The sequence below is a fragment of the Romboutsia lituseburensis DSM 797 genome (assembly GCF_900103615.1).
Lineage (GTDB): Bacteria > Bacillota > Clostridia > Peptostreptococcales > Peptostreptococcaceae > Romboutsia_F > Romboutsia_F lituseburensis.
This window is the reverse complement of record NZ_FNGW01000001.1, coordinates 1-115,343: the sequence shown is the minus strand read 5'-3', so window position 1 is coordinate 115,343 and position 115,343 is coordinate 1. Positions and strand designations below refer to the sequence as shown.

The 115,343-nt window shown below is 27.8% G+C and carries 103 protein-coding genes, 2 tRNA genes and 2 riboswitches (1 of these 107 running past the window's edge); of the genes, 90 read left to right on the top strand and 15 right to left on the bottom strand.

Annotated features, from left to right (window positions below):
* The 3 genes from BLP75_RS00510 to BLP75_RS00500 all read right to left on the bottom strand — a co-directional run.
* A protein-coding gene (locus BLP75_RS00510) for a sporulation protein (RefSeq protein ID WP_170139100.1) crosses the window boundary here: on the bottom strand, positions 1-693 show its 5' portion. 81 nt of this gene lie to the left of the window's left edge; 693 of the gene's 774 nt are visible here — the first part of the coding sequence; it begins with the start codon at positions 691-693; the stop codon falls past the left edge of the window.
* A 174-nt stretch (positions 694-867) separates the two neighbouring features.
* Positions 868-1,626: an EFR1 family ferrodoxin gene (locus tag BLP75_RS00505; protein WP_092721814.1), complete on the bottom strand. Its 759-nt coding sequence runs from the start codon at positions 1,624-1,626 to the stop codon at positions 868-870.
* A gap of 22 nt (positions 1,627-1,648) precedes the next feature.
* Entirely contained in the window at positions 1,649-2,083 is a 435-nt protein-coding gene (locus tag BLP75_RS00500) for a MarR family winged helix-turn-helix transcriptional regulator (protein WP_092721812.1), read from the bottom strand.
* A 470-nt stretch (positions 2,084-2,553) separates the two neighbouring features.
* On the opposite strand from BLP75_RS00500, the gene BLP75_RS00495 reads away from it, so the two are divergent.
* Positions 2,554-4,014 carry an APC family permease gene (locus tag BLP75_RS00495; RefSeq protein WP_092721810.1) on the top strand — a complete coding sequence of 487 codons (1,461 nt, stop codon included), beginning with the start codon at positions 2,554-2,556 and terminating at the stop codon, positions 4,012-4,014.
* 82 nt (positions 4,015-4,096) lie between these two features.
* Here the strand turns inward: BLP75_RS00495 and BLP75_RS00490 are convergent, their stop codons facing one another.
* Positions 4,097-5,080 (bottom strand): response regulator transcription factor, encoded by a 984-nt coding sequence (locus tag BLP75_RS00490; protein ID WP_092721808.1) that lies wholly within the window; start codon positions 5,078-5,080, stop codon positions 4,097-4,099.
* A 255-nt stretch (positions 5,081-5,335) separates the two neighbouring features.
* On the opposite strand from BLP75_RS00490, the gene BLP75_RS00485 reads away from it, so the two are divergent.
* From BLP75_RS00485 to BLP75_RS00445, 10 genes are all read left to right on the top strand, one after another.
* Positions 5,336-6,724 carry an APC family permease gene (locus BLP75_RS00485; RefSeq protein WP_092721806.1) on the top strand — a complete coding sequence of 463 codons (1,389 nt, stop codon included), beginning with the start codon at positions 5,336-5,338 and terminating at the stop codon, positions 6,722-6,724.
* Positions 6,724-7,815, top strand: a complete 1,092-nt coding sequence (gene aguA / locus BLP75_RS00480) for an agmatine deiminase (RefSeq protein ID WP_092721804.1) — start codon at positions 6,724-6,726, stop codon at positions 7,813-7,815. Before BLP75_RS00485 ends, aguA begins: the two co-directional genes overlap by 1 nt.
* A gap of 67 nt (positions 7,816-7,882) precedes the next feature.
* Positions 7,883-8,962 (top strand): putrescine carbamoyltransferase, encoded by a 1,080-nt coding sequence (ptcA, locus tag BLP75_RS00475; protein ID WP_092721802.1) that lies wholly within the window; start codon positions 7,883-7,885, stop codon positions 8,960-8,962.
* Positions 8,963-9,078: 116 nt separating this feature from the next.
* Positions 9,079-9,987: an exonuclease domain-containing protein gene (locus BLP75_RS00470; RefSeq protein WP_092721800.1), complete on the top strand. Its 909-nt coding sequence runs from the start codon at positions 9,079-9,081 to the stop codon at positions 9,985-9,987.
* 40 nt (positions 9,988-10,027) lie between these two features.
* A complete protein-coding gene (locus BLP75_RS00465; RefSeq protein WP_092721798.1) occupies positions 10,028-10,351 on the top strand; it encodes a thioredoxin family protein in 324 nt (107 codons plus the stop codon).
* A 179-nt stretch (positions 10,352-10,530) separates the two neighbouring features.
* Positions 10,531-10,944 (top strand): MerR family transcriptional regulator, encoded by a 414-nt coding sequence (locus BLP75_RS18315; protein WP_242872350.1) that lies wholly within the window; start codon positions 10,531-10,533, stop codon positions 10,942-10,944.
* Between the two features lie 51 nt (positions 10,945-10,995).
* On the top strand, positions 10,996-11,334 hold the full coding sequence (locus BLP75_RS18310) for a hypothetical protein (protein ID WP_242872349.1): 339 nt from the start codon (positions 10,996-10,998) through the stop codon (positions 11,332-11,334).
* A 105-nt stretch (positions 11,335-11,439) separates the two neighbouring features.
* On the top strand, positions 11,440-13,440 hold the full coding sequence (locus BLP75_RS00455; protein WP_092721796.1) for an oxidoreductase: 2,001 nt from the start codon (positions 11,440-11,442) through the stop codon (positions 13,438-13,440).
* A gap of 357 nt (positions 13,441-13,797) precedes the next feature.
* The gene (gene yiaY / locus BLP75_RS00450; RefSeq protein ID WP_092721794.1) at positions 13,798-14,946 is read left to right on the top strand and encodes an L-threonine dehydrogenase; all 1,149 of its coding nucleotides are present in this window, start codon (positions 13,798-13,800) and stop codon (positions 14,944-14,946) included.
* Between the two features lie 392 nt (positions 14,947-15,338).
* Positions 15,339-17,321 (top strand): MBL fold metallo-hydrolase, encoded by a 1,983-nt coding sequence (locus BLP75_RS00445; protein WP_092721792.1) that lies wholly within the window; start codon positions 15,339-15,341, stop codon positions 17,319-17,321.
* A 68-nt stretch (positions 17,322-17,389) separates the two neighbouring features.
* Here BLP75_RS00445 and BLP75_RS00440 read toward each other — a convergent pair whose 3' ends face one another.
* Positions 17,390-18,121 carry a glycerophosphodiester phosphodiesterase gene (locus BLP75_RS00440; protein ID WP_092721790.1) on the bottom strand — a complete coding sequence of 244 codons (732 nt, stop codon included), beginning with the start codon at positions 18,119-18,121 and terminating at the stop codon, positions 17,390-17,392.
* Between the two features lie 455 nt (positions 18,122-18,576).
* On the opposite strand from BLP75_RS00440, the gene BLP75_RS00435 reads away from it, so the two are divergent.
* From BLP75_RS00435 to BLP75_RS00335, 21 genes are all read left to right on the top strand, one after another.
* The gene (locus BLP75_RS00435; protein WP_092721788.1) at positions 18,577-20,580 is read left to right on the top strand and encodes a sensor histidine kinase; all 2,004 of its coding nucleotides are present in this window, start codon (positions 18,577-18,579) and stop codon (positions 20,578-20,580) included.
* Between the two features lie 263 nt (positions 20,581-20,843).
* A complete protein-coding gene (locus BLP75_RS00430) occupies positions 20,844-21,974 on the top strand; it encodes a 1-propanol dehydrogenase PduQ (protein WP_092721786.1) in 1,131 nt (376 codons plus the stop codon).
* 236 nt (positions 21,975-22,210) lie between these two features.
* Positions 22,211-22,561, top strand: a complete 351-nt coding sequence (locus tag BLP75_RS00425) for a BMC domain-containing protein (protein WP_092721784.1) — start codon at positions 22,211-22,213, stop codon at positions 22,559-22,561.
* A gap of 2 nt (positions 22,562-22,563) precedes the next feature.
* Positions 22,564-23,001, top strand: a complete 438-nt coding sequence (locus BLP75_RS00420; protein ID WP_092721782.1) for a EutP/PduV family microcompartment system protein — start codon at positions 22,564-22,566, stop codon at positions 22,999-23,001.
* A gap of 18 nt (positions 23,002-23,019) precedes the next feature.
* Complete coding sequence (locus BLP75_RS00415) at positions 23,020-23,595, top strand: ANTAR domain-containing response regulator (protein ID WP_092721780.1); 576 nt, start codon at positions 23,020-23,022, stop codon at positions 23,593-23,595.
* Positions 23,585-24,970, top strand: coding sequence for a sensor histidine kinase (locus BLP75_RS00410; protein ID WP_242872370.1), 1,386 nt, complete (start codon positions 23,585-23,587; stop codon positions 24,968-24,970). Before BLP75_RS00415 ends, BLP75_RS00410 begins: the two co-directional genes overlap by 11 nt.
* A gap of 172 nt (positions 24,971-25,142) precedes the next feature.
* A complete protein-coding gene (gene eutA / locus BLP75_RS00405) occupies positions 25,143-26,576 on the top strand; it encodes an ethanolamine ammonia-lyase reactivating factor EutA (protein ID WP_092721778.1) in 1,434 nt (477 codons plus the stop codon).
* A 17-nt stretch (positions 26,577-26,593) separates the two neighbouring features.
* Entirely contained in the window at positions 26,594-27,958 is a 1,365-nt protein-coding gene (locus tag BLP75_RS00400; RefSeq protein WP_092721776.1) for an ethanolamine ammonia-lyase subunit EutB, read from the top strand.
* Between the two features lie 12 nt (positions 27,959-27,970).
* Positions 27,971-28,852 (top strand): ethanolamine ammonia-lyase subunit EutC, encoded by an 882-nt coding sequence (eutC, locus tag BLP75_RS00395; RefSeq protein ID WP_092721774.1) that lies wholly within the window; start codon positions 27,971-27,973, stop codon positions 28,850-28,852.
* A 21-nt stretch (positions 28,853-28,873) separates the two neighbouring features.
* Positions 28,874-29,527: an ethanolamine utilization microcompartment protein EutL gene (gene eutL, locus BLP75_RS00390; RefSeq protein WP_092721772.1), complete on the top strand. Its 654-nt coding sequence runs from the start codon at positions 28,874-28,876 to the stop codon at positions 29,525-29,527.
* Between the two features lie 5 nt (positions 29,528-29,532).
* Entirely contained in the window at positions 29,533-30,183 is a 651-nt protein-coding gene (locus BLP75_RS18470; protein WP_092721770.1) for a BMC domain-containing protein, read from the top strand.
* A 2-nt stretch (positions 30,184-30,185) separates the two neighbouring features.
* The gene (locus tag BLP75_RS00380) at positions 30,186-31,655 is read left to right on the top strand and encodes an acetaldehyde dehydrogenase (acetylating) (protein ID WP_092721768.1); all 1,470 of its coding nucleotides are present in this window, start codon (positions 30,186-30,188) and stop codon (positions 31,653-31,655) included.
* 72 nt (positions 31,656-31,727) lie between these two features.
* Positions 31,728-32,015: an ethanolamine utilization microcompartment protein EutM gene (gene eutM, locus BLP75_RS00375; protein ID WP_026901054.1), complete on the top strand. Its 288-nt coding sequence runs from the start codon at positions 31,728-31,730 to the stop codon at positions 32,013-32,015.
* Positions 32,016-32,184: 169 nt separating this feature from the next.
* The gene (locus BLP75_RS00370) at positions 32,185-32,946 is read left to right on the top strand and encodes a cobalamin adenosyltransferase (protein WP_092721766.1); all 762 of its coding nucleotides are present in this window, start codon (positions 32,185-32,187) and stop codon (positions 32,944-32,946) included.
* Between the two features lie 12 nt (positions 32,947-32,958).
* Complete coding sequence (gene eutD, locus BLP75_RS00365) at positions 32,959-33,585, top strand: ethanolamine utilization phosphate acetyltransferase EutD (protein WP_092721764.1); 627 nt, start codon at positions 32,959-32,961, stop codon at positions 33,583-33,585.
* A gap of 32 nt (positions 33,586-33,617) precedes the next feature.
* Complete coding sequence (locus BLP75_RS00360; RefSeq protein ID WP_092721762.1) at positions 33,618-34,316, top strand: TIGR02536 family ethanolamine utilization protein; 699 nt, start codon at positions 33,618-33,620, stop codon at positions 34,314-34,316.
* A gap of 12 nt (positions 34,317-34,328) precedes the next feature.
* Positions 34,329-34,601, top strand: a complete 273-nt coding sequence (locus tag BLP75_RS00355) for a EutN/CcmL family microcompartment protein (RefSeq protein ID WP_092721760.1) — start codon at positions 34,329-34,331, stop codon at positions 34,599-34,601.
* Entirely contained in the window at positions 34,594-35,142 is a 549-nt protein-coding gene (locus BLP75_RS00350) for a BMC domain-containing protein (RefSeq protein WP_092721758.1), read from the top strand. The genes BLP75_RS00355 and BLP75_RS00350 overlap by 8 nt, the downstream gene beginning before the upstream one ends.
* Positions 35,143-35,154: 12 nt before the next feature.
* Positions 35,155-36,246, top strand: a complete 1,092-nt coding sequence (gene eutH, locus BLP75_RS00345) for an ethanolamine utilization protein EutH (protein ID WP_092721756.1) — start codon at positions 35,155-35,157, stop codon at positions 36,244-36,246.
* A gap of 1 nt (position 36,247) precedes the next feature.
* Positions 36,248-36,721 (top strand): cupin domain-containing protein, encoded by a 474-nt coding sequence (locus BLP75_RS00340; protein WP_092721754.1) that lies wholly within the window; start codon positions 36,248-36,250, stop codon positions 36,719-36,721.
* 163 nt (positions 36,722-36,884) lie between these two features.
* A complete protein-coding gene (locus BLP75_RS00335) occupies positions 36,885-39,077 on the top strand; it encodes a hypothetical protein (RefSeq protein ID WP_092721752.1) in 2,193 nt (730 codons plus the stop codon).
* A gap of 84 nt (positions 39,078-39,161) precedes the next feature.
* On the opposite strand, the gene BLP75_RS00330 is transcribed toward BLP75_RS00335, so the two are convergent.
* The 3 genes from BLP75_RS00330 to BLP75_RS00320 form a co-directional block, all read right to left on the bottom strand.
* Positions 39,162-39,509: a PqqD family peptide modification chaperone gene (locus BLP75_RS00330; protein ID WP_092721750.1), complete on the bottom strand. Its 348-nt coding sequence runs from the start codon at positions 39,507-39,509 to the stop codon at positions 39,162-39,164.
* Positions 39,499-41,424: an OPT family oligopeptide transporter gene (locus tag BLP75_RS00325; protein WP_092721748.1), complete on the bottom strand. Its 1,926-nt coding sequence runs from the start codon at positions 41,422-41,424 to the stop codon at positions 39,499-39,501. Before BLP75_RS00325 ends, BLP75_RS00330 begins: the two co-directional genes overlap by 11 nt.
* Before the next feature lie 236 nt (positions 41,425-41,660).
* Positions 41,661-43,589 (bottom strand): OPT family oligopeptide transporter, encoded by a 1,929-nt coding sequence (locus BLP75_RS00320; RefSeq protein WP_092721746.1) that lies wholly within the window; start codon positions 43,587-43,589, stop codon positions 41,661-41,663.
* A gap of 487 nt (positions 43,590-44,076) precedes the next feature.
* Between BLP75_RS00320 and BLP75_RS00315 the strand changes: the two genes are divergently transcribed.
* The 7 genes from BLP75_RS00315 to BLP75_RS00285 all read left to right on the top strand — a co-directional run bounded on the left by BLP75_RS00315 (position 44,077) and on the right by BLP75_RS00285 (position 51,817).
* Positions 44,077-45,399 carry an FAD-binding oxidoreductase gene (locus tag BLP75_RS00315; RefSeq protein ID WP_242872348.1) on the top strand — a complete coding sequence of 441 codons (1,323 nt, stop codon included), beginning with the start codon at positions 44,077-44,079 and terminating at the stop codon, positions 45,397-45,399.
* A gap of 131 nt (positions 45,400-45,530) precedes the next feature.
* Positions 45,531-46,514 (top strand): LacI family DNA-binding transcriptional regulator, encoded by a 984-nt coding sequence (locus BLP75_RS00310; RefSeq protein ID WP_092721744.1) that lies wholly within the window; start codon positions 45,531-45,533, stop codon positions 46,512-46,514.
* 183 nt (positions 46,515-46,697) lie between these two features.
* Positions 46,698-48,083: a PTS transporter subunit EIIC gene (locus tag BLP75_RS00305; protein ID WP_092721742.1), complete on the top strand. Its 1,386-nt coding sequence runs from the start codon at positions 46,698-46,700 to the stop codon at positions 48,081-48,083.
* 96 nt (positions 48,084-48,179) lie between these two features.
* The gene (locus BLP75_RS00300) at positions 48,180-49,628 is read left to right on the top strand and encodes a glycoside hydrolase family 32 protein (RefSeq protein ID WP_092721740.1); all 1,449 of its coding nucleotides are present in this window, start codon (positions 48,180-48,182) and stop codon (positions 49,626-49,628) included.
* A complete protein-coding gene (locus BLP75_RS00295; protein ID WP_170139101.1) occupies positions 49,618-50,013 on the top strand; it encodes an RDD family protein in 396 nt (131 codons plus the stop codon). Before BLP75_RS00300 ends, BLP75_RS00295 begins: the two co-directional genes overlap by 11 nt.
* Positions 50,014-50,050: 37 nt before the next feature.
* Positions 50,051-51,025, top strand: a complete 975-nt coding sequence (locus BLP75_RS00290) for a carbohydrate kinase family protein (protein ID WP_092721736.1) — start codon at positions 50,051-50,053, stop codon at positions 51,023-51,025.
* 153 nt (positions 51,026-51,178) lie between these two features.
* Positions 51,179-51,817, top strand: a complete 639-nt coding sequence (locus tag BLP75_RS00285; protein WP_092721734.1) for a nitroreductase family protein — start codon at positions 51,179-51,181, stop codon at positions 51,815-51,817.
* Between the two features lie 223 nt (positions 51,818-52,040).
* On the opposite strand, the gene BLP75_RS00280 is transcribed toward BLP75_RS00285, so the two are convergent.
* A complete protein-coding gene (locus tag BLP75_RS00280) occupies positions 52,041-52,481 on the bottom strand; it encodes a MarR family winged helix-turn-helix transcriptional regulator (RefSeq protein ID WP_092721732.1) in 441 nt (146 codons plus the stop codon).
* A 150-nt stretch (positions 52,482-52,631) separates the two neighbouring features.
* Positions 52,632-53,996, bottom strand: coding sequence for an amidohydrolase (locus BLP75_RS00275; RefSeq protein WP_092721730.1), 1,365 nt, complete (start codon positions 53,994-53,996; stop codon positions 52,632-52,634).
* A 280-nt stretch (positions 53,997-54,276) separates the two neighbouring features.
* On the opposite strand from BLP75_RS00275, the gene BLP75_RS00270 reads away from it, so the two are divergent.
* The 3 genes from BLP75_RS00270 (at position 54,277) to BLP75_RS00260 (ending at position 56,606) form a co-directional block, all read left to right on the top strand.
* Entirely contained in the window at positions 54,277-55,302 is a 1,026-nt protein-coding gene (locus BLP75_RS00270) for a BMP family lipoprotein (RefSeq protein WP_092721728.1), read from the top strand.
* 42 nt (positions 55,303-55,344) lie between these two features.
* Positions 55,345-56,052: a purine-nucleoside phosphorylase gene (gene deoD, locus BLP75_RS00265; protein WP_092721726.1), complete on the top strand. Its 708-nt coding sequence runs from the start codon at positions 55,345-55,347 to the stop codon at positions 56,050-56,052.
* 122 nt (positions 56,053-56,174) lie between these two features.
* A complete protein-coding gene (locus BLP75_RS00260) occupies positions 56,175-56,606 on the top strand; it encodes a hypothetical protein (RefSeq protein WP_092721724.1) in 432 nt (143 codons plus the stop codon).
* Positions 56,607-56,677: 71 nt separating this feature from the next.
* On the opposite strand, the gene BLP75_RS00255 is transcribed toward BLP75_RS00260, so the two are convergent.
* Positions 56,678-58,027 carry an MATE family efflux transporter gene (locus tag BLP75_RS00255; protein WP_092721722.1) on the bottom strand — a complete coding sequence of 450 codons (1,350 nt, stop codon included), beginning with the start codon at positions 58,025-58,027 and terminating at the stop codon, positions 56,678-56,680.
* Between the two features lie 375 nt (positions 58,028-58,402).
* Here BLP75_RS00255 and BLP75_RS00250 point away from each other — a divergent pair, with 375 nt between their 5' ends.
* From BLP75_RS00250 to BLP75_RS00205, 10 genes are all read left to right on the top strand, one after another.
* Positions 58,403-59,413: a LacI family DNA-binding transcriptional regulator gene (locus BLP75_RS00250; protein ID WP_092721720.1), complete on the top strand. Its 1,011-nt coding sequence runs from the start codon at positions 58,403-58,405 to the stop codon at positions 59,411-59,413.
* A 159-nt stretch (positions 59,414-59,572) separates the two neighbouring features.
* On the top strand, positions 59,573-61,918 hold the full coding sequence (locus tag BLP75_RS00245; protein ID WP_242872347.1) for a glycoside hydrolase family 65 protein: 2,346 nt from the start codon (positions 59,573-59,575) through the stop codon (positions 61,916-61,918).
* Positions 61,919-62,059: 141 nt separating this feature from the next.
* Positions 62,060-62,713, top strand: coding sequence for a beta-phosphoglucomutase (gene pgmB, locus BLP75_RS00240; protein WP_092721718.1), 654 nt, complete (start codon positions 62,060-62,062; stop codon positions 62,711-62,713).
* A 126-nt stretch (positions 62,714-62,839) separates the two neighbouring features.
* Complete coding sequence (locus tag BLP75_RS00235) at positions 62,840-63,742, top strand: carbohydrate ABC transporter permease (RefSeq protein WP_092721716.1); 903 nt, start codon at positions 62,840-62,842, stop codon at positions 63,740-63,742.
* An 18-nt stretch (positions 63,743-63,760) separates the two neighbouring features.
* Entirely contained in the window at positions 63,761-64,585 is an 825-nt protein-coding gene (locus BLP75_RS00230) for a carbohydrate ABC transporter permease (protein ID WP_092721714.1), read from the top strand.
* A gap of 75 nt (positions 64,586-64,660) precedes the next feature.
* Positions 64,661-66,793 (top strand): glucosidase family protein, encoded by a 2,133-nt coding sequence (locus BLP75_RS00225; protein ID WP_092721712.1) that lies wholly within the window; start codon positions 64,661-64,663, stop codon positions 66,791-66,793.
* Positions 66,794-67,142: 349 nt separating this feature from the next.
* The gene (locus BLP75_RS00220; RefSeq protein ID WP_092721710.1) at positions 67,143-68,405 is read left to right on the top strand and encodes an extracellular solute-binding protein; all 1,263 of its coding nucleotides are present in this window, start codon (positions 67,143-67,145) and stop codon (positions 68,403-68,405) included.
* 116 nt (positions 68,406-68,521) lie between these two features.
* On the top strand, positions 68,522-70,780 hold the full coding sequence (locus BLP75_RS00215; RefSeq protein ID WP_092721708.1) for a glycoside hydrolase family 65 protein: 2,259 nt from the start codon (positions 68,522-68,524) through the stop codon (positions 70,778-70,780).
* A gap of 93 nt (positions 70,781-70,873) precedes the next feature.
* Positions 70,874-71,134, top strand: a complete 261-nt coding sequence (locus tag BLP75_RS00210) for an HPr family phosphocarrier protein (RefSeq protein WP_092721706.1) — start codon at positions 70,874-70,876, stop codon at positions 71,132-71,134.
* 114 nt (positions 71,135-71,248) lie between these two features.
* Positions 71,249-71,725, top strand: a complete 477-nt coding sequence (locus BLP75_RS00205; RefSeq protein ID WP_092721704.1) for a hypothetical protein — start codon at positions 71,249-71,251, stop codon at positions 71,723-71,725.
* Positions 71,726-71,812: 87 nt separating this feature from the next.
* Here the strand turns inward: BLP75_RS00205 and BLP75_RS00200 are convergent, their stop codons facing one another.
* Both BLP75_RS00200 and BLP75_RS00195 read right to left on the bottom strand, forming a co-directional pair.
* Positions 71,813-72,154 carry a hypothetical protein gene (locus BLP75_RS00200; RefSeq protein ID WP_092721702.1) on the bottom strand — a complete coding sequence of 114 codons (342 nt, stop codon included), beginning with the start codon at positions 72,152-72,154 and terminating at the stop codon, positions 71,813-71,815.
* Positions 72,155-72,309: 155 nt separating this feature from the next.
* Positions 72,310-73,134: a carbon-nitrogen hydrolase family protein gene (locus tag BLP75_RS00195; RefSeq protein WP_092721700.1), complete on the bottom strand. Its 825-nt coding sequence runs from the start codon at positions 73,132-73,134 to the stop codon at positions 72,310-72,312.
* Between the two features lie 316 nt (positions 73,135-73,450).
* Between BLP75_RS00195 and BLP75_RS00190 the strand changes: the two genes are divergently transcribed.
* The 7 genes from BLP75_RS00190 (at position 73,451) to BLP75_RS00160 (ending at position 81,514) form a co-directional block, all read left to right on the top strand.
* Entirely contained in the window at positions 73,451-74,299 is an 849-nt protein-coding gene (locus BLP75_RS00190; protein WP_092721698.1) for a GGDEF domain-containing protein, read from the top strand.
* Positions 74,289-75,902 (top strand): DUF2334 domain-containing protein, encoded by a 1,614-nt coding sequence (locus tag BLP75_RS00185; RefSeq protein ID WP_092721696.1) that lies wholly within the window; start codon positions 74,289-74,291, stop codon positions 75,900-75,902. The genes BLP75_RS00190 and BLP75_RS00185 overlap by 11 nt, the downstream gene beginning before the upstream one ends.
* Before the next feature lie 2 nt (positions 75,903-75,904).
* On the top strand, positions 75,905-77,161 hold the full coding sequence (locus BLP75_RS00180; RefSeq protein ID WP_092721694.1) for a glycosyltransferase family 2 protein: 1,257 nt from the start codon (positions 75,905-75,907) through the stop codon (positions 77,159-77,161).
* A gap of 12 nt (positions 77,162-77,173) precedes the next feature.
* Positions 77,174-79,234 carry a cellulose biosynthesis cyclic di-GMP-binding regulatory protein BcsB gene (locus BLP75_RS00175; RefSeq protein ID WP_092721692.1) on the top strand — a complete coding sequence of 687 codons (2,061 nt, stop codon included), beginning with the start codon at positions 77,174-77,176 and terminating at the stop codon, positions 79,232-79,234.
* 19 nt (positions 79,235-79,253) lie between these two features.
* Positions 79,254-80,294 carry a glycoside hydrolase family 113 gene (locus BLP75_RS00170; protein WP_092721690.1) on the top strand — a complete coding sequence of 347 codons (1,041 nt, stop codon included), beginning with the start codon at positions 79,254-79,256 and terminating at the stop codon, positions 80,292-80,294.
* A 227-nt stretch (positions 80,295-80,521) separates the two neighbouring features.
* Entirely contained in the window at positions 80,522-80,884 is a 363-nt protein-coding gene (locus BLP75_RS00165; protein ID WP_092721688.1) for a hypothetical protein, read from the top strand.
* Positions 80,885-80,905: 21 nt separating this feature from the next.
* Positions 80,906-81,514: a methyltransferase gene (locus tag BLP75_RS00160; protein ID WP_092721686.1), complete on the top strand. Its 609-nt coding sequence runs from the start codon at positions 80,906-80,908 to the stop codon at positions 81,512-81,514.
* Positions 81,515-81,599: 85 nt separating this feature from the next.
* Here BLP75_RS00160 and BLP75_RS00155 read toward each other — a convergent pair whose 3' ends face one another.
* Positions 81,600-82,529, bottom strand: coding sequence for a SpoIVB peptidase S55 domain-containing protein (locus BLP75_RS00155; protein WP_092721684.1), 930 nt, complete (start codon positions 82,527-82,529; stop codon positions 81,600-81,602).
* 365 nt (positions 82,530-82,894) lie between these two features.
* Between BLP75_RS00155 and BLP75_RS00150 the strand changes: the two genes are divergently transcribed.
* From BLP75_RS00150 to BLP75_RS00110, 9 genes are all read left to right on the top strand, one after another.
* Complete coding sequence (locus tag BLP75_RS00150; RefSeq protein ID WP_092721682.1) at positions 82,895-83,812, top strand: hypothetical protein; 918 nt, start codon at positions 82,895-82,897, stop codon at positions 83,810-83,812.
* 57 nt (positions 83,813-83,869) lie between these two features.
* Positions 83,870-83,986: riboswitch (FMN riboswitch) on the top strand.
* 238 nt (positions 83,987-84,224) lie between these two features.
* On the top strand, positions 84,225-85,319 hold the full coding sequence (gene ribD, locus BLP75_RS00145) for a bifunctional diaminohydroxyphosphoribosylaminopyrimidine deaminase/5-amino-6-(5-phosphoribosylamino)uracil reductase RibD (protein WP_092721680.1): 1,095 nt from the start codon (positions 84,225-84,227) through the stop codon (positions 85,317-85,319).
* A gap of 1 nt (position 85,320) precedes the next feature.
* Positions 85,321-85,968: a riboflavin synthase gene (ribE, locus tag BLP75_RS00140; protein ID WP_092721678.1), complete on the top strand. Its 648-nt coding sequence runs from the start codon at positions 85,321-85,323 to the stop codon at positions 85,966-85,968.
* Positions 85,969-86,011: 43 nt separating this feature from the next.
* Entirely contained in the window at positions 86,012-87,211 is a 1,200-nt protein-coding gene (locus BLP75_RS00135; protein ID WP_092721676.1) for a bifunctional 3,4-dihydroxy-2-butanone-4-phosphate synthase/GTP cyclohydrolase II, read from the top strand.
* Positions 87,212-87,239: 28 nt separating this feature from the next.
* On the top strand, positions 87,240-87,701 hold the full coding sequence (gene ribH, locus BLP75_RS00130; RefSeq protein ID WP_092721674.1) for a 6,7-dimethyl-8-ribityllumazine synthase: 462 nt from the start codon (positions 87,240-87,242) through the stop codon (positions 87,699-87,701).
* A gap of 297 nt (positions 87,702-87,998) precedes the next feature.
* Entirely contained in the window at positions 87,999-89,528 is a 1,530-nt protein-coding gene (locus tag BLP75_RS00125) for an alanine/glycine:cation symporter family protein (protein ID WP_242872346.1), read from the top strand.
* 179 nt (positions 89,529-89,707) lie between these two features.
* Positions 89,708-89,796, top strand: a tRNA-Ser gene (locus tag BLP75_RS00120).
* A gap of 6 nt (positions 89,797-89,802) precedes the next feature.
* Positions 89,803-89,878: transfer RNA gene (locus BLP75_RS00115), tRNA-Phe, on the top strand.
* A 167-nt stretch (positions 89,879-90,045) separates the two neighbouring features.
* A complete protein-coding gene (locus tag BLP75_RS00110; RefSeq protein WP_092721672.1) occupies positions 90,046-90,906 on the top strand; it encodes a DUF4438 domain-containing protein in 861 nt (286 codons plus the stop codon).
* A 56-nt stretch (positions 90,907-90,962) separates the two neighbouring features.
* Here BLP75_RS00110 and BLP75_RS00105 read toward each other — a convergent pair whose 3' ends face one another.
* A complete protein-coding gene (locus BLP75_RS00105) occupies positions 90,963-92,186 on the bottom strand; it encodes a DEAD/DEAH box helicase (protein ID WP_092721670.1) in 1,224 nt (407 codons plus the stop codon).
* 309 nt (positions 92,187-92,495) lie between these two features.
* Between BLP75_RS00105 and BLP75_RS00100 the strand changes: the two genes are divergently transcribed.
* The 22 genes from BLP75_RS00100 to BLP75_RS00005 all read left to right on the top strand — a co-directional run.
* On the top strand, positions 92,496-93,440 hold the full coding sequence (locus BLP75_RS00100; protein WP_092721668.1) for an L-lactate dehydrogenase: 945 nt from the start codon (positions 92,496-92,498) through the stop codon (positions 93,438-93,440).
* A 598-nt stretch (positions 93,441-94,038) separates the two neighbouring features.
* A complete protein-coding gene (locus tag BLP75_RS00095) occupies positions 94,039-94,455 on the top strand; it encodes a SoxR reducing system RseC family protein (protein ID WP_092721666.1) in 417 nt (138 codons plus the stop codon).
* An 82-nt stretch (positions 94,456-94,537) separates the two neighbouring features.
* Positions 94,538-95,875 carry an electron transport complex subunit RsxC gene (gene rsxC / locus BLP75_RS00090; protein WP_092721664.1) on the top strand — a complete coding sequence of 446 codons (1,338 nt, stop codon included), beginning with the start codon at positions 94,538-94,540 and terminating at the stop codon, positions 95,873-95,875.
* Positions 95,876-95,888: 13 nt separating this feature from the next.
* The gene (locus BLP75_RS00085; RefSeq protein ID WP_092721662.1) at positions 95,889-96,857 is read left to right on the top strand and encodes an RnfABCDGE type electron transport complex subunit D; all 969 of its coding nucleotides are present in this window, start codon (positions 95,889-95,891) and stop codon (positions 96,855-96,857) included.
* Positions 96,858-97,418, top strand: a complete 561-nt coding sequence (locus BLP75_RS00080) for an RnfABCDGE type electron transport complex subunit G (RefSeq protein WP_092721660.1) — start codon at positions 96,858-96,860, stop codon at positions 97,416-97,418. It begins immediately after the preceding gene.
* A 1-nt stretch (position 97,419) separates the two neighbouring features.
* Positions 97,420-98,058 carry an electron transport complex subunit RsxE gene (gene rsxE, locus BLP75_RS00075; RefSeq protein ID WP_092721658.1) on the top strand — a complete coding sequence of 213 codons (639 nt, stop codon included), beginning with the start codon at positions 97,420-97,422 and terminating at the stop codon, positions 98,056-98,058.
* Positions 98,059-98,088: 30 nt separating this feature from the next.
* Positions 98,089-98,664, top strand: coding sequence for an electron transport complex protein RnfA (locus tag BLP75_RS00070; protein ID WP_092721656.1), 576 nt, complete (start codon positions 98,089-98,091; stop codon positions 98,662-98,664).
* A 26-nt stretch (positions 98,665-98,690) separates the two neighbouring features.
* Positions 98,691-99,509, top strand: coding sequence for an RnfABCDGE type electron transport complex subunit B (rnfB, locus tag BLP75_RS00065; RefSeq protein WP_092721654.1), 819 nt, complete (start codon positions 98,691-98,693; stop codon positions 99,507-99,509).
* 340 nt (positions 99,510-99,849) lie between these two features.
* Positions 99,850-100,914, top strand: a complete 1,065-nt coding sequence (locus BLP75_RS00060) for a lysylphosphatidylglycerol synthase transmembrane domain-containing protein (RefSeq protein ID WP_092721652.1) — start codon at positions 99,850-99,852, stop codon at positions 100,912-100,914.
* A gap of 376 nt (positions 100,915-101,290) precedes the next feature.
* A riboswitch (cyclic di-GMP riboswitch) is annotated at positions 101,291-101,381 on the top strand.
* Between the two features lie 189 nt (positions 101,382-101,570).
* Complete coding sequence (locus tag BLP75_RS00055; protein ID WP_092721650.1) at positions 101,571-103,982, top strand: glycosyl hydrolase family 18 protein; 2,412 nt, start codon at positions 101,571-101,573, stop codon at positions 103,980-103,982.
* Between the two features lie 25 nt (positions 103,983-104,007).
* Complete coding sequence (locus BLP75_RS00050; RefSeq protein ID WP_092721648.1) at positions 104,008-105,699, top strand: immunoglobulin-like domain-containing protein; 1,692 nt, start codon at positions 104,008-104,010, stop codon at positions 105,697-105,699.
* 233 nt (positions 105,700-105,932) lie between these two features.
* Complete coding sequence (locus tag BLP75_RS00045; RefSeq protein WP_092721646.1) at positions 105,933-106,742, top strand: HAD family hydrolase; 810 nt, start codon at positions 105,933-105,935, stop codon at positions 106,740-106,742.
* A gap of 280 nt (positions 106,743-107,022) precedes the next feature.
* Complete coding sequence (locus BLP75_RS18040) at positions 107,023-107,187, top strand: hypothetical protein (protein WP_170139104.1); 165 nt, start codon at positions 107,023-107,025, stop codon at positions 107,185-107,187.
* 23 nt (positions 107,188-107,210) lie between these two features.
* Positions 107,211-107,366 carry a hypothetical protein gene (locus BLP75_RS18035; protein WP_170139105.1) on the top strand — a complete coding sequence of 52 codons (156 nt, stop codon included), beginning with the start codon at positions 107,211-107,213 and terminating at the stop codon, positions 107,364-107,366.
* Between the two features lie 141 nt (positions 107,367-107,507).
* On the top strand, positions 107,508-108,758 hold the full coding sequence (locus BLP75_RS00040; protein WP_092721644.1) for an MDR family MFS transporter: 1,251 nt from the start codon (positions 107,508-107,510) through the stop codon (positions 108,756-108,758).
* Positions 108,759-108,937: 179 nt separating this feature from the next.
* Entirely contained in the window at positions 108,938-109,648 is a 711-nt protein-coding gene (locus BLP75_RS00035) for a LytR/AlgR family response regulator transcription factor (RefSeq protein WP_092721642.1), read from the top strand.
* The gene (locus BLP75_RS00030) at positions 109,642-110,952 is read left to right on the top strand and encodes a sensor histidine kinase (protein WP_092721640.1); all 1,311 of its coding nucleotides are present in this window, start codon (positions 109,642-109,644) and stop codon (positions 110,950-110,952) included. Before BLP75_RS00035 ends, BLP75_RS00030 begins: the two co-directional genes overlap by 7 nt.
* 106 nt (positions 110,953-111,058) lie before the next feature.
* Positions 111,059-111,589, top strand: a complete 531-nt coding sequence (locus BLP75_RS00025) for a hypothetical protein (protein WP_092721638.1) — start codon at positions 111,059-111,061, stop codon at positions 111,587-111,589.
* A gap of 190 nt (positions 111,590-111,779) precedes the next feature.
* Positions 111,780-113,120 carry a uracil-xanthine permease family protein gene (locus BLP75_RS00020; RefSeq protein ID WP_092721636.1) on the top strand — a complete coding sequence of 447 codons (1,341 nt, stop codon included), beginning with the start codon at positions 111,780-111,782 and terminating at the stop codon, positions 113,118-113,120.
* 135 nt (positions 113,121-113,255) lie between these two features.
* A complete protein-coding gene (locus BLP75_RS00015; RefSeq protein WP_092721635.1) occupies positions 113,256-113,945 on the top strand; it encodes a response regulator transcription factor in 690 nt (229 codons plus the stop codon).
* Positions 113,946-113,948: 3 nt separating this feature from the next.
* Positions 113,949-114,980, top strand: coding sequence for a sensor histidine kinase (locus BLP75_RS00010; RefSeq protein ID WP_092721633.1), 1,032 nt, complete (start codon positions 113,949-113,951; stop codon positions 114,978-114,980).
* A 104-nt stretch (positions 114,981-115,084) separates the two neighbouring features.
* The coding region (locus BLP75_RS00005) for an ATP-binding cassette domain-containing protein (RefSeq protein WP_139149814.1) at positions 115,085-115,343 on the top strand (259 nt) is incomplete at its 3' end.

Below are 115,343 nucleotides of genomic sequence, written 5' to 3'. Positions count from 1 at the left end.
TTTCACATTAGATTCGTCTAAGCTTAACTTTTCTAATATGCTACTTCCTAAGTTTCTAGCTCTTCTGTCAATTTGTAAAAATACATTCATTCCATTTGAATCATATACAAGCACAACTTCTAATTCATCAAGTTTAGATCTAAAGTTTTGACTTGGGTAATATTCAAATTCCTGTACAAACTTGTGATTGCTAAATCCATATTTATCATAAACATTTTCAACTTCTCTAATTCTGAAACCTAGTCTATCGACGGCTTCAAGAACATTTGTTATACTTGTATTAGGTAAGACCATTAATTTATCACCATCTAAATTATCAACTGCATTTTCAATATCTAATCTAGTAGATAGCCATATATTAGAATGACCTTTAGTAATAGGGCAGTTTAAATCTAAGTTAAAGCTAAATGGAATTTTAATTTCTTCACCAGGCTGAAATTCTTTATTTACATTAATATTAAATTTCTGAATAGTACAATCTACATTAAATTCTTTATCATCACATTCTTTTTTGTACCTTGTTTTTACGTCAATAGATACAGCTTTTATTTGCTGAGTTACTTGACCTGCACATATATTAATATATCCTTCTACATTTCCACCAGGAGTAGTACTTGTATTAGATAAAACAGCATTTACCTTAGCACCCCCAACTCCTAAAACATTTGCCATAGCTTTTTTTAATAAACTCATATACTTAATACCTTTCTTTATATTCTTTTTATTATAATATAGTATATTTATAGTATAGTAAATTCTCATTTTAATTGATAGATTTATATTTAAATAATTTGAAAAGTATAAAGAATAAAGATGTGTTCAAATTTATTTTTACATAAATTTGAACACATCTTTATTTATAATTTATTATTCAAAAAGAGAGTATTGATCGTATTTTACACCTTTATAATTTATAGCATTTTTAGGACAAATATGTATACATCTAGTACACATCATGCATTTATTAGAAAATTTAATGTTGTTATTCTTGTCATAATGTATATTTCCTTGAGGACAGCTTTTGATGCATAAACCGCATTTTACACAAGTGTCATCAGCTGAAAAATTCTTACCCATAAATTTAGCCATAACAGAGAATGTATCAGCTAGAAAATCTTTTACTAAAACGCCTTTATTTTCAAATTCAGTGTTTTCAAAGTTATTTAAGTGTATTTTAATAGCTAATTCATCAAGTTGTTTATTAATGTTTTTTAGAATTTCATTAATTTCATCTCTACTAAATTGATGGTATTTACCAAAATAAAGGTTACCAGGCATTAAACAAACTTCTTTAGCTAATATATTATATCCTTTCTTAGCTAGCTTTTTAGCTAGTGAATCAACTCCATATGCGTTACCTGCTACGACAGAAGTTGTATAAACTATGCAATTTGCATTAGAGTTAGGAATATTTTTATTTACCCAATTTAAAAGTTTTTCAGGTACATTTCCTACATATATTGGTCCACCTATAACTAAAAGATCGATATCTTTTTCTATTGTTGGGTTTTCTTCTATACTAGATATACTGACATTATGATTATTTGCTTTTAATTTATCACCTAAGTAAGTTGCTATATATTTTGTATTTCCTGTTCCAGAAAAATGTATCATTTTTATTTTCATATTAATTAACTCCAATCATATATTATTTCTTGCATAAATTATCTCGCATTTTAATTAAGGTATTCATAGTACATGTAAGTTCTTCGTCACTTAATCCTTCGATCATATCAGAATGAATATTTTGAAGTACTTTTGAAATACTATTAATTTCCTCAAATGCTTTAGGTGTTAGCTCTATTTGTTTTTTTCTTTGATCGTTTAAATCAGGTGTTATATTTATAAATCCATTTTGATTTAGCTTGGCTAAATTTCTACTTGTATTTGCTTTATTTATTCCCATTTCTCTAGATAATGCATCTTGACCTAAATCTTTAGTATCTTTTAATTTGAGTATTGCCATTATAGTTGAGGTTTGGCCTTGACCTAATTTTCTATCCTTTAATCCTTCATCCATTCTTGTTTTTAGCTCTTTAGATATAAAGAATATCAAGTCTCCAATTGGCTGAAATTTTTTCATGTTACTACCTCCTTACGATATAAATTATTATAACTTATAGTTGTTGCGCGCGCAACTAAAATAAATTAATAAAATTTAACAAAAATTTAAAATAGAAGTAAAATAAAAAATAAAATAATATATTCAAATTATAAAAAAACATAAAGTTTATTTTTTAAAAATAATTTATTGATATGGTTAATTTTTGTTATGTAATATGCAATAAATCATAAAAATATATATAAATAATTTAGTACGGGTAAAGTAATTTTTCTATATAGAAAAAATATTTATGTATATTTTGTATCATTTTGATAATAAAGTTAAGATGGCAATGATATAATTTGAAATAAAAAGTAAAAAAAGATAGAAATATGACGAACTTAAAACATTGTCTTAATAGTAAAGCATGATTATAATTATATTGAAAATGAACATTTTTAAATTTAATAGCACAACAGCAACTTAATCAAATTTTTGGAGGGAATAGCATGTCAGATCAAAACAGAAATTTAACATGGCGAAATATAGCCCTTATGGGGTTTGTCATGGTATGGGGGTTTGGTAATGTAGTACTAAACTTCGCAACACAAGGTCTTACAGTAGTATTTTCATGGGTACTTATGATAGGACTATATTTTGTACCATATACACTGATGGTAGGGGAGTTGGGTTCTGCATTTAAGGATTCTCAAGGTGGTGTATCAGCTTGGATAAGATCAACTACAACACCTATGCTTGCATTTATGGCAGGGTGGACATATTGGGTTGTACATATTCCTTATTTAGCTCAAAAACCACTAGGTTTAATGGTAGCTCTTTCTTGGGCGGTTAATCCATCAGGAGCATGGGCTACAACTATAAAAGAATTGAATCCAATTATTTTACAGTCAATTGTGTTAGTAATATTCCTAGTATTTTTATATGTATCAACAAAGGGTGTTAAGACACTAAAGGTTATTGGTAACATTGCAGGTACGTCAATGTTTGTTATGTCATTATTATTTATAGTTTTAGGACTAGCAGCTCCAGCTATAACAGGAAAAGTTGCAACGCCAAATATAACAATGAACTCATTTATACCTAAATTTGATTTTAACTACTTAACGACTTTAGCAATGTTAGTGTTTGCGGTTGGAGGATGCGAAAAAATTGCTCCATATGTAAATAATACTAAAGACCCATCTAAAAACTTCCCTAAAGGAATGTTAGTTTTAGCTGGAATGGTTGCAGTTTGTGCTCTTTTAGGTTCAGTAGCAATGGGTATGATATTCAATGCTAATGAAATACCAGAAGACTTAATGATGAACGGTGCATATTATGCATTCCAATTATTAGGAGAACATTTTGGTTTAGGTAGTATATTTGTTATAATATATGCATTAGCAAATACAGCTGCTCAATTATCTGCTTTAGTATTCTCAATAGATGCTCCTCTTAGAGTATTATTAGCTGAAGCTGATTCAAACTTTATACCTAAATCTTTATCAAAAACTAATAAAAATGGTGTATTAGTAAATGGTTATATAATGACTGCTATACTAGTTTCTATATTAATAATAGTTCCAGCTTTAGGTATAGGTAATACAAATGAGTTATTCATTACATTAACTAAGTTAAATGCTGTTGTTATGCCAATGAGATACTTATGGGTATTCTTAGCTTATATGGGACTTAAGAAAGCTAGTAGCAAATTTAAGACTGATTATAAGTTTGTAAAAAGTGATAAAGTTGGATTTATAATTGGTTTATGGTGCTTTGCATTTACTGCATTTGCATGTATAATGGGGATGTTCCCAACAGATGTAGCTGCATTTAGTTCAGAATGGATGTTTAAAGTAGCTTTAAATCTTTTAACTCCTATAGTATTAGTGGGTATAGGTTTAATCTTACCTGCAATGGCTAGAAAGAGTAATGCAAAGGAAGAAAGCCAGTCAACAATTCAACAATAATAATAAATAATTAGGTTTAATAAATCCTATATAGTAAATACACTGAATGTGTATAGCTATATAGGATTTTTTGTTATAAAAATTATGTTTCAGATGTTATATTTGAGATATCTGAATCAAATTCTTTATATATATCAATTAACATATTTCTTTTACTCACATCAACCTTTTGAAAAATATTATGGATATGAGTCTTAACAGTTCCAATCGATATGAATAGGTTTTCGCTAATTTCTTGATTATTTTTATTTTGTAATAATAATTTTAAAATATCTTGTTCTCTATTAGTCAAATTATAGTGTTGTACAAATTCGTAAAACGCAGAGCTTATAAAATCTATATTTTTAGTTTCATTTGAAACATTATTTTCTACTTTTAATAACGAATTAATTTTACTAGAGCAGTACTTAATAGCGTATACAGCATAAATAATTGTTAATATATCTTCTGATACACTTCTATTATTAATTTTAACTAATATATCTGAGTATACATCAAATGAAAAAATAACAATAGTATCCTCAATAATAATTAGAAAGGAAAATATTAACGTATATTTAAGTATTTTTTTATATAAATTCATGTACGGATTTTTATTTAATAAATTAGAATTGCTTTTTATGTACTTAAGGCCAACTAAGCTTAAATAAATTGTTATAAGTTGATAAGGTAGGTAATAACTCCACACCATAAGAGCACCATTAAGCGCTAAAGGAATAAATAAAACACATATTGAAAGTAGTGCAAGCATTAAATAATCTAGCGTTGTAAAGCTTTTATTTAATGTATACTTTTGGATTAGAAAATAAACTATTACAATAGACATCATAATTAATGTCTTAAAAGAGGGGATAGTCATAAACTGCAGGTCATAGAAGCTAGAAAACTTATCAAAAAACTCTGTCATATAAATGATTACATTATCAAGTATAAACAATACAAACATAACGTTTATAGCTAAATATAAAGGTTGTTTCTTACATACATTCAAATGAAAAGAATACACAATAGCACATGTATATAAAATTATTAGAAAAATATTGTAAATAAAAAGTGTAATATCCATGGTACCACCACCTTTCTACCAATTTTTAGTACCTATATATAATAAGTTTACTATAGCTATAAATTTAATACAACTTATACAGAAGGTAAGTTTAGATATTATTAGACAAAAAAACTTAGATATAAATAAATAATACCTAAAGTAGTAGAAAGGATAGATTCTAAACTCATGGGTTTAGTCGCTATTATTGAGTTGTAAGCAGGTTAGTTGGTAGCAAACTTGATATAAAAGAATAATTTTAAGAGGGGATAAAAAATGAACCAAATTCAAAACAAGAAAAAGTTTAAGTTAACAGATGCCATTTTATCCGTAATTTGTGTAGTATTTGTTGCAGAAGCAGCAGCTCCGGTAGCTGCTATAGGAAATTCCCAATACTTTTGGTGGATATTCTTAATGTTAACGTTTCTTTTGCCTTATGGTCTTATATCTTCTGAATTAGGGACTACTTATAATGGCGATGGTGGTTTATACGATTGGATTAGAAAGGCATTCGGCAAAAAGTGGGGAGGAAGAGCTTCTTGGTATTATTGGATTAATTTTCCTTTATGGATGGCATCATTAGCAGTAATTTTCCCGGAAATATTAGGTATTGTATTTGGATGTGAAGTAGGATTAGTACCTTCATTAATTATTGAACTAGCATTTATATGGATTGTAGTAGCTATTAGTTTTTATCCAGTATGTGATAGCGTTTGGATATTAAATGGCGCAGCAGTTATTAAAGTTTTATTAGCAGTAGTAGTAGGTGGGCTTGGTATATATGGAGCTATAAATCATGGAGTTGCAAATGAATATACATTAGAGTCTTTGCTTCCATCAATTGATTTAAACAGTTTATCTTTTATTTCAGTTATATTATTTAACTTCTTAGGATTTGAAGTTGTATGTACTTTTGCAGATGAAATGGAAAATCCTAAAAAACAAATCCCGCAAGCTATTATTGTAGGGGGAATTGTAATAGCAGCAATATATATATTTTCAGCATTTGGAATAGGCGTTGCAATACCGACATCAGAAGTAAGTACTAGTAGTGGATTGATAGATAGTTTACAGCTATTGACTGGTAAAAGTGGAGGAATGTTTATATCAGTTATGAGTGTTTTATTCTTATTAAGCTTATTTGGAAATATGATTTCTTGGTCACTTGGTGTAAATAATGTTGCTTGTTATGCAGCTTTAAATGGAGATATGCCCAAGGTATTTGCTAAAAAGAGTAAAAAAAATGATATGCCAACAGGTGCAGCAATAATGAATGGAACAGTAGCATCAGCTGTAGTATTATTAGCTATGTTTTTACCTAACCAAGATTTATTCTGGAGTTTCTTTGCTTTAAATCTTGTAATGTTCTTAGCAGCATACTTACCAGTATTTCCTGCATTTTTAAAACTTAGAAAAATAGATCCAGACAGAGAAAGACCATTTAAAGTTAGTGGAAGTAATTTTATATTAAAAATTTTAGCAATACTTCCTATGGTTATGATTATTATATCTATAATTTTTATAGCTATTCCACTTAGCTTTGAAAAAGAAGCTTTATCTGAAACATTACCGATAACAATAGGCTCAATTATTTTCTTTATAATAGGAGAGTTTTTAATAAGAGATAAAAATAGAAATAATAAAAAAGAAGGGAATGGAATATAATGAAAACTTTAAACTCTACTCCAAAACTAGATGGATTTAGAATGCCAGGGGAATTTGAACCACATGATGGATGCTGGATAATATGGCCAGAGAGAACTGATAACTGGAGACTTGGTGCAAAACCTGCTCAAAAGGTATTTGTGGAAGTTGCCAAAGCTATTAGTGAATTTGAATCAGTTACTGTATGTGTAAGTAATGAACAATATGATAATGCTAGAAACATGTTACCAGAAAATGTAAGACTAGTTGAAATGTCCAATAATGATTCATGGATTCGTGATTGTGGGCCTACTTTTGTAACTAATGGAAATGAAGTAAGAGGTGTTGACTGGTCATTTAATGCATGGGGAGGTTTAGTAGATGGATTATATTTTCCATGGGATAAAGATGATCATGTAGCTAGAAAGGTATGTGAAATAGAGCAAAAAGATAGATATAGATTAGACGATTTTGTATTAGAAGGTGGATCTATACACGTTGATGGTGAGGGTACTTTAATAGTTACTGAAGAATGTTTATTAAGTGAAGGCCGTAACCCGGATCTATCAAGAAACGAAATAGAAAATGTATTAAAAGAATACTTAAATCTTGAAAAGATTATTTGGATACCACTAGGAATTTACAATGATGAAACTAATGGGCATGTAGATAACATTATACATTATGTAGCACCAGGAAAAGTTGTTTTGGCTTGGACTGATGATAAAAATGATCCACAATATGAAATATGTCAAAAAGCTTATGAAATTTTAAGTAATGAAATAGATGCAAAAGGTAGAAAGATTGAAGTTATAAAGCTAATGCTGCCTTCAAACATATTGATAACAAAAGAAGAAAGTGAAGGTGTTGATGCTATAGATGGAACTTTACCACGACAAGAAGGAGATCGTTTGGCAGCATCTTATGCAAACTTTTATATAGCAAATGGTGGAGTAGTATTACCTCTATTTAATGACCCTAATGATGAAAAAGCTATAGATACACTTAAGAGTTGTTTTCCTAATAGGAAAATAGTAGGCGTTTATGCTAGAGAGATTCTTCTTGGTGGAGGAAACATTCATTGTATAACTCAACAGCAACCCAAAGCTTAAATTATTTATTATTAAAATATAAAAATTTAAATATAAAAAGTTATTAAAATATAAGGGGGAAATTATTATGAAATTACCAGTATCAAGTGCGACAGATCTTAACAAGAAAGGATTAAGACACTTTTTAGATACACAAGACTTAAGTAAAAAAGAGTTATTAGAACTATTTGAGTTAATGAGACTTTTAAAAGAAGCTAGAAAAGACAATGCAGTTCCTCAATTATTTAAAGGAAAATCAATAGCAATGATATTTGAACAGCCATCAACAAGAACAAGAGTATCTTTTGAAACGGCAGCTACTATACTTGGAGGTCATGCTCTATTTTTATCACCAAAGGATATACATTTAGGAGCTAAAGAAAGTTTAGAAGACACATCAAAGGTTTTATCAAGAATGGTTGATATGATGATGGCTAGAGTTGATAATCACTCTACAGTGGCAGGACTTGCAGAGTATTCAACAGTTCCAGTTGTAAATGGACTATGTGATTGGCTACATCCAACTCAAATGTTAGCAGATGTATTTACTATGATAGAACATTTACCTGAAGGTAAAAAGTTAGAAGATTTAACAGTAAGTTTCATGGGAGACGCAACAAATGTATGCTCATCACTAGCGTTTATATGTACTCAATTAGGCATGAAGTATAAGCATATAGGACCTAAAAAATATCAAATGCCTAAAGAGTGGCAAGATATAGCTATAAAAAATTGTGAAACATCAGGTGGAGAATTAATAGTTACAGACGATGTTGAGGCTGTTAGAGGTTCTGATATAGTTGTTGCAGATAGTTTCTACTGGTTTGGCCAAGAAGATGAAAAAGAAGAAAGGTTAACTACATTCATGCCTAAGTATGTAGTTACTCAAGAAATTATGGATATGGCAGGTAAGAATGCTTTATTTATGCACTGCCTACCAGCTAATGATCAAAGAGAATGTACAAGAGAAGTTATGAATGGTAGCCAATCTGTAATATTTGATGAAGCTGAAAATAGATTAACAGCACAAATGGCTATATTAGTATATTTTACTTATAATCACATACAAAAACCATCTGAAGAAACTATTAAAAAACATGAAGATGCTTTAAATAATTTCTTAGAAAATATAACTATAAATGATGTTGAGGAAATTAATTTAGTATAAAAATATAATACGATAACTTAAATGAGTAAAGTCTCTTTATTTAAATAAAGAGACTTTACTCATTTTAATTATGATATAATTTTATATAAATATATAATAGAGAGGAAAGTCTAAAAGTGAGTAATAAAGTATTAGCTATATCATTTAAAACAGCAAATTATAATAGATCCAGTATATGTAGCATAGGACTAGCTCTTTATGAAGATGATAAAATAAAACTAAATGAAGAAATACTCGTTAATCCAGAAGAAGAGTTTGATGAATATAGCATTAAAATGCATAACATAAATGAAGAAAAAATAAAAAATGCTAAAACATTTAATAAAGCATGGCAATCAATATCTTATATGATAGATAAAAATACCTTAGTAATATCGCCTAATGCTAGTTTAGATATTAGTGTGCTTATACATGCTTGCGATAAGTACAATATGATTTATCCAAATTTTGATTACTTATGTACTTGGAAACTATCTAATATAGTAAGACAAAATGAAGAAGATGATTTAGATGAGGAGATTGTATATAATACTTCAAGCGAAGAAGCTTATAAATGTTTAAATACATACTTAAATATATTAAAAAAATCTAAATATGATACAATAGAAGATTTACTCAAAGAATTTAATATAGAAAAAGGAGTACTTTTTAATAAATCGTATAAACCATTTGGTATAAAAAAACAAAAACATAGAAGAGAAATAGATGTAGAAGAAATAAAATTAAGAACATATGACTTTGAAAATAGTCACCCATTTTATAAAAAAACAATAGTGTTTACAGGTACTCTTAGAAGTATGAGAAGGTCTGAAGCTATGAAAAAAGTGAACAATGTTGGTGGAATAGGTGGATATAGCGTAACTAAAAATACAGATTATTTAGTTTTAGGAACACAAAGTATTAGAAAGCTAAATGGTAAAGTTAAAAGTAGTAAACATATAAGCGCAGAAAGATTAATATCACAAGGGAAAAATTTAAAAATTATTACAGAAGATGATTTTTTAGAACTAGTTTTTAATATATAAGTAATTTATTAAGTAAATAAATCAAAAAAGAGGTTATAAGATGAAAATAACTAATAGCTATGAAGAAATAAATGAATTAATAAATAATAATGATATGGTTCTTTTATATTTCAGTGGAGAAAACTGCGGAGTATGTAATGTTATAAAATCAAAGGTAGAAGATATATTAACAAAATATTCGAATATAAAGAGTTTAGAGATTAAAACAGAAAATTCTAGAGAAATAGCTGGTCAATATAATATATTTACCATACCAGGTATAATAGTTTATGTTCAGAACAAAGAAACAATAAGAGAAGCTAGATACATCAGTCTTGAGGAATTAGAAAGTAAAATACATAGATATTATAATATGATTTATTAAAATAAATATCAATAAAGCCATTGTAATAGGTGTATTTGACAATATTATGTAGTATATAGTAAGATTATGTTAAATAAAATATTGAAAATAAAACCATGAAGGTGTATAAGTTGTACATATATCTTTGTGGTTTTATTTTTATTAAAAATACCTAAAGTAGCTTTAGGTAGGAGGGGAAAATGAAATATAGTATTACCGATTTAGCAGAGATATTGGGTATAACAACAAGTGCAATTCACTATTTTGAAAAGCAAAATTTAATAAAAGTTAATAAAGAAAAAAATGGACATCGTTTTTATAATGTTATTGATATTTTCAGGCTTTTATCTTATACAAAATATAGACATATGGAATTTCCTATGAAAAGAATTATAAAGCAGTTTAGTGGAGATGAAACAGGTTATTTACTTATTAAAAATAGAATGGAAGAATATAAAAAAAAGGCAGAAGAAAAAAGCCTACACTATAAAAAATTAGCTGAATCAATAGAAGAAAATTTGAAAAGTGTACGACTTATAGATGAGCTATTAGATAATTATGAGCTTGATAAATGCCCAGATTTAGTTATGATTTATGATGAAGAATGTGGATGAATTTCAAAAAATAGAGAATCACAAAAAATAGTCCATAAATGGGTAAAAGAAATGCCTACTGTACAATTAGGCGTTATAAAACATAGTGAATCTAACAGTAGTAATTTTGGATATCTTGTTTCAAAAGAAAAAGTGAATGAATTAAATTTGCCTCTTAAATTAAATGTTAAAAATATTAAAAGTAAGTCTTGCTTACATACTATAAAAATAGTTAGTGATGAATTAACTTTAAATCAAGATGCTATTTTTAAAGATGCTATAAAATATGCACATTCCAAGGGACTAGAAATATGTGGAGATATTATAGGTAAAATATTAGTTGTTGATGTATATAAGCCAGCAAAATTACAAACCTATATTGAGTTATGGATACCTATTAAATTATTATGATAAAATCATAACAATGTACTTGCATGTAAAGTTACTTTATGTAATACACTTAATTTTAGATAAGATTTTTTTGTCTGAAATATTTATTGTGTAGGGGGATAAAGTATGTTAAATGAAAAACATAAGATATTATTTGATCCAATTAAAATTGGTAAATTAGAGATTAAAAACAGATTTGTTTTAGCGCCAATGGGTCCTGCAGGATTATGCAACGCTGATGGAAGCTTTAATGAAAGAGGAGAGGAATTTTATGTAGAGCGCGCAAGAGGCGGTACAGGATTAATAATGACTGGAGTAACTATGGTTGAAAATGATATAGAAAAATGCGCACTGCCATCTATGCCATGTCCTACTCTTAACCCTTTAAACTTTACAACAAGAGGCAAATCTATAACTGAGCGTGTTCATGCTTATGGGTCTAAAATATTCTTGCAATTATCAGCTGGATTTGGGCGTGTAAGTATACCCTCAATGGTTGGAGAGGTAGCCATAGCTCCATCAGAAATACCACATAGATTTTTAAAAGGGGTAACTTGTAGAGAATTAACTACTAAAGAAGTAAGACAATATGTAAAAAAATTTGGTGATTCAGCAGAGATTGCTAAAAAATCAGGATTTGATGGAATAGAAATACATGCTGTTCATGAGGGATATTTGTTAGATCAATTTGCAATAGCCATGTTTAATAATAGAACTGATGAATATGGAGGAAATTTAAAAAATCGTTTACGTTTTGCGTGCGAAATTGTTCAAGAAATAAAGAAAAGATGTGGAGAGGATTATCCAGTATCTTTAAGATATAGTATAAAAAGTTTCATAAAAGACTGGTGCAAAGGTGGATTACCAGGTGAAGAATTTAAAGAAATGGGTAGAGATATAGATGAGGGAATTGAAGCGGCTAAAATACTAGTTGAAGCAGGGTATGATGCGTTAAATGGTGATGTAGGATCATATGATTCTTGGTATTGGTCTCATCCACCAATGTATCAAGAAAAAGGGCTTTATTTACCATATAATGAAATACTAAAAAAAGCAGTAGACGTTCCAATAATAACTGCAGGAAGAATGGAAAATCCAGAGCTAGCTATTAATGCCATATTATCAGGAAAAACTGATATGATAGGCCTTGCAAGACCCCTATTAGCAGATTCACAAATACCAAATAAAATACTAGCCGGTGACTATAAAAGCGTTCGTCCATGTCTTTCTTGCCAAGAAGGTTGTATGGGAAGAATACAAAATTATGCAACTCTTTCATGTGCTGTTAACCCAGCGTGTTGTAGAGAAAAAGAATTAGAAATAAAAAAAGCTGATGAAAAGAAAAGAGTGCTTATTATAGGTGGAGGTGTATCAGGATGTGAAGCTGCAAGGGTATCAGCTTTGAGAGGCCATGATGTAGCACTTATAGAAAAGAGTGATAGATTAGGTGGAAACTTAATAGCAGGGGGAACTCCAGATTTTAAAGAAGATGATACTGCTTTAGTTGAATGGTATGAGCTAGAACTTGAAAAGCTTAATGTGAATGTAATTTTAAGTACATATGTAAACGCAAAAACTATAAAACAATATAGTGCGGATGCAGTTATTGTAGCTACAGGATCTAGACCTAAAATATTAAATATTGAAGGAACTGATAAAGTATTTACAGCAGAAGAAGTATTATTAGGTCAAAAAGACGCTGGAAAATCTACAATAATAATTGGTGGTGGACTAGTAGGATGTGAAACAGCATTATGGTTACAAAAACAAGGTAAAGAAGTAACTATAGTTGAGATGATGGAGGATATATTAGCAGTAGGAGGTCCTATATGTCATGCAAATCATGACATGCTAAAAGATTTAATTAAATTTAAAAATATAAAGGTAAAATGTGGATCAAAAGTAACGAAAGCATCTAAAGAAGGGTTTGTTATAGAAACTAAAGGTAAAGAAGAAGTAATAAAAGCAGATTCAGCTATAGTTGCTATTGGGTATAATTCAGAAAACTCTTTATATGATCAAATTAAATTCTCTCATAATAATGTGAGAATTATAGGAGATGCAAATGAAGTAAAAAATATAATGTATGCTATATGGGATGCATTTGAAGTGGCAAGACATATATAAATAAAATTTTTATAGGATAATAAAACCATGAAGATTTATACACTATACATAGCTATAGTTGTATCTTCATGGTTTTTTACATTAATTTTTAGTTTTAAATTAAAAACAAAAACTATCTATAAATTAATTTAATATTTATAAATTAAATATTTAAAAAATAAAATAAAATGAAAAATAAGGAAAATATTTACATAAAAATTTTAGAAAACGTTGACATAGATTTAAAAACTTGTTAATATAAATACAATCTAATTTAAATTTAAATAAAATTTTAATTAAAATTACATATTTAACGATTAATAAATTAATATTTAATTTATTAATAAAATTAAAATGACTCTAGGGGAGGACAACAATATGGCTTACAGATTTTATATGCCACAATTAAGTTTAATGGGGCAAGGATGTTTAAAAGAAATGGGTGAAGAAATAAGTGCTAGGGGATTTAAAAAAGCACTTATAGTAACAGATAAAATACTATGCGATATTAAGTTAGTAGATAAGCTGACAAAAGTATTAGAAAATAATAGTATCGAATACGTTATATATAATGAAACTAAACCAAACCCAACTGTAAAAAATGTACATGATGGATTAGAACTATTAAAAGAATCTCAATGTGATTTTGTAATATCATTTGGAGGCGGCTCTCCGCATGACTGTGCAAAAGGTATAGCTATATTAGCTACTAATGGTGGAGATATAAAAGACTATGAAGGAGTTAATAAATCTAAATTACCTCAATTACCTTTAATATGTGTAAACACTACAGCAGGAACTGCAAGTGAAATGACAATATTCTGTATAATAACAGATGAAGACAGACATGTTAAGATGGCTTTAGTTGACAAAAATATGACTCCAATATGTGCAGTAAATGATCCAGAATTAATGACAGCAATGCCAAAAGGATTAACTGCAGCTACAGGAATGGATGCATTAACACATGCAGTAGAAGCATATGTATCAACTGCAGCTACACCAGTAACTGATGCTTGTGCTATGAAAGCAATACAACTAATATCAGTTAACTTAAAAAATGCAGTTGATAATGGAAATGATATAACTGCTCGTGACAACATGGCTTATGCTGAATACTTAGCTGGTATGGCATTTAACAATGCATCACTTGGATATGTTCATGCCATAGCTCATCAATTAGGAGGATTTTATGATTTGCCTCATGGAGTATGTAATGCAGTATTACTTCCAAGAGTTCAACAGTTCAATTCTAAAGTATGTGCAGCTAGATTAAAAGATGTTGCAATGTTTATGGGAGTTGATGTAGCTAATTTAAATGATGAACAAGGAGCTCAAGCTGCAATAGACGCTATAATGGAATTATCTAAATCTATAAATATACCATCAGGTCTTAAAGAACTTGGAGTTAAAGAATCTGATTTTGATATATTAGCAGAAAATGCATTAAAAGATGCTTGTGGATTAACAAATCCAATAAAAGCAACTCATGATGAAGTAAAAGATATACTTAAAGCTTCTATGTAGTTTAAGTATTATAGATAGATAAAAGCCTAAAGATGAAAATCTTTAGGCTTTTTTGTGTGCAAATAAGTTATGATTATTTTTTATTGTAAATAAATATACTAGTATTAGATATGTAAATTTACAATAGTTTATATCAAGACACTTTTTATAAAAGGAATCCTAATGTAAATTGTAGAATTAATAATAAAATAAAGACTTTAGGAAGAATAAAATTTAATAAATTTCAAAATATAATCTATAGTTTAAAAATTACATCAAAGTGTAGAAAGGTTTACTGAAAATATAAACTATGTTAATATTTTAATTACATCTTTCTCTTGGTATAAATTTACAATTAACTCTAACCAATATGATATACTATGCCAACATTATAATGTAATGGGGTGAAAAATATGTATAAAAAACTTTTAGGAATAGTTTTTACAGGGATAATAGTAATGTCTAGTACATTTTATAGTGATGCATTTTTTAATATCTTTTCTGATAAAATACATTTTTTAAATACAAAAGGATATGGAGATGCTACTATAATTCAATCGAATGGAAAATTTGCTTTAATAGACTGTGGAGAAGATATAGAAGAAAATGCCACAGAAATAGCTGATTATTTAAAAAAATTAGGAACAAATAAAGTAGATTATTTCATAATGTCACACGCACATTCAGATCATATAGGATCTTTTTTTGAACTATCTAAATTAATAAAGATAGACAGATTTGTAGGAATGGATTTAGGTATAGAAACAGACACTGATTTAGACGATAAAGAAAATCATCCATTTTATGATAAAAATAAAGAAGAATGGAAAGTTCCATTAGTAGAAGTTGAAGATAGTGATTATGATCATGATGGTATAGTTGAAACAGACTGGAAAACAGACTACTATTATCAGCAACTTTTAATTGGTCTAAAAAATCAAGGCATAAGTAAAGGAGATAAAGATAAATTTATAGTGCCTGAAGAAAGTGATAAAATAAGGCTAGGAGATTATATTTTACAATTTAACAATACCTTCAAAGATTTAGATGAGATTCCCTCAGCTAATAGAGATTTCAATGGTACATCTACTTGGATAACTTTAACTAAAGGAAATTCTAAAATAGCACTTACAGGAGATATAAATAAAGAAGAGGGAGATAAAGTAGTAAATAATTATCCTGAAACAAATGATGTAGATTTATATAAAATAGCACATCATTCTTTAAATAATACTAGTGAAAATATGGTAGAAAAATTAAAACCAAGCAAATCTGTTGCTATGGGTATGGATAAAGTAACCGAAACTACTAAATTGCTTTATAAAAATGGAAGTGATGTGTATTATACAACAGAAAATGGTCCAATAAGTTTAACTGTAGAAAATAATAAAGTAACATTAGATAAAGATTATAAAACTGTAGATATAGTACTAGATAAAGAGTGGGTACAAATACACGATGAATGGTACTATTATGAAAATAATGAAAAAATTGCTGATTGTTGGAAACAGTTAGGGGGATATTGGTATTATTTTAAATCAAATGGAGCCTGTGCATTAGATGAATTTTATGAAGTAGAAGGAAAAATGTACAGATTTGATAAAAGAGGAAAAATGTTAAGCAATACTCTATATGAGGATTCTGATGGAAATAACTATTGGTTTAATATAAGTGGAAGGATGGCCAATAGTGAGTGGATAAATATTGATGAAAATTGGTATATGTTTAATAAACAAGGTATTATGTTAAAAAATACATGGTATAAAGATGATAATGGCAGTACATATTGGTTAGAGAAAGATGGCAAAATGTCAAGTGATAAATGGGAAAAAATAGGTAATATATGGTACAGATTTTATAAATCAGGAAATATGATTAAGCAAAATTGGTATCAAGATTCATCTAAAAATTGGTATTGGTTAGATGAAAATGGAAAAATGGCAAGTAATAAATTTGAAGAAATAAATGATAGAATTTATAGATTTACCAAGTCAGGGGTTATGTTAAGTAATAATTGGTATCAAAATGAAGAAGGAATATGGTATTGGCTAACATCAGGTGGAAGAATGGCAAGTAATGAATGGATAAAAATAAATAATATATGGTATAGATTTAATGAAGATGGATTTATGCTAAATAATAAATGGTATAGAGAAAACAACATATGGTATTGGTTAACTTCAAGTGGTAAAATGGCAAGTAATGAATGGGTACTAGTTAACGGTGATTGGTATAGATTTAGCGAAGGCGGAGTTATGTTAAGTAATACTTGGTTTAATGATTCAAATGGACACAAATATTATTTAACAGATAGCGGTGCTATGGCAAAAAATACTATGTACATAATATCAGGTAAAAAGTATTACTTTAATACAAGTGGAGCCTGTATAAATTAAAAAATAAGCTAATCTATAAATATAGATTAGCTTATTTTTTTATACTAGGATTTTAGGATACTTAGATTTTAAATATTTAAAATTTCTCTCATTAAATCCGGATAATCAGAAAACACTCCATCAACTTTACATTCAATCATACTTCTCATAAGAATAGGATCATTAACTGTATACACAAAAACTTTTAAGTTACTTTTATGAGCTAAATCTACAATATACTTATCAACTAATTGATGATTTAAATTTATACTATAAACGCCTAAGTTTTTTGCATGTTCAACAACATTAATAAACCCTTTAAAGTCATCTTTAGTATGATAAAGAGCACCGTATTTAATATTTGAATTCAAATTTTTAAATATATTAATACATTTGTGATTAAAGCTGGATATTAACACATTATCTTCTAAATTATATTTCTCTATTAAATCAAGGACATCTCGTTCTAAATCGTAGTGAATTAAGTCAGTTTTAGCTTCAATATTTAAGTAAATATTATTTTGTTTAATTAGGGATAAAACTTCTTCAAGTTCAGGTATTTTGCATAAATCATTATTTACAAATTCAAACTTTCTACATTTGAAACTTTTAAGCTCATCATATGTATAATCTTTGACTAAACCACGTCCTTTGAATGTTCTTTCAATATCTTCATCATGAATTACAACCAAATTATTATCTTTAGATTTATGAACATCAAGTTCTATAGATTTTATACCTAAATCAATAGCTTTTTTAAAAGAAAGCATTGTATTTTCAGGATAATCACCACTAGCACCTCTATGAGCAAATATTTTCATATATTATTCATCTCCTTATTTACTTTTACAAAAACATTATAGCATTTTATAACTGATATATAAAATAATGGATATTCGTGATATAATATTATAAATATAAATGTATTTAAGTAAGTTAAAGTCAATATAAAATTTATAGAAATTTGCCATCATAGGGGCCAATGGTATAAATGCTATAATTATAAATAAGGTAATAACATATAACATCTAGATTATTAAAAAATACATACAGTATAATAAGAAATACTTAGAGTCCGTATAATCTAGATATAGAAGATAACTTAAATATGTCTTTAAATATTGTTATTTAAAGGCATATATTTTTTTAATGCATTTAATTAAATACATAAATAATTATATTTGAAATGAAAATGATATAATATTAAAATGAAAAAATGGGGAAAGTTTATTCTAAAATAAACTTAAGTAAATAATCAAAATTAGGAGAATGACAGATGAGTGATTTAAATATGAGTAATAAAGAAAAAATCTCGTCCACAAACCAAATAGCAATAAATGTAATATTTTTAATAAGCTTTATTATTGGGGTAAGCTATTTGGTTTTATTATTTGGAATGTTAAGTTCAAATAAAATAAATACAGCTGACATAATAGCATTTATTAAGATTTTTGAGTTAATATTAGTATTATTAGCTATATCAAGTTGTATACTTTGCTATGAAAGTACAAATAAGGAAGAACTATTTATTTTATCTCTTTTTTATATTATATTCTTCATAGATGTATTACTTGGGAATGTAGATAACATGAGTCTAGATGCATCTACAATAAATATAAGTAATTATCTTATTGTAGAAAATTCTATTTTTAGATTAATAATATTAACATTTAGTTTGTCATCATTTAAAAAGTTAAAAAAAATAATAATGAAAAATAGAATAAAATCAATTTTAATAACAATCGCTATAGCTACAAGTTTTGGGCTTTTAAAGCATCATGATATATTATTTACAACATTCAATGATGTAGCAGGATTTGTTAGTTATAATATATTTTTAACTATATTTTATGGAGCTATTTCAGTTGTATATTTGAAAAAAAGCTTAGATAGAAGTGAGTATATATATTCGGTTATAAGTGCAAGTATATTCTTTTTTATGTTAAAAGCCATATACGCAGTAGTAGGAGCTACAAAAGCTTTAGCTAACGTAAAATTATTATCTATATCTATTACATATATAGGATTTATTATCTTATTAGGAGGAATAATTTGTGAACTCTTATTAAGCATAAGAAAAAATAAAGAACTTGAAAATGAGCTTACGGTGTTTAAAAAAATAGCTGATGAAAGCAGATATAGTTGTATACTTATATACGATGAGTATAAAAATTTAAAATATATAAATAGTGTAGCTAAACAATATTATAGAATAAAAGAAGATATTGAATGTGAAGATATAAATAAAAAATTAATTTATGAAAATCAAGGAATTAGCAAAGAAAAAGAAAAAGAAATAAAAGATCATTTCTTACAAATTGGATATTGGAAAGGTAAAATCGATATAGAAGAAACTGGTGTTACAATAAGTTGTAGTGTACAAAAAATATATATGGGTGATATGAAAAATGTTGTAGTTATTTTTAATGATATAACAGATAAAATTAGAACAAAACGATCCTTGATAGAATATGAGAAAATGAAAAATCAAGAACAGGTAAGGAATGAATTTTTTGCTAATATATCTCATGAGCTAAGAACCCCTCTTAATATTTTTTATTCAACTATACAGTTATTGGATTTAAAAAATAAAACAAATCCAGAGAAATTTAATGAAATATACTCTAGTCATAAACAGTGTCTAAAAACTAATTGTCAGCGTATGTTAAGGCTTATAAATAATATAGTAGATATAACGAAAATTGATGTAGGATTTATAAAACCTAAATTTGTAAATAGTGATATTGTAAGTTTAGTAGAAAATATAACGTTGTCTGTAGTTAATTATGCACAGCATAAAAAAATAAATATTGTGTTTGACACAGAAATTGAAGAACAAATTATAAAATGTGATGAAGATATGATGGAAAGAGCAATGCTTAATCTTTTATCAAATGCAATAAAGTTTACAAAGCCAAATGGAAATGTATTAGTAAATATGTACAAAGATGAAAAATGGGTGCATATAATAGTTAAAGATGATGGAATGGGAATACCTCTAGAAATGCAAGGAACTATCTTTGAAAGATTTGTTCAAAATGATAAGTCATTAACTCGATTAAATGAAGGGAGCGGAATAGGACTTAGTATAGTTCAGTCAGCTGTCAAATTAAATGAAGGTGAAATTTATTTAGATAGTGATGGAAAAAACGGTACAGAATTTGAAATACTGCTTCCAAATAAAAAACTAGAAGGTGAACACTTAGACGATAGAATATACAAAGTTGATGTATCTAACATAGAATTAGAGCTTTCTGACATATATGAACTGTATATTTAAAAGTATATGATGGAAAATAATATTGACTTTATATAAATCAAATAGTATATTAAAATTAATAACACAAAGGCGTGTTAACAGAGCAATGAAGCTCCATAGATTATCTATGGAGCTTTTTTGTTTTTTTAAGTATTAATTAAAGATGAAACATGTTACTCAAGGAAAAATAATTTTTAGTACTTATAAATACTGAAGAAAACGTATTTCTTGGGAAATAGTAAATTTAATTTATATTAGAATATAAAATAAAAGGAGAGATTAAATTGCATAGTTTTGAAATTAAGACAAAAATAAAATTTGGAGAAGGCTCTTTAAAGGCATTACAAGAAATACAAAATAAAAAAATATTAATAATAACAGATCCATTTATGGTTGAGTCAAAAGCAATAGATAAGATATTAGTAAATTTGAAAGAAGGATCATATGAAGTATTTAGTGATATAGTTCCAGACCCACCAATAGAAACAGTAGTAAGTGGAATAGAGGTTTTTAAAGAAGTAAATCCAGATGTGCTTATAGCATTAGGTGGAGGGTCTGCGATAGATGCTTCAAAAGCTATAATGGATTTTTCTAAAAAAATATTAAAAACAAATGATATAGAGTTTATAGCAATTCCTACCACTAGTGGGACAGGATCAGAAGTAACATCATTTTCAGTAATAACTGATAAGCAAAAAGGAACAAAGTACCCTTTAGTAAGTGATGATCTTTTACCTAACGTAGCAATACTTGATCCGGAACTAGTAAAAACAGTGCCAAACTTTATAACAGCGGATACGGGAATGGATGTATTAACACATGCTATTGAGGCTTATGTGTCAACTGAAGCTAACGACTTTTCTGACGCTTTAGCAGAAAAAGCTATAAAACTTGTTTTTAAATATTTATCAAGAGCTTATAAAGATGGAAATGATATAGAAGCAAGAGAGAAAATGCACAATGCATCTTGTTTAGCAGGAATGGCATTTAATCAAACATCACTAGGGATAAATCACTCAATAGCACACGTACTAGGTGGGAAGTTCCATGTGCCTCATGGAAGAACAAACTCAATATTATTACCTCATGTAATAGAATACAATGCAGATATAGTAGGTTATACAAATACAAAATATTCAATGGCTGCTAACAAGTATGCACAAATATCTATGTTATTAGGTTTAAATACATCTAATGTCAGAATGGGTGTCAAGAATCTAGTAAATGAAATAAAGAAACTTCAAAGGGAAATGAATATGGTAACTAACTTAAGCCAATGTAAAGTTAACATATATGATTTAAGTAGTGTAGAAAATGAAATAGCAATACTTGCTATAAATGATGGATGTACAAAAACAAATCCAAGAGTTCCTACAGAAAAAGATATAATAGATATATTAAATAAAATAAAGTAATAATTAAACGAAAGTTGTAAAAACCTAGCAAATAAGCGTGTCGAAAAAAATAAAGGAAAATGTTTTTATAAATTATCAAATAAATATTGACAAAAATATGGCAACTGATTATAATAAAAGTATCACAAAGGCGTGATAGTTTGATAAAAAGCAACGAAGCTTCTTAAAGATATATTCTGTATGTGTCTTTTAGAAGCTTTTATTTATTTAAATGACAAAAGAAAGCAGGAATTAAATTGGTAGAAGAAACTAAACAAAGAGTTATCCAAGAATATGTTCCAGGTAAACAAGTTACTCTTGCACATATAATAGCTAATCCAAATCAAGATATTTATAAGAAATTAGGACTAGTTATTGAGAAAAAAGATGCAATAGGAATACTAACAATAACGCCAAGTGAAGCATCAATAATAGCAGCAGATGTTGCAACAAAATCATCAGATGTGTCATTAGGCTTTATAGACAGATTCAGTGGATCAGTAGTAATAAGCGGTGATGTAAGTTCAGTAGAATCAGCATTAAATGAAGTTTTACAAGTTTTAGGAGATATGCTAAACTTCTCATCTGCGAAAATAACGAGGACATAGTGATGAAAAATATAATATTTATGGGAAAGACAGGCAGTGGAAAAACAACACTATGCCAAAAACTAGACCAATTAGAAATAAAATATAAAAAAACACAATCAGTGGAGTTATACAATAATGCAATAGATACCCCTGGTGAATATATGGAAAACAGAGGATTATACAACGCATTAATAACTACATCAGTAGATGCAAAAGTTATAGCAATCGTATATGATCCAACTCAAGAAGAAAATTATATAGCACCGGGATTTGCAGGTATGTTTTGCAAAGATGTTATAGGAATAATAACAAAAATAAATAAAGCAACCGAAGAGCAAATAAATCTAGCTTATGATAGACTAGAATTAGCAGGTGCAAGTCAAATATTTAAAATAGATACGGTAGATGATATTGGTCTTACGTCATTATTTGACTACCTGGCAAACATTAACCTTTAGTTAGTGAGGTAAAGACATATGGGGAGAAAAATACTATTAGTTGATGACGAACCTCTTATAAGAATGGATATTAGAGATATTCTAGAGGACCGTGGATATGAAGTAATAGGTGAAGCTTGCGATGGATTTGAAGCTGTTGAAATGTGTAAAAAGCATAATCCAGATTTAGTAATTATGGATATAGATATGCCAATACTAGATGGAATAAAAGCTGGAAAAATAATGGCTAAAGAAAACTTAGCAGGTGGAGTACTTTTATTAACTTCATTTGAAGATAAAGAACACATTGAAAAAGCTAAAAGTATAGGCGCTTTTGGATATTTAGTTAAGCCAGCTAGTGAAAAATCACTTATACCAACAATTGAAATGTGTTTAAGTAAAGTCAAAGAATTTGAACAAATGAAAAAAGACTTAGAAAAAATGAATTCTAAGTTAGCAGAAAGAAAAATAGTAGAAAGAGCTAAAGGCATACTTATAAGAGAATTTAAGATTAGTGAAGATGAGGCTTACACAAGAATAAGAAAACTTAGCATGGACAAGAGAACAACAATGCTTGAAATTGCTAAGATGATTATAATTGGATATGATGAATAACATAATAAAATCACTCTGCAAAGAAAATACAATACTAAATGAAAATGAAATAGATAAGATCCTAGAAGTTTCAAAATCTCTAGATTTAATGGCAAACTTCTATGATAGCGATGTTTTCATTGATGTGTTGAGTAAAGATGTAGAGGAAGCAATAGTAGTTTGTCACAGTAAGCCGAAAAATAAATCTCTTTATGCTGAAAACGTTGTAGGAAAAAAAGCTCTAAATGAAAATGAACCAGGAGTTATAAAGACCTTAAATACAGGAATAACAACTAGGGATATAAAGGCTCTAACACAAGAATATAAAGTAGTAAAACAAACTATTCAACCTGTAACACTAGATGAAAAAGTTATAGCAGTATTAATCGTAGAGAAAGATATAAGTAGTGAGTTGAAAGATGGATTTGATAAAAAGAAAAACTCACATGAATTTATAAATCTAATAAAGAATAACAATTTTTTAACAGATAATTTAAATGCGGCAATACTTATATTTGATAAAAATGGAAAACTTAAAATCAAAAACAAAAATGCAGTAAAAATGTATGAAAAGCTTGGATTTTTATGTGATATACAAGACATACATTATAATGATATATATATAGAACCTAAAAAATTTGAAGATATATTACTAGATGAAAATTATGATGAAACCAATGAAGTTTGTATTGATGATTTATATTTCAAAATAAAAACAATACACATCAAAGATGATGAGTATAAAGTTGTTAAAATAATTGAAGATATAAGTGATTTAAAACAAAAAGAAGCTGAATTAGTTTTAAAATCAGTTTCAGTAAGGGAAGCTCACCATAGAGTTAAAAATAATCTTCATACAGTAATATCAATAATAAGAAAGCAAAGTAGACTATCAAACAATGAAGAAGTAAAACATTGTTTAGATAATATAACAAATAGAGTTTTTGCAATACTTTCAACACATCATCTATTGTCTAAAGAAGAAGATAATAATATTTCTATATTAGAAGCTATGAATTTACTAGTAAGCAATATCCAAGGAGGCTATTGTGATAATAAAGATATAAACATTTGTATAACAGGCGAAGATTTTAAGATAGGTGGAGAGAAAGCAACGGCAATACTATTAGTTATAAACGAGATAATTCAAAATTGTTATGATCATGCTTTTGAAGGAAAAGAAAGTGGTAATATACGAATTTTGATTAACAAAGAAAATAACTATAAAAACATTGCAATAATAGATGATGGAGTAGGATTTTCAACTAATGATATAGATAGAAAAAGTCTAGGAACTTTTATAATAGACAGTTATATTACACAAGTTTTGAAAGGAACTTTAGAAAGAGAATCAAACGAAAAGGGTACTAAGATATTACTTAAGATACCTGTTTAAAAATTAATACTAATAATAACAAGGCTACGAAGTAGTAGTTTTAATTGAGCAAAGAGGCTTAAGGTTATTAATGAAGTAAGTAGTAAAAATCTATTGATTTTTAGCTTATATTTATTATAGCTTTGAGCCTCTTTGTTTGTTTAAAACATACTTTTAACTTGGAGGTGAAAAAATGCGAGAAGAGTTATTAAGTGTTGGTATTGATATTGGTACAAGTACTACTCAGTTAATATTTTCAAAACTAATAGTTGAAAATACGGCATCGAGTTTTTCAGTACCTAGAATCAGTATAGTAGACAAAGAAATTATTTACAAAAGTCAAGTATACTTTACACCTCTTATTTCAAATAATGAGATAAATGGTCAAGAAATAAAAAATATAGTAGATAAGGAATACAAACTAGCAAATATAGCTAAAGAAGATATACACACAGGAGCAGTTATAATAACTGGTGAAACAGCTAGAAAAGAAAATGCAAATGATGTGCTTCATACTTTAAGTGGATTTGCGGGTGATTTTGTTGTAGCAACGGCAGGTCCAGACTTAGAAAGTATAATTTCTGGAAAAGGAGCTGGAGCTCATATCTACTCAAAAGAACATTCTACAACTGTTGTAAATATAGATGTAGGTGGAGGAACTAGTAACTTAGCATCATTTAAAAGAGGAGAAGTAATTGACACTGGGTGCCTTGATATAGGTGGAAGGCTTATAAAAGTAGATAAGATAAGCAAAAAAATAACTTATATATCACCTAAGATAGAAAAAATTATTAATGAAAATAATATTAATCTCCGAGTAGGAACAACAGCAACAATTGAAAATACAAAACCAATAATAGATATAATGGTAGATTTAATAGCAGAAAGTATTGGATTAAAGCCACAAACACCTTTGTTTGACTTTATAATGACTAATAAATCTATAAAATTAAATGAAAAGATTGAAAACGTATCTTTTTCTGGTGGAGTAGCTGATTATATTTACTATGATGGAGAAATAAAAGATTATTTTGAATATGGAGATTTAGGTATCTTACTTGGTCAAGCAATAAGAAATAGCAAATACCTTAAAGATATAAATTTAGTAAAATCTCTAGAAACTATAAGAGCTACAGTAGTAGGAGCGGGTTCTCATACTACAGAAGTAAGTGGAAGTACAATAACTTACACACATGAGGCTTTTCCAATTAAAAATTTACCTGTTTTAAAGCTGTCACCAGAAGAAGAAAATGGTAATGAAGCACAGATAAAAGAAGCAATAAAAAGTAAACTTAATTGGTTTAAGTTAGAAAATGATCTTCAAAAAGTTGCAATAGCCATAACAGGCAAGAAAAATCCAACTTTTTTAGATATACAAGAATATGCAAATGGATTTGTAAATGGAATGAAAGAAATCATAGACAATAATTTGCCATTTATAGTAATTGTTGAAAACGATATGGCAAAAGTACTAGGACAAGCCATTTATGCAATTTTAAATTATGAAAAAGATATCGTTTGTATAGACAGTATCAAGGTTGAAAATGGAGATTATATCGACATTGGTAAACCAATAGTAGAAGGTAAAGTATTACCTGTGGTAATAAAAACATTAGTTTTTAATTAATAGAGGGAGGTAAGCAAATGATTTTAAAGACAAAATTATTTGGACGTACTTATCAGTTCAATGGCTTATATGATGTAATGGCTAAAGCTAATGAAGAAAAATCAGGAGATAGATTAGCAGGCCTTGCAGCAGAATCAGCAGAAGAAAGAGTTGCAGCAAAAGTTGTTTTATCACACATAAAGTTAGAGGATATAAGAAACAATCCTGCAGTACCTTACGAGGAAGATGAAGTAACTAGAATAATACAAGATGCTGTAAATGAAAAAGTTTATGAAGAAATAAAAGACTGGACAGTATCTGAATTTAGAGAATGGCTATTAGATAGTAATACTACTAGTGCCCATATAAAAAGAATATCAAGAGGTTTAACTTCTGAAATGATAGCAGCTGTTGCTAAATTAATGTCAAATATGGACTTAGTTTATGCAGCTAAAAAGATAAAAGTTACAGCTCATTGTAACACAACAATAGGTGAAGAAGGAACTTTATCTGCTAGACTTCAACCAAACCATCCAACTGATGATCCAGATGGAATACTTGCATCACTTCTTGAAGGTTTAACTTTCGGTATAGGAGATGCAGTGCTAGGACTTAACCCAGTTGATGACTCAGTTGAGAGTGTTACAAAAGTACTTAAAAGATTTGATGAAGTTAAAAACAAATATCAAATACCAACTCAAACTTGTGTATTAGCACATGTTACTACACAAATGGAAGCAATAAGAAATGGAGCTCCTGCAGATTTAATATTCCAATCTATAGCAGGGTCTGAAAAAGGAAATGAAGCATTTGGATTTAATGGTGACACAATAGAAGAAGCTAGACAATTAGCACTTAAACATGGTACAGCTACAGGACCTAATGTAATGTACTTTGAAACTGGGCAAGGTTCAGAACTTTCTTCAGAAGCCCATCATGGAATAGACCAGGTAACTATGGAAGCTAGATGTTACGGATTTGCTAAAAAATTCGAGCCATTCTTAGTTAACACAGTTGTTGGGTTTATAGGACCTGAATATTTATACGATGCAAAACAAGTAGTAAGGGCAGGTCTTGAAGACCACTTCATGGGTAAATTAAGTGGATTACCAATGGGAGTTGACGTTTGTTACACTAATCACATGAAGGCAGACCAAAACGACATGGAAAACTTAGCTATATTATTAACAACAGCAGGATGTACATACTTTATGGGAATACCTCATGGAGATGACGTAATGCTTAACTACCAAACAACAGGATACCATGAAACAGCGGCACTTAGAGAAATGTTTGGATTAACAGCAATAAAAGAATTTGATGCTTGGACTGAAAAAATGGGATTCACTAAAGATGGTAAGTTAACTGAAATAGCTGGAGATGCATCAATATTATTAGGATAGGAGGTCTTTAATATGAATGAAAAGGATTTAAAAGCATTAGTAGAACAGTTAGTAGGACAAATGGTTGGAGATATAGATTCAAACGTTATAGCTGAAACTGTTAAAAAGGTAAGTAATACTGTAGTAGATAATGATGCTTGTATAGATGATATAACAGAAGTGGATATAAAGAAACAATTATTAGTAGATAATCCTAAAGATGCAGAAAGCTACTTAGATATGAAAGCTAAGACTCCTGCAAGAATAGGGATAGGGAGATGTGGTGCTAGATATAAAACAGAAACAGTTTTAAGATTTAGAGCAGACCACGCTGCTGCACAAGATGCTGTATTCTCATATGTAAATGAAGATTTCGTAAAAGAAAACAACATGTTTGCAGTAGAAACTTTATGTAATGATAAAGATGAGTACTTAACAAGACCAGACCTTGGTAGAAAGTTCTCGCCTGAAACTATAAAAGTTTTAAAAGATAAAGTAGGAACTAATCAAAAAGTACTAATCATGGTAGGAGATGGATTAAGCTCAGCTGCAATAGAAGCAAACTTAAAAGATTGTGTACCAGCTATAAAACAGGGATTAAAAATGTATGGTATACAATGCGGTGAATTAGTATTTGTTAAGCACTGTAGAGTTGGTGCTATGGACCACTTAGGTGAAGAATTAGGTTGTGAAGTTATATGTATGTTAGTTGGAGAAAGACCAGGTCTAGTTACTGCTGAATCAATGTCAGCATACATTGCATACAAGCCATATATAGGAATGGCAGAAGCTAAAAGAACAGTTATATCAAACATCCATAAGGGAGGAACAACTGCAGTTGAAGCAGGTGCTCATATAGCTGAACTTATAAAAACAATGTTAGATAAAAAAGCTTCAGGAATAGACCTAAAATAATAACCTAAAGGAGTATAAACTATGAAAAATGATGTAATTCGTCCTAATATACTAGGAATAAAAATAATATCAAATGTAAGCCCAGAAATGGCTAAAAAGTTAGAACTTGAGCCACATCACAAAAGTTTAGGATTAATAACAGCAGATTGTGATGATGTAACATACACTGCACTTGATGAAGCTACTAAAGCTTCAGAAGTAGAGGTAGTTTATGCAAAATCAATGTATGCAGGAGCTGCAAATGCATCAACTAAGCTTGCAGGTGAAGTATTAGGTATAATAGCAGGACCAAGCCCTGCTGAAGTAAGAAGTGGATTAAATGCAGTAGTTGATTTTATGGAATATGGATCAACATTTATAAGTGCTAATGATGATGACTCAATAGCATATTATGCTCATTGTGTATCAAGAACAGGAACTTATCTTTCTAAAGTAGCAGGAATAAGAGAAGGAGAGGCATTAGCTTATTTAGTAGCACCACCACTTGAAGCTATGTATGGTCTAGATGCAGCTATGAAGGCAGCAGATGTATCAATGTGTGAATTATTTGCACCTCCAACTGAAACAAACTTTGGTGGAGCATTACTTACAGGTTCTCAATCAGCTTGTAAAGCAGCATGTGATGCTTTTGCAGAAGCAGTAAAATCAGTAGCAGATAACCCAACAGGATTCTAATATAGATGAATGCTTTAGGTTTAGTAGAAGTAATAGGATATGTTGCTGCTATAGAAGCTAGTGATGCTTGTTTAAAGTCTGCCAATGTAAGTTTAGTAAGTATTGATAAAGTAGGAAGTGGTATAGTCACTTTAACAATAAGTGGAGATGTAGGAGCAGTTAAATCAGCAGTAGAGTCAGCTGAAATGGCTGTTAATAGAATTGGAACATTAAGATCAACTCATGTAATACCAAGAATTAATAAAGAAGTTGCAGATGTTTTATTCAAAAAAGAAAATAAAAAAGAAACTAAAGAAGAAGTTAACATAAATAGTGAAGTACAAGAAGCTGTATCAACAGAAATTTCTCCTTTAGAAGAAGAACAAATAACAATAAATGAAGATTCTAGTATAAAAGTAAATAATGAAATATTAGAAGATAAAATATTAGAAAATGAAAATAATACTGACAGTTTAAATCAAAATGAATTAGATCAAGCAGTAGAAAATGAAAATAGTGCTGATTCTAATAAAGAAGATTTATCAAAGAAAAGTATAAAAGAATTAAAAGCTTATATAAAGAAACTAGACAGCTCTGTAACTAATAAAGAGTTAAACTCTTTAAAAAAGGAAGAGTTAATAGATTTAATTTATAAGCTAAGTAGAGAGGATAGATAGATATGACACTTTTAGATAAAGATTTACTATCTATACAAGAAGTAAGAACTCTTGTAAAAAAAGCTAAAGTAGCTCAAGAAAAACTTAGCCAAATGAGCCAAGAACAAATAGATAAAATAGTAAAGGCTATAGCAGACAAGGCATTCGAAAATGCTGAAAAATTAGCTAAAATGGCTAATGAAGAAACTGGATTTGGAAAATGGCAAGATAAAATAGTTAAAAATACATTTGCATCTAAAATGGTTTATGAAACATTAAAAGATACAAAAACTGTTGGAATAATAGCTGAAAATAAAGAAGAGAAAACTATAGATATTGCAACTGGAGTGGGAGTTGTAGCAGGTTTAATACCTTCAACTAACCCAACATCAACAGTAATATACAAAACTATGATATCTTTAAAGGCAGGAAATTCAATAGTATTCTCGCCACATCCAAATGCTAAAAAATGTATACTTGAAACTGTAAAAATAATAAATGAAGCAGCTATAAGTGCAGGATGCCCAGAAGATGCTATATTATGTATACAAACACCAAGTATCCAAGGAACTAATGAATTAATGAAACATAAAGATACTAAATTAATATTAGCAACAGGTGGAGAAGCAATGGTTAGAGCTGCTTATTCATCAGGAACTCCAGCAATAGGAGTAGGACCAGGAAATGGACCTGCATTTATAGATAAAAGTGCTGATGTTAAGTTAGCAGTTAAAAGAATATTAGATTCTAAGACTTTTGACAATGGTGTTATATGTGCATCAGAACAATCAATAGTTGTTGAAAAGTTTATGGAAGATGTTGTAGTAAATGAACTTAAAAATCAAGGAGCTTACTTCTTAAATGAAGAAGAAAGCAACATGTTATCAAAGTTTATACTAAGAGCAAATGGTACTATGAACCCACAAATAGTTGGAAAAAGTGTAGAAACAATTGCAAACTTAGCTAATTTAAAAAATGTACCATCTACTGCAAAAGTACTAATAGCGAGAGAAACTAAAGTAGGACATGACGTAGCTTACTCTAGAGAAAAACTTGCTCCAATATTAGCATTTTATGTTGAAGAAAACGTAGATCAAGTATTAAATAGATGTAGAGCAGTATTATTAAATGAAGGTGCAGGACATACTTTCTCAATGCATGCAAATGACGAAGAGTTAGTAAAAAGATTTGCACTTAATATGCCGGTATCAAGAATACTAGTAAATACTCCGTCAGCACTTGGCGGAATAGGTGGTTCAACTAATCTTACACCAGCTTTAACATTAGGATGTGGAGCAATAGGTGGAAGTTCAACTTCAAACAACGTAGGACCGCTTGATTTAATAAATATTAAAAAAGTAGCTTATGGAGTTAAAGAAATTGAAGAACTTAAAGGAAATACTCCTAAAGTTGAAACTTCAGTATTTGAATCTATGAACAAAGAAGAGTTAATAAATTTATTAGTAAAAAAAATAGTTAAAGAATTAAATTAGTAAGTTTAATAAGTTAAGGACAGCAATTAATTAATAAAAAATAATAATATAAAAATTTTGGAGGTAATTGTTATGGCAAACGCAAACGCATTAGGGATGATAGAAACTAAAGGATTAGTAGGAGCAATAGAAGCAGCAGATGCAATGGTAAAAGCTGCAAACGTACAATTAGTAGGTAAAGAACAAGTTGGTGGAGGATTAGTTACTGTAATGGTAAGAGGAGATGTTGGAGCTGTTAAAGCTGCTACTGACGCTGGAGCTGCAGCTGCTGAAAGAGTTGGAGAATTAGTATCAGTTCATGTAATACCAAGACCACATTTTGAAGTAGATGCTATATTACCAAAAGTATCTGCTGAATAATATTCACGATGCTCATTTAGATAACGACCTAAAAAGACTCGTTGCTCAAATGAATAAATAAATTTTGATAAAAAAGGAGATGTCTCAAAAGCTGATTGTTTCATAATAATAAAGCAATTTATAACTATGAGACATCTCCTTTTATACATCTAGTAGGAGATGTGATAAAATGGGTGTTTTAACAGAGAGTGAAATAAGAAGAAGAATAGGAAAAAATAAAGACAAGTTAACAGAATTTTATATAGAAAAGGGCCAGATAATAACTCCTTCAGCAAAATCATATTTATTAGAAAAAAGTATTGAACTTAAATATGTTGATAGCATAAGTGAAGTGAGTAATGATCCGAAAGAAATTATAAAAGAAGTTATAAAAGAAAAATCATATAAATACACTACTGTATTTGGTGCTAAATTAGATGAAAAGCCAGAGCACATGACTCAATTAAATGGAAATTTATTAGTATTTAAGGATCATAAAAGAATAATTCTTAGAGGTAAAATAGATTCTTTAGAGTCTAAAATACTAGAAGGCCAAATACTTTCTCAAAAAAGTAATATGCCAAAACTAACAAAAGACTTACAAGAGGTATTAAATTTTGTAAGAAACATAATGAGATGTGAAGTATTAGAAGAAAAATTAGAAGAGTTCACTCTTTTAGGATTAACTCCTGATGAGCTAAGAGAGCAATCGCATTATCCTAAAAAGTACTTTGGTATAGGACATGAGTTTCCATCATATGAGATGGGAGAAGTAGTAATATGTATAAATAGTATAAGAAGTGCTACAAGAGAAGCTGAGCTTTGTGCATATGAAGCCTTTAAAGGAGAATATGGACAAGTTGAAAGAGAAGACTTAATAAAGGCACTTAATAGATTATCATCAGTGTTCTGGATTATGATTTATAAAATTAGAACAGGAAAATACAAGTAATTGGAGGACATTATGGAAAATCTATTAAATGAAATAGTACAAGAAGTTATAAGTAGAGTTAAAAAAGAAGCTTTTATAGAGGTTGAAGCATCTGGTAGACATGTTCACTTAAGCGAAGAAGATGTAGAAAAGCTATTTGGAAAAGGATATACATTAACAAAGCTAAGAGATTTATCTCAACCAGGGCAATATGCTTGCAAAGAGAGAGTTACAATAACAGGTCCAAAAGGTAGTATAAAAAATGTTATAGTACTAGGGCCTTGTAGAAAAGAAACTCAAGTTGAAGTGTCGCTAACAGATGGATCTTCTTTAGGTGTAAAAGCTCCTATAAAACAAAGTGGAGATTTAAAAAATACATTAGGTATAAAAATTTCTACAGAACATGGTGAAGTTTCATTAGAAAAAGGTCTTATGGTTGCTAAAAGACATATACACATAACACCTAGTGATGCAGCTAAATTTAATGTAAATGACAATGAAGTAGTTAAAGTTAAAGTATTTGGTCAAAGACCATTAATATTTGATGATGTAGTTGTTAGAGTTAATGAAAACTTTAACACATATATGCATATAGACTATGATGAAGCTAATGCATGTGGATTTAGCAAAGGAACTATGGCGAAAATTATAAAAGATTAAAATTAGTAAACTACCTCTAGGGAGGATAATATATGAATTATGATAATCTTGTGAATCTTATAGTAGAAGAGATTTACAAAAAAATAAATTCTACAGATAAATTAGAAATTACAAATAAGCCAAAAGCTGTTTTAATATATGAAAATAACCAAGAAAGATTTAATTTTCTAAAAGAAGATCTTGATATAGTGCCTTTTGAAAAAAGTGTGAGAGACTGTGAAGTTATTATAGTATCTAAGCTTTGTATGAGAGGGCTTTGTAATTTGGCTTTAGGAAATAGTGTAAGTGATGAAGAAAGATTTATACTTAAAATGCTTATGAAAGGCAAAAAAGTATATGTATTAGATGAAGGTATAGAATATAAAAGATACAAAGAAACTGCACCAAAAGCTCTATATAACAAATACTTATCTTATGAAGATGAGATCTTAAAATTTGGTGTAGAAGTAGTTAAAGACTTAAGTGCTATAACTTTAAAAGATAAAATAAACACTAATAAAATAGAAAACTTAGGATTAAACAGTTTGGATAAAAAAACTTCAAGTGAAGAAGTGAAAATAGATGATGAATTTAGTTTAGATTTAAGAACTAAAAAACTTATATCAGAAAGCGACTTAAGAAAGCCAATGGTAAATGGAATAAAAAATGTTATTGTTAGCAAAAAAAGCATATTAACTCCATTAGCTACTGACTTTATGAGAATACATCATTTAAAATTAAAAAGAATGTAGTGGTGAATTGTTATGGAAATAGGTAAAGTTGTAGGCAATGTGTGGGCAACTAGAAAAGATGAAAAATTATGTGGATTAAAGTTTTTAGTAGTAAAGCTTTTAAAAACTAAAGATACGTACAAAGAAGGTTTTTTAGTTGCAGCTGATAATGCAGGAGCTGGTAATGGAGACTTAGTTTTCATAACTAAAGGTTCATCAGCAAGAGCATCCATTGAAAAAAGAGATGTGCCAATAGATGCAACTATAGTTGGTATAGTTGATACATTAGAGTTTTTCGATGAATAAAAGTATAGGTGCTATAGAATTTAGAAGTATAGCAAAAGGTATAGAAGTATCGAATGAAATGCTTAAGAAGTCCTCAGTTGAAGTATTATATTTAAAAAGTATTTGTCCAGGTAAATTCTTAATAATAATAGCTGGGGAAACTTCTTATATAAATGAGTCCATAGATTATGGATTGACTAAAGGTAGTGGTTATATAGTTGATAGCTTTGTAATTAATGCAGTTAGTTTGGATATAATAAATGGACTAAAAAACAAATATAAAAAATTAGAAAGTATAACATCTATTGGAGTAGTGGAAACCAACAAAGTATGTTCAGGGCTTAGAGCACTTGACAAAACATTAAAATCTAGTGATGTATCTCTTGTTAAATTGCAACTCTCTTTTGCAATAGGAGGAAAGCTTGTATATATAGTAAGTGGAGATTTAAGTAGTTTGGAATATGGTATAGATGAAGGTACTAAAATCTTAGCAAAAAAAGATATAGTAAATACTTCAATAATACCATATGTTGATAATCAAATAATAAAAAATCTAATATAATGGAGGGGCATTATGAGTATAAATGAAATTATAATTTATGTAATGGTACTATTTATGGTACTTGGAGCTATAGATAAATCTATAGGCAATAAGTTTGGACTAGGAGAACAATTCGAAGAAGGTATAATGGCAATGGGTTCTCTAGCGGTTGCAATGGTAGGGGTTATATGTTTAGCACCAGTACTTGCAGACGTATTAAGACCTATAATAGTTCCTGTATTTGATATGTTAGGTGCAGACCCAGCAATGTTTGCAGGAAGTTTACTTGCTAATGATATGGGTGGAGCGCCACTTGCAATGGAACTTGCAAAAGATCCTCAAGCAGGATTATTTGGTGGATTAATAGTAGGTGCAATGATGGGACCTACTATAGTATTTATAATACCAGTAGCTCTTGGAATAATAGAAAAAGAAGATCAAAAGTTCTTAGCAACAGGAATACTTGCAGGTATAATAACGATACCTGTTGGAGCATTTGTTGGAGGATTAGTAGCAGGATTCCCACTTATGATGGTTGTTAAAAACTTAATACCTATAATAATATTTGCAATAGTTATAGCCCTTGGATTATTAAAGTTTGAAAACGCTATGATAAAAGGATTTACTTACTTTGGAAAAGGCGTAGTAATAGTTATAACATTAGGTCTTGCAGCAGCTATAGTAGAAGCATTAACTGGAATAGTTATAATACCAGGAATGGCTCCTATACATGATGGTATAGCAATAGTTGGAGATATAGCGATAGTTTTAGCTGGAGCGTTCCCACTAGTATTTGTTATAACTAAAGTATTTAATAAGCCTTTAATGGCTTTAGGTAAACTACTTGGAATGAATGATATATCAGCAGCAGGACTTGTTGCAAGTTTAGCTAACTGTATACCTATGTTTGGTATGATGAAAGATATGGATGATAGAGGAAAAATAATAAACGTAGCATTCTCTGTATCAGCAGCATTCGTATTTGGAGATCACTTAGGATTTACAGCAGGATTTAATTCAGAAATGATAACTCCAATGATAGTTGCTAAATTAGTTGGAGGAATAAGTGCAGTTATGTTAGCTATGGTTATAGCAAATAAAACACTAAAAAAGGAGCAAGCATAAAATGGATATAAAAAATATAGATAAAAGTTTACTTGAAACATTAGTAAGACAAATAATAGAAGAAAAAATAAATGGAGCTAAAGATAGCGTAGATTTTGTAAGAAATAAAGATATAAGTGGAATAACATCTATAAAATTACCAACTGTAAAGGTTGATGAATCAAATAGATTAGATACAGGAAACCCTAAAGATGTAGTATATACTAAAGACCTATTTACATTAGAAGAAAGCCCAAGATTAGGTTGTGGAATGATGGAAATGAAAGAAACAACATTTGATTGGACTTTAAACTATGATGAAATTGATTATGTAATAGAAGGAACATTAGATATAATAATAGATGGAAGAACAGTATCTGCTTCAGCTGGTGAACTAATACTTATACCAAAAGGAAGTAGTATACAATTCTCTGTTAAAGATTATGCTAGATTTATATATGTAACATATCCAGCAGATTGGGCATCTCAGGCTTAATTAAAAATGAATAATAACATATTAGAAAATAGTAGTCATTGCTGACTACTATTTTTTATTTTATATATAGTTTTTGTATCAAATTAGGTCGAAAATTAATACATTAATACTAGATATATTAATTAATAAATATATCTTATGAATTTGATGGTGGTGATAAATTATGTATAATGAATTTTGTGAAAATAATTGGAACAATGCAAATAGATGTAATCTTGAAAACAATGGATTATGTGTAAATGGCATAAGAGCAGTATTAAAAGCTATAGTAGATTGTGTGCACCATTCTAATATACCCGGATTTGGAATAAATATAGAGATAACATTAAATACAGGGTTAGTATATCGTATAGGCATTAACTCAGGGGTATTGGAGCAAATAAAAATATGTGATACTATTGCAGTATTTGGTGATTTAACTATATCTCTTTGTGATATATCTAAAATAAAAATTTTAACTAGTGAAACTAGTGATAGAGAATTTATAAATTGTTTAAATAGAAGAATTAATCAAATAATAAGACATCACTCTAATTGTGCTCATGATTATTTAGCAATAGATGCAGATGATGAATTCAAAAAAATAAAAGTTAGAAAAAAAATAAACTACAATAAAGATTGTGATTTTGATGAAACAGAAAGTACAAATAACAACTGTAATAACCATCATAATGGTAATTCTATGGGTAATAATGTTTGTATAGGTAATCAAAATAATAATTGTAGTTGCAACTGTAATAGACCTAATAATCAAGACACTCAAAGTAAATGCAAAAGAAATATGGAAAAAAACTTACAATGTAACAAAAATGATATAGAAAGTATAGGATATAATGGATCTTTAGAAGAATCTAGAGAAGTATCAACTATAGATTCCATAGAATTAGTAAACGTTGTAAAAGATGTTAATATAAGTAGTGAATCTACTAGTGTTATTGAAGATGTAAACTTACAAGAGACAACTTCTCCTGTAGTAGAATCTTTAAATTTAAATCAAAAATCTGTTGTAGAAGATGTATCTCTTAATACTGAAAATGTAGTTAAAAGTGTAACGCCTCAAAATACTCAGGTTTTATCAGATATACAAACGCAGTCTACTGAAGTAGTAACAAATATAGATATGAATACTACATCAGTAGTAAGCGGTATTAATTCAAATAAAATACCAGTAAGTGGTCCTATTACAACAAACAATACAGATGTCGTTGTAAATGTTACAACAACTCCTAAAACATTTGTAGAATCTACAAGTATAGATCCTGTAGAAGTTGTAGAAAATATAGAATTTAATGAATCAAGCTTTGTGAAAAATTTAGGTGATCCAACTACATCTAGAGTAGTTACAGGATATCAACCGAATACAGGCTCAGCATTAACTTCTCTAGGTAATCCAACTAAAACAAATGTTTTAGGTGGAATAACAGCTGTAAATTCAGTTGGAACAACAACATTTGTAGAGCCTGCTTTCAATCAAATTATAACTGGACAATTAAAAATAACAATAAAAAAAGGTCAATTACAAAAATGTCCTCCTATACCAACAGAAACTATTGAAATTCCTCTTGAATTTAGTAATGGTCAAAATGTATCGATAACAGGAACAAATAATATAGTGTCATTAAACTCTGCAGGAAACTTCTTAAGTATATCAGGAACTCCACAATTAGTAGGAGCAGTAACAGGATACAATAATACAGCTACAAATTCATTTATAACATCACTAGGCCAACCAAATACAGTGGCAGCGGTGACTGGATATAATAATGTAACAACTTCTAATGCAGTAGATTCAATAGAAATTCAAAAAACTACTGTTGCACAAGATGTTAATGATCATACAAATACATGTAATTGTGTAAAAAATGTTGAATCAGAAAATATACAAAGTATTAGAAATGTTTCTAACGTAGATGTTGTACAAAATGTATCTCCTGTAACTCAAGTAGTAAACCTTGTTAATAATATTGAAACTGGTGAAATAAATACTGTAGAAGAAAAATATTTTAATGATGTAGTTGAATATATAAATACTACAACTGCAGATATAACTGAAGTTAATAACGTAAGCAAAACTAATATTGAAGAAATAACAAATGTTGAGTATACAGATGCTTTAACATCAGTACAATTATCTAAAGATCGTACTGACGCATTAACTAATTCTGAAGTACAATTAACAAAAACAAATGTTGTAAGTAATATAAATACTATAAATATAGAAGTATTATCACCAACTGATGAACCGATAAATGGAAATGTAAAAGGAATTGGATGTGGAGTATTAGTAGTTGAAGAAAATAATGAAGATATATCTATTTACTCTACATGTGAAATAAATTCATTTACTAAAAGATAGATAGGAATATTTAAAATAAACAACTTAAAATAATAATGGGAGGCTAAGTTTAAGCCTCCCATTTTTATGATATTTTATAATGTTTTAAATATCTAGTTTTTCAATATAGTTACAATTTACATCAATGTGATTTAAAAATAACAGTAGTCTTTCATAAAGAGGATGGATTTTTTCACCATATTTAGAATCTAAAATTTCACCAATTTCTTTAACGGTTCTTTTGCCGTCAATTAATAAAAATACAGTACTTCCGAATTCATCTAATTCAATTTTTTTATATTGTGGAATTTTAAATTTTAACTTTCTAAAAAAGTTTTGCACTTTATGATCTTGTTTTTCTAATATAGTAACAATATTATCGTTACTTACTTCAACATCAATTGTATCTGATGCTTTGAAAATTATACCTAAAACATCTTCGTTATTTTTCATTTTGTCTTACTTTAGTTGAAATTATTGGTAAAGTTGTAGCTATAACTAAAAGTATTAATATAACAAATGCCATCATATTACTTGCAGCAAATCCTGCAGGAGTATTTGGCTTAACGATACCTGAAACTTGTAATATTATACCTATTAGACCTATTATAGATCCACCAGCAACAAGACCAGAAGATAAACTTATACCATTAGCAATTCTAGCCTCTTTTTCAGAGTCATTTTTAGACATTTTTTCAACGAACACTCTTATTAATGCACCAACTAATATTATAGAAGTAGTTGATATTGGTAAGTAGAACCCGATAGCTATAGTCATTATTGGTAGGTTTAGGAAGAATAAAACTAAAGCCATAAACACACCAACAATTATCATAACCCAAGGTAAGTTACCAGACATTATACCAGAAGTTAATGTTGACATTAAGTTTGCTTGAGGAAGCGCGAAAGGAGCATCACTACCAGTTATAGCTAATTGTCCAGAAAGTAATAATATTGTTCCTGTAACAACAACAACTCCAACAACCCCAGCTATAGTGAAGTAGTTTTGCATTTCACGTTTACTACCACCTATTATGTAAGTAACCTTTTGAGATTGAGTATAACCACCAGCGATAGATATAGCAACAACCATAAAAGCAGCAAATAAAAGTAAAGACTTATTATCTTGTGGAGATTTCCATCCCATTATAACGAATACTAATGTTAATATAACTAAAGAAGCTATTGTCATACCAGAAACTGGAAGGTTAGAAGTACCTATAGTACCAGTTAAACGACCAGCAACTATAACGAATAATAATGCTAGTATTAAAGAAACTATAGCTCCAACGATAGCCATTGTAATACTACCAGATATTAAGAATGCTGCTACAAATCCTATAACTACACCACCTAGTAGAATTATCATTTCTCCAGAAGAACTTTCTGCGCTACCATCATTACTAGATTTAGCGTTAAGAGTCTCTTTGATAGAAACAATTATAGTAGGTATAAGTTTAAGAGCACCTATTATACCACCACAAAGCATCATACCAGCACCTATATACTTAACGTAGCTACCAGAGATAGCGTTTACATCCATTTGACTAATAGACATTGATGCATCATTCCATACTGCAGCATTGCTTCCAGCCATATCAGTAAAGTAACCTATTAATGGTGCTATACCAAAGTTTGATAATATAGAACCAGCAAACATTGTTAACGATACTTCAAGACCAACTATAAATCCTATACCTAAAAGTAGAGGGTTAACTTCAGTTGAGAATTTCCATTTATAGAACTTACTTCCTACAAATGTCATAGTATTATTTACTACGTTTAAGAATGAACCAGTTAAAACGTTTATAACACCACTTATACCAAAACCGATTCCCATGTATTTTATAGCATCTCCGCCACCATCAGAAGCAACAAGTGTTTCTGAAATAGCCATAGATTCAGGATACATAAGTTTACCGTGTTCTTCTACTATTAGGTAGTTGTAAACTAACGATGAACATCCAATACCGAATAAAACTCCACCAACACCAACTAACATACCTTCAAAGAATGTTATTTGGCTACCGATTAATATAATTGCAGGTAAAACATAAATCATACCACTAGCGACAGATTCTCCACCACTTGACATACCTTGTAAAATGTTTTTGCCTAGGATACCCTTTTCACGAGCGAAAACACCCACAAGCATAGAACCGATTATAGCACCAGGTATACCTGCTGCAACAGTAAGTCCTGATTTCATACCAGAATAAGCAGTAGAAGCAGCGAAAATAGTTGATAAAATTATACCTATAATTAAAATAGCAACATTTCCACCTTTCTTAGACTTATCAGTGATATATGGTACATAGTCTTTACCAGCTACACCACCATAAGCCTCCTTAGGTAATTTTTTCTTCATTAGAAATTCCTCCTTGTATTAAATTGTTACTAGATTATACCATAAATCTCGACAATAAAAAATACAAAATTACAAAGTAAAATATTTTTTACATAAAATGTTTAACTTGACATTTAAAAAACAACAAAAAAGTATATAAATACTTATTATATACCAATAAATACAATTTAATAAACAAAAATAAAGGAACTATAAAATATAGTTCCTTTATTTTTGTTTATTAAAATATATATTAATTATTTTTGGCTACCTTTTGGCTTTGATGAAACTATAGGTATTGTAGTTGCTACAACTAGTACAGCTAAAATAATAAGGGCCATAGCGTTAGTTGATGCAAATCCAGTTGGAATATTTGGCTTAATTACTCCTGAAACTTGTAATATAATACCTATTAAACCTATTATAGAACCACCAGCAACAAGTCCTGATGATAAACTTATTCCATTAGAAACTCTAGCTTCTTTCTCAGCTTCAGTTTTAGACATATTTTCAACAAATACTCTAATTAAAGCACCAACTAATATTATAGAAGTAGTTGATATAGGTAAGTAGAAACCTATAGCAACTGTCATTATTGGTAAGTTTAAGAAGAATAAAACTAAAGCCATAAACACACCAACAATTATCATAACCCAAGGTAAATTACCAGACATTATACCAGAAGTTAATGTTGACATTAAGTTTGCTTGAGGAAGTGCAAATGGAGCATCACTTCCAGTTATAGCCAATTGGCTAGAAAGTAATAATATTGTTCCAGTAACAACAACAACCCCAACTATACCAGCTATAGTAAAGTAGTTTTGCATTTCACGTTTGCTACCACCTATAATATAAGTAACTTTTTGAGATTGATTATAACCACCAGCTATAGATATAGCAACAACCATAAACGTAGCAAATAGAAGTAATGATTTATTGTCAGCTTGACCCTTCCATCCCATTATAACAAACACTAATGTTAGTATAACTAAAGAAGCTATTGTCATACCAGAGACTGGAAGGTTAGAAGTACCTATAGTACCAGTTAAACGACCAGCAACTATAACAAATAGTAATGATAATATAAGAGATACAATAGCACCAACTACTGCCATAGTAATACTTTGAGATACTAAAAATGCTCCTACAAATCCTACAATAATTCCGCCTAATAAAATTAACATTTCACTAGATGATCCTTCTGAACTACCATCTTTGCTAGACTTAGCTTTAAGGGTTTCTTTGATAGAAACAATTATAGTAGGAATAAGTTTAAGAGCGCCTATTATACCGCCACAAAGCATCATACCAGCACCAATATATTTTACATAACTACCTGAAATAGAGTTAACATCCATTTGATTGATAGCAATGGCTGGATCATTCCAAACAACAGCACCGTTGGCTGCCATATCAGTAAAGTAACCTATTAATGGTGCTACACCGAAGTTTGATAAAATTGAGCCTGCAAACATTGTTAACGATACTTCAAGACCCACGATAAATCCGATACCTAAAAGTAAAGGATTAACTTCTGTTGAGAATTTCCATTTATAAAATCTACTTCCTATAAATGTCATAGTATTATTCAATACATTTAAGAAAGAGCTTGTTAATACATTTATAATTCCGCTTATAACAAAACCAATACCCATAAATTTTATAGCATCTCCACCAGCGTTAGATGCAACTAGCGTTTCTGAAATAGCCATAGATTCTGGATACATAAGTTTGCCATGTTCTTCCACTATTAAGTAGCTATAAACTAAAGAAGAACAGCCTATACCGAATAAAACTCCGCCAATGCCTATTACAACACCTTCTAAAAATGTAATTTGGCTACCTATTAAAATAATTGCAGGCAATACAAATATCATACCACTTGCAATAGATTCTCCACCACTTGACATACCTTGTAATATATTTTTACCAAGTATACCCTTTTCTTTAGCAAACACTCCAACAAACATAGAACCTATTATTGCTCCAGGAATACCAGCAGCAACAGTAAGTCCTGATTTCATACCAGAGTAAGCTGTAGAAGCTGCAAATATCGTAGCTAGTAAAACACCTGCGATTAATATAGCTATGTTTGTACCTTTTTTAGACTTATCAGTGATATATGGTACATAATCTTTACCAGATATACCACCGTAAGCTTCTTTAGGCAACTTTTTCTCACTCATATAAATGCCTCCTTTATTTAATTTTAAAGATAAAAAACAAAATAAAATATTGAAATAATATCTTCTAAAAAAATAGTAAAATTATTATTACAATACTTTTAGTATTTCTATAAGTTTTAAATAATATTTATTAAATTTAGTTTTAAGTAATATAATATAAAAACTGAATTATTAGGAGATGAGATTATGTCCCTTGATTTATATGATTTTTTTGTAGCGAGTATCTCTACTGTGATGTTAACAACATCACCCCTAATGATAAAGTTAGTTATTGACAACCTAGTAAATATAGTAAAATACTATATTTAACTGTAAAAAATTATTTTAATAAATAAAAATGAACATAAGAAAAAAGGAGATACATAAAAAGTATCTCCTTTTTAAGTTAAAAAAATATTTATATTTTTACTTTTATTAAGGGGAACAGTAAGATGATAAAAGACATATTATGACATAAAGGAACATATTTAAAAAAGAAGGTGATTTTTTGATAATTATAACGCCAGATAGTTTAGATTATGAAAAAGCAAGACAAGAATGGAATAGGTCAATTCAAAAATTTCCGAAATTAATAGCTTATTGTGAAACAACACAAGATGTAAGCGATATAATAAAATGTTCATATGATAATGGTTTGAGGATTAGAATTAGATCTGGAGGTCATAACTATGAAGGATACTCTACAGGCAATGATGTAGTAGTAATAGATATAAGCAAAATGAATAATGCAAATATAAACTATGAAGAAAATACAGTGACTGTTCAAGGAGGAATAAAAAACACACAACTATACAATTATATATCTAATCAAGGTTATCCATTTCCAGGAGGGACATGCCCAACTGTAGGAGTAAGTGGCTATGCTCTAGGAGGTGGATGGGGTTATTCGGCTAGAAAGTTTGGCTTAGGTTGTGATTCGTTGATAGAAATAGAGATGGTTAATTACAAAGGTAAAATAATAAAGGCTAATAAATATTTTAATAAAGATCTATTTTGGGCTCTAAGAGGGGCTGGAGGTGGTAATTTTGGAGTTATAACCTCAATGAAATTTAAACTTCCACATAAAGTAAATAAGGTAACTTATGTTAGGATGACTTATCAAAATATATCAAAAAAAGAACAAGTAAATATATTGGATACTTGGCAAAAATGGATAGGTTCAGTAGATAAGGATATCAATTTAAGTGGAGGATTATATCACACTAATGAGGAAGGAGTATATGCATATTTTAGAGGAATATCTTATAAAAACGAAGAGCAGACTAGAAAGCTTTTAGAGCCTTTTTATAATATAAAAGAAGCAGACATAATTTTAGAGTATGATAAATATATAGACGTAGTAAATCAAATAGCAAGTTCATATCCTCCATATGAACATTTTAAATCAACAGGAAGATTTGTTAATAAATATTACTATTTAAATGAATTAGAGAAATTAGTAGATATAATAAATCAACCTCTACCAAATAATTCTATTTATACGGGTATAAATGTATATGGGTTAGGAGGAGAAGTTAAATCAGTTAATAAGTATGATACAGCATTTTATTTTAGAGATGCAAATTATATATTATTGATACAATCTGCTTGGGAAGATAATTTGTATAAAGAAGAAAATGTAAATTGGGTTTTAAATAACTTTAAATATATATATAGTATTACAGAAGGGTCATATATTAACTTTCCTTTATTGCAGTTACCTTATTATGAATCCAATTATTTTGGAGAAAATTCATGTAGATTAAGAAAAGTAAAATGTAAATATGATCCATTAGATGTATTTTCATTTCCTCAGAGCATAAGGTATTAAAATATATACTAAAAGCCTTCCGTATGTGTACAGAGGGCTTTTAATATATAGAATAAATAAAAAATATACTCTTAACAATACGATAAATATATAATAAAATATCAATAGACAAATTAAGTAGGAGGATATTAATGAATATAAGTAAAATCGCAGAATTAGCAGGGGTTTCAAGAACAACTGTATCTAGATTTTTAAATGATGGATATGTAAGTGAAGCTAACAGATTAAAAATACAAAAAATTATAGATGAAACAGGTTATGTACCATCTTCATATGCACAAACATTAAGAACTAAAAAAACTAATTTAATAGGAGTTATTCTTCCAAAAATTAGTTCTGAAACTATAAGTAGAGTAGTCGATGGTATAAGTGGTGAAATAGGAAAATATGGATATAATGTTCTTCTAGGGAATACTGATCTAGACATAGAAAAAGAAATAGAGTATTTAAATATATTTAAAAATAATGAAGTAGATGGAATTATATTTGTTGCAACTGTAATAACAAAGAAACATTTAGAAATGATGAAAAAAATAAAAAGACCAATAGTAATAGTTGGTCAAAATGTAGAAAATTACTCATGTATATATCATGATGATTTTGGAGCAGCATACAGCGCGGTTAGATATCTTATAGAAAATGATAAAAAAAATATAGGATATATAGGAGTAAGTGAAAAAGATGTAGCTGTTGGTAAAGAAAGGATGAATGGTTATTTAAAAGCATTAAAAGATTATAATTATGAATTAGAAAAAGAACGAATTCAAATAGGTGAGTTTTCAACAGAATCAGGATATGAAGGATGTAAAGCATTAGTTCAAGATAATAAGTACCTAGATGCAATATTCTGTGCAACTGATAGTATAGCTATAGGAGCTATGGAGTATCTTAAAAAAAATAATATTAATATACCAAAGGAAATAGCTATAATATCTATAGGCGATTCTCGGGTATCTAAAGTGGTTAGCCCAAAACTTACAACGATACATTATCATTATAAAACTAGCGGGATAGAAGCAGCAAAATTAATTATAAGTAAATTACAAAATAAAGATAAAGAGATAAAGAACATAAAATTAGGATATAAATTAAAAGAAAGAGAAAGTATACAGTAAATGAGTATACTTTTTTTATGTTCAAGTAAATTATAAGAATAATAAACATAATAGAAATAATATAACTAAAATAAATTTTATGAAAATGTTTACAAAGAATAAAACCTATTATATAATGAATGTGATATAGGGAATCGATACCATGTGTAATCGATTTCGTAAATATTGAGAGGAGATTGAGAGATGAACTATAAAAAAATAGCTCAAGAAATTTTAGTTAGTATTGGAAATAGTGAAAATCTAGTATCAGGTGCACATTGTGCTACAAGACTTAGACTAGTTATAAAGTCAAATGAAAAAGTCAGCAAGGAAGCAATAGAAAACATAGAAGGAGTAAAAGGAGTATTTTTTGCATCGGGTCAACTTCAAATTATACTTGGGACAGGGGCTGTAAACAAAGTATACGCAGAATTTTCTAAGTTAACGGGGCAAGGAGAAGTATCAAAAGAAGAATTAAAACAAGCAGCAAGTGCTAATGATAATAAATTTAAAAAAATAATAAAAACTTTAGGAGATATATTTGTACCTATAATCCCGGCTATAGTAGCTGGAGGTCTTATGATGGGTCTTACAGAGTCAATAAACTTTGCAGTAAGTAATGGATATTTAGATATAAATACTCAAAGTTCATGGTTTGTATTCTTAAAAATGTTTAGTAGTGCAGCTTACATATTCTTACCAATATTGATTGGTTTTAGTAGTGCAAAAGTATTTGGAGGAAATCAATTCTTAGGTGCAGTAATTGCTATGGTAATGTTACATCCAGATTTACAAAATGCATGGACGGTTTCGTCAGAAGGTTATTTAAATATGCAAGATGTATGGTTTGGGTTGTATCAGATACCATTAGTTGGTTATCAAGGTCATGTTATACCAATAGTAATTGCTGTTTATATTATGAGTCTTATAGAAAATAAGCTACACAAGGTAGTTCCGGAAGTGCTTGATTTATTTGTAACTCCATTAGTTACACTGTTTACAACAGGATATCTTACACTAACATTAGTCGGTCCATTATTTGTGTTCTTAGAAAACTCTTTATTAGCAGGTGTTCAACAAATAGTTCAATTACCGTTTGGAGTTGGTGGATTTATAATAGGTGGCATTTATGCGTCAACAGTTGTAACTGGAATACACCATATGTATTCAATAATAGATATAGGGCAACTAGCTCAATATGGATACACATATTGGCTACCGATAGCATCAGCAGCAAATATAGCGCAAGGTGGTGCAGCTCTTGCGGTAGGTTTTAAAACAAAAGATAAAAAAATTAAATCGTTAGCTTATCCAGCAGCATTAAGTGCAATGCTAGGAATAACAGAACCAGCTATATTCGGGGTTAATTTAAGATTTATGAAACCTTTTATAGCAGCAGCTTTAGGTGGGGCAGCAGGAGGATTATATGCTTCAGTTACAGGACTTGGTGCAACAGCAACAGGTGTAACGGGGATATTTGGTATATTGCTTCATTTACACTCACCAATAAATTATATAATAATGTTTGCGATATCTTTAGGAGTTGCATTTGCAGTAACATTATTATTAGGTTGGGATGAATCGAAATAATGAATAGTAAAAGGGGTTATCTTTCTGATATTTTAGATAACTCTTTCGTTTATATAAATATAAATTTATACTTAGTTATATATATTGGAGGAAAAAATGAATTCTTTAAATAGAGATTTAAAACGTTTAGTTAAAACAGTAGAAAATTGTGAAGGCGAAAAAGTGAAATCAGATTATTGGAGGCTAAATTTTCACTTAATGCCACCCGTAGGTTGGTTAAATGATCCTAATGGACTTTGTGAATTTAATGGATGCTATCATATATTTTATCAATACTCTCCTTTTGATGAAAAAGGTGGATTAAAGTTGTGGGGACAATATATCACTTCAGACTTTATAAATTGGAAAAATAAAGGTGCCAAAGTTTTTGCAGACCAGCCATATGATTGTCATGGTGCATACTCAGGATCTACAATAGTACACGATTCAAAGATGAATATATTTTATACAGGAAATGTAAAACATAGAGGGAAATATGACTATATAAACTCAGGGAGAGGACACAACACAATATTATTAGTAAGTGAAGATGGAGAAAACTTTACAGACAAAAGACTTATAATGACAAACAGTGATTATCCTGATAATATGACTTGTCATGTTAGAGACCCTAAAGTATTTAAAGAAAATGATAAGTTTTATATGGTTTTAGGAGCTAGAGATAAAAATGACATAGGTCAAGTATTAGTATTTGAAAGTAAAGATATGATAAATTGGGAAAATATAAATGTTATAAAAAGTGAAGCAAAGTTTGGTTATATGTGGGAGTGTCCTGATTTATTTAAAATAGAAGAGAAAACTGTATTACTTATATCACCACAAGGTATAGAAGCGGATGGTTTTAAATATAACAATGTTTATCAAAGTGGATATTATTTCTTAGAAGGGGATTACAAGACTAAAAATTATAAACTTAGTAATTTTGAAGAAATAGATAGAGGATTTGATTTTTATGCTCCTCAAACATTTTTAGATTCTAAAGGGAGAAGACTTTTAATAGGATGGATGGGGCTTCCAGATATTGAAGATGTTTATAGCAATCCAACAACAGAGTATGGGTGGCAACATGCACTAACAGTTCCCAGAGAATTAAAAGTGGTTAAAAATAAATTAACTCAACTTCCTATTGATGAATTAAAAAATTTAAGAAAAAATTGCAAAAATATAAAAGTAGAAAAATCAATAGAAGATAAAGCTTATAATACGTTTGATTTAGTTGCTAATATTGAAAATTGTGAAAGTTTGGAGATTATAATAAAAGACTGCGCTTGCTTAAATTACAAAAAGCAAGAAAATTTATTTACATTATCATTTATAGGGGGAGGATACGGAAGAAAAGACAGAAGCGCAGATTTAGATAGCCTAAAAAACTTAAGAGTACTTTGTGATACTTCATCTTTAGAAATATTTATAAATGATGGAGAAGAAGTATTTACTACTAGATTTTATCCAACAAAAGATAAAGAGGGTATTAAGGTAAGTGGAGAGTACTTAAACTGCAACCTTCATATATATGAAATGGAGGCATTTAATATTGAGAACTAAATTACTAACAAGGGTAGTTGCTCTGTTGATAGATAACTTAGGAATATATGCATTGATAGTGGGAATTTTGATAAATATAGGAAAAAATTCTTACATGTCATTAAGACTAGGAAGCTTAATTTTTACTATTTATATAATTTTATCTCCAACAATATTTAAAGGATACCACTTTGGAAAATATATAATGGGGATGAAAATAGTAAAAGACAATTATGAAAATCCAAGTATAGCTAATATTGTTGTAAGAGAGCTTAGTAAAATAATCTATATTATTCCTATTATAGGTATAATATTTGCTGTAACTTCTAATTATATGATAAATATAAGAGAAGATGGAAAATCGATTCATGATATTGTAGCAAAGACTAAAGTAATAAAGGTGTAATAAAAATATATATAGGTATTTTAAGTGGGAGGATAATATGAAAAAAATCATAAGTATAGGAGAGGCCTTGATAGATTTTATTCCTAATAAAAAAAGTTGTGATTTAAAGGATGTATCTGAATTTGAAAGAGTAGCAGGGGGTGCTCCTGCTAATGTATCTGCAGTAGTTGCTAAACTTGGAGCGAATTCAAGTTTTATATCTAAATTAGGACAAGATGCATTTGGAGATTATATAATAGATGTGTTAAAAAATGCTAATGTAAGTACTGATTATATACTTAGAACAAACAAAGCTAATACTGGATTAGCATTTGTTTCGTTAAAAGAAGATGGAAATAGAGATTTTTCTTTTTATAGAAACCCAAGTGCGGATATGTTATTAGATCCAGAAGAAATAAAAGAAGAATGGTTTGTAAATTGTCATAGCCTGCATTTTTGTTCTGTAGATTTAGTAGATTCACCTATGAAAAATGCACATAAAAAGGCTATAGAATATGCTGTAAAAAATAATTCTATAGTAAGTTTTGATCCAAATGTTAGACTTCCTCTTTGGAATAGTGAAAAAGATTGTAAAGATGCGATTTTAGAATTTATGCCATTTGCACATATATTAAAGATATCTGATGAAGAGTTAGAGTTTATAACAGGTTATAATAATATAGAAGATGCAAAAGAAGTTTTATTTAGAGGAAATGTATCTATGGTTTTATTCACAAAAGGAAGTAAAGGTGCTACAGCTTATACTAAAAATAACTCTGTTACTATAAATGGAAACAAAGTAAGTGTTATGGATACAACAGGAGCAGGAGATTCTTTTATAGGTGCATTTTTATATAAACTATTAAAAGATAATGTAGATATTAACTCTTTAAGTGAATTGGAATTTCAGACTATTAAAGGTTATTTAACATTTGCAAATTATTATGCTGCTTATAGCACAACTAAAAAAGGAGCTATAAGTTCATATGCTACAATAGACGAAATAAATGTGTTTATAAATGAAAATAAATGATAAAATAAAAGTACTTCTTAAAATTTTAAGAAGTACTTTTATTTTTTATAATTTGACAAAATAATCTTTTGCATAAAATAGTTTGACACAAAACTATTTTTTTAATATAATTAGTTTGAAGACAAACTAATTTAACAAAAGGAGAATTACATAATGGCAAACTTAGATTTCATATACAACCGTAAAAGTGTAAGACAATTCAAAGATACTAAAATACCAAAAGAGGATATAGTTGAATTATTAAATGCAGCAACTTATGCACCATCTCCAAAACATCAGCAAAACTGGCACTTTGTTGTACTTCAAAATAAAGATATAATAAATGAAATGGCAGATATAGTAACTAAAAGTCATGAAAAAATAGGACAACTTGCAAAAGATGAAAAAGATTTCAAAAGACATATGAGTGTAATAAATTATTATACATGCTTTAAAGATGCTCCAGTAGTAGTTTTAGTGTATTCGTGTGAATATAAAATGATAGAGTACAAAATATTAAAACAAAACAATGCACCTCAAGAAGTGATTGATGTTTTAGTATCACCTCAATCTGCTGCACAAGGAATAGGAGCAGCTGTTGAAAACTTCTTATTAGCAGCAACTGAGATGGGATATGGAACTTGTTATATGACAGGACCTACTCATGCTAAGGCAGAAATAGAAAAACTAATAGGATTTGAAAAAGAAGGTTATGAGTTAATGTCTATGATATCATTAGGGGTAGCACAAGATAACACTCCAGCTCAACCACCTCGTAAACCGTTAGAAGATGTTGTAACGTTTATAGACTAATTAATAATTAAAACTTTAAATATATAATAAAAAGCTATCTATTATAATAGATAGCTTTTTTCTTTTTTATGCTTAAGGATATTATGATACTTAATTTTCTGTGTATAACTCATAAAATTAAGTTATATCAACAAATTGGTTTTAGGCATAAAAATATTTTGAGCAAGGGACGAAGTCGTTGGCGACATGAGCTAAGCGGATTTTTTATAAAAAATTTAATAGATTAGTTGTTTGCATTTTTAAAGTTAGTACTAAGTTTTCTTAAAAGTCTAAGGAATTCTTTTTTTTCTTCATCTGTAAAATCACTATATGCAGTTTCTTTAACTTGAGAAGAAATAAAGTTAAAAGTATCTTCGATTTCTCTAGCTTTATTTGTTAAAACAATATATGTTACTCTTTTGTCTTTTTCGCATTTTTGTTTTTTAACATATCCTAAATCTGCAAGCTTATTTACTAAAGAAGTAACTGTAGATTTGTCTTTTCCAATTTTTTTTGCTATTTCTTTCATAGTTAAGCTTTTTTCACTTTCATAAAGAGCAGTTAAAATATTACCATGTGTAGGGATCAAATCATTTAACTTATTTTCTTTTAATTTATTTTCTATAAATTTTATCATATTAGCCTTAGTTCTACTAATAAAATAAATAATATACTTATCGTTCATATTAATCCTCCAGTCTAGATGAAGTAAATAATTGCTGTTTATATAATAACATATTTATTATAAATTTTCTTTATCAAGAATAATAAAAAAGAAGTATATTTGAATGTACTTAACACTAAAATATACTTCTTTTTATTATATCATTAAATTTTATTTTATTATATTAAAATTTGAAATTAAATTTATATTAGCTTTTTTTCTTATTTTTTCAGCTTGAGATTTAACTTTTTCTAATAGCTTAATTTCATCAAGAACGACTATTTCATTTTCTTTCATTAGCCATTTACCATCACATATAGTAGATTCTACATTTTCACTACTCATAGAATACACTATATTTCCTATAGGATTATGCATTGGTAGACAATGTATAGTATTAGGATTTAATATTATCATATCTGCTTTTTTACCAATTTCAAGACTTCCTATTTCACTATCTAATAAAGCGCATTTAGCTCCGTTTATAGTAGCCATTTCAAGTATTTTTTCAGCGTTAACTACAGTTGGGTTTAGTGTTCTTCCTTTGTGTATTAATGATGTTAAGTACATATCTCTCATCATATCCATTCTATTATTTGAAGGTGCACCATCTGTACCTATAGATACAGGGATTCCTTTATCAAGCATCTCTGGTATTGAAGCGAATCCTAAAACAACCTTCATTGCGGCAGCAGGATTATGGGATACTTTGACATCATTTAATCTAAACAAGTAAAGCTCTCTATTAGTTAGCCAAACCGTATGAACTGCAAGTAAATTTGAACCTAAAATACCTAAATTATTTAGATGTTCAACAGTAGAAAGACCTTGTCTTTGTTTTGCAAAATCTATTTCGTCTGATATTTCAGCGATATGCATATGTATTCCTGTATTATACTTATCAGCTAATTCTTTAGTTTTTACTATTAATTCATCTGAGTTGTTAAATATAGTTCTAAGACCAAACCATATCTTAACTCTTTCATTTGATGAATTATTAAATTTTTTAAATAAGTCAATTTGAGTATCTAATTCTTCTTTGCAAGTTTTTTGCCAAGCTTTTGGAAGTCCTTCTCCTTGGTCCATAGTTGATTTTGCAAGGCAGGCTCTTATACCTGTTTTATCAACTGCTTCAACCATAGCATCAACATATTGACCACCTGACTCTAAAAACGTAGTTACCCCAGATCTTATTAATTCCACACAACAAGCAGTAGATGAAATCAAAGAGTCTTCATAGTCAAAACTGCTTTCATAAGGCCAAACTCTATCTCTAAGCCAAGTTAATAAATCGACATCATCTGCAATACCTCTACCTAATTGCTGAGACAAGTGAACGTGAGTGTTAACGAATCCTGGCATAAGTATTTTTCCTTTAGCATCATAAATTTCACAGTCATGATTTATTAAATTTATATCTATATTACCTAAAGCTTTTATTTTATTATCCTCAATTAATATATTTCCGTTTTCATAAACGTCTTTATTTTTATTCATAGTTATTAAGTATGTATTTTTTATAAGTAATTGTGTCATATTTTACCACCTTTGTATAATGATTATTTGATGAAATTATACAATAAAAACGAATTATAATCAAATATATTTTATTAAAATTCGACATTTGTGAATTGAAAACGTATGAAAATGTTTTTGGAAATAAGAAAAATAGTTAGAAATAGAATTTTTATAAAAAAATACGTATATTTTTAGAAAAACTATTGTATTTGAATAAAAAGTATAATACAATGATAAAAAGTATAACACATTTAGATAAAATAATTTAAAATATGACAACATAATTTTGGAGGTATCTATGCAAATTAAAAAAATATTATCACTAGGTATAGTTTTATCACTAACTACTTCGATGTTAATTGGATGTAGTTCTAATAATTCTAAAGATGAGAAGTCAACACAAGATTTAAAGATAACTATGGTATCAGACATCGGTGGTATAAATGATCAATCTTTTAATCAATCAGCTTGGGAAGGTCTAAAAATGGCTGAAAAGGAACTAGGTGTAAATGTTGAAGTAATAGAATCAAAACAAGCTTCTGAATATGCACAAAATGTTGAAACTGCGATTGATAATGATTCTGATTTGGTTATAGGTATAGGCTTTCAAATGGATGCTGCAATAAAAGATGCTGCAGAACATTATCCAGATCAAAAGTTTGCGATTATAGATCATTCATATGAAGAACAACCTAAAAATGTAAATTCAATAATGTTTGATGCAGAAGAAGCGTCATATTTAGTAGGATTGATAGCAGGTAAGAAAACTGAAACAGGAAAAGTAGGATTTATAGGAGGCACTAGAAATCCTATAATAGAAAGCTTTGAGTATGGTTTTTTAGCAGGAGTTGATGCTAGTGGAAATGATGTAACAGCTCTAAGACAATATGCAGATACATATTCAGATGCATCCAAAGGAAAGGCTATTGCTAATCAAATGCATAAAGATAATGTGGATGTAATATTTACTGCTGCGGGAGATACTGGTTCTGGTGCTATTGAGGCAGCAAGAGAAAATAATAAAATGGCCATAGGTGTTGATAAGGATCAAAACTCTTTAGCTCCACAAAATGTAATAACATCAGCTATTAAAAGGGTAGATATGGTAGTGTTTAATACTATAAAAGATTTGGTTAATGGTGAATTTAAAGGTGGAGAAGTAAGCGTATATGGTCTAAAAGAAGATGGAGTAGGTATAGCCCCTACTACTGAAAAAAATGTAGATCCAGAGATAATAGAATTTGTTAAAGAACAAAGTGAAAAAATTAAAAATGGAGAAATAAAGGTTCCGGTAAATAAAGAAGAGTATGATAAAATGAAGTAAATAATATAAAAATATAGAATAAACAACTAGGAGGAAGTGACGATGGGATTAACACCACACAATAATGCGAATGCAGGGGATATAGCAGAAACGGTACTTATGCCAGGAGACCCTTTAAGAGCTAAGTTTATAGCAGAAAACTTTTTAGAGGATGCAGTTGAGTACAATACTGTAAGAGGAATGTATGGTTATACAGGATACTATAAAGGAAAAAGGATATCTGTCCAAGGTAGCGGTATGGGTGGACCATCAATGGGAATTTACTCGTATGAATTAATACATTTTTATGGAGTTAAAAATCTTATAAGAATAGGGTCGGCAGGAGCTTTAAACAAAGATTTAAAGATACAAGATCTAGTAATAGCTATGGGAGCATGTACTGACTCAAATTATGCATCTCAATATAATTTACCAGGTACTTATTCACCAATAGCAAGTTTTGAATTAGTAAATAAAGCTTATGACATAGCTAAAGAAAAAAATATTCCTGCTGTTGTAGGTAATATACTATCAAGTGATATATTCTACAATGATGGAGGATTAGATGTATTAAAAAGTTGGAGTAAAATGAATGTATTAGCAGTAGAGATGGAAGCTGCAGCGCTTTATATGAATGCTCAAAGAGCTGGAGTTAACGCTCTTTGTATATTAACAATATCGGATCTACCATTTGAAAGTGTTGCTACAACTGCATTAGAAAGACAAACAGCATTTACTAAGATGATGGAAGTTGCATTAGAATTAGCATAATAAAAAAACGATTTGAAATATATTATTTCAAATCGTTTTTTTATGTGATGATCTTATATTAAGTAAATATATATATTGTTTATTGTAAATACTAAATTTGAATATATATTTAGGAGGCATTTATGGGCAAATATACATTAGATTATTTTTCTAAATATTACTTTTATGAAGAAGATGAGTTTTTGGAAAAAGTAGAAGAGGGTAAGTTTATACTTGAAAAATTAAAAGAAAGTAATAGATTTGATTATAAAGGTCATTCATTTAAATATACTAAATTTAACAACATATCAATGAGTGATACTAAGACAAAGGTAGAGATTGAAATTTCTGAAGAAGATATAAATGTTATTATAAATGGTGAATTAAAACATTTAGACTTAATATATAAGTTTGATACTAAACATTTAGAAGATCATGTAAGAATAGCAACTAGAATAAGTGAAAAAATGGATGATATATCTTGCTTATTATATATAGATTATAATCAATCTGAGCAATTTTTAAAAGAACTTGAAAATGTTAAAAATAAACAACAAAATAATATGAATAAATAAAAAAAGACTATTTTTAATCTAATTTAGATTAAAAATAGTCTTTTTCCTAAGTTATTTATATTGCTAAAGGATTAAATTGAACTATATTCAGGAAGATGAGACATGTCATTCATTTTTTTTAAGTAGTCTACTATTAAAGGTATTGAAGCGGCAAGCCAAGCCATAGGGCCTGCTAAGCAAATACCTGAATATCCGATTAAAGCAGGCAATGTAAATGAAACTATAGTTCTTGCTAATAATTCTCCAACACCAGCCATCATAGGCATAAAAGTGTATCCCATACCTTGTAAAGCGTTTCTATATATAAAAATTAAGCTAAGTGGTATAAAGAAGAATGCAACAATAAATAAATATTGCTTAGCGTAAGAAATAACATTTGGATCAGAACCTGATACAAATAGTTTTATGAAGTGTTCGCCAAAGAATACTAGCATAACTCCACCTACTAAGCCGATGATAATATTAATTATAGTACATTTTTTAACACCTTCTCTTATACGGTCAATATTTCCAGCACCCAGATTTTGAGCGCAGTAAGTAGCCATAGTAACACCAAATGTAACGCTTGGTTGCATCGCAAGTTGTTCAACCTTAGAAGCGGCTGTATGAGCAGCTACTACTATTGAACCAAAGGCATTAACTGCGCTTTGTAAAATAACAGCTCCAACTGCCGTTATAGAAAATTGTAAAGCCATAGGAATTGCTATTTTAAGATGTTGCCTAATGTACTCAGCTTCAACTTTAAAATGTTTTTTTTCTAACCTTAATATAGGTAATTTTTTTGATATATAAATAAAGCATAATAAACCTGATACTCCTTGTGATATTACAGTGGCATAAGCTGCACCTGCAACACCCATTGAAAAATTAACGATAAATACTAAATCTAGTACTATATTTAATAAAGAAGCTACAATTAAGAAGTATAAAGGTGTTTTACTATCACCTAAAGCACGCAATATGCTTGAAATCATATTATAGAAAAATGTAGCGAAGGTTCCAGCAAAGATTACGAAAATATAAGAATAAGCACTTTCGATAATATCATCTGGAGTATTCATTATATGAAGTAGTGGTTTTGCTGCAAGTAAACTTAGAATAGTTATTATAATTGCCATTACAATAGATAATAAAGTAGCACTAGCTACTGCTTTTTTTAACCCTTCCTCATCATTAGCTCCAAACCTTTGAGAAACTAAAACTGAAAATCCTGAAGTTAAACCTAAAACGAATCCTATAATTAAAAATGTTAAAGAACCAGTTGAACCGACGGCTGCAAGTGCTTTTACACCTAAAAATCTCCCAACTATTATGGTATCAACCATACTATAAAATTGCTGGAATATATTTCCGATTAGAAGTGGAATTGAAAAATATAAAATCAGTTTGACTGGATTACCATGAGTCATATCTTTGGTCATAAAAGTCCCCCTTTTTATTTAAAATTTATAGTTATTTTAATAGAATAGCATTGTTTATAGCTGTACACAATAATTTATGAAAAATATAATGAAAATGTACGAATAAATATATATAAATATATAGAATTATGTTTTTGTAGATGGTATAATGAAAAAACCAAATCGATTTGGAAAAAAATGATGAGGCAAATGTTTATATTGGGAGGTAAATTAATGTTTTATATAAAATAATATTAAGAGTAAAGAAGTATAGATAAAAGATAGTTATTGATATAAATTTGGTTGAAAAGTATAATCAAATTTAGTAAAGTGTAAAAAGGTATATAATTAAATTATACTGGGTTTATAAAAAATAAGAATGGAGGAAGGGGAAAAGTGGTTACGTTAAAAGACATCTCAAAACATACGGGTTTATCAGTAACTCAAGTTTCTCGTGCTATAAATAATCACAATGATGTAAGTGAAGCTACAAAGAAAAAAGTAATGAAGGCTGTAGATGAGTTAGGTTATGTTCCTAATTTGGCTGCTAAAAAATTAGCAAGTAAAAACGAAAAATCAATAGCGTTAATAGTTGTTGGATTTGAAAAACAGCATTCTACTAACGACATGTTAATAGGGATAATGAGTGGAGTGTTTAATTGTACAAGTGAAAATGATACTGAAACTGTATTATATTTATATTCTGAGAAATTTTTGAAACAAAAAAGCTATTTACAGTTCTGTAGAGAAAGAGGTGTAAGTGGAGCTATATTGTGCGGTATAAAAAGAGATGACCCAAATTTAAAAGAACTTATAAAGTCTGATTTACCAATGGTTGTTATAGATATACCATATCTAACTGAGAATATTGGTTCTGTTGTGATTGATAATGAAAAATATTCATATTTAGCAACGAAAAGCTTAATAGAGGGTAATAGAAAAAAAATAGGTCTTATAAATGGTAGTGAAAGTGCGTATGTATCTATAGAAAGAAAAGCTGGATATTTAGAAGCGCTTAAAGATTTTGGCGTTGAAATTGATGAAAGTTTAATAAAAGATGGAGAATTTAGTAGAGATAAAGCTAAAGAATGTGCTAGAGAACTTGTAAGTGAGAATGTAGATGCTATATTTTGTTCAAGTGACTTAATGGCTATTGGTGCAATTGAGTCTATTAAAGAATTAGGTAAAAATATACCAGAAGATATAGCTATATTTGGATTTGATGGAATTGCTTTAGTAGATTACATAACGCCGAATATATCAACTATAAGGCAAAATAGCTATGATAAAGGCTATAAAGCATCTGATTTATTGATACAACACTTGAAAAATAAAACTCCTATGAGGGTTGTTAAATCTGATTGTGAAGTTTGTATACAGCAATCAAGTGAAGCGAAGAAAAAATAATTAATTATTTTTTCTTTTTTTCTTTACAAATCCAAAACGTTTCGGTAAAATGAGATTAAAGAAAATCAAAGAAAAGTATTTATATTAATTAGAAAATAAAAATTATTGTTTTTTTTAGTTATTATATAAGGCAAATAGTCTAGAAAGTGGGGAAAAGATATGACTTTAATGAAGTATGATTTAGGACAAGGTGATTATAAAAATTGGATAATTTCTGAAAATGATTTTAGTACTAAATTTTTAGGCAAATGTGAATCTATAATGTCTTTGGGTAATGGTTATTTAGGTTTGAGATCTGCAACAGAAGAAAAATATGTTGGCGAAACTAGAGATATGTTAATTGCAGGAACTTTTAATAAATTTGATGATGAAGTTACAGAATTACCAAATACTGCAGACTTAACAGAGATATCTTTATATATAAACGGAGAACGTTTTACTCTTATAGAAGGCGAGTATTCAGATTATAATAGAAGTTTAAATTTAAAAACTGGGGAATTGAATCGCCAATTTATATGGCAAAATAAAAATAGTGGAAAGATAAAGTTTGAGTTTAAAAGATTTGTATCTTTAGATAATATACATTTAATAGGTCAACAAATAAAGATAACTCCTTTAGAAAAAAATATAGAAATAAAAGTACAATCAGGTATAAATGGTCAGGTATCAAATACAGGAGTACAACATTTTTCTGAAGGTGACAAAAGAGTTTATAATTCTAAATTTATACAATATACTCAAAAAACAATAGAGTCTAAAATAGATTTTGTTCTAAATACAACTCATGATTTTAAAGTTGATAATAAAGATATTGATGTAAATAGCTTAATATCTATGGATAGAAGAAAAGTATTTTATAATTACGATTTAACTTTAGAATCTGAGAAAACTTTAACTATAGAAAAAGTATCGAATATATATACATCTAGAGATAAAGAATGTGAAGGATTATCTTATGACAGGTTAAAAGAATATTCATTAGAAAATTTAAGAAAAGAGTGTATAAAAGGATATGAGAAACTTCAAAAAGAATCAAAAAATGCATGGCAAGAAAAAATATGGTCAAAGGTTAATATAGTTATTAATTCTGATGATGATTATGAGCAATTAGCTATAAGGTTTGCACAATATCATCTAGTGATTATGACTCCTGCTCATGATAATAGAATGAATATAGGAGCTAAAGGATTATCGGGAGAGGGGTATAAAGGTCATACTTTCTGGGATACAGAAATATTTATGCTTCCATACTTTATATATAGTGATCCTAAAGTTGCAAGAAGTTTATTAGAATATAGATATTTAACACTTAAAGGGGCTAGAAAAAAAGCTAAGGAAAATGGTTATGAAGGTGCTCAGTTCCCTTGGGAATCAGCTTGGCTTGAAGATGGAGAAGTTACACCTGTATGGGGAGCTGCTGATATAGTAACAGGAAAGCCTGAAAAAATATGGACAGGATTTATAGAAATCCATGTTACAAGTGATGTAGTTTATGGAACTTGGCATTATTATAATGTAACTAATGATCAAGATTTTATGGATAAATGTGGATATGAGATAATACTTGATTGTGCTATATTCTGGCAGTCTAGACTTGAATGGAATGAAGATAAAAATATATTTGAAATAAATGAAGTAATAGGTCCTGATGAGTATAAAGAACATGTAAATAATAATGCATTTACAAATTATACTGCTAAATGGAATTTAGACTTAGCAATAAAATACTACAATGAATTAAAAGAAAATAAAGTAGAATTATTTGATAAATTAAATCAAAAATTGAACTTAGAAGAAAATGTGGCTAAATGGATAGAGAAGAAAGATAAAATATATCTTCCTACTCCTAATAAAGATAATGTAATACCTCAAGATGATACTTACTTAACAAAAGAAATAATAGATTTAACTAAGTATAAAAATCAAACAAATGTAGGGAGTTTTTTCAAAGACTATAATATGAAACAAGCTAATGAAATACAAGTTTCTAAACAGGCAGATATAATGGTATTATTTTTACTACTTGAAGATTTATTCTCTGAAGAAGTAAAAAGATCTAATTGGGATTATTATGAGCCGAAAACTTTACATGATTCATCGTTAAGTTTATCGACTCATTGTACCCTTGCAAATGATTTAGGTGAAACGGAGTTAGCTTATAAATTGTTTAGACAGGCTTGTGATATAGACCTAGGTCCTAATATGAAAACTTCAGATGCTGGTATACATGCAGCTTCTTTAGGTGGATTATGGCAATGTGTTATAAATGGATTTGGTGGAGTTAGAATGATAAATGGAAATCTTAGAATAAATCCAACTATACCAGATACTTGGGCAAATCTAGAATTCCCTATATATTGGCATGGAGATAAATTACAAGTAAATGTAGATAAAGAAACACTTAAGATGAAAAACATTACTAAAAACAATTCTCAAATAAAATTTACACATAAAGGTGGGGAATATGTATTAGTAGATGAGATAACTATAGAGCTAAATAAATAAAATTAACACTATAAATTAAGGTATTTAAGTTTGATTTTAAATAGGGTCTATAAGAAGTATTTAAAATTCTTATAGACTTAAATTTTTAGAATCAAAAAATAATATATGCAAAATATAAATAATAGATAGGAGATTCAGAGTATGAAATTTAAAGGTATTATATTTGACTTAGATGGGGTTATAACAGATACAGCAGAGTATCACTATATTGCTTGGAAGCATTTGGCTAAAAAGCTAGATATAGAGATAGATAGAGAATTTAATGAAACTTTAAAAGGAATTTCTAGAAGTGAGTCTTTAGAGAAAATATTAATAAATGGTGATAAAGAAAAAAAATACACTGAAAAAGAAAAAGAGGAACTAGCTGATTCTAAAAATGATTATTACTTAACTTTATTAGAAAAATTAACTCCAAATGATGTTATGGAAAATATAGTTGAGACATTAAAATACTTAAAAGAAAACAATATAAAAGTGGCATTAGCTTCCGCTAGTAAAAATGCACCTTTAATTTTAGATAAATTAGAATTAAGAGATTATTTCGAAGTTATAGTAGATCCGTCGAGTGTTAAACAAGGAAAGCCTGCTCCTGATATATTCTTAGAAGGTGCTAGATTGATAGGTCTTAATCCTAATGATTGTATAGGAGTTGAAGACTCTGAGGCTGGCGTTATTGCTATAAATGATTCAAATATGTTATCTATAGGTATAGGTAGTGAAGAGAATTTAAATCATGCAGATGTAGTTATACCGAGTACTAAAATATTGAAAGGAACTATCGAAAACTTAATGTGAAATCATTTGGAAAACGATTGATTTCCGAAGCGATTTGGTATATAATCGAAATATAAAATAAACAATAAAAATATTAAGTTTTACAAAATAAAAGGTATATAGTCCTTATTTGGGAGGTTTAGTAAAATGGGTAAAGCGAATACCTCAACTAAAAGAAAAGGAGAATTGCTGCAAGCTTATGGGTTTATTACTCCTACAGTAATTATACTAGGTACATTTGTGTTGTTCTCTGTATTGTATTCATTGTTTATATCTTTTACTAGGGTTAATTTACTAGGAGAGGTTTCATATAAATTTGTAGGTTTTGATAACTATATAAATTTATTGAAAGATGAGCGAATTTGGATTGCTTTTAAAAATACGATTAGCTATGTTATAGTAGTTGTTCCAACGCAGACTTTTATAGCATTGGTACTAGCATATGTATTAAACCAAAAATTAAAAGCCAAGAATTTAATTAGAACAGTTTTATTTTTACCGACATTAACATCATCAGCAGTTCTTACTATGATATTTATGTTCTTGTTTAGTGTAAATGGTCCAATAAATCAGTTCTTAATGTCTTCGGGAATTATGGAAAGTGCTGTAAACTTCTTGGGTGATCCTAAGTTTGCACTAAAAGTTATAATGGCTATGAATATATGGTCGACAGTTCCATTTTTTATGACTATATATTTAGCAGGACTTCAAGATATACCAGACGCTTTATATGAAGCGGCATCTATAGATGGAGCGAATTCTATGCAAAAGTTCTTTAAAATAACAGTTCCAAATATTGCTCCAGTAACAGTATTTGTTGTATTACAAGGTCTTATAGGATGTTTCCAAATATTTGACCAAGCTTATATATTCTCAAATGGTTCAGGAGGACCTCAAAATTCGACTCTTACAGTTGCATTATCAATGTATCAGTATGCATTTAAAACGAATGGAACAATGGGATATGCAGCGGCAATAGCAGTAGTACTTGCAATAGTAATCTTTATAGTAGCTATGCTAGCTAAAAAATTACAAAAAGAAGAGATATAAGCTATGGAGGTGAAATAAGTGAAAAAAGCAAAATTAGGAAAAATATTAGTATATACGATATTAATAATATATGCATTAATAACTCTATATCCATTTTTATGGGGATTGGCGGCATCATTTAAGCCATATAACGAAATAGTTGGTGGTGGACTTACATTAACATCTCAAAACTTTAGTTTTGATAATTATAAATATATATTCAATGTAGGTTCAGATTTTATTAAGTGGTTCTCAAACTCTTTATTTATAGCTATAGTAGGTACGTTATTGAATTTAATATTTAATAGTATGGCAGGATATGCTCTTGCAAGATTAAGCTTTCCAGGGAAAAAACATCTATTCCATATTATACTTGCTGTAATGATGGTACCAGGTCAAATACTTATAATACCTAACTACTTAATAATAAAACAATTAGGTATGTTAAATAGTTTTTCAGCAGTTATAATACCTGCTGCAATAAATGCAACGTATATATTTATGATGAGACAGTTCTTCTTAAACTTCCCTAAAGAAGTAGAAGAAGCAGCCTCAATAGATGGATTAAGTCGAGTTCAAATATTCTTTAAAATAGTATTACCTATGGCAAAACCGGCACTTTCAACACAAGCGATATTTGTATTTATGGGATTCTGGAATGAATTTATGAAGCCTATGTTATACTTAAACGATCCGAATAAGTATACTTTAACATTAGGTCTTCAAATGTTCCAAACTCAATATGTCGCTCAATGGCATTATATAATGGCTGCATCTATGATAACTATAACTCCTATACTTATAATGTATGCTGTATTTAATAAGTACTTTATGGAAGGTGTAAGAATAGGTGGAGATAAATAATAAAAGACCCTTATTGGGTCTTTTGTATTAATTGAAATATAAGAACTTAACACTTATAGAACTATGGAGGGAAAAATGAACAGTATAATAAAAACTAATAACTTGAGTGATCCATATGTAGTAGTTGGTAATAGAATGTATTCTATAGGAAATCAAAATGGAACTTTTCCTAAAATAGGATGGCATGTAGAAGGAGAAATGGGTGGAGTTTGGGCTCATCCTATAAAACTATTTAATGAATTTAATATAAACATATTCAAAGATGAAAGGATAAAACTAGAAGCAACTAAATTTGAAATAGAGCCAACTTCGTGTCATACAACTTTTGAGGATGATAAACTTACAATTGTAAAAACAGAGTTTGTACCAGATAATTTAGAAGCTTTAATAGTAGATTATAAAATAAAATCAAATGAAAAATTTAGTGGAGAATTGGTATTTAATGCAGTTGCGAATGTTATAGGTACATGGACATGTGAAGATGCTGGGTTTAAAAATGGGAATGATGAAATATATCAAAATAATGGAATTAATAAAGTAACAATTAAAGATAGTATAAATCCTTGGTTTGCAGGTGTTTATTCTTTTGAAAATGCTAAAATAGAAGTTAATAATAATAATGAGTTATATGATTTGAAATTCAAATATATATTAAATTTAGATAAAAATGAAGTTAAAGTATTAAGATTTGTTATATTTGGGTCAAGCAAAAGTAGTACGGATTTAGAAAACACTTTAAAGTTTGTTTGTAAAAATGTAGAAAAATTAAAAGAAGACAAAAACAAAAGATATAATAAAATAAAATCTAAATCAGAAATAATTTTAGAAAACAAAGAAGTAAAGCAGGCTTGCGAGTGGTTAAAGTATAATGCGGATATGATGATAAGGGAAATACCTAACTTAGGTAGGGGGTATGGAGCTGGGTTCCCGCATTATCCTTGGTGGTTTGGAACAGATGCTTGTTATACTATACCTGCGGCATTATCAATGGGTCAACATCAAGAGTGTAAAGAAACCCTAAGGCTTATAAAAGAAATATCGGATAGAGAAAATGGGAATGGACGTATTATACATGAAACATCTACGTTTGATGTAACGTATAACAAGGGAAATACTCAAGAAACACCTCATTTTGTAAAAGCTGTAAACCAAGTGTTTTTATGGACTGGAGATATAGAATTTGTCAAGGAAATGTATGGTTATTGTAAAAAAGGTGTTTTAGGATGGTTATTAAACGAAATGGATGATGACAAAGACTTATTAGCTGATGGATATGGAATTATTGAGATTTATAGCTTAAACTTAGAAATGTTAGATACTGCAGTTCTTACTTATGAGGCATTAGAAGGTCTTTTAAATATGGCTAAATATTTAGATGATATAGAAGTTATTAATAAGTGTGAAGAACTAATACCTAAGATTGAAGAAGAAATTGAAAATAAGTTTTGGATGGAAGAAGAAGGATTATATGCTGATATGTCTGGGTCTATAAAAGACATGAGAGAAAGAGCTTACCATCTTATAAATAATGAAAAGATGGATACCTATAAGAAAAAAGAAATGGAGCATTACTTTGATTTAAATAGGGAGGAAGATGAAGAAAAAGATATACCGTGGCTTATGAAAAATTGGATAGTGGTATCTCCTTTAGAGGCCAAATTAGTAAATGAAAAAAGAGCTAAGAAGGTTTTTGAAAGACTTGAAAGTACAGAGTTTACTAACGAGCATGGACTTCAGTTAAGTGGAGTTAAAAAAAATGAAAACATAGAATCTAATGAAAAAAGTGATGATATTTATGCCTTAGATTTATCTATGTCTATTTCATCTGGTGTAATGGCGTATGCAGAAAGTTTATATAAAAGATCTGATAAGGCTTTTGAGTACACTAAAAAGTTGTGCAATCTATTATACTGTTGTATGCCTGGGGCTATAAGTGAAAACTTGCCGAATAAAGGATGTTTTTTACAATCATGGTCAAGTTATGGTGTTAATTGGACTATAGTAGGAGGGATAATGGGGATAGAACCAAATGTACCTAAAAATACTATAACTATAAATCCTACACTTCCTGAAGAATTAGATTATATAGAAGTTAAAAAAATACTGATAGGTGAATTTTATTTTGATATAAAAATAAAAAGAGAAAATGAAACTATTAAAGTAGAAATAAAGGATAAACATGGATTTCATATAAAAGTAAATAATTAATATAAAAAACACTATAGTAAGGAATGATTTACTATAGTGCTTTTTATTTATAAATAGTTATTAAGGGGTAATAATAATTAAAAAAAAATAGAGAAAATAGTATTAAGTAATTAAAAATATGTTACCGAAACGTTTTAAAAACATAGGGTGATATTAGCTATATGGAATTTGAAAATATCTTGAAAAGCACCTAAATCAAATGATTTTTAAGTTTAATTATAAAAATAGGTGTAATAAAAGTAAAAAACAAAAAAGGAAAATAATTTCCTGAAGAATATTGACTCCGAAAACGTTTTCGGATATAATAATAAATGTAAACAACAATAAATATTCTAAGGGGGACTTTAGTATGAGGTTAAAGAAATTAGCGACAATAGTAATGGCAGGAATTATAAGTACTAGCTTGGTAGCTTGTAGCTCATCAAGCGGAGGAAAAAACACATCAGAAGGCAATGAAAAAGTAACCGTTGGTATATGGAATGGTAATGAAGCTGAGCAAAAAGCATTCGATACTATGGTAAAAAATTTTGAAGAAAAAACAAATATAAAAGTAGATAAAAAAATCTATACAGATTATAATACACAGCTAAAAACAGATTTAATAGGTGGGACGGCACCAGATGTTTTCTATTTAGATGTTAATTTATCTCCAGAAATGATGGATTCTGGAGTACTAGAACCTTTAAATCAATATATTGATGAAGAGTATGATGTTAAAGATATATATCCTAATTTAGTAGATGGTTTCAAAGATAAATCAGAAGAAACATATGCAATGCCTAAAGACTATTCATCTTTATCAGTATACTATAATGAAAGTCTATTAAAAGAAGCAGGATATACAAAAGATGATATACCAAAAGAATTTGAGAAATGGCCAGAATTTTTAAAAGAGTTACAATCTAAGTTACCAGAAGGCAAAAAAGCAGCAATGATAGATCCAAACTTAGATAGACTCATGTCATTAATAGAAGCTAATGATGTTGAAATTGTAAATGATAAAGGTTTATCAAATGTAAATGATCCAAAAGTTATGGAAGTATTAAGTATAGTTGAATCTTTATACAAAAATGGATCCACTAAACAAGCATCTGAATTAGGATACGGATGGAATGGAGATGCTTTTGGAGCAGAAGCAGGAGCTATAATGATAGAAGGAAACTGGGTTGTAGGTCATCTAAGAGAGAACTTCTCAAATGTTAAGTATGGAACTTTAGAAATGCCAACATACAAAGGAAAAAATTCAAGTATGTTATTTACAGTTGGATATGCAATAAATAAAGATTCTAAAAATAAAGATAATGCTTGGGAATTTGTAAAATATGCAACAGGTAAAGAAGGAATGAAAACTAATACAAGCATAAGTGGAGCATTACCAGCACGTGAATCAGTATCTAAAGATACTAAAGTAAATGAAGATTCTATATTAGTACCTCATATAAAATCAGCATCATATGGAACCGTATGGCAAAAAGGAACTACATTACCTATAGTAGATAGAGAATTTAAAAACTGGATGCCTGCTGTTATATCAGGCAATGAAAATTTAGAAAATGCTATGAAAAAAGCTTCTGATACAGCAAATAAAGATATAGAAGCTCAAATGAAGTAAAATTTAAAATTACAAAATAAAGGGGTAGTCTTTTTAAAGATATATCCCTTTTATAATATAAATATTAAATATAGCATTAGTTGATTTAAGATAAATAAAATAAAGGGAGATTAAAAATGAAAAAGTTAGATATAAGTAACTGGACTATAAAACAAGATCTAAGCAATTTAGAATATATGAATGAAAGTGAGACTGTATTTGCACAAGCGAATGGGTACTTTGGAATCAGAGGAACAATAGAAGAAGGATATTCTAATGAAATAGAAGGAACTTTTATAAATGGATTTTATGATACAGAGGATATAATATATGGAGAATCTGCATATGGATATGCAAAAGAAAGACAAACTCAACTGCTAGTTCCAAACACAAAAAATATAAAATTATTTATTGATGATGAAGAATTAAACATCGAATATTCAAAACTTGAAAATCACTTTAGGGAATTAAACTTAAAAAATGGAATTATAACTAGAAATTTAACATGGAAGACTAATAAAAATAAGATATTAGAAATTAGTTTTGAAAGATTTGTTTCTATGGATTACGAAAATTTAATGATAATAAATTTATCAATAAAACCTTTAAACTTTAGTGGGAAAATTAAAATAATATCAGGAATAAAAGAGGATAAAGTTAAATCATTAGATGAAAATGATCCAAGGGTATCTGGACAATTAAAGTATAGCCTTAAAAATTATGATTTTTTTAAAAAGGATGATTGTATAGTTACTAAATCTAAAACCTATAATTCAAATTTACAACTTATAACTTCTGTTATTAATAAATCTGATAATATCAAGGTTAAAAATATTAAAGTAGAAGGAAAAAATATATTTGAAGAGTTTTGCATAGATTTAAAACAGAATATAGAGAGTACGGTTACTAAATATTGTTTTTATTATTTTGAAAAAAAATCTAAAATAGAAGTTGAAGAAAAGCTAGATTTATTTAAAGAATTAACATCTAAAGATTTTAGATACTATAAAAGTTTACAAGAAAAATATTATGAAGAATTTTGGAATATATCAGATATAATATTAGAAGGAAATAAAGAGATACAAGCTGCGATAAGATTCAATATATTTCATCTTATCCAATCAGTAGGTAAAAATGGTAAAACCAACATAGCAGCAAAAGGACTTACAGGAGACGGATATGAAGGACATTATTTTTGGGATACAGAAACTTATGTGATACCTCATTTTATATATACTAATCCAGATATAGCTAAAAAACTATTATCATATAGATATTCTATATTACATAAAGCTAAAAAAAGAGCTGAAGAATTATCATTTAAAGGAGCATTATTCCCTTGGAGAACTATAAATGGAGAAGAGTCTTCTGCATATTATCCAGCAGGAACAGCTCAAATACATATAAATGCAGATATAATGTATTCTTTAAAGAAATACTATGAAGTTACTGATGATTTAGATTTTATGATTAATAAAGGCTTAGAAATGTTAGTAGAGACTTCTAGATTTTATGCTGATTATTCAGATTATATAGATGGAAGAGGTTATTGTATAAATGGAGTTACAGGACCTGATGAATATAGCGCATTAGTAAATAATAATACCTATACAAATATGATGATTAGGTACCAAATTAAATTTTTAATGGATTTTATAGGTAATCTGAAAATAGAAAATATACAATTATATAATGAGATAATGAAAAAATTTAAAATAACTAATGAAGAATTAATTTTGTTTAATGACATTTATGAAAAAATTTATATACATTATGATAAAGAAAAAAACTTAATAGGACAAGATGATAGTTTTTTAAATCAAAAAATGTGGGATTTTGAAAATACGCCTAAAGAAAAATATCCTCTACTATTAAATTATCATCCAATGATAATATATAAACATCAAGTAATAAAACAAGCGGATCTCGTTTTATCTATGATGCTTATACCGGAATATTTTACAGATGAAGAGAAAAAAGCTAATTTTGATTACTATGAAAATGTAACAACTCATGACTCATCATTATCAGAATGTATTCATGGAATAATAGCTAATGAACTAGGATATGAAGAAATGAGTGTTAATTTTTTTGAAAATACAGTTAAAACTGATTTATATGACCTACATAACAATGTTAAAAATGGAGTTCATATAGCATCTATGGCTGGAAGTTGGCAATGTATAGTATTCGGATTTTTAGGTATGAGAGAAATTGATGGGGTTCTTAATTTTAAGCCTAATTTACCTAGAAAGTATAAAAAAATAGAACTTAAACTAAGATTTAAAGGAAGAATCATAGGTATAATATTAACAGAAGATCAACTTATATATAGCTTAATTGAAGGTGAATCTATTGAAATTGTAAGCAATGGAGAAAAAATTATTTTAATATGAAATAGAAAAAACATAAATTCATAATAAATTCATTGACTATAAAAACGTTTTCAGATATTGTATAATTATAATAGTTTTAAGGAGAGGTTGAGTATGGTTAAAAAAGAAGTAACAATAGTTAATGAATCTGGATTACACGCTAGACCTGCTACTATGCTTATAAGAAAAGCTTCAAAATATAAATCAAATATAACAATAATAAAAGGAAGTGCTCAAGTAAGTGCAAAGAGCATACTAGGATTATTTAGTTTAGGCGTGTGTAAAGGAGAAACTATAATAATTCAAGCAGAAGGTGAAGATGAGCAGTTAGCGGTAGATGAATTAGTTAAGTATATAGGTGAACTTAATGAATAATAAAAAACTATAGTCTTATAAGACTATAGTTTTTTATTATTTAAATAATTTATTTTGTAAATTAATAATATATAGTAAAATATATTAACAATTAATAAAGAAAGAGGTAATAAATTGAATAATCAAATACTAGATTTAAATAAAGATATTAAAAGATGTGAAGATGTATTAATAGAAAATAACTATTTAGAAATAGTTATAGCGTTAGAAGAGTTAATTGATAAGTATAAAGATACAATTAATACAATTTCTACAGATAATAATAAGGTTTGGTCATATAATAAAAACGACTTAGTAGATTTAAAGGATAAGATAATTCAACATAAACAGGAACTATTAGAAAATCATAACAAGAAAATAGCAATAGATATATTTAATAATGCTAGAGCTAATATATTAAACTCTAAAGATATAATGGAAGATAAAAAATATGAGTTAATAAATATTATAGATGAACTAGAAAAAATAAATAATAAGGATATAGATAATGAAATTAAATGGAGTGAATCAAAAAAATATATTATATACGCAGCTAATGAAAAAGCATATATATCAAAAAATATAATAGCATTGATTAATTTTATTATATAAGTTTTATAAAAAGATATATTATATTGAACAAATATAAAAATGCCTATGAATAATTAATAATTATTCATAGGCATCTGTATTTCGATGTTATTTTTCTAATTCTAAGTATCCGCTTGGATGGAATGCATATATATGAGATGTATTTTCATCAACAAAATATCCTATATCTGTTTCAACATCAGGTAAAAATACAAATCCTTTTAATCCTTTTTCTTGTAAGTATTTAAAATCGTTATGAGTTCCTTGGTATATGTAATCTACTTTATTATTAAAGTCTATTAAAAGTTTTTTAGCATCATCTTGTGTTAAGTTCATTGATTGTTCTACTTTTTTAGTATTTTTTTCTTGTGCAAATATTACTTTTTCTAGAGGTGTTATAAAAGCTAATCCTCCGATTAGTATTGATAATATTAAAGCTGTCTTTTTCATAGTCATAACCTCACTTTTCTTAGATAATATGTATATTTATAATTGCATTTTATTTATTATTTCTATACTTAAATATTATCATAGAAAATAACGATATAGTAGTTACGTACTTGTTACTTTAGGTTACGAAAATGTTACATATTAACTGTTTAAATTTAAGTATTTTGGTTATATAAATCTAGCCTTCTGTGACTAAGAAGAGGAAGTTCATTTCTTATTTTATCAACATAAGAAAAATCTAATTTACATATGAAATATCCTTCTTTTTCATCCATTCTATTTATAATTTCTCCCCAAGGTGATACAGCTATAGAGTTACCATAGGAAATATATGAAGCGGAGCAATCACGACTACTAGAACACCCTATAGTATACACTTGATTATCTATAGCTCTTGACTTAAATAAAATTTCCCAATGAGCAGGTCCTGTAGTTAGATTAAACGATGCTGGAATTATTATAGCTTTAGCACCATTATTAACCATCATACGAGAAAGTTCTGGGAATCTAAAATCATAGCAAATAGCAAGACCGAATGTAGCAAATTCAGTATTAAATGTAGTAACATTATTTCCTGCATTTAGAGTATCGGATTCTTTAAAGTATTGACCACCTTCAATTTGTATATTAAACAAATGAACTTTCCTATGTTTTGCTATTTGTTTACCTTTTCTATCAAATACATAAGAGGTATTATATATATTGCCATTAAAGTCTTTTTCAGGAATAGATCCTCCAACTATATATACTTTATGTTTTTTAGCAAGATCAGAAAGGTATTTGTATGTATCACCATTTTCAAGTTCAGCATAAATTGGAAAATTAGATGTATTGTAAGGACAATTAAACATTTCTGGAAGAATGACCATATCAACTTTTTGTTCACATGCTTTATTTATAAATTTAGTAGCAGTTTTTAAGTTAGTAAGTTTGTCCTCAGTAGTCTTCATTTGAATTACAGCTAAATACATATGCCTCATAGTAGCTAACCCCCTAAAAAATTAGAATATAAAAAATAATCTATAATAACTATTATAATAGTAACTGAATAATATAGTAGCTACATTATATAAAAACAAATTAATTAATATAATTTTAATAATTTATTTTTAAATATATATGTATAATGGTATTAATTAGAATAAGTAAATATAAATATTCACAATATAATGCTAACAAATAATCTAAAATTAAATAGCATTCGTATTTTTTGACAAAAAACGACAAATATGTTATGTTTTAAGCGTTCTTCATTACTTAAGAATTAAAATTGATATAATAGTAGAGGTGAAATGAATGGATAAAAACTCAAGAAAAATAGATGCCTATGTGTTAGGACTAATGTTAGAGCTATTTATAATAGTAATAATTTTTATGATACATATAAGTGGATCTAGAAATATTTTAGACTTTATAATGTTATGTATAACTTTCTTTACTGTTATAGTAACTTATACTGGGGGACTAATAGTAGGTCTTATATTAAGCTCAATAGCTATATTTGCATATGGAAGCTATATATTTTATAACAATTTAATCCAGAATGTAGATATTGACACTATATCTTATATATGGATGATATCTATACCTATTGTAACTTTTACCGCGGGTAAATTACAAAGTTATATAGTTAAACTTCAAGAAACAAATATGAATTTAAGAGAAAGCTATAAAGATTTAGTAACCATAGATGAGCAAACAGGACTTGGAAATATAAAATTATTTTATATGCATTTGGATAGAGAGATTAGTAAATCTAGACGTCATAAAACTCCATGTACATTAATGTTAATAAAGTTTCCATATTATAAAGAAATTAAAAAAATAGTTGGAGAAAATAGAACTAATAAGTTAATTAAAGAAATAAGTGATGTTATTATAAAATCTACTAGAAGTGAAGATGAAAGATATACTATAGAAAATGATACATTGGCAATAATAATGCCAACAACAGATATTACGGGAGCTCAAGTTGTAAAAGATAGGATAAAATCAGGAATAGACAATTTAAATTTAAAGTTAAATGAAGAAAAAAAATATGTGAATATAGATACAAAAATAGCTATACTTCAGTATAAAGAAGAAATAAATACATCTATGGAATTTAAATCTCTTACAGAAGAGGAACTACAATATGATGTATAAGAAAATTTATGCAAGTATAATTATAATAGCAGTATTTATTTTCAATGTATCTTCCTTTACATATGCAGATATAAATAAAAAATCCTTAATAGTATATGAAAATGAAAAAACTTTTTCAAGTAATGAAAATAAAGTAAATTATTTAAATGAACTTTTATATGTATTTAATGAAGATGTTGAAAAAATAAACATAGAAGATTATAAAAAAGGATATATAAATAATTTTGATTCTGTTTTTGTTATAAATATAAAAAATGATATATTAAGTAAAGATTTTTTATATGATATATCTATTTATAATAAAAATATATATTGGATAGGAAATAAAATAGAAAATATATTAGAACCAAATAAAAAGTACTCTATGTCATATAAAGGAAAAAGTAAAAATATAAATGCTGTGTTTTATAAAAATAAAAAGACGTTATTAAAATCTAAAAATGAATTTAATATATTAAGTACATCTAAAGATACTGAAATACTTTCAACTATGGGGGATGGTTACAATGAATATCCTTATATAATAAAAGAAAAAAATTTGTACTATATATCACAATGGAATTTAGGAGAAAACTTTATATTTGAAGATTCTTTAAATGATTTTTTTGAAGTTAAAAATAATAAAAATAATAAAATTTTTATAAAAATAAATAATGTTAATCCAAATACAGACATAAAAAAGCTAAGTGAAATAAGTGATTATTTATATTCGCAGTCAGTTCCATTTTTGATCTCATTAACTCCAACTTATACAGAGAGTAAAAATAAAAATATAAAGACTATGGATTTAAATTTGGAATTTATAAATGTATTACAGAAAATGCAGGAACAAGGTGGAGTGGTAGTATTAAATGGATATTCAAATTTTAAATATGAAAAACAGAATATCGAATATGAATTTTGGGATGTTAAAAATGATAGACCAATAACTGATGATATTAAATCATATATAAAAGATAGAGTCTTAAGTGGATTAAGAATATGTATAGAACATAATATATACCCGTTAGCATTTGAAGCACCTAGTGGTGCAATAGATAATAAAGGATATACAGAAGTAAAAAAATATTTTTCTACATCTATAGGATATTTTCAAAATAATAATGATAATTATTTTACAAGTTCCTTTCCTTATAAGATAAACAAAAGTGATTTATTTAACATTTTTTTACCTGAAAATTTAGGTGTTTTAAATAATGAAGATGAACTTTCTGCAGAAAGGATAAAAGAAAATTTAAATAAATTATCTGTAGTTAGAGGATACAGTGCAGGTTTATCAATTTTGCCTAATATAAAAATTAATAATTTAAATGAAATAATACAATATATAAAAGATAATAATATAGAATTTATAGACTTAAGATCTGATAGTAATTATGTGAAAATAGAAGATATAAGTATAAAGTCTAAAAATGGAAATATAGATTTAAATTATGATAAGTCAAAGTCTATTTTTAAAAATAACAAAAAATCAAATTTTGAAAATACAATAAAAAATATAAATGATATAATAATAGGATTTGTATCTTTTGTATTAGTAATATTTTTAATAATTTTTATAGTGTTTAGAAAAATTAACAGTAATAAATTTAAAAGGAGATAGAAATGGAAAATTTAAAAATAGTAGATTACTTTTTCCTATTTTCTCTAGTTTCAATATGGGCTATATTGCTTATAAATATAATCTTAGCTATAAGTGGATATGTATATTATTTAAAAAATTTAAATTTTAAAGATGAAAAGTTAGAATCTTACCCATTTGTGTCTATATTAGTACCGGCACATAATGAAGGGAAAGTTATAGGTAAAACTGTAGAGTCTCTTTTGTTACTTGACTATCCTAAAGATAAAATGGAGCTTATAGTTATAAATGATAATTCCTCAGATGATTCAAAAGACATCTTACAAAATATTAAAATTAGATATCCAAAATATAATTTTACAATAATAAATACAGATAATATAACTGGAGGAAAAGGAAAATCTAATGCTTTAAATATTGGATATCAAGTAGCTAAAGGAGAATTTATTGCAATATATGATGCAGACAATACTCCAGAAAAAACAGCTTTAAGATATCTTATACAAACAATCGTAAGAGATGATAGTTTAGGAGCAGTAATAGGAAAATTTAGAACTAGAAATAAGTATAAAAATATATTAACTAAATTTATAAACATAGAAACGCTTAGTTTTCAATGGATTGCCCAAGCTGGAAGAAGACAACTCTTAGGCCTTTGTACAATACCTGGAACTAATTTTGTACTTAGAAGAACAACAATTGAAAGTCTAGGAGGATGGGATACAAAAGCCATTGCAGAAGATACAGAGATAAGTTTTAGAATTTATAAAATGGGGCAGAAAATAAAGTATGTTCCACAATCAGTTACTTGGGAACAAGAGCCTGAAACAATAAATGTTTGGATAAAACAAAGGACAAGATGGGTTAAAGGAAATATATATGTACTAGTAAAATATATAACAAATATATTTAAAGGAAAACAAAACAGAGTTTTATTTGATATTTTATATTTTTTCTCAGTATATTTTTTGTTTTTAACATCGGTAGTAATATCAGATATAATCTTTGTTTTAAGTATATTTAATCTAGTTGAAATAAATATACCATTTAATTTTTTAGTTATCTGGATATTATCTTATATTTTATTCATACTACAAGTAAGCATTACATTAAGTATGGAAAAAGGAGAAGGTGATTTACAGAATATATTACTTGTTGGACTTATGTATTTTACATACTCTCAAATGTGGCTAATTGTAGCATTAAAAGGTATGTTTGGATATTTTTCAGATGCAATACATAAAAGAGAAGCGAAATGGTATAAAACAGAACGATTTTAGGGAGAAGATAATATGAGATTAATAACTATAATACTATCAATACTAATAACAATTACAAGTAGTATGACTTCTTTTGCAGATACAAAAAATGTCAAAAATTATAGTTTTGATAATGATATAAAAATGAGTGGAGTTATAAGCACAACAGGAAAGTTTTTTAACATATCAAAGAACTGGAATGTTGAAAATGCAAAATTAAATTTAGTATTTACTAAAAGTGAATTGCTAGATGTAGATTACTCAACCATAACAGTATTTATAAATGATACACCTATTCATTCTCAAAGGCTGGATGGTAAAAAGGAATATAAAAAAGAAACAGTTATTGAAATTCCTAAAGATTTAATTAAAGAAGGATTCAATGAAGTAAAAATTAAAGCTTATAAAACAATATCTGATATGGTATGTAGAGATGATGCAAACACAGCGAATTGGTTAGTAATACATGAAGAGTCAAATATCAGTGTTAATTATAATTACAAAGAAGTATCAAATCAAATAAGTGAATATAATAATCTATATATGAATTCAGATAATGGATCAAGGCTAAATACTACAATATTAATACCAGATAATTATTCATCTAAAGAACTTACATCAGGTATGATTTTAAGCTCAGATATAGGTGGAAATTTTAAAAATGAATCATTTAAATTTGACTTTAACTTATACTTAGATTTTAAAAATAAAGATGATAATATAATTTATATAGGAAAAGAAAATAACACTTCAAAAGACATATTAAACTTATTAACAGATGATGAAAAAAATAAGTTAAAAGAAAACTGTATAATAAAGCAGACTAATTCAATATTTAACAAAGATAAGAAAATGATAATTATAATAGCCAATAAAGAGGAATTATTAGAAAAGGCAAGTAGGATAATTAGTAGTGATGAATTACTTAAAAATTTAAATACTGATAGTATGACAATTAATGAGAATACAGATGTAGATGATTTAAATAAAAAAATAAGTTCTAATAGAGTTTATTTAAAAGATCTAGGATATGATAATATAATTGAAAAAGGACCTTTTTCTCAAGAAACAATAATAGATGTAAATGTACCAAAAAATAAGGTAGTAACAAATGGTTCAAAAATTAAATTTAATATTAGATATGCACAAAATTTAGATTTTGAAAGAAGTTTAGCAACTGTTTATATAAATGAAATTCCAATAGGTAGTAAGAAATTATCTAAAGAAAAAAGTAACAATGATACTATTGAGTTAGAGCTTCCTAAAGAAGTTTTTAACTATAACTATTATCAAATCAAGGTTGTATTTAATTTAGAGCTTTTAGATTTAGCATGTGTAACTAGAGAAACAGATAACCCTTGGGCATATATATCAAATGACTCTTTTATAGATTTTTCATATGTAGATAATAAAAATTTAAGTTTTAAAAATTATCCAAATCCTTTTGTAAATAATGATAAGCTTAATGACTTAAAAGTTGTAATACCGGATAGTTCAAGTTCAGAAGATTTAACAAATGTAGCAAATATAATAGGCTATTTAGGCAGAGATGTTAAGCTTAATAATGGAGATTTTAAGGTTTTAAAGAGCAGTGAAATAAAAAGTGAAGATAAAAAAAGTAACTTAATTATAATTGGAACACCTAAAAATAATCAATTAATAAAAGATATAAATAAAAATTTAAATCTTAAATTTAATAATGATTATAGTGGATTTAAATCTGATAATAATATAAAATTTGTAGGAAAATATGCATCAGAAATTGCATCAATACAATTAATAGAGTCGCCATACGAAAAGACTAAGGCTACTATGGTTATATCTTCTACAGTGCCAAAAGATTTAAGCTTAGGGAGAACGTACTTAAGTGATATAAGTCTTACAAAGGAGCTTAAAGGAGATACAGTTATTATAGATAGAAATGGACATATAAAAGATTTAAGTTATAAAGAAAGTAGTATAGAAACTAATGAAGAGATAAACACACACAAAGTTTTAAGTAGTCAAGCAAAAATATTTATTTTAGTAGCAGTGTTCCTATTTATAACACTAATAATATCTATAGTATTTTTAATAATAAAATATAGAAAATAAATTAAAGAAAGGAGTACTAATGAGTAAGAAAATATTAATTATGATAATAGTACTGCTTTTAGGAATATTTGCTATAATTAAAATTAATTTAAATGAAGAATATTCTCAAGAAAAGATAAAATCTGCTAATTTATCAACAGATTATGAAATTAAACAAGTTTTAATTGATATAAAAAAATTAAATGTAAATACAGTTAATATTCCTGTGGTTATAAATATACCAAATTTAACTTCAAATGATATGACAATGAATGAATATAGTAAAGAAAAAGCTATAAAGTTAATAAAAGAGCTGAAAAAGAAAAAAATAAAAATAATATTAGAACCTTATCCTTGGATAAATAATGGAAGTGATTATGAAACTGAATATAATCCTTTAGATAAAGCTAAGTTTTTTTCAGATTGGAAAAATATTTTAAATTGCTTAATAGATGATGTTGCAAATCCTTACAAAACTGATATTATGGTAGTGTCTTCAAACATGAGTAAACTAGAAGCTTATGAAGAAGAGTGGTGTGAAATAATAGCTTTTGTTAAATCAAAATTTAACGGATTAGTTACCTACAAAACTGCATGGTGGTATACTGCTAAATGGGATAAAGAAAGTATAAATAGATATAATAATAAACTAAATAATAAACTATTCTCTAAAGTGGATTTTATATCTATTGGAGCATATTTTGAATTAAGTGAAAAGAGCGAAAATACTGTTGATGAACTTGTAGATTGTTTAAATTCAACTAGAATTTATAATAGACAACAAAATATAGTAAAAGAAATTTACAATTTCTATGAAAAATACAATAAACCTATATTTTTTGGTGAGTTAGGATTTCCAAGAAGAAGCTATGCAGCAACTCATCCTTGGGATAGTTTAGTATCAGATACAGTAAACAATAAAGAGCAAGCAAGATGTTTTGAAGCTTATAAAATAGTATTTGAGGATAAAGATTTTATAAATGGATTTTCGGTGTTTGCTGTTGGACAAAAAGGTAAAGATAAAAACTTTTACCCATCTAAAGAAAGTATAAAAATTATTTCGAGTTGGTATAAAAGATAGTACAAAATATCCTATAACAGTATAAATTGTTATAGGATATTTTTAATTATTAAAGCTAAATATACTTCTACAAAATAAAAAATATTGAAAAACATATGTTAATTATATAAAATTAATTTTGGTGAAATATTAGAAACTAAATAAATAAAGATTAAATAAATTTAGTGTATAAATAAACAGTATAAGGAAAAAAATAGTATTAATGAAAAATTACGGAGGGATATAACATGAATTTAAAAAAATTAATACTAATAACTTCTATATTGTTTGGAATTTTATTTATTATATGTGTAAATGATAACATACCTTATGATAGTAAAGAAAAAAATAATGATAATGTTGAAGCTTTAATGATTAACAAAAATGATAAAACTATAACTGAGAAACAAGCAATACAAAATGTAAAAGAATACTTGAATAAAACGAGTGGATATGTCCCGCCTATAATAGATGTTGATAGTATTGATGGAAATTATTATTTAGTACATGCATATGAAATTATAGAAAATGAAGGTGAAAGTCATACGGCTACTACTGGATGGTTTCATGTAAATGTAAATAATGGAGATGTTACAGACATAATAAATTAGACATAAAAGAAAGGAAAAAACATGCAAGAAGCCTTATATGAAAAATTATTAAACATAAAAACAACTGGAGAAGAGTTATGGAGTGATAAAATAAATCACTACCACCCATATCAAGCTACTTTATATGAAGCTCTAGAAGATTTATTTAAAGAATATAGTTTAACTACAAATGATAACATAGTTGACTTTGGATGTGGAAAAGGCAGGCTTAATTTTTATATAAATTACTATTTTAATTCAACTGTAACAGGAATAGAAATGGATGACAAATATTATAAAGAATGTCTATTAAATAAAGAAAATTATTTAAAAATGCATAAAAAGAGTAGCAACAAAATAAACTTTGAATGTTGTTTTGCTCAAAATTATCAAATAAAACCATTAGAAAATAAGTTTTATTTTTTTAATCCATTTTCAGTTCAAATTTTTAGAAAAATTATTGATAATATTATAATTTCAGCATATGAATACAATAAAGCAGTAGATTTAATTTTATATTATCCATCAGAGGATTATATATATTATTTAGAAAATGAAACTTCATTTATATTACATAAGGAAATACGCATAAGTAATTTATATGGTAAAGATAGTCAAGAAGTATTTTTAATTTATAAATTTGAATATTAATATTTACAATTATTTATACATTTCAACCTAAAAAAGGAATAAATTTTAGATTTTTTCCTTTTTTAGGCAAGTTAGTTTTAAGTAATTAATTTGAATTAATACCAAGCATACTATCTATATTTGTAATGTGACCTTCTTTAGGATTTGATATTTTAGTTGAGCGAACGCCACCAATTATTTTATTGTCCTGTATAACTGGAGAACCACTCATTCCTTTAACAATTCCACCTCTAAATTTTATTAGCGAGTCATCAACTATTTTAATTCTAGACAATTCATTTTCGACTTTTGTTATTTCAATCTCATGGAGATTAAGTTCACTAGTAATAGGATCAGTACATAAGATATATGCTTTTCCTAGCTTAGGTTTAGCTATAGATAGAGCCTGCTTAGAATTATATTTAAAATTATTATAGTGACCTTTAACTCCAAAATTATTAACAGAAGTTATTTCTCCTAAAAAATTTCCAATGCGACTTATTACTAAGAATCCAACATCATCTTTAGATGATTTTTTTTGTTGAACAAAATTTGTTTCAAAAATTTTTATTTTATCAAAATCTACATTGTATTTTACACAACTTAATTCGTGAGAAAGTCCTACGAAATTTCCATCTTTATCAATAGCTGTAATAGTGCCAACTCCACCAGATGTACAAGATAATTGATAAAGTCTTAATTCATCAGAAGTCATAGTTATTTCTCTATCTTTACCTTTTCTAAGTATATGAGCTGTGACTTTTTCTTTTTCTAATTTCATTATGTTTTGCATGTCATCTAAAGTAGTTGCCTTTCCCTTAGACCTACAATCTATTGATATTATAACGTCTTGGCAGTTTAAACTCTTTGCTTGTTCACTCAAGATACTTTCTACTACAGGATATTTTAAATCAGAATATATATATACAACTTTACCTACAGGTATTAATTTTATATCATCAGTATTACAAAATGATATAGAAGTAGATAGAGCTATAAAAGTTAATATAAAAATTAAATTTTTAATAAGTTTCATGCTGTCAGCTCCTTTGATGATTTAAATAAACTATAATAACAAAAATTGTAAATAAATCATAAAAATTTGTGTTAAAGTTAGTTTATGAAATAAATAAATATAAATACCTGGAAGTATATTTTATTAATAATAAAATAATTAAAAGAATAATAATAAAAAAACATATATCAAGGAATAAAATTGTTTTAATTATAATATCTTTTATAAAAGATAAAAATATTGAATATTTAATTATGTTTAAGATTTAACTAAATTAAATATAAAAATCCAAAACTTTTAATATACTTAATAATAAAGAGAAAACCCCCTGCCTTTTAAAAAGGAGGGGAATTTTTATATAAAAGCAATTTAAAAGGAGTGATTTTATGGCAAAAATGATATCTGAATCATTTGTTTATGACCTAAAGGAAGGATGTTTATGCAAAATATTAAAATATGTAAAAGCTGATTCTACATTACAATTTGAAATTAGAAAAAATTATATAAATATATACTATAGAGGTGGTAGTTTAATAAAAATAAAAGAAATTAGTGAAAATTTATATAATGCTTATTTTGATAAAAACTATATAACTTCAAATGATAGTGAGGGTGTAATTATACAATGTATAGAAGATATAGACAGCATAGAAAAAACAAGAAAACTTATAGAATTTATACCAAAGATTAAACAACAAATGGATTTTTGGATGAAACTAAAAAAACCAGATGGAGGAGAACGTGAGTACAAACATATAGTTGCAAAGGAAAATAACTCAGGTAATGTAGGTAAATATAGTGATTATTTTATATGTGATATAGAGTATACAGGCCATTTAAATAAAGAAGAAGACTATAAGTTTGATATGATTGGTGTAAAATGGCCAGCAAATAGTAAATCTAGAGAAAACAATGATAGCTTGAGCTTATGTATAATTGGTATGAAACATAATGAATATGAGGATTTTAATATAACTAATTATAGTAGTAAAATCTATGAATTTATAATTTGTGAAGAAAAGTTAAATAGATTAAAAGAAGATATAAAAGAAATATATAATATTAAATCTCAACTTGGTCTTATTTATCCATACAATAATGTAAATATAGATTTTGGAAGCAATATTGAAATACTTTTTATATTTGCAAATCAAAATCCAAAACATAGCAAACTAAATAAAGATATGGAGAATTTTAGAAAAACTACAGTGTACAAAAATCTTTGTAACATAGCAGAAATAAAGATTGCAAAAGGTTCTTTCATGGGATATAGACTATATGATGAAAGTTTAATGAAAATATAAAATAAAAAAATGTTGACAAGTTAATATAAACTAGAATACAATTAACTTGAAAAATGAATAAATCTTCAGGGCAGGGTGAAATTCCCTACCGGCGGTAAAGCCCGCGAGCCTTAATTGGCATGATTCGGTGAAACTCCGAAGCCGACAGTAAAGTCTGGATGAAAGAAGATAACTATATAGACCTAATTTAATTAGTTTTAATTAGTGTACACAGCTCTGAAATATTTTATATTTCAGAGCTTTTTATTTATATTATAGAATATAATTTACTTTTTATATTATACTATAATTTAATTATGTAAACTAAAATGGAACTAAATTAAAAAAGCTATATAGAAATTATAAAAAGCCCTGAGTATGAACTTAGGGCTTTTTATAATTCTTGAAATATTTCTTTAAGAGGTGGGATTAAATGCATGAAAAATATATGAAAATTGCAATAGACTTGGCTAAAAAAGGTAGAGGACGTGTAAGTCCTAATCCCTTAGTAGGGGCTGTTATTGTAAAAGACTCTAAAATAATTGGTCAAGGATATCATGAAGAGTATGGTCAAAATCACGCAGAAATAAATGCTATAAAAAGTGTTAAAGAGGATTTAAAAGGATCAACTATGTATATTACTTTAGAACCGTGTTGTCACTATGGTAATACTCCACCGTGTGTAGATGAAATAATTAAAAGCAAAATTTCTAAAGTAGTTATAGGTCATTTAGATCCAAATCCAATAGTTTCAGGAAATGGAGTAAAAAAGCTTATACACAATAATGTTGAAGTTGTAATTGATGTATTAAGAGATGAATGCATGAAAATGAACGAAGTATTTTTAAAATACATATTAAATAAAGAACCTTTTGTAATAATGAAAAATGCTATGTCATTAGATGGAAAAATAGCCACATACACAGGTGAATCAAAATGGATATCATCACAAAAATCACGAGAAAAAGTACATGAATTAAGAAGTGAAGTAAGTGCTATTATGGTTGGAGTAGAAACTATTATAAAAGATGATCCAAGTCTTACATGTAGATTAATTAAAGGTAAAAATCCAATAAGGATTATAGTAGATTCAAGTTTGAGAATTCCAATAAATAGTATTGTACTAAAGGACAATTGTTCTAAAACTATAATAGCTACAACAAATAATTCAAATAAGGAAAAAGTAGAAAAGTTAAGATCAGAGGGAATAGATGTATTAGTAATAGATAAAAAAAATAATAAAGTTGATTTAAAGCAATTAATGAAAGCTTTAGGGAGATTAAATATTGATAGTGTTTTACTAGAGGGAGGTTCAACATTAAATTTTTCAGCATTAAAAGAAGGTATAGTAGATAAAGTTCAAATATATATTGCTCCAATGATTTTAGGAGGTAAATTAGCAAAAACACCTGTTGGAGGAGAAGGCGTTAAATATTTAAGTGATGCGTACAATTTAACAAGTGTAACTGCAAAAACAATAGATAGAGATATTTTTCTTGAAGGATATATACATAGAAAGGAGAGTTAATTTGTTTACAGGAATAATTGAAGAAATAGGAATTGTGAAGGAAATAAAAAAATCTGTTAAATCGTCAAAAATAAAAATAGAAGCTGACAAAATATTAGAGAATATAAACTTGGGAGATAGTATATCAACAAATGGAGTTTGTCTTACTGCAAGTAGTATAGCTGAAAATCATTTTGAAGCTGATGTGATGGCAGAAACTTTAAGAAGAAGTAATCTAGGTAAGCTTAAAACAGGAAGTAAGGTTAATTTGGAAAGAGCCTTATGTATAGAAAAGAGATTAGGAGGGCACATAGTAAGTGGACATATAGATGGAACAGGAGAAATAATTTCATTTATAAAAGAAGACAATGCTATATGGGTTAGTATAAAAACTAGTAAAGAATTATTAAAGTATATCGTAGAAAAAGGGTCAATTGCAATTGATGGAATAAGTCTGACTGTAGCATATGTAGACGATTATACATTTAAAGTATCTATAATACCTCATACAAAAAATGAAACAACGCTATTAAATAAAAATATAAAAGATACAGTAAATATAGAGTGCGATATGATTGGAAAGTATGTAGAGAAACTATTAGGTTTAAATAAAAAAAGCATAAAAAACAATTTAAATGAAGATTTTCTTAAGAATAATGGATTCATTTAATATTAAAAATAATATTTTGATAAAATAGGAGAGGAAGTTAGCTATGTTTGAATTTAATACTATAGACCAAGCAATAGAAGATATAAAAGAAGGTAAAATGATTATTGTAATAGATGATCCTAGTAGAGAAAATGAAGGGGATTTATTGATGGCGGCTGAAAAGGTTACACCAGAAGCTATTAATTTTATGGCAACATATGCAAAAGGGCTTATATGCACACCAATAAATGATGAAAGGTTACAAGAGCTAGAACTTAAACAAATGGTAAGTAATAATACAGATAATCATGAAACTGCATTTACAGTGTCGGTTGATTACACTAATACCCATACAGGTATTTCAGCATATGAAAGAGCTTTAACTATTAAAAAGCTTTTAGATAGCAAAAGTAGTAAGAATGATTTTAAAAAACCAGGACATGTATTTCCATTAAGGGCCAAGATAAATGGAGTATTAGAAAGAGCTGGTCATACTGAAGCCGCGGTAGATTTAGCAAGACTAGCAGGGCTAAATCCAGCAGGAGTAATATGTGAAATAATGAATGAAGATGGAACTATGGCTAGGACACCGAAACTTATAGAGTTTGCTAAAAAGCATGATTTAAAAATAGTGACTATATCAGATTTAATAGAATATAGAAGAAAAAAAGAAAAACTTATTGAAAGAGTAGTTGAGACCAAAATGCCGACTAAATACGGGGAATTTAAAATCTACGGTTTTGTAAATAAGTTAAATGGAGAACACCATGTAGCTTTAGTGAAAGGAGAAATAAATAAAGAAGATGTTATATTAACAAGAGTTCACTCAGAGTGTTTAACTGGTGATGCTTTAGGATCTAAAAGATGTGATTGTGGAGAACAATATGATTTAGCAATGAAGCAAATAGCAAAAGAAGGATGTGGAATTTTACTATATCTAAGACAAGAGGGAAGAGGTATTGGATTAATAAATAAGCTTAAAGCATATGCACTCCAAGATAAAGGATTAGATACAGTGCAAGCTAATATTGAGTTAGGGTTTAAAGAGGATATGAGATCTTATGATATAGGAGCTCAAATACTTAAAGATTTAGGAGCTACAAAGTTAAAGATAATGACAAATAACCCAAGAAAAATTAATGGATTAAATGAGTATGGAATAAAAATTGTAGATAGAGTTCCAATTCAGATGGAAACTAATAAATATAGTGAATTTTATTTAAAAACAAAACAAGAAAAAATGTCTCATATGCTTACATATTAAATTAATTATATAAAAGGAGAAATTAGTTATGAAAATAATAGAAGGAAATTTAGTAGCAAAAGGTTTAAAAATAGGTATTGTAGCAGCTAGATTTAACGAGTTCATAGTATCAAAGTTAATATCAGGAGCATTAGATGGATTAAAAAGACATGGAGTAGAGGATGATTATATTGAGCTTGCATGGGTTCCAGGTGCTTTTGAAATTCCATTAGTAGCTAAAAAAATGGCTGAAAGTGAAAAATACGATGCGGTTATATGTTTAGGTGCAGTTATTAAGGGCTCTACTTCTCATTATGATTATGTATGTGCAGAAGTATCAAAAGGAATAGCAAGTGTATCTTTAGAATCCAAAAAGCCAGTTATATTTGGAGTGCTGACAACAGACAATATTGAGCAAGCAATAGAAAGAGCAGGAACTAAAGCAGGCAATAAAGGATATGATGCAGCTGTATCTGCCATAGAAATGGCTGATTTGATATCAAAGTTTTAAATAGTTAAATATAAAAAATCTCAAGCTCAAAAAGAACTTGGGATTTTTTTATGGTTATAAATTGTTATATTTAAATTAATTTCTTTATATATAGAATTTTAACAATAATTTAATAATAAGTAGAATAAATAATAAAAAGGCCTTGTACTAAAGAGAGAAATAAAAAGATGATATAGCTATATCTGTTATGTAAATATACAATATGATATCAAAATTTTAGCTAGAAAATATTTATAAATTGTATTTATATAAAAGCTTAATAAATCTTTTATAAATTGATTATGAAGGAGTGGTATTTTGGACCAGGTATTAAATAGTGTAAATAAATTTTTTGAATTTATAGTGCCCATATCAGATTTTATGTGGAATTTTCCAACAAATTTTAAATGGTATGCAGACATACCTATTTTGGGGAATTTTGCATTTTCGATACTATTATTAGTAGGTACAGGGATATACTTTAGTTTTAAAACACGATTTGTTCAGGTTAGAAAATTTAAAACTGGATTAAAAACTATTATAAAAAAGAAAACCGGTGATATTGGAGTAAGTCCATTCGCCGCATTTTTATTAAGCTCTGCAATGAGGATAGGTCCAGGAAATATAATAGGTGTTACATATGCAGTATCAGTGGGAGGTCCAGGAGCCATATTTTGGATGTGGGTGTCAGCATTCTTTGGTATGTCTGTAGCATTTTCAGAAGCTGTGCTAGCTCAACTATTTAAAGAAAAGAAAGATAAAGAATTTGTAGGAGGACTTCCGTTTTATGGAAGAAAAATATTTGGAAATAAATATTGGGTAGGAGTACTATTATCTACTATATTTATAATTTATGCTTTATTTAATTTACCAGGACAAACATTTAATTTATACACTTCATTAGGCGCAGTAGCAGAACATTTGACAGGCAAAACTTATGATAGACAATCTGTTTTGTATTATGTAATAGGAATAATTATAATAATTTCAGTAGCTCTTACTGTATTTGGAGGCATAAGGGGCGTAACTAGAGTAACTGATAAATTGGTACCAGTAATGGCTATTGTTTATGTAGTTATAGTTATTGTCATAGTAGGTATAAATTTCAAATTAATACCATACTTCTTTATTTCAGTATTTAAAGGAGCATTTACACCAGAAGCTATATTTGGCGGAGGCTTTGGAATGTGTTTAGCACAAGGTGTTAAGAGAGGCTTAATGTCAAATGAAGCAGGTCAAGGTACAATAACTATGGCAGCTGCTATATCTGAAAACGATCATCCATGTGAACAAGGGTTTATACAAGCAATAGGAGTATTTTTAGATACTATGATAATCTGTACTATGACAGGATTTTTAGTTGTTATGGCTAGCGTTTGGAATGGAGATGCTGGAGTTGTATGGGAGGTTATAAAGGAATCTAAAATTACAGTTTATAATGCATCTGTAGCTCACTTAGTTCCTGGTATAGGTTTAGATAATATAGTAAATGCTATTTTATCATTATGCTATGCTATGTTTGCATTTACAACACTGATAGGTCTTGTATTATTTGCGGAGATATCAGCAAACTGTATTACTAGGGATAATAAGTTTATAATGGCAATAAGGGGGCTTGGAGCAATTTTATTTGTTCCGTTTGGAGTCTTATCTGTATTAGCAGGTTTGGAATTAGGAAATGTATGGTATATATCTGATATGGTAAATATAATGGTTGTATACTCAAATGTACCTATATTAATAGTAGGAAGAAAAATGATTTTAAAAACATTAAAACACTATGAAGAGACCGGAGGGAAGAAGTTTATATCAAAAGAAATTGGTATAGAAACCGAGTACTGGAAATAATAATCTATTTTATAATTTAAGTCTGTACAACTAAGCTATATAAATAAAAAATTGATTTATATAGCTTAGTTGTATTTTTAATTAAAGATAAAAAAATAAATTATAAAGTAAAAAAATGTAAAAATATATTGTATATTTAAAACTGATATGATATATTATTAAATGTAGTAAAAAGAAACGGAGAGGTGTCCGAGTGGTTTAAGGAGCTGGTCTTGAAAACCAGTGATGCTTAACGGCACCGTGGGTTCGAATCCCACCCTCTCCGCCATATTTTGCCCAGATAGCTCAGTCGGTAGAGCAGGGGACTGAAAATCCCCGTGTCGGTGGTTCGATTCCGCCTCTGGGCACCAGTTAAGTACCTAGTAATTATAGGTACTTTTTTTATTGCATATAATTATATTTTTTATACAATATTTTATGAAAAACATAGAATTAATTGATTATGCATTTAAACTGTAATACAATGAACTTTAAGGAAAAGGTTATATTATAGTTTAAAGTTAAAGGAGCATGAATTATGTTAAAAACAAATAAAGATAAAGTTGTAAAATGGTCAGTTCAAGGTAAAATACATCACCCAGTGGGAGGAAATTATAGAATAAGTAATGATGGGAAACCTATGATATTACCAGCAACAGGGGGAATATCATATAACGTCGCAATTGGAGATAGTGTATTTAACTGGGCAGGAGATCATGTTGAACCAGGAGTATCTATAAGAAATGAAAACAATTCTGAAAATGCAGCTTTAATGACTTTTGCATGTATAGGAAATGAAGCTAAAATAGTTTCTGGAGATGCTAAAGGTAAAAAGGGATATGTAACAGGTATGCATGGAGGAATTGATCATGTACTAATACACTTTGAAAAAGATATACTAGAAGATTTAGCTATAGATGATAAAATAATGATAAAAGCATATGGTCAAGGATTAAATTTACCAGATTTTGAAAACGTACATGTAATGAATATAGACCCTGATCTATTTGAAAAATTAGGAATAAAAGAAGAAAATTCAAAGTTAAAAGTAAATGTAGTGGCAAAGGTTCCTCCATATTTAATGGGTTCAGGTATCGGATCTAAAAGTGCAGCAACAGATGGTGATTATGATATAATGACAGGTGACATGGAAGAAATAAAGAGATTAGGTCTTGATAAATTAAAATTTGGAGATATAGTGTTGTTACAAGATTGTGACAATACTTATGGTGTAGGTTTCTTAAAAGGATCTATAAGTATAGGTGTTGTAGTTCATAGTGATTGTGTAAAATCAGGGCATGGACCAGGTGTAACAGTAATAATGACAAGTAAGGAAAGTGTGATAGAAGGAGTAATTGATGAAAATGCAAATATAGGAAATTACATGAAAATGAATTAAAATAAAAGAGATACTTATAGTAAAGTAAGTATCTCTTTTATATATAGAGATTAAATTTATTTTTTTATTGTATTTTTACTATTAGGTTTTAAGGTTTTGATTTTAAAATTATTTTTTTTCTTAGCTTTATTTTGGTGATTAGTAGAATCTACTAACTTACCTTCTTTCAATTCTTTAGGTTTTATATCTATATTAAATTCTTTTTTATAAGTTCTTATAGTAGATAGGTTTTGATTAGTAACGATAGATATTGCATCTCCTTTTCTGTTACCTCTAGCAGTTCTACCACATCTGTGTACGTATTCATTTTTACTCATAGGGAAATCAAGGTTAAATACATGAGTTATGTCTACTATGTCTAACCCTCTTGCAGATAAGTCAGAAGAAACTAATATTTTTGCTTTACCTATCTTAAATGCATTTAAAGCATTTTTCCTATCTTCCTTAGTCATTCTACCAAATATACCAACAGCCTTATAGTTATGATGATTTAACTTCTCAGTTACGACTTCTATACTATCTTCATCATTAACAAATATAATAGCTCTTTTTGGATCAGTAGCTGATAAAGATTTTCTAAGTAAAGTGAATTTCTCTCTTCTATCTCCGTATAAGTACATATGGTTTATGTTAGGGTTTATAGTAGATTCATCTTTAGTTTTTAATACTTCAGGTTCTTTCATTATAGACTCACATATTTCAACAGTCGAATCATTTAAACTAGCTGAAAATCCTAGAACTTGTCTATCTCTTAATGTTGTTTTTATTATGCTTTTAACTACGTCTATATTATTTCCGCTAAGCAGACTATCAACTTCATCTAAAATTATAGTTTTTATATTATGAGCTTTTAATTTTCTTTGAGAAATTAAATCTAAAACTCTACCGCAAGTTCCTACAACTATATGAGGCTTTATAGCTTTTATATTTTTTATTTGTTTTTGTATATTTACTTCACCAATTAATGAAAATGCAGTAACATCCATATTAGAATTTGTAGATAATAGTTTTGCTTGATCAACTATTTGCATTACAAGTTCATGAGTTGGTGCAAGTATCAATACTTGAGTTTCTCTTTTAGTAGTATCTATTTTATCAAACATAGGTAATAAATAAGTTAAAGTCTTACCGCTTCCTGTTTGAGCTTTTACTAATAAATCTTTATTCTCAGAAATTTTGTTTATAGCTAAAGATTGAACTTCAGTTGGGTTTGTTATATTCTGCTTAGATAATCCGTTGATTAAATTATTACTTAAATTTAATTCTTTAAAAGTTGTCATTTTTTGCTCCTTCTATGTAAATATAAATTGTTTACTAATTTTTAGTGTGACTTTTCTATTATACACTTATTATTCAAATTTTAACAGAAAACAATACAAATTTGAATGGTAAATTTGTATATTAGAATTTAACCATACAAATATTATGCAAAATATTGTTATTAAAATATTAATTATACTAAAAATATTAAAGTATCTAGTGTCAATATGAAAATAAAGTGAAAAATTTTATTTTTATTTTAGTTTATAGATTTCAAATTTGGGGAAATTATTATATAATAGGGAAATGTGAAATTAGGAGGAAAGTTAATGAAAAAAAATAAAGTAGTAATCGTAGGAACTGGTATGGTAGGAATGAGTTATGCATATTCAATGCTAAATCAAGGTACTTGTGAGGAACTAGTTCTAATAGATTTAGATAAAAAAAGAGCAGAGGGTGAAGCTATAGACTTAAATCATGGATTAAGTTTTGCACCTAGAAAGATGAAAATATATGCAGGTGATTATAGTGATTGCAAGGATGCATATCTTATATGTATAACAGCTGGAGCAATTCAAAATGAAGGTGAAACAAGATTAGATTTATTACATAAAAATACTAAAATAATGAGATCTATAATAAATGAGATAAAAAAATCTGGATTTAATGGAATATTACTAATAGCAACAAATCCTGTTGATATAATGACTTATGTAGCTTGGAAGCTATCAGGGTATGATAAATCAAAAGTAATTGGATCAGGTACAACTTTAGATTCTGCAAGGCTTAGATATACACTAAGTGAGAGACTAGATGTAAATCCAAAAGATATAAATGCATATGTAATGGGCGAACATGGTGATTCTCAATTTGTTGCATGGAGTTATGCGTTTTCTGGAGTACAACCTATATACCAAATAGCATCTAGAAAAGATAGTAAAATAAATTTCAGTGATTTAGAAGAAATTGAAGATGAAGTTAGAAATATAGCATACAAAATAATTGAATGTAAAAAATCAACTTATTATGGTATAGGAATGGCTTTAACAAGAATTACTAAGGCAGTCCTTGATAATGAAAATAGCGTATTAACAGTATCTTCATATTTAAATGGTGAATACAATCAAGATGACGTTTATATAGCGGTACCAAGTATAGTAAATAAAGATGGTGTTAGAGAAGTTATACACTTAGCTCTTGAGAATACAGAAAAAGAGAAATTAGATAATTCTATAGAAATAATGAAAGAAAATATAAGTAAACTTGATATATAAAATAATCCTACATAAGTAGGATTATTTTTTTCTGTTAATAATTATGAGTTATAATTTTAAAAAATACATTTGAAATATTACAATATAAAAAATCTTATGATTGATTATTTTTATTAATTAATTAAAAATTATAAGAAATTTTAACTTAATTATATATATTAATTATAAATAAAAAGACAAACTTTGTGAAAATGATAATTATCTAGAGTGTAAATATAAAATTTAATACCAAATTGAATAGATGATTAATTTAAGGATAAATAAATTATGTATTAAAAATTTAAAATAAAAATAAAAAGCTTTGCTACTGATTATAAACAGCAAAGTTTTTATTTTTTTATACTTTATACATAAAAAGTCATTATAAATATTTAACTAAAGATATAAAAATACAACAAAAAAATGCTAAATAATATTGTTTTAAAATTAACGAAAAATATAAAATCTATAAAATAAAAAGATGTTTTGTTAGAAGAATTTTACAAAAAATTAACTTTAATATAACCAAAATTAAGCTTAGAAGTCATATCATTTAGTAAAGTAAAGAGAAATGTAAAAAAGCATTAATAAAATTATAGTTGTTGAAGAGGAGATTTTTATGAAAAATCAAGAAGTCGGCTATGTTATTGAAATAGAAAATAATACAGCTAAAGTTAAAGTAGGCAGACATAGCGATTGTAAAAATTGTGGAGGATGCCCAGGAAATAATTCTTTAATTTTAAATGTACAAAACCCTTTAGGAGCAAAAGTAGGGCAAAAGGTAATTTTTGAGTCTAAAAAAAATAAAATGCTAAGCTCGGTATATATTGTTTATATACAACCAATAATATTCACTTTTATAGGTATTATATTAGGATACTTTATAGCTACTTATATACACAAATCAATACAAACATATGAGATTATTTTAGGAAGCATATTTTTTATACTTTCGTTAATATACATAAGATTTATAGAGTTAGAAGCAAAGAAAGATGAAGATAACATTCCTATAATAACTAAAATACTTTCTTAATAAATTCATTTAAAACTATTCAATTAAAAATACGCATTAAGTAAAATAACTTTAAAAAAATTAAATAAAAAGAGGTGTTAAAATGTTTAAATCATTTATAGGAGGAGTTCATCCTAAAGATAACAAAGCTATGTCTGAAGGTTGTATTATTGAAAAGGCTCCTATTCCTAATAAAGTTGTTATTCCTTTAAGACAGCATATAGGCTCAATGGCAATCCCTGTAGTAAAAATAGGAGATATAGTAAAAAAAGGACAATTAATAGCATCAAATGAAGGTTATATATCCAGCAATATACATGCATCTATTTGTGGAACGGTTGTTGATATATGTGAGTACAATCATGGTACCTTTGGAAAATGTTTATCAATAATAATAGAAAGTAATAATGAAGATGATTGGGTTGAAGGAATACCTATTAATAGAAATGTAGATGAGTTGACTCACAAGGAAATGGCTCAAATATTACAATCTTTAGGTGTAGTAGGTATGGGAGGGGCTACATTTCCAACACATGTAAAATTATCGCCAGACGAATTTAAAGCAGTGGATACATTCATATTAAATGGAGCAGAATGTGAACCGTACTTAACAGCTGATTATAGAATGATGGTGGAGTGGGCAGACAAAGTAGCTCAAGGGATAAAGGTTACTATGAAAATGCTAAAAGTAAATAAGGGATATGTAGGAATAGAAGATAATAAGCCATTGGCAATTGAAAAAATGCAAGAAGCTATAAAAAATATTAGCATATATGAAAATCTAGATATAAAAGTAGTTGCATTACCAACTAAATATCCTCAAGGTGCAGAAAAAATGTTAATAAAAGTTTTAACAGGAAGAGAAGTGCCATCAGGGGGGCTTCCAACGGATGTAAAAGTTGTTGTTCAAAATGTAGGAACTGTAGTTGCAATTTATGATGCTCTTGTAAATGGAATACCGTTAATAGAAAGAGTAACAACTATCAGTGGGAGAGCTATAAACAATCCTAAAAATATGCTACTTAGAATAGGAACAACGTTTGAAGATGCAATAAGCTATTGCGGAGGACTAAAATATGAGGCTAAAAAAATAATTATGGGTGGACCGATGATGGGATTTGCTCAATATACTTTAGACATTCCTGTAGTAAAAGGTACATCTGGAATATTAGCACTAATAGATAAAGAAGTAAATCAAGGAACAGAATTTCCTTGTATAAGATGTGGTAAGTGTGTTCAGGCTTGTCCTATGGGACTTATACCAAGTGCATTTGCTACATTAGCAGAGAAAAATGCTTATTTAGAGGCAAAACAGGAGTATAGCCTTCTAGACTGTGTTGAGTGTGGTAGTTGTGCGTATGTATGTCCGTCTAAAAGAAAGATAGTCCAATCTATAAGGTATAACAAGCTTCAATGTTCACAATCATCTAATAAAAAGTAAGGGGGGAATGTTTATGAATACGATTTCATCATCTCCACATATAAGCAGTAATGAAAGTGTTCCTAAAATAATGTGGAATGTAAACTTAGCATTAGCACCAGCAACTATATTTGGTATTGTTTATTTTAAAACATCTGCATTTATAGTAATTTTAGTAAGTATCATTTGTGCAGTTTTATCTGAATATTTAGTTCAAAAAATTAGAAAACAACCAATAACAATTTATGATGGAAGTGCATTTTTGACTGGATTATTGTTAGCACTATGTATGCCACCTAATATACCTTCATACATGGTAGGGTTAGGGTCTGCAGTAGCAGTTGTAATAGCTAAACACTCTATGGGAGGTCTTGGTCAAAATATATTTAATCCAGCCCATATAGGAAGGGCAGCTATAATGGTTTCTTGGCCAGTAGCTATGACTACATGGACATCTTTAACAACAAAAGTAGATGTAGTTACAACAGCAACACCTCTTAATATTTTAAAAATGCAAGGATATGAGAGTTTAATCCAGACTTTTGGAAGTCAAATTAACTTATATCAATCACTATTTTTAGGAACTAGAAATGGATGTATTGGTGAAACTTCAACAATTCTTCTATTATTAGGGGGAGGATACTTAATTTATAAAAAATACATCAACTGGCAAATTCCTGTAGTTATGGTAGGTACAGTAGGAATACTGACTTGGACCTTTGGGCCTAAAGGATTTTTTACAGGAGACCCTTTATTTCATATGATGGCTGGAGGATTAGTAATAGGTGCATTTTTTATGGCAACGGATATGGTAACAATACCGATAACTAAAAAAGGCCAATTAGTATTTGCATTTGGGGCAGGGTTAATTACAACGATTATAAGGCTTCAAGGAGGATATCCAGAGGGGGTATGTTATTCCATATTATTAATGAATGCGCTAACGCCGCTAATAGATAGATTTACAAAGCCTACAAAATTTGGATCAAAGGAGGCTGTGTAAATGTCTGATAAACATGAAAAATCATATAGTGTATTTGCAATAGCCCTTAATCTAACACTAGCATGTTTTATATCAGGAGTTATAATTGCTATAGTCTATTTTATTACAAATCCGGTAGCGCAAAAAAATAATGAAATAGTTAAAGAACAATCAATGAATGAACTGGTAAAAGAAGCTAGTGATTTTAAGGTGATTAAAAATAAGACAGAATGGTATGAAGCTGAAAAAAATAATAAAGCAATAGGATATGTAGTTCAAACTGAGAGTAATGGTTATGGTGGACCTATAAAAATGTTAGTTGCAATTGATAAAAATTGCAGAGTAATAGATTACACTATATTATCTAACAATGAAACTCCTGGATTAGGCAGCAAAACATTAGAATCAAAGTTTAAAAATCAATTTGGCGGAAAAACACTTAATCATTTAGTGGTAGTAAAAGACAGCTCAGATAAAGAGGATATTCAAGCTATTACAGGTGCAACAATTTCATCAAGGGCTGTGACTAATGGAGTAAAGGAAGCTGTACAAGAAGTTAAGCAATATATAGGAGGTAAGTAATATGACAGGAAAGGAATTGTGGAAGGTTTTTTCAAAAGGTATATATGACGAAAATCCTGTATTTAGGTTAGCTCTTAGTTTGTGTCCTGCATTAGCAGTAACATCAAGTGCTATAAATGCTCTCACAATGGGGCTTTGTGTAATGTTTGTAATAACAGCTAACAATACAGTGGTTTCTATAACACGAAAAGTAGTAAATCCAAAGGTACGTGTACCTGTTTATATAACATCAATAGCTACAATAGTTACAGTAGTTCAATTAGTACTTCAAGCGTATTTTCCTCTTTTATACAAAGATTTAGGGATATATCTATCATTAATAGTTGTGTTTGCAATAATACTTGCTCGAGCAGAAGTATTTGCATCTAAAAATAAAGTTTTACCATCATTTTTGGATGGATTAGGTATGGGATGTGGATTTACTGTAGCAATGATATTTATAGGGATAATAAGAGAATTATTAGGAAATGGAACTGTATTTGGGGTTACTATGCTAGGATCATGGTATAATCCAGCGCTAATAATGATATTGCCACCAGGAGCATTCATACTAATAGGATATATTATTGGAGCAATGAATTTACAGGATTCTAAAAAAGTAAAGAAGAAAAGCAAAGAAAATAAAGTGATATCTTCATAAGTTAATCATAAATAGATGGAGGTGTAATGTATGAAAGAATACTTAATACTGTTTATATCAACAGTATTAGTTAATAACTTTGTATTAACTAGATTCTTAGGATTGTGTATATTCTTTGGAGTATCAAAAAATTTAAGTGCATCTGTTGGAATGGGAATGGCCGTAACTTCAGTAATGACACTAAGCTCAATACTTGCATGGGTAGTTCTTAATTTTGTATTGATTCCTCTAAATTTAGTATTTTTAAAAACAGTAGTTTTTGTACTTTTAATTGCAAGTTTTGTCCAATTGTTAGAGTTAACAATTAAAAAATTTGCTCCGACATTATATGGTATGTGGGGGATATATTTACTATTAATAGCAACTAACTGTGTTGTATTAGGTGTTCCTTTAATAAATGCAGATAATAATTATACATTTATGATGAGTGTAGTTGAAGCATTAGGTTCTGGAATTGGTTTTGCATTAGCTATAACATTGATGGCTAGTTTAAGAGAAAAATTAGCATATGCTAATGTACCTAAACCATTACAGGGGATGGGAATTGCTTTTATATTAGCAGGAATGCTAGCATTATCTTTTTTAGGATTTTCAGGAATGATATAAAGATGTTTTAAAAAGGAGTGAAATATATGGAGACTGCTATATTAATAGTAGTATTATTAACATCGGTGGGGATATTCTTTGGACTTATACTAGCTATAGCAAATAAAAAATTTGAAGTAGAAACCAATCCTCTAATACACATAGTAGAAGATGTCCTTCCTAAAGGTCAATGTGGGGCTTGTGGATATGCTGGATGCTTGGCCTATGCAGAAGCTGTAGTATTAGATGAAGATGTACCTCCTAACCTATGTATACCAGGAAAAGAGTTAGTTGCAAATATGGTAGCAGAGTTAACAGGCAAAAAAGCAGAAGAAATTGAACCTAGATATGCTTGTTTAAAATGTAATGGATGTAGTGAGAATACTACTGTAAAGTATAATTATGAAGGTATACAAGATTGTATTTGTGCAAATAGTTTGTTAGGAGGAGCTAAAGAATGCTCATTTGGATGTTTAGGATTAGGAACATGTGTAAAAAACTGTCCTTTTGAGGCTATAGAAATGGGTGAAAATAATTTACCAATTATAGACAAGGATTTATGTACTGGATGTGGAAAATGTGAAAGTATATGTCCAAAACATGTTATAAAAATGGTTGCGCAAGACACTATAGTTGTAGTTAGTTGCAATAGTTTAGACAAAGGATCTATAGCCAAAAAAGCTTGCAAAGCATCTTGTTTAGGTTGTGGGATATGTGCTAAAAACTGTGAGCATAATGCTATAAAAATAGAGAATAATTTAGCTATAGTAGATGAGAAAATTTGTATAGATAAATGCAAGAATCCAAAATGTTTGATTAAATGTCCAACGGGTGCATTAAATTATTATGATGAAGAAATGAAATAAACAGAAAAAGAGCTATATAAATATATTTAATAGCTCTTTTTTATTTAAGATAACTACATATATGTTAAAAATATGTAAAGTAAATTTATTTTTAGAAATTTAGTATGAATTTTTACAATTAGAAAATTAAAAAAGTTTGTAAAATAAAAAGTAAATAGATAAATTTATTTTAAAATATATAGTAAATATACTATATGAAGCTATTTAATTTAAATATATTAAAAATGAATAAATTTAAAAATCGAATTACATATAATTACAAATAGTACAAAAGTATTGCATATAAGTTGTATAATAGTATATGATGTAATAATGGTTAATAAATATTAGGAGAAAAAATATGACAAAATTAACTAAAAAGAAAAAAGCTTTAATTCAATATGGTTTTTTATTGTTTCTAATATGCCTTACAACTTATGTAGTATCAACAACATTAGACATAAAGTTAATTCCTCATATTATAGAAATTGTTAATAAAAAATTTCTGGCACTTGGAATTCTTTTAATGATAGGATATATACTATTTGAATCTTTAATACTTGAAATAATAATAAATGCCATACAAAAGACTAAAATAAAGCTCATAGGATTTAAAATTGGAACAATGGGATTATACTATAATCTAGTAACTCCATTTGCTTCAGGAAGCCAACCTATACAGGTATATAGTCTAACTCAGTATAATGTAAGCCTTAGCAAGTCAATAGCTATAATTACTAATAAGACAGTATTATTTCAAACTATAGTAACTATATATTGTGGTGTTTTTATAATGGGAAATATGAGTATTTTAAAAAGTGAAATGCCATCGGTTATGCTAATGATGACAATCGGGATGATTATGAATATAATTATGCTTATTACAGGAATGCTAATTGTATGTAGCCCTAAAAAAATCAAATTTTTAGTAAACATTATTATTGATATGTTGTCAAAATTAAAAATATTTAAAAATTTAAAATGTAAAAAATCTACGATAAATTTATATATAGACGAATATAGTTATTCAATAAAAATATTTATAAAGAATAAAAAAGCTCTTATAACAAGCATATTGTTAACGATAATACAACTGACAGTATTTTTTAGTATAACATATTGTATCTATAAAGCATTTAATTTAAATAGTCAAAATTATATTGATATTTTAACTTTACAAGTGTTTTTATATATGGCTGTTTCACCAGTTCCAACACCAGGGAATGTAGGGGCAAATGAAATTGCATTTTTAACTATATTTGCTAATGTATTTCCAAAAGAACTTTCTGGATTTGCAGTATTTTTATATGGTGCATTTATTTACTATTTTGTAGTAATAATTTGTGGAATATTTACTGTAAATACTCATTATCATATGGGAAAATATAAAAATAATAAAAGATTAAAGCTAGTTAAAGCAAAATAAAATAATGTATACTTTAGAGTATTTTTTATTTAATATAGTAGTTTACTAATAAGCAAGATGACTTCGTATTGTACAGAAGTCATCTTGTTTTAAGTTGTATATAATTATTTGTATTTAAGTACTTTTATTATTTACTTGTAATAACATATAATTAAAAATATAAGGAATAAATAATGTTAATAGTAAGTTTATATTTTTAATTATATATAGTAATAAGATTTATTTAATTAAATACTAATTCAAATTTAGAAAAGAAAATAAGAACAATAAATAAAAAATAATAAAAAATGTATTGTACCATACAAAAATGTCTGATATAATTACATTGAATTGAATAGGTAATAATTAACAAATAATAATTGTTATTTATTTATAAAAATTAAATAGGCAAAGTTAGGGAAATCTAATGACGCAAAGCTATAGGGGCTAAGGTATGCTTATGTATATTATGCCAGCCAGTTGCCAAAGAGTATGTATACTTTTTGTTTTTATATGACATTTTTATATGTCTTATTAACTATACCATCAAACTACTCTTTAAGAGTAGTTTTTTTTGTTAAACAAAAAACAGCTAATATGATGTTTAAAAATGTAATACTATAAGCGTCTAATTTTATATTAAGATTAACCTAGTATGGCCCAAGTGGAGGGAAAGAATGAAAAATTTAAAGAGACTAAGACAACGTAGAAGCCAAGTGGCTGCAGCTATAATGATTTCTATGCTTATGACACAAGGATTATATTCAAAGGAGAACATTACAGTAAGCGCTCAAGAAAAAGCTACGACTTATTCTAAAAGGACAGTTAATTATAATCAAAAAAGAAATGTTATGTATTATGGTGATTGGTCAATTTGGGGAGGTCAGGAAAATTTTTATCCAAAAGATATACCAGCTGATAAGTTAACTCATTTAAATTTTGCTTTTTTAGATTTTGATTCAAATGGAAATTTAAAATTTACAGATAAAGATGCTGCTATTGGAGCACCTGTAGGCCAAGATGGTGTTCAGTGGGGAGCTGCTAATGCTGGTATATTGAGTGCATTTCAGGAATTAAAAGTAAAAAATCTAAACTTAAAAATAGGAGTATCTATAGGAGGATGGTCCAAATCGGGTGATTTCTCAGAAGTAGCAGCAAATCCAGAGAAAAGAGCGAAGTTAGTAAAAAATGTATTAAAATTTATAGAGTACACAAATATGGATTTTGTAGATATTGACTGGGAATATCCATGTGATGTGAGGCAACCTGATTTAGTAGATAATAAAAATGATGAAGGAACACCTAATGCAACTAAGGAAGATAAAGAGAACTATATAAAACTTTTACAAGTATTTAGAACAGAGCTTGATAAACAAAGTAGCAAAATAAATAAAGATTATGAACTATCAGTAGCAATACCTGCACCTAAGAGTAAAGTTGATTTAGGTATAGATATAAAAAATCTTTTTAACATTGTAGATTTTGCAAATGTAATGAGTTATGATATGAGAGGTGCATGGGATGAATATAGTGGACACCAAACGGCACTTTATCCAAATCAAAATGATCCTATAAAAGGTAAGAATTTATCGATAGATGAAACAATAAATTACCTAGTAGATAAAGGTGCTAAAAAAAATAAAATTGTAATTGGAGCAGCTTACTACACTCGTGGATGGAATAAAGTAGAAAAAGGAAGTAATAACTCGTTACCAGGTATATTTAATAAAGCTTCAATAACTACAAAAGATGCAGATCAAACACCATCAAGAGGAGCTGAAAATGAAGCCCCATTAGCATCTGGAGATGGAGGACGAATGGGCGGTGTATGGTCATATAGAAGTTTAGATAAATTAAAATCAAAATATCCAGGTTTAAAAGAATATTGGGATGATACAGCAAAAGCACCATACCTTTATGATGAAAGTACAGAAAAGCTTTTTACGTATGATAATGTTAAATCAATAAAAGAAAAAACAAGATATGTAAATGAAAATGATCTAGGGGGTATGATAGGCTGGATGGCATCTCAAGATGCGAAAACTGATTCTAGTAAAAGAGATGAATTAACAAAAGCCTCAAAAGAAGGACTTTTCGGAAGTGAAAGATTGCCAGAAAATAAACTAACTTTTTCAAAATTAGATATAGAAACATCAATAAATCCATATCAAGAACAATGGGGAGAAGATAAAAATGGATATGAGATAAGTATTAAAAATAATGAAGTACTAGAAGAGTCACAAGATGTATTATCATCATTAGAAAAAGGTGCTGAAACAATAAAAGCACCTAAACTATACATAAAAAGTGATAAAGCTTTAAAATCAGGGGACCATATGGCTGGAAATGTTACCTATGTAAATGGATATACAGTAGTCGATCTACAAACTGTTTGGGAAGGCAAAAATATAGAGCCTGGGAAAACATATACCCTTAAACTAAAGGGAGATGCAAATATATCAGAAATAGATATTGTTCAACGAATGTCAGAAAATGGTATTGATATGTATAGACAATCAATATTTGAAGATTATGGTGAAGTACCACCACAAGGAAATCACGCTCCTGTATTACATGGAATAGATAATAAAACTATAAGTATAGGAGACTTATTTGACAAATTATCTGGGGTTACAGCTACCGATAATGAAGATGGAAATATAACAGATAAAATAAAAGTTGATGGCTATATTGATACACTTAAAGAAGGTAGATATAAGTTAATTTATTCAGTAGAAGATAGTAAGGGGTTAAAAATAGAAAAAGAAAGATTTATAACTGTAGTAAAAAAAGGAGAAGAACCTTCACAAGACACATATGACCCAAATAAAATATATTTAGCAGGAGATTCAGTTATATTTAAAGGAGAAAAATATATAGCCAAATGGTGGATAAAGGGAGAATTTCCAGATAAATCTCAAGCATGGGAAAAAGTTATAACTACAAATGAAGATGGAACTATTGACTATTACAAAGGTATGATTTGTAATGGCGGAGAGTATGTAAATTATAATCATCATGTATATAAAGCTAAGTGGTGGACAAATACAGTTCCAGGAAGTGATATTTCTTGGGAACTTATAAAATAAATACTAATTAAAGGGGAGAGTAACTATGAAACACCTAAAAAAATTAAATAAAAAAGTATTAGGAGCAATAACATTATCTATGATTATGACATCAGGTATTTTCATTTGTGATGGTATAAAAGTTGATGCACAAGAATATAAAGGAATAAGCAGTAACTATTCAAATAAGAGTATAGACTTTGGAGTAGGACAAGGTATTGAGTGGCCATCTCAAGTTAATGCACCTTATGTTGATATGGTTGCATGGATAACAAAACCAGGATATACAAACAATGGTACTGTAAATTTAAAAAGAATATCTGAAGATACGGGTGTAAAATTCTTTAATTTAGGTTTTATACAATCGACAGGAAAAATAGAAAATAATAAAGTTAAATGGGGATGGGGTGGATTCTCTGTTTTAAATGAAGATAATAATGATAATACTCAATACCAAGGTATGAAACAATCAATTAAAGAATTAAGAGATATTGGTGGAGATGTAACTTTAGCTTTTGGAGGATTAAATGGAGTTACATTTTGGGAGCAAACTCAAGATGTAAATGTCTTATATAATACATACAAAGAAATTGTAGACGGATATGGGCTAACAAGAATAGATTTAGACATTGAAGGAGGAGCAGCTCAAAGTAAAGCTTTAAATATAACAAATGCTAAAGCTATAAAGAAAGTTCAAGATGAAACAGGCGTAGATGTTGTACTAACATTGCCTGTTTTACCAAGTGGTTTAACATCAGTTCAACTGGATGTTTTAGAAGCATATTTATCTCAGGGGGTAGATGTAGAACTTGTAAACATAATGACTATGTGTTATGGAAGCGGAACTTTATTACCAGGTGAAAATTATGGGACAGCGTCTATAAGGGCAATTGATAATACTAAAAATCAAGTACAACATTACTTTAAAAAATATGCAAATACATCTTTGACAGATAGTGAATCATATAAAAAAGTGGGAACTACTTCGTCTATTGGATTTGAAGGAGAAGCTCACCCTATATTTGGAGCTGATTGGGCTAAATTAGTTGTAGATCACTCTATTGAAAAAGGTCTTGGAATGACATCTTTTTGGTCAATGAATAGAGATGCTATGTTAGAAAGTAATAAAGGAGTAACGAATCAATATCAATTTACAGATATATACAAAATTTTTGGAGAAGGATCAAATCCAGGAGATCCTCAGAAAAATCAAGCGCCTATATTACAAGGTGTAGATAATAAAACTATATATGTAGGAGATAAATTCAATTTATTAGAAGGAGTAAGTGCTACAGATAGAGAAGATGGAGATATAACAACTAAGATAAAAATAGAAGGAAAAGTTGATACATTTAATGCAGGAGATTACAAAATAAATTATTCTGTAACAGATAGTGAAGGTCTTACAACTACTAAACAAAGGACAATAATAGTTAAAGAAAAACCAGATTCATCAAAAGATACATACGATTCAAATAAGATATATTTAGAAGGAGACTCAGTTATATTTAAAGGAGAAAAATATGTAGCTAAATGGTGGGTAAAAGGTGAGGAACCTGACAAATCTCAGGCATGGAAAAAAATAGTAGTTCCAAATGAAGATGGAAGTATAGATTATTATGAAGGATTAGTCTGCCAAGGAGGAGAACTTGTAAGATACAATGGTAATACATATAAAGCTAAATGGTGGACAAATACAGTTCCAGGTAGTGATGAAACTTGGGAGTTAATTAAATAAAAATATGTAAAAATAGCTGAATAAATTTTCAGCTATTTTTATTGATAAAACATAAGTTTTCGGATTATTAATAAAGTACAAGTTTAGTAATATTTTCTAGTAAATATATATAATATTATAGGTATGACTTTTAGTTTTTTTTAATTTTATGTATAATATAACATGTAGTAGATAAATTAAAACTTGGAATGACAGTTTTTATAAAAATGTATTATACAATAGGAGGGGATTAGATGATTAAATTAATAGCAACTGATATGGATGGGACTTTACTAAATAGTAATCACGAAATTCCAAATAACTTTAAGGAAACTATAAGTTCTTTGAAAGAAAAAGATATAATGTTTGCTATATCCACAGGAAGAAATTATTTAGATATATCTTACAAATTCGATGATTATAAAGATGAGTTATTGTTTATTTGTGAAAATGGGACAGGAATATATTATAAAGATGAATGTGTATACTCAAAATTCTTGGAAAAGGATACTATAAAAAAGTTAGTAGAACTTGGGCGTAATGTAGAAAATGCATATCCTATGCTGTGTGGAACAAAGGGATTATACTTAGAAGATGAAAAAGTTCTTGAAAAGTTAAACGAACTTTTCCCTATGAATTTACCAGTTATAAATGTAGATTCATTATTAGATGTAGATGATGGAATATTTAAAGTTAATATGTTTGACTTAACAGATGCTGAGACTAATAGTTACCAGATATTTAAAAATGAGAATATAGAAGATGTAACATTAACACCATCAGGCAGATATTGGCTAGACATGTCAAGTTTTGGAACGAATAAGGGTATCGCAATTAAAAAAGTACAAGATATGTTTGATATAGATTATAAAGAAACTATGGTCTTTGGAGATCATTTAAATGATATAGAAATGATGAAAAGCGCTTATTATAGTTATGCAATGAAAAATGGACATGATGATGTAAAAGAAGTAGCAAATTTCGAAACTAAATACACTAATGAAGAGTGTGGAGTAATAAAAACTATACAAGAGAAAATCTTACAAAGTAAGGAACTAGCATAATATGTAAAAAAGCTATCTAAAAATATATTTTTAGATAGCTTTTTTACATATAGAAACTATATATAAATAAAAAATATATATAATAAAGCAATTATAATATTTTAAAAATAGAAATAAATTTATTCTTATTTATATAATGATTAAAAATATACAAATTATTAATAATAAATAATAGAACTAAAGTTAAAAATATCAAAAAAATAAAAAAAATTATAGTAGTAAAACTTAGATAACTGGACAATTTAAAAGTAAAGGCAAATAAAAAAGAAAGGAAAAAAATATGGAAAATAAAAGAGAAGAATTTGATAATAATAAAGAAATGAAAAAGTTATTAAAAGAAAATTCTACTAGAATGGAGATAGCTAAAGAAATACAATCAAACAAAAAAATATCAGAAATAGTAGGAGAAAGATTAGCGAGTAAGAAGCGTTTCCCACCATGTTAAAAATGTGTTAGAGGAGTGATTAGATGAGCGATAGCAGATTTTCAAATGGACATTATGATGACGCCCTACAGTTTACGAAAGACGTACTTTCAAATAGTTCCTCTATTGAAGAAATAATTTTTAATGCAAATATTGTTGAAGAAAGTGAAGATGAAGCAAAAGAAAGATTAAAAAAATAAAAGGGAAAAAGTAGCTTAAAATATAATTAAGCTACTTTTTTATTATATAAAAATTAAAAAATTTAGAAAATTTAGTAAAAAGTAAATTTAATAGTGATATAATTAAATTAATCTTAAATTTTCATCAAAGGGGTGAAATAGATGAAAAATTTTTTTAGTTCGTATAAAGGATTACCTAAGGAAATATATATATTATTTATAGGTAAAATTGTAAACTGTATAGGATCTTTTGTACACCCTCTTATGTCACTAATACTAACTCAAAGAATTGGAATGTCAGCTTTTGAGGCTGGTCAATTTGTAACCATTTTAGCAGTATGTCAAGTTCCATGTATGATAATAGGAGGAAAATTAAGTGATAGTTTTGGAAGAAGAAAGGTAATTATAGTATTTCAACTTTTAGGAGCTAGTATGCTTGTAGTATGTGGAATAATTCCAACTAGTATCTTAACCGCACAAATTATGATATTATCATCTTGTTTTTATGCGTTTTCAAGTCCAGCATATGATGCTTTAAATGCAGATTTAACTAATGAAGATAATAGAAAAGAATCGTATTCTCTATTATATATGGGAGTTAATATAGGTTTTTCTATAGGACCAATATTAGGCGGACTTTTATATAAAAACTATTTAAACATAATTTTTATAGGAGATGCATTAACAACTGTTATAGCATTAGGATTATTTATTTTATATGTAAAAGAGCCTAAGCACAAAATGGAAGAAAAAATAAGTTTAGAAAGTAAAGAGTACGATGAATTTTCTAAAGTATCTACATTTAAAGTATTGTATAAACTTCCCATCTTAGTTTTATTTCCAATAATGATGCTTTTATATCAATTTTCATATTCACAATGGGGATTTTCCCTACCTCTGCAAATGGGAACTTTATTTGGAGAGGATGGAGCTAGATTATACGGATTATTAGGAACAGCTAATGGAATAACTGTAATAGCATTAACTCCTATTTTAACTAATTTAACTAAAAAATTTAATTCCTTAAATATAATAAGTATAGGTGGAACTTTATACGGACTATGTTTTTTAGTTATAGCATTTGCTAATAATATGACTTTATTTTTTATAGCAGTAATACTATTAACTATAGGCGAAGTTTTAATAGCTATAAATAGCTCAGCTTTTATAGCTAACAATACGCCAGCTTCTCATAGGGGAAGAATTAGTTCATTTATTCCTATGATTTCTGGAGCAGGATATGCTTTAGGACCTATGATAATGGGGAAAATCATAGATTTAAATGGAATATTTATAGCATGGATTGTAGTTACATGTGTAGCATTTATAGGTTCAATAGGTACATTATTATTAAAAAAGATAAAATTAAAAGAATTTAGATACAATAGTTGTAATGCATTGGAACGAAAATAACAAAACAAAAAGCTATTTAAAAATTTAATATTTTTATAGCTTTTTTTATTTGAAAAAATGTTTTAGTTATAGAATTATGCAATAATAAAAAAATGTAAAAATTTTACAATAGTGCGAAAAGAGTGTATATTATAATTATATAAGCTAACATACATTTAAATCATCAAGGAGGAGTATATGTGTTCAAAGTAGTTATTTGTGAGGACTGCGAAAATTCGAGGGAGTTAATAAAAGAAACTTTAAAAAAGATTCAAAATGATAGTAAATATACGATTAGAATTATAGAATTTGAAAATGGGGAAGAATTGATTAATAATTATCCAGAAAACATAGATATATTTATGTTGGATATAGAAATGGGTAATCTATCAGGTATGGATGTTGCTAGAGAAATAAGAAAAAGAGACAATAATACGCAAATTATATTTACAACTGGTAATCCATCTTATTTGCAAGAAGGGTATGAAGTTCGTGCATATAGGTACTTAATAAAACCATTTAGTGTTTATGAATTAAAGCAACACGTATTAGCGTGTATAAATGATATAAAGATAAAAAAATCGAAAAATATAGTAGTTCAAGAAAAAAATAATATTTATAAAATTCCTATAGATGAGATACTTTATATTGAGGTTTATAAAAAAGATATAACTATACATACACAAAATAGTGAGTACCAAGTTAAAATGAGTATTACTAATATCGAAAAAGAGTTGATACAGTATAATTTCTTTAGATGTCATAGAAGTTACTTAGTTAATTTAAAAAAAGTAGATTCTTTAAAGGGAAATGTAATAGTTATCAAAAATATAGAAATACCTGTTAGTAGATATAGGATAAATGAATTTAAATGTAGGCTAGCAAAGTCTTTAGGAGAAATTCTATGTTAGAGAGCAAATTTTTTTGGATTATATTTTTTATAATAACAACAAGCCTTGATTGGTTTGTGTTAAAAATAATTTTAGATGAAATATTAGAAAAAAGAAAAAGTAACCTATTTATTAATATAGGAACCCTAATCATGATATTAATCACGATTATTTTTATATGTCTACATATGAAGCCTATAGAAAAGTTACTTATAGGAATGGTATTAGGTCTTATTTTATACAATTATAGTTATAATGACAATGTGATTAAAATTTCATTAATATGTTTTATGTTTTGGATGGCGATGGTAGGGTTAGAAGCTCTTAGCATCAGCATTGTAGTATTTTTTAACTCATTAAATGCAGCAGCTGATGTATTAGAAAATAATATTTTTAAATTAGAGGTAACTATATTATCCAAACTATTGCTCATAGGTATAATTCCTATAATTAAAGGATATAGGATTCATCTTGAAATAAAATCTAGAGAATTTATCTATATAATGATACCAATAGTAACAAACATTATTAGTATAGTATTGATTTTATCATTTAAAATGAGCTTAATAAATGACAGTTCAATACAAAACTTAATAATGCTTTTAGTATCTATTCTACTTTTGATGTCGAGTATAACTTTAATAATAATTGTTGGAAAAATAATAAAAAGTAATTCACTTAAATTAGAGAATGAAATAATGAAAGAAAAGATAGAATCCCAATATAGACATTACCTAGAGATACAAAAATCTCAAATGAAGGTTAGAAAATTATATCATGATTTAAACAACCATTTATTATGTATAGAAAATATGGAATATAACACTAGGAATTCAAATGAATATATAGAAAATTTAAAAGCAGAATTAAAAGGCAGCTATTGCATAAAAAGTAGCGGAAACATGATTCTAGATATAATAATAAAAGAAAAAATGAATATTTGTAATGATAATAATATTAATTTTTTCTATGATATAAATTTTTCAAAATGTAATTTTATAGAAATGATTGATGTATGTAGTATATTCTCTAATTTATTAGATAATGCTATAGAAGCGTCAAATAAAATAGATAATTTAGAGAAAAGAAATATAAGGATAATAGGCAATATAGTAAATTCATTTTTTGTTATAAAGTGTGAAAATTATAAATTAAATAAAATAACTAAGAAAAAAAATAAGATAGTATCAGATAAAAAAGATAAATTTTTACATGGTATTGGAATAGAAAGTATAAAAAACTCAGTTCAAAAATACAATGGAAATTTAGTAATTGATACATTAGATAATAATTTTGTTGTACACATTTATATACCATTAAGGTAATTTTGCTATTGGGGTCTAAAAAACAACCACTTAGGGCATAGATATTGAAATTAAAAATAGTAGGTGCTATATTTTATCTTAAGAAATAAAAGTAAGGTGGTTGGAGATGTTAAGAGGGTTTATATGTTTGTTGCTTATATGTAATATGTGTACAATGACAGGGTGTTCTAAAGATTATTCAAATAGATCTGATACAGTTAAACAAATACAAACTAAATTTTGTTTGAATTATGAGGAAAAAAGAGTATATGATCTTTTAAAAGAAGATTTAAATGATGATTACTTACAAAATTTAAATGCTTTAAGTATCGTAAGAATATATATTCAAACACAATTTGATAATAGATATGATATAGAAAAAATATTGTTTTTAGATGATAGTAATAGCTTTAGAGAAAATAAAACTGAATCACAGTCACAACAAATAGCAAAGGAAGTGTGGTTTGGTATTCAACAAGGTGAATTTTCACAAACAAAAGAAAAAATAAATTTTATATATGAAACTAAGGATGGAGAAAGAAATATAAGTATTGTAAAAGATAAAAATGGAATATGGAAGATAGATGAAATCTCATATATAGATATAGAAAAGAAAAGACTCGTGTGTAAAATCACGAGTCTTTTCTTTTCTATATAACTATAAAAATAAAATTATATATATAATATGAAATTACACGTACGAAAAAAAATAAAAAAATAAAAATGTTCACAAAAATATAGACAAAAATAAATGATGTGATATAATAAAAACATAAATACGAACTATAAAAACATAAAAACATAAAAAGTACATAAAAATGAATTTAAATTTGGGGGAGGAAACATTTATGACAAATCAAAGTTCGGTTATTTACCAATTAGATGGTAAACCGAGATTAAGAGAGGCAGTACCACTAGGATTACAGCATATATTAGCTATGTTTGTAGGTAATGTAACACCTTTAATAATAATATCAAATACATTAAATTTACCACTTAGCGATAAAACTATGTTAGTACAATGTGCGATGTTTGTTTCAGGACTTATAACTTTAATACAATGCTACAAAATAGGTCCATTTGGTGCTAAACTTCCTATAGTAATGGGAACTAGTTTTGGATTTGTTCCAGTTGCTACAGCAGTTGGTCTTAAATATGGATATGAAGGAATACTAGGGGCTTGTTTAATAGGAGCTATAGTAGAAATTTTATTTGGAAACACTATGAAGAAATTAAGAAAATTCTTCCCACCGGTAGTTACAGGAACTGTTGTACTAGCAATGGGAATTTCACTTTTACCAACAGGAATAAATTATTTTGCAGGTGGAGTAGGAGCAGCGGACTTTGCATCACCTTCAAATTTAATATTAGGTACAATTGTATTATTAACGGTACTGTTTTGTAATCAATATACAAAGGGAATAACGAGTATAGCGTCAATACTTATAGGATTAGTAGTTGGATATATAGTTGCTATTCCTATGGGAAAAGTTGATTTTTCACAAATATCTCAAATGTCAATTTTAGCGCTTCCAACACCTTTTAAATTTGGATTTGAATTTCATATAGATGCGATATTCGCATTTATGTGTATATATATGGTTTCAGCAATAGAGACAGTAGGAGATATAACTGCAATAACAAATTGTGGAATTGGTCGTGAAGCTACAGATAAAGAAATAACTGGTGGTATAATGGCTGATGGACTAGGAAGTATGATAGGTTCAATATTTGGAGTTTTACCAAATACATCATTTGGTCAAAATGTAGGAATAGTAGCAATGACAAAGGTTGTAAATAGACATGTAGTAGCAACTGGAGCTGCGTTTTTAATAATAGCAGGAATATTCCCTAAGTTTGGGGCACTTATATCATTAATGCCAGCAAGTGTACTAGGTGGAGCTAGCGTAATGATGTTTGCTATGATAGCTGTAAGTGGTATAAAACTTATAACAAGCGAAGAGCTTACTAATAGAAATAGTACAATAGTGGCACTCTCATTAGGAATAGGAGTAGGGTTATCATTAGTACCAGGAGTACTTGCTAATATGCCAGAATCAATACAATTAATATTTGGGGATTCAGGGCTAGTATTAGTTGCTCTTATAGCAGTAGTTCTAAATGTAATATTACCAAAAGAAGAAAGTATTATAGAAACTTCTTCAAAATTAAATAATCAAGTATCATAACATAAAAGCTATCTCATTTAACGAGATAGCTTTTTTAAGTATAATTAATTAACTCAATATGTTTGTAAACTATAATTACATATGATATTCTATTAACGTAAAATATCCATATTTTTACAAATGAGAGGGGACAAAATGAAAAGAAATAAAAAAATATTAATAGTAGAAGATGATGTAACACTAAATAAAGGGATAATGCTTACTCTGCGTCAAGAGGATATAGATATAAAGCAAGCATTTGATCTAGAAGAAGGTGCGTCTATACTAAAAAATGAAAGCATAGATTTAATAATACTAGATGTAAACCTTCCAGATGGTAATGGATTTGATTTTTGTAAAAAAACTAGAGAAACATCACAAGTACCTATAATTTTTTTAACTGCATGTGATATGGAAGTGGACATAGTAACAGGATTAGAATTAGGGGCAGACGATTACATAACAAAGCCTTTTAGTTTAATGATTTTAAGAGCTAGAGTGATGGCAGCACTAAGAAGGCAGGTTTTTAATAATGGAAATAACGTTTTTAATTTTGGTGAATTAGAGTTGGATTTTGAAAAAATGAACTTTTACAAAAAAGATATTCCTATAAATTTAAGTAAAACTGAACAAAAACTACTAAAAATATTAATAACAAATCCAGGCCAAGTTTTAACAAGAGAGCAATTAATAGATAATGTATGGAGTGATGAAGGGGAATATGTAGATGAAAATGCTTTAACTGTTACTATTAAAAGATTAAGACAAAAAATAGAAAATAAAAATGATAATAAAAAGTATATAAAAACCGTATATGGTATAGGGTATACTTTTTTAGTAGGATAAAAAATGAACAAATACAATAATCACTCATTTAAACTTATATACATAGTACATATTCTTTTACTTATATTTGTAAGTATTATTTTTTTGAGTTCAGTTTTTATTATAGAAGACTATGAAATAAATCTAGTAACGAAGGTAAGTATAATTTTTATAATAACAATAATATTTATAGGTATGGTTTTTATTTATTTTATTAGAAATAAAATAAATAAAATAATAATAGATTTATACTATATAGTAGATAATGCTATAAATAATGAAAATATTATTGCAGGGTACAAAGAAGATAAATTATCATCACTAGAGAGCAAGATGTTTAAGTATGTAAATATAACAAAATCAAATAAAGAAACAATTGAAGAAGAAAGAAATAAGGTAAAATCTCTTGTATCAGATATATCTCATCAAACTAAAACACCAATTTCTAACATATTGTTATATAGCGAGTTAATACTTGAAAATAATAAATTAGATAATTATAGTAAAGAAATATTACAAGACATAAATGGACAAGCAGAAAGACTTAATTTTTTAATTCAATCACTTATAAAGATGTCTAGATTAGAAAGTAATATAATACAAACAGCTATTAAAAGTAATAGCATAGAAGAATTAATATTAAAATCAGTACAAAAAGTGTACAAAAACTCGGAAGATAAGGAAGTATCAATAATATACAATTTTAATAAAGAATTAAGTGCTTGTTTTGATATAAAATGGACTACAGAAGCATTAGTAAATATAATAGAAAACTCAATAAAATACACCAATAGAGGAGGGAGTATAAGTATAGACATAATCTCTTATGAGATGTTTAAAAGAATTGATATAAAAGATAATGGAATTGGAATTGATGAAAATGAAATAAATAATATATTTAAAAGATTTTATAGGTGCAAAAATGCAAAAACTTATGACGGAGTAGGAATAGGACTTTATTTATCAAGAGAAATAATATCTATGCAAGGTGGTTATATAAAAGTATCATCACAAATAGATAAAGGAACGACTATGTCGATATACTTACCTTCTTAAAAATTATTTAAATATGTCAAAAGTGTTATATTTGAGACACTAGTTTGTTATATTTAGTTGATATATTTATAGCATAGACAAAAGATAATTTTTAGGAGGGGAATATGAGTATAGTAAAAGTTAATGATTTAAAAAAATACTATGGGAAAGATGAAAGTTTAGTTAAGGCTTTAGATGGAGTAACATTTGAAGTAAATAAAGGAGAATTTGTTTGTATTGTAGGAACATCAGGAAGTGGAAAAAGTACTTTACTTCATATGATAGGTGGTCTTGATAGACCAACAAAAGGAAATGTAGCTATAAATAATAGTGATATATTTAAATTAAATGATGAGGAACTTACAATATTTAGAAGAAGAGAAA

What these genes read in the sequence shown, in the direction of transcription:
- BLP75_RS00175 (WP_092721692.1), top strand. Translation starts at nt 77,174, where the DNA reads ATGAGATTAATAACTATAATACTATCAATACTAATAACAATTACAAGT.
- BLP75_RS00190 (WP_092721698.1), top strand. Translation starts at nt 73,451, where the DNA reads ATGGATAAAAACTCAAGAAAAATAGATGCCTATGTGTTAGGACTAATG.
- deoD (WP_092721726.1), top strand. Translation starts at nt 55,345, where the DNA reads ATGGGATTAACACCACACAATAATGCGAATGCAGGGGATATAGCAGAA.
- BLP75_RS00300 (WP_092721740.1), top strand. Translation starts at nt 48,180, where the DNA reads ATGAATTCTTTAAATAGAGATTTAAAACGTTTAGTTAAAACAGTAGAA.
- BLP75_RS00195 (WP_092721700.1), bottom strand. Translation starts at nt 73,134, where the DNA reads ATGAGGCATATGTATTTAGCTGTAATTCAAATGAAGACTACTGAGGAC.
- BLP75_RS00435 (WP_092721788.1), top strand. Translation starts at nt 18,577, where the DNA reads ATGAGTGATTTAAATATGAGTAATAAAGAAAAAATCTCGTCCACAAAC.
- BLP75_RS00165 (WP_092721688.1), top strand. Translation starts at nt 80,522, where the DNA reads ATGAATTTAAAAAAATTAATACTAATAACTTCTATATTGTTTGGAATT.
- rsxC (WP_092721664.1), top strand. Translation starts at nt 94,538, where the DNA reads ATGTTTAAATCATTTATAGGAGGAGTTCATCCTAAAGATAACAAAGCT.
- BLP75_RS00050 (WP_092721648.1), top strand. Translation starts at nt 104,008, where the DNA reads ATGAAACACCTAAAAAAATTAAATAAAAAAGTATTAGGAGCAATAACA.
- pgmB (WP_092721718.1), top strand. Translation starts at nt 62,060, where the DNA reads ATGAAATTTAAAGGTATTATATTTGACTTAGATGGGGTTATAACAGAT.
- BLP75_RS00010 (WP_092721633.1), top strand. Translation starts at nt 113,949, where the DNA reads ATGAACAAATACAATAATCACTCATTTAAACTTATATACATAGTACAT.
- BLP75_RS00350 (WP_092721758.1), top strand. Translation starts at nt 34,594, where the DNA reads ATGAATAAAAGTATAGGTGCTATAGAATTTAGAAGTATAGCAAAAGGT.
- BLP75_RS00155 (WP_092721684.1), bottom strand. Translation starts at nt 82,529, where the DNA reads ATGAAACTTATTAAAAATTTAATTTTTATATTAACTTTTATAGCTCTA.
- BLP75_RS00285 (WP_092721734.1), top strand. Translation starts at nt 51,179, where the DNA reads ATGGCAAACTTAGATTTCATATACAACCGTAAAAGTGTAAGACAATTC.
- BLP75_RS00305 (WP_092721742.1), top strand. Translation starts at nt 46,698, where the DNA reads ATGAACTATAAAAAAATAGCTCAAGAAATTTTAGTTAGTATTGGAAAT.
- ribH (WP_092721674.1), top strand. Translation starts at nt 87,240, where the DNA reads ATGAAAATAATAGAAGGAAATTTAGTAGCAAAAGGTTTAAAAATAGGT.
- BLP75_RS00280 (WP_092721732.1), bottom strand. Translation starts at nt 52,481, where the DNA reads ATGAACGATAAGTATATTATTTATTTTATTAGTAGAACTAAGGCTAAT.
- eutC (WP_092721774.1), top strand. Translation starts at nt 27,971, where the DNA reads ATGAATGAAAAGGATTTAAAAGCATTAGTAGAACAGTTAGTAGGACAA.
- BLP75_RS00440 (WP_092721790.1), bottom strand. Translation starts at nt 18,121, where the DNA reads ATGAAAATATTTGCTCATAGAGGTGCTAGTGGTGATTATCCTGAAAAT.
- BLP75_RS00030 (WP_092721640.1), top strand. Translation starts at nt 109,642, where the DNA reads ATGTTAGAGAGCAAATTTTTTTGGATTATATTTTTTATAATAACAACA.
- eutM (WP_026901054.1), top strand. Translation starts at nt 31,728, where the DNA reads ATGGCAAACGCAAACGCATTAGGGATGATAGAAACTAAAGGATTAGTA.
- BLP75_RS00200 (WP_092721702.1), bottom strand. Translation starts at nt 72,154, where the DNA reads ATGAAAAAGACAGCTTTAATATTATCAATACTAATCGGAGGATTAGCT.
- BLP75_RS00255 (WP_092721722.1), bottom strand. Translation starts at nt 58,027, where the DNA reads ATGACCAAAGATATGACTCATGGTAATCCAGTCAAACTGATTTTATAT.
- BLP75_RS00310 (WP_092721744.1), top strand. Translation starts at nt 45,531, where the DNA reads ATGAATATAAGTAAAATCGCAGAATTAGCAGGGGTTTCAAGAACAACT.
- BLP75_RS00105 (WP_092721670.1), bottom strand. Translation starts at nt 92,186, where the DNA reads ATGACAACTTTTAAAGAATTAAATTTAAGTAATAATTTAATCAACGGA.
- BLP75_RS00100 (WP_092721668.1), top strand. Translation starts at nt 92,496, where the DNA reads ATGAAAAAAAATAAAGTAGTAATCGTAGGAACTGGTATGGTAGGAATG.
- eutD (WP_092721764.1), top strand. Translation starts at nt 32,959, where the DNA reads ATGGAAAATCTATTAAATGAAATAGTACAAGAAGTTATAAGTAGAGTT.
- BLP75_RS00410 (WP_242872370.1), top strand. Translation starts at nt 23,585, where the DNA reads ATGATGAATAACATAATAAAATCACTCTGCAAAGAAAATACAATACTA.
- BLP75_RS00070 (WP_092721656.1), top strand. Translation starts at nt 98,089, where the DNA reads ATGAAAGAATACTTAATACTGTTTATATCAACAGTATTAGTTAATAAC.
- BLP75_RS00485 (WP_092721806.1), top strand. Translation starts at nt 5,336, where the DNA reads ATGAACCAAATTCAAAACAAGAAAAAGTTTAAGTTAACAGATGCCATT.
- BLP75_RS00055 (WP_092721650.1), top strand. Translation starts at nt 101,571, where the DNA reads ATGAAAAATTTAAAGAGACTAAGACAACGTAGAAGCCAAGTGGCTGCA.
- BLP75_RS00015 (WP_092721635.1), top strand. Translation starts at nt 113,256, where the DNA reads ATGAAAAGAAATAAAAAAATATTAATAGTAGAAGATGATGTAACACTA.
- BLP75_RS00025 (WP_092721638.1), top strand. Translation starts at nt 111,059, where the DNA reads ATGTTAAGAGGGTTTATATGTTTGTTGCTTATATGTAATATGTGTACA.
- BLP75_RS18035 (WP_170139105.1), top strand. Translation starts at nt 107,211, where the DNA reads ATGAGCGATAGCAGATTTTCAAATGGACATTATGATGACGCCCTACAG.
- rnfB (WP_092721654.1), top strand. Translation starts at nt 98,691, where the DNA reads ATGGAGACTGCTATATTAATAGTAGTATTATTAACATCGGTGGGGATA.
- eutA (WP_092721778.1), top strand. Translation starts at nt 25,143, where the DNA reads ATGCGAGAAGAGTTATTAAGTGTTGGTATTGATATTGGTACAAGTACT.
- BLP75_RS00110 (WP_092721672.1), top strand. Translation starts at nt 90,046, where the DNA reads ATGTTAAAAACAAATAAAGATAAAGTTGTAAAATGGTCAGTTCAAGGT.
- BLP75_RS00220 (WP_092721710.1), top strand. Translation starts at nt 67,143, where the DNA reads ATGAGGTTAAAGAAATTAGCGACAATAGTAATGGCAGGAATTATAAGT.
- BLP75_RS00420 (WP_092721782.1), top strand. Translation starts at nt 22,564, where the DNA reads ATGAAAAATATAATATTTATGGGAAAGACAGGCAGTGGAAAAACAACA.
- BLP75_RS00400 (WP_092721776.1), top strand. Translation starts at nt 26,594, where the DNA reads ATGATTTTAAAGACAAAATTATTTGGACGTACTTATCAGTTCAATGGC.
- ptcA (WP_092721802.1), top strand. Translation starts at nt 7,883, where the DNA reads ATGAAATTACCAGTATCAAGTGCGACAGATCTTAACAAGAAAGGATTA.
- BLP75_RS18470 (WP_092721770.1), top strand. Translation starts at nt 29,533, where the DNA reads ATGAATGCTTTAGGTTTAGTAGAAGTAATAGGATATGTTGCTGCTATA.
- BLP75_RS00370 (WP_092721766.1), top strand. Translation starts at nt 32,185, where the DNA reads ATGGGTGTTTTAACAGAGAGTGAAATAAGAAGAAGAATAGGAAAAAAT.
- BLP75_RS00380 (WP_092721768.1), top strand. Translation starts at nt 30,186, where the DNA reads ATGACACTTTTAGATAAAGATTTACTATCTATACAAGAAGTAAGAACT.
- BLP75_RS00080 (WP_092721660.1), top strand. Translation starts at nt 96,858, where the DNA reads ATGTCTGATAAACATGAAAAATCATATAGTGTATTTGCAATAGCCCTT.
- BLP75_RS00355 (WP_092721760.1), top strand. Translation starts at nt 34,329, where the DNA reads ATGGAAATAGGTAAAGTTGTAGGCAATGTGTGGGCAACTAGAAAAGAT.
- BLP75_RS00260 (WP_092721724.1), top strand. Translation starts at nt 56,175, where the DNA reads ATGGGCAAATATACATTAGATTATTTTTCTAAATATTACTTTTATGAA.
- ribD (WP_092721680.1), top strand. Translation starts at nt 84,225, where the DNA reads ATGCATGAAAAATATATGAAAATTGCAATAGACTTGGCTAAAAAAGGT.
- BLP75_RS00020 (WP_092721636.1), top strand. Translation starts at nt 111,780, where the DNA reads ATGACAAATCAAAGTTCGGTTATTTACCAATTAGATGGTAAACCGAGA.
- BLP75_RS00330 (WP_092721750.1), bottom strand. Translation starts at nt 39,509, where the DNA reads ATGAAAAATAACGAAGATGTTTTAGGTATAATTTTCAAAGCATCAGAT.
- BLP75_RS00040 (WP_092721644.1), top strand. Translation starts at nt 107,508, where the DNA reads ATGAAAAATTTTTTTAGTTCGTATAAAGGATTACCTAAGGAAATATAT.
- BLP75_RS00415 (WP_092721780.1), top strand. Translation starts at nt 23,020, where the DNA reads ATGGGGAGAAAAATACTATTAGTTGATGACGAACCTCTTATAAGAATG.
- BLP75_RS00135 (WP_092721676.1), top strand. Translation starts at nt 86,012, where the DNA reads ATGTTTGAATTTAATACTATAGACCAAGCAATAGAAGATATAAAAGAA.
- BLP75_RS00215 (WP_092721708.1), top strand. Translation starts at nt 68,522, where the DNA reads ATGAAAAAGTTAGATATAAGTAACTGGACTATAAAACAAGATCTAAGC.
- BLP75_RS00160 (WP_092721686.1), top strand. Translation starts at nt 80,906, where the DNA reads ATGCAAGAAGCCTTATATGAAAAATTATTAAACATAAAAACAACTGGA.
- BLP75_RS00045 (WP_092721646.1), top strand. Translation starts at nt 105,933, where the DNA reads ATGATTAAATTAATAGCAACTGATATGGATGGGACTTTACTAAATAGT.
- BLP75_RS18040 (WP_170139104.1), top strand. Translation starts at nt 107,023, where the DNA reads ATGGAAAATAAAAGAGAAGAATTTGATAATAATAAAGAAATGAAAAAG.
- BLP75_RS00210 (WP_092721706.1), top strand. Translation starts at nt 70,874, where the DNA reads ATGGTTAAAAAAGAAGTAACAATAGTTAATGAATCTGGATTACACGCT.
- BLP75_RS00290 (WP_092721736.1), top strand. Translation starts at nt 50,051, where the DNA reads ATGAAAAAAATCATAAGTATAGGAGAGGCCTTGATAGATTTTATTCCT.
- yiaY (WP_092721794.1), top strand. Translation starts at nt 13,798, where the DNA reads ATGGCTTACAGATTTTATATGCCACAATTAAGTTTAATGGGGCAAGGA.
- rsxE (WP_092721658.1), top strand. Translation starts at nt 97,420, where the DNA reads ATGACAGGAAAGGAATTGTGGAAGGTTTTTTCAAAAGGTATATATGAC.
- BLP75_RS00325 (WP_092721748.1), bottom strand. Translation starts at nt 41,424, where the DNA reads ATGAAGAAAAAATTACCTAAGGAGGCTTATGGTGGTGTAGCTGGTAAA.
- BLP75_RS00170 (WP_092721690.1), top strand. Translation starts at nt 79,254, where the DNA reads ATGAGTAAGAAAATATTAATTATGATAATAGTACTGCTTTTAGGAATA.
- BLP75_RS00060 (WP_092721652.1), top strand. Translation starts at nt 99,850, where the DNA reads ATGACAAAATTAACTAAAAAGAAAAAAGCTTTAATTCAATATGGTTTT.
- BLP75_RS00335 (WP_092721752.1), top strand. Translation starts at nt 36,885, where the DNA reads ATGTATAATGAATTTTGTGAAAATAATTGGAACAATGCAAATAGATGT.
- BLP75_RS00150 (WP_092721682.1), top strand. Translation starts at nt 82,895, where the DNA reads ATGGCAAAAATGATATCTGAATCATTTGTTTATGACCTAAAGGAAGGA.
- eutH (WP_092721756.1), top strand. Translation starts at nt 35,155, where the DNA reads ATGAGTATAAATGAAATTATAATTTATGTAATGGTACTATTTATGGTA.
- BLP75_RS00275 (WP_092721730.1), bottom strand. Translation starts at nt 53,996, where the DNA reads ATGACACAATTACTTATAAAAAATACATACTTAATAACTATGAATAAA.
- BLP75_RS00455 (WP_092721796.1), top strand. Translation starts at nt 11,440, where the DNA reads ATGTTAAATGAAAAACATAAGATATTATTTGATCCAATTAAAATTGGT.
- BLP75_RS00235 (WP_092721716.1), top strand. Translation starts at nt 62,840, where the DNA reads ATGGGTAAAGCGAATACCTCAACTAAAAGAAAAGGAGAATTGCTGCAA.
- BLP75_RS00320 (WP_092721746.1), bottom strand. Translation starts at nt 43,589, where the DNA reads ATGAGTGAGAAAAAGTTGCCTAAAGAAGCTTACGGTGGTATATCTGGT.
- eutL (WP_092721772.1), top strand. Translation starts at nt 28,874, where the DNA reads ATGAAAAATGATGTAATTCGTCCTAATATACTAGGAATAAAAATAATA.
- BLP75_RS00245 (WP_242872347.1), top strand. Translation starts at nt 59,573, where the DNA reads ATGACTTTAATGAAGTATGATTTAGGACAAGGTGATTATAAAAATTGG.
- BLP75_RS00270 (WP_092721728.1), top strand. Translation starts at nt 54,277, where the DNA reads ATGCAAATTAAAAAAATATTATCACTAGGTATAGTTTTATCACTAACT.
- BLP75_RS18310 (WP_242872349.1), top strand. Translation starts at nt 10,996, where the DNA reads ATGCCTACTGTACAATTAGGCGTTATAAAACATAGTGAATCTAACAGT.
- aguA (WP_092721804.1), top strand. Translation starts at nt 6,724, where the DNA reads ATGAAAACTTTAAACTCTACTCCAAAACTAGATGGATTTAGAATGCCA.
- BLP75_RS18315 (WP_242872350.1), top strand. Translation starts at nt 10,531, where the DNA reads ATGAAATATAGTATTACCGATTTAGCAGAGATATTGGGTATAACAACA.
- BLP75_RS00085 (WP_092721662.1), top strand. Translation starts at nt 95,889, where the DNA reads ATGAATACGATTTCATCATCTCCACATATAAGCAGTAATGAAAGTGTT.
- BLP75_RS00180 (WP_092721694.1), top strand. Translation starts at nt 75,905, where the DNA reads ATGGAAAATTTAAAAATAGTAGATTACTTTTTCCTATTTTCTCTAGTT.
- BLP75_RS00225 (WP_092721712.1), top strand. Translation starts at nt 64,661, where the DNA reads ATGAACAGTATAATAAAAACTAATAACTTGAGTGATCCATATGTAGTA.
- BLP75_RS00495 (WP_092721810.1), top strand. Translation starts at nt 2,554, where the DNA reads ATGTCAGATCAAAACAGAAATTTAACATGGCGAAATATAGCCCTTATG.
- BLP75_RS00095 (WP_092721666.1), top strand. Translation starts at nt 94,039, where the DNA reads ATGAAAAATCAAGAAGTCGGCTATGTTATTGAAATAGAAAATAATACA.
- BLP75_RS00490 (WP_092721808.1), bottom strand. Translation starts at nt 5,080, where the DNA reads ATGGATATTACACTTTTTATTTACAATATTTTTCTAATAATTTTATAT.
- BLP75_RS00340 (WP_092721754.1), top strand. Translation starts at nt 36,248, where the DNA reads ATGGATATAAAAAATATAGATAAAAGTTTACTTGAAACATTAGTAAGA.
- BLP75_RS00185 (WP_092721696.1), top strand. Translation starts at nt 74,289, where the DNA reads ATGATGTATAAGAAAATTTATGCAAGTATAATTATAATAGCAGTATTT.
- BLP75_RS00445 (WP_092721792.1), top strand. Translation starts at nt 15,339, where the DNA reads ATGTATAAAAAACTTTTAGGAATAGTTTTTACAGGGATAATAGTAATG.
- BLP75_RS00360 (WP_092721762.1), top strand. Translation starts at nt 33,618, where the DNA reads ATGAATTATGATAATCTTGTGAATCTTATAGTAGAAGAGATTTACAAA.
- BLP75_RS00465 (WP_092721798.1), top strand. Translation starts at nt 10,028, where the DNA reads ATGAAAATAACTAATAGCTATGAAGAAATAAATGAATTAATAAATAAT.
- BLP75_RS00505 (WP_092721814.1), bottom strand. Translation starts at nt 1,626, where the DNA reads ATGAAAATAAAAATGATACATTTTTCTGGAACAGGAAATACAAAATAT.
- BLP75_RS00500 (WP_092721812.1), bottom strand. Translation starts at nt 2,083, where the DNA reads ATGAAAAAATTTCAGCCAATTGGAGACTTGATATTCTTTATATCTAAA.